Annotated in this window: 99 protein-coding genes, 1 tRNA gene and 2 pseudogenes (1 of these 102 cut by a window edge); 35 read left to right on the top strand and 67 right to left on the bottom strand. The window is 71.8% G+C overall.

The window, feature by feature from the left end:
• Positions 1–3496, bottom strand: partial view of a helix-turn-helix domain-containing protein gene (locus ACFV9M_RS21870; protein ID WP_385061610.1) — the 5' portion only. The gene continues 242 nt to the left of window position 1, outside the view; 3496 of the gene's 3738 nt are visible here — the first part of the coding sequence; it begins with the start codon at positions 3494–3496; its stop codon lies off the left edge, out of view.
• Between the two features lie 178 nt (positions 3497–3674).
• Between ACFV9M_RS21870 and ACFV9M_RS21865 the strand changes: the two genes are divergently transcribed.
• Positions 3675–4100 carry a hypothetical protein gene (locus ACFV9M_RS21865; RefSeq protein ID WP_385061611.1) on the top strand — a complete coding sequence of 142 codons (426 nt, stop codon included), beginning with the start codon at positions 3675–3677 and terminating at the stop codon, positions 4098–4100.
• 16 nt (positions 4101–4116) lie between these two features.
• Here the strand turns inward: ACFV9M_RS21865 and meaB are convergent, their stop codons facing one another.
• Both meaB and ACFV9M_RS21855 read right to left on the bottom strand, forming a co-directional pair.
• Positions 4117–5073: a methylmalonyl Co-A mutase-associated GTPase MeaB gene (gene meaB / locus ACFV9M_RS21860; protein ID WP_385061613.1), complete on the bottom strand. Its 957-nt coding sequence runs from the start codon at positions 5071–5073 to the stop codon at positions 4117–4119.
• Between the two features lie 37 nt (positions 5074–5110).
• Complete coding sequence (locus ACFV9M_RS21855; protein ID WP_385061615.1) at positions 5111–6313, bottom strand: acetyl-CoA C-acetyltransferase; 1203 nt, start codon at positions 6311–6313, stop codon at positions 5111–5113.
• A gap of 150 nt (positions 6314–6463) precedes the next feature.
• Here ACFV9M_RS21855 and mce point away from each other — a divergent pair, with 150 nt between their 5' ends.
• From mce to ACFV9M_RS21840, 3 genes are all read left to right on the top strand, one after another.
• Entirely contained in the window at positions 6464–6904 is a 441-nt protein-coding gene (gene mce, locus ACFV9M_RS21850) for a methylmalonyl-CoA epimerase (RefSeq protein WP_385061617.1), read from the top strand.
• A gap of 233 nt (positions 6905–7137) precedes the next feature.
• Positions 7138–11052 (top strand): polarized growth protein Scy, encoded by a 3915-nt coding sequence (gene scy / locus ACFV9M_RS21845; RefSeq protein ID WP_385061619.1) that lies wholly within the window; start codon positions 7138–7140, stop codon positions 11050–11052.
• A gap of 183 nt (positions 11053–11235) precedes the next feature.
• The gene (locus ACFV9M_RS21840) at positions 11236–12171 is read left to right on the top strand and encodes a cellulose-binding protein (RefSeq protein ID WP_385061621.1); all 936 of its coding nucleotides are present in this window, start codon (positions 11236–11238) and stop codon (positions 12169–12171) included.
• A 55-nt stretch (positions 12172–12226) separates the two neighbouring features.
• Here the strand turns inward: ACFV9M_RS21840 and ACFV9M_RS21835 are convergent, their stop codons facing one another.
• Positions 12227–13765 (bottom strand): PQQ-binding-like beta-propeller repeat protein, encoded by a 1539-nt coding sequence (locus tag ACFV9M_RS21835; RefSeq protein ID WP_385061623.1) that lies wholly within the window; start codon positions 13763–13765, stop codon positions 12227–12229.
• 215 nt (positions 13766–13980) lie between these two features.
• On the opposite strand from ACFV9M_RS21835, the gene ACFV9M_RS21830 reads away from it, so the two are divergent.
• From ACFV9M_RS21830 to ACFV9M_RS21815, 4 genes are all read left to right on the top strand, one after another.
• Positions 13981–14931, top strand: coding sequence for an ABC transporter ATP-binding protein (locus tag ACFV9M_RS21830; RefSeq protein WP_385061625.1), 951 nt, complete (start codon positions 13981–13983; stop codon positions 14929–14931).
• A 2-nt stretch (positions 14932–14933) separates the two neighbouring features.
• Entirely contained in the window at positions 14934–15704 is a 771-nt protein-coding gene (locus tag ACFV9M_RS21825) for an ABC transporter permease (protein ID WP_385061627.1), read from the top strand.
• A gap of 111 nt (positions 15705–15815) precedes the next feature.
• Positions 15816–17255, top strand: a complete 1440-nt coding sequence (locus ACFV9M_RS21820) for an ABC transporter ATP-binding protein (RefSeq protein ID WP_385061628.1) — start codon at positions 15816–15818, stop codon at positions 17253–17255.
• Positions 17252–18121, top strand: a complete 870-nt coding sequence (locus ACFV9M_RS21815) for an ABC transporter permease subunit (RefSeq protein WP_385061630.1) — start codon at positions 17252–17254, stop codon at positions 18119–18121. Before ACFV9M_RS21820 ends, ACFV9M_RS21815 begins: the two co-directional genes overlap by 4 nt.
• A gap of 18 nt (positions 18122–18139) precedes the next feature.
• Here the strand turns inward: ACFV9M_RS21815 and ACFV9M_RS21810 are convergent, their stop codons facing one another.
• Positions 18140–18472 (bottom strand): ATP/GTP-binding protein, encoded by a 333-nt coding sequence (locus ACFV9M_RS21810; RefSeq protein ID WP_385061631.1) that lies wholly within the window; start codon positions 18470–18472, stop codon positions 18140–18142.
• 223 nt (positions 18473–18695) lie between these two features.
• Here ACFV9M_RS21810 and ACFV9M_RS21805 point away from each other — a divergent pair, with 223 nt between their 5' ends.
• Positions 18696–19724, top strand: coding sequence for an LLM class flavin-dependent oxidoreductase (locus ACFV9M_RS21805; protein ID WP_385061632.1), 1029 nt, complete (start codon positions 18696–18698; stop codon positions 19722–19724).
• A gap of 80 nt (positions 19725–19804) precedes the next feature.
• Here the strand turns inward: ACFV9M_RS21805 and ACFV9M_RS21800 are convergent, their stop codons facing one another.
• Positions 19805–20197 (bottom strand): SCO5389 family protein, encoded by a 393-nt coding sequence (locus ACFV9M_RS21800; protein ID WP_385061633.1) that lies wholly within the window; start codon positions 20195–20197, stop codon positions 19805–19807.
• A 311-nt stretch (positions 20198–20508) separates the two neighbouring features.
• On the opposite strand from ACFV9M_RS21800, the gene nucS reads away from it, so the two are divergent.
• The gene (nucS, locus tag ACFV9M_RS21795; RefSeq protein WP_385061635.1) at positions 20509–21180 is read left to right on the top strand and encodes an endonuclease NucS; all 672 of its coding nucleotides are present in this window, start codon (positions 20509–20511) and stop codon (positions 21178–21180) included.
• Positions 21181–21266: 86 nt separating this feature from the next.
• Here nucS and ACFV9M_RS21790 read toward each other — a convergent pair whose 3' ends face one another.
• Both ACFV9M_RS21790 and ACFV9M_RS21785 read right to left on the bottom strand, forming a co-directional pair.
• Entirely contained in the window at positions 21267–23831 is a 2565-nt protein-coding gene (locus ACFV9M_RS21790) for an ATP-binding protein (RefSeq protein WP_385061637.1), read from the bottom strand.
• Between the two features lie 287 nt (positions 23832–24118).
• Positions 24119–24442, bottom strand: coding sequence for an STAS domain-containing protein (locus tag ACFV9M_RS21785; RefSeq protein ID WP_385061639.1), 324 nt, complete (start codon positions 24440–24442; stop codon positions 24119–24121).
• A gap of 419 nt (positions 24443–24861) precedes the next feature.
• Between ACFV9M_RS21785 and ACFV9M_RS21780 the strand changes: the two genes are divergently transcribed.
• Entirely contained in the window at positions 24862–25437 is a 576-nt protein-coding gene (locus ACFV9M_RS21780; protein ID WP_385061640.1) for a cob(I)yrinic acid a,c-diamide adenosyltransferase, read from the top strand.
• 58 nt (positions 25438–25495) lie between these two features.
• On the opposite strand, the gene ACFV9M_RS21775 is transcribed toward ACFV9M_RS21780, so the two are convergent.
• Positions 25496–26086 carry a hypothetical protein gene (locus tag ACFV9M_RS21775; RefSeq protein WP_385061642.1) on the bottom strand — a complete coding sequence of 197 codons (591 nt, stop codon included), beginning with the start codon at positions 26084–26086 and terminating at the stop codon, positions 25496–25498.
• Positions 26087–26238: 152 nt separating this feature from the next.
• Here ACFV9M_RS21775 and ACFV9M_RS21770 point away from each other — a divergent pair, with 152 nt between their 5' ends.
• From ACFV9M_RS21770 to ACFV9M_RS21760, 3 genes are all read left to right on the top strand, one after another.
• The gene (locus tag ACFV9M_RS21770; protein ID WP_385061644.1) at positions 26239–27411 is read left to right on the top strand and encodes a sensor histidine kinase; all 1173 of its coding nucleotides are present in this window, start codon (positions 26239–26241) and stop codon (positions 27409–27411) included.
• On the top strand, positions 27408–28049 hold the full coding sequence (locus ACFV9M_RS21765) for a response regulator (RefSeq protein ID WP_385061646.1): 642 nt from the start codon (positions 27408–27410) through the stop codon (positions 28047–28049). The genes ACFV9M_RS21770 and ACFV9M_RS21765 overlap by 4 nt, the downstream gene beginning before the upstream one ends.
• A gap of 120 nt (positions 28050–28169) precedes the next feature.
• The gene (locus ACFV9M_RS21760; RefSeq protein WP_385061647.1) at positions 28170–29993 is read left to right on the top strand and encodes a glycosyl hydrolase family 18 protein; all 1824 of its coding nucleotides are present in this window, start codon (positions 28170–28172) and stop codon (positions 29991–29993) included.
• 66 nt (positions 29994–30059) lie between these two features.
• On the opposite strand, the gene ACFV9M_RS21755 is transcribed toward ACFV9M_RS21760, so the two are convergent.
• The 26 genes from ACFV9M_RS21755 to ACFV9M_RS21630 form a co-directional block, all read right to left on the bottom strand.
• Positions 30060–30506 carry a DUF2550 domain-containing protein gene (locus ACFV9M_RS21755; RefSeq protein WP_385061649.1) on the bottom strand — a complete coding sequence of 149 codons (447 nt, stop codon included), beginning with the start codon at positions 30504–30506 and terminating at the stop codon, positions 30060–30062.
• A gap of 141 nt (positions 30507–30647) precedes the next feature.
• Positions 30648–31022, bottom strand: coding sequence for a F0F1 ATP synthase subunit epsilon (locus ACFV9M_RS21750; protein WP_189942660.1), 375 nt, complete (start codon positions 31020–31022; stop codon positions 30648–30650).
• A gap of 109 nt (positions 31023–31131) precedes the next feature.
• Positions 31132–32568 (bottom strand): F0F1 ATP synthase subunit beta, encoded by a 1437-nt coding sequence (atpD, locus tag ACFV9M_RS21745; RefSeq protein WP_385061651.1) that lies wholly within the window; start codon positions 32566–32568, stop codon positions 31132–31134.
• On the bottom strand, positions 32568–33485 hold the full coding sequence (locus ACFV9M_RS21740; RefSeq protein WP_385061653.1) for a F0F1 ATP synthase subunit gamma: 918 nt from the start codon (positions 33483–33485) through the stop codon (positions 32568–32570). The genes atpD and ACFV9M_RS21740 overlap by 1 nt, the downstream gene beginning before the upstream one ends.
• Before the next feature lie 21 nt (positions 33486–33506).
• Positions 33507–35096: a F0F1 ATP synthase subunit alpha gene (atpA, locus tag ACFV9M_RS21735; protein WP_385061655.1), complete on the bottom strand. Its 1590-nt coding sequence runs from the start codon at positions 35094–35096 to the stop codon at positions 33507–33509.
• A 127-nt stretch (positions 35097–35223) separates the two neighbouring features.
• Positions 35224–36039 carry a F0F1 ATP synthase subunit delta gene (locus ACFV9M_RS21730; RefSeq protein ID WP_385061657.1) on the bottom strand — a complete coding sequence of 272 codons (816 nt, stop codon included), beginning with the start codon at positions 36037–36039 and terminating at the stop codon, positions 35224–35226.
• On the bottom strand, positions 36036–36587 hold the full coding sequence (locus tag ACFV9M_RS21725) for a F0F1 ATP synthase subunit B (protein ID WP_385061659.1): 552 nt from the start codon (positions 36585–36587) through the stop codon (positions 36036–36038). Before ACFV9M_RS21725 ends, ACFV9M_RS21730 begins: the two co-directional genes overlap by 4 nt.
• Positions 36588–36629: 42 nt before the next feature.
• Positions 36630–36851, bottom strand: coding sequence for an ATP synthase F0 subunit C (atpE, locus tag ACFV9M_RS21720; RefSeq protein ID WP_004925497.1), 222 nt, complete (start codon positions 36849–36851; stop codon positions 36630–36632).
• A gap of 74 nt (positions 36852–36925) precedes the next feature.
• Positions 36926–37765 (bottom strand): F0F1 ATP synthase subunit A, encoded by an 840-nt coding sequence (gene atpB / locus ACFV9M_RS21715; RefSeq protein ID WP_385061931.1) that lies wholly within the window; start codon positions 37763–37765, stop codon positions 36926–36928.
• A gap of 210 nt (positions 37766–37975) precedes the next feature.
• Positions 37976–38422, bottom strand: a complete 447-nt coding sequence (locus tag ACFV9M_RS21710; RefSeq protein ID WP_385061661.1) for a hypothetical protein — start codon at positions 38420–38422, stop codon at positions 37976–37978.
• Positions 38423–38723: 301 nt separating this feature from the next.
• A complete protein-coding gene (locus ACFV9M_RS21705) occupies positions 38724–40118 on the bottom strand; it encodes an MraY family glycosyltransferase (protein ID WP_385061663.1) in 1395 nt (464 codons plus the stop codon).
• A gap of 127 nt (positions 40119–40245) precedes the next feature.
• Positions 40246–41505 carry a serine hydroxymethyltransferase gene (gene glyA / locus ACFV9M_RS21700; RefSeq protein WP_385061665.1) on the bottom strand — a complete coding sequence of 420 codons (1260 nt, stop codon included), beginning with the start codon at positions 41503–41505 and terminating at the stop codon, positions 40246–40248.
• A 476-nt stretch (positions 41506–41981) separates the two neighbouring features.
• Positions 41982–42659 carry a protein-tyrosine-phosphatase gene (locus ACFV9M_RS21695; RefSeq protein WP_385061667.1) on the bottom strand — a complete coding sequence of 226 codons (678 nt, stop codon included), beginning with the start codon at positions 42657–42659 and terminating at the stop codon, positions 41982–41984.
• On the bottom strand, positions 42656–43303 hold the full coding sequence (locus ACFV9M_RS21690) for an L-threonylcarbamoyladenylate synthase (RefSeq protein WP_385061669.1): 648 nt from the start codon (positions 43301–43303) through the stop codon (positions 42656–42658). Before ACFV9M_RS21690 ends, ACFV9M_RS21695 begins: the two co-directional genes overlap by 4 nt.
• A gap of 55 nt (positions 43304–43358) precedes the next feature.
• Positions 43359–44204: a peptide chain release factor N(5)-glutamine methyltransferase gene (gene prmC, locus ACFV9M_RS21685; RefSeq protein WP_385061671.1), complete on the bottom strand. Its 846-nt coding sequence runs from the start codon at positions 44202–44204 to the stop codon at positions 43359–43361.
• 40 nt (positions 44205–44244) lie between these two features.
• Positions 44245–45321, bottom strand: a complete 1077-nt coding sequence (gene prfA, locus ACFV9M_RS21680; RefSeq protein ID WP_385061673.1) for a peptide chain release factor 1 — start codon at positions 45319–45321, stop codon at positions 44245–44247.
• Positions 45322–45442: 121 nt separating this feature from the next.
• Positions 45443–45664, bottom strand: a complete 222-nt coding sequence (gene rpmE, locus ACFV9M_RS21675) for a 50S ribosomal protein L31 (RefSeq protein WP_010040182.1) — start codon at positions 45662–45664, stop codon at positions 45443–45445.
• Positions 45665–45812: 148 nt separating this feature from the next.
• Complete coding sequence (locus ACFV9M_RS21670; RefSeq protein WP_385061675.1) at positions 45813–46943, bottom strand: LCP family protein; 1131 nt, start codon at positions 46941–46943, stop codon at positions 45813–45815.
• A gap of 175 nt (positions 46944–47118) precedes the next feature.
• Positions 47119–48924 carry a trypsin-like serine protease gene (locus ACFV9M_RS21665; protein ID WP_385061677.1) on the bottom strand — a complete coding sequence of 602 codons (1806 nt, stop codon included), beginning with the start codon at positions 48922–48924 and terminating at the stop codon, positions 47119–47121.
• Between the two features lie 241 nt (positions 48925–49165).
• Positions 49166–51151, bottom strand: a complete 1986-nt coding sequence (gene rho, locus ACFV9M_RS21660) for a transcription termination factor Rho (RefSeq protein ID WP_385061679.1) — start codon at positions 51149–51151, stop codon at positions 49166–49168.
• A gap of 402 nt (positions 51152–51553) precedes the next feature.
• The gene (thrB, locus tag ACFV9M_RS21655; protein WP_385061681.1) at positions 51554–52471 is read right to left on the bottom strand and encodes a homoserine kinase; all 918 of its coding nucleotides are present in this window, start codon (positions 52469–52471) and stop codon (positions 51554–51556) included.
• Positions 52472–52958: 487 nt separating this feature from the next.
• Positions 52959–54017, bottom strand: coding sequence for a threonine synthase (gene thrC, locus ACFV9M_RS21650; protein ID WP_385061682.1), 1059 nt, complete (start codon positions 54015–54017; stop codon positions 52959–52961).
• Between the two features lie 6 nt (positions 54018–54023).
• On the bottom strand, positions 54024–55322 hold the full coding sequence (locus ACFV9M_RS21645) for a homoserine dehydrogenase (protein WP_385061933.1): 1299 nt from the start codon (positions 55320–55322) through the stop codon (positions 54024–54026).
• A 177-nt stretch (positions 55323–55499) separates the two neighbouring features.
• Positions 55500–56891 carry a diaminopimelate decarboxylase gene (gene lysA / locus ACFV9M_RS21640; RefSeq protein ID WP_385061684.1) on the bottom strand — a complete coding sequence of 464 codons (1392 nt, stop codon included), beginning with the start codon at positions 56889–56891 and terminating at the stop codon, positions 55500–55502.
• A gap of 15 nt (positions 56892–56906) precedes the next feature.
• Positions 56907–57953 (bottom strand): ArgS-related anticodon-binding protein NrtL, encoded by a 1047-nt coding sequence (gene nrtL, locus ACFV9M_RS21635; protein WP_385061685.1) that lies wholly within the window; start codon positions 57951–57953, stop codon positions 56907–56909.
• Between the two features lie 86 nt (positions 57954–58039).
• Positions 58040–58567, bottom strand: a complete 528-nt coding sequence (locus ACFV9M_RS21630) for a response regulator (RefSeq protein WP_385061686.1) — start codon at positions 58565–58567, stop codon at positions 58040–58042.
• A 134-nt stretch (positions 58568–58701) separates the two neighbouring features.
• Here ACFV9M_RS21630 and ACFV9M_RS21625 point away from each other — a divergent pair.
• A tRNA-Arg gene (locus ACFV9M_RS21625) sits at positions 58702–58773 on the top strand.
• A gap of 254 nt (positions 58774–59027) precedes the next feature.
• Here the strand turns inward: ACFV9M_RS21625 and ACFV9M_RS21620 are convergent.
• From ACFV9M_RS21620 to ACFV9M_RS21585, 8 genes are all read right to left on the bottom strand, one after another.
• Positions 59028–60413, bottom strand: coding sequence for a tyrosine-type recombinase/integrase (locus ACFV9M_RS21620; RefSeq protein WP_385061688.1), 1386 nt, complete (start codon positions 60411–60413; stop codon positions 59028–59030).
• A complete protein-coding gene (locus ACFV9M_RS21615) occupies positions 60410–60622 on the bottom strand; it encodes a helix-turn-helix transcriptional regulator (protein ID WP_385061689.1) in 213 nt (70 codons plus the stop codon). The genes ACFV9M_RS21620 and ACFV9M_RS21615 overlap by 4 nt, the downstream gene beginning before the upstream one ends.
• On the bottom strand, positions 60612–61982 hold the full coding sequence (locus ACFV9M_RS21610; RefSeq protein ID WP_385061691.1) for a replication initiator: 1371 nt from the start codon (positions 61980–61982) through the stop codon (positions 60612–60614). Before ACFV9M_RS21610 ends, ACFV9M_RS21615 begins: the two co-directional genes overlap by 11 nt.
• Positions 61979–62239 carry a hypothetical protein gene (locus ACFV9M_RS21605; protein WP_385061693.1) on the bottom strand — a complete coding sequence of 87 codons (261 nt, stop codon included), beginning with the start codon at positions 62237–62239 and terminating at the stop codon, positions 61979–61981. Before ACFV9M_RS21605 ends, ACFV9M_RS21610 begins: the two co-directional genes overlap by 4 nt.
• Positions 62240–62343: 104 nt before the next feature.
• A complete protein-coding gene (locus tag ACFV9M_RS21600; protein ID WP_385061695.1) occupies positions 62344–62634 on the bottom strand; it encodes a hypothetical protein in 291 nt (96 codons plus the stop codon).
• Positions 62635–62669: 35 nt separating this feature from the next.
• A complete protein-coding gene (locus ACFV9M_RS21595) occupies positions 62670–62864 on the bottom strand; it encodes a hypothetical protein (RefSeq protein WP_004983392.1) in 195 nt (64 codons plus the stop codon).
• A gap of 12 nt (positions 62865–62876) precedes the next feature.
• Entirely contained in the window at positions 62877–64193 is a 1317-nt protein-coding gene (locus tag ACFV9M_RS21590; protein ID WP_385061697.1) for an FtsK/SpoIIIE domain-containing protein, read from the bottom strand.
• On the bottom strand, positions 64193–64543 hold the full coding sequence (locus tag ACFV9M_RS21585) for a hypothetical protein (protein WP_385061699.1): 351 nt from the start codon (positions 64541–64543) through the stop codon (positions 64193–64195). The genes ACFV9M_RS21590 and ACFV9M_RS21585 overlap by 1 nt, the downstream gene beginning before the upstream one ends.
• A 205-nt stretch (positions 64544–64748) precedes the next feature.
• Between ACFV9M_RS21585 and ACFV9M_RS21580 the strand changes: the two genes are divergently transcribed.
• A complete protein-coding gene (locus ACFV9M_RS21580; RefSeq protein WP_385061701.1) occupies positions 64749–65489 on the top strand; it encodes a GntR family transcriptional regulator in 741 nt (246 codons plus the stop codon).
• 164 nt (positions 65490–65653) lie between these two features.
• Here the strand turns inward: ACFV9M_RS21580 and ACFV9M_RS21575 are convergent, their stop codons facing one another.
• From ACFV9M_RS21575 to ACFV9M_RS21550, 6 genes are all read right to left on the bottom strand, one after another.
• A complete protein-coding gene (locus tag ACFV9M_RS21575; RefSeq protein ID WP_385061703.1) occupies positions 65654–66487 on the bottom strand; it encodes a DUF4231 domain-containing protein in 834 nt (277 codons plus the stop codon).
• A gap of 1154 nt (positions 66488–67641) precedes the next feature.
• Positions 67642–68484, bottom strand: coding sequence for a hypothetical protein (locus ACFV9M_RS21570; protein WP_385061705.1), 843 nt, complete (start codon positions 68482–68484; stop codon positions 67642–67644).
• Between the two features lie 852 nt (positions 68485–69336).
• Positions 69337–69699, bottom strand: a complete 363-nt coding sequence (locus ACFV9M_RS21565) for a hypothetical protein (RefSeq protein ID WP_385061707.1) — start codon at positions 69697–69699, stop codon at positions 69337–69339.
• Between the two features lie 436 nt (positions 69700–70135).
• A complete protein-coding gene (locus ACFV9M_RS21560; RefSeq protein WP_385061709.1) occupies positions 70136–70456 on the bottom strand; it encodes a hypothetical protein in 321 nt (106 codons plus the stop codon).
• Between the two features lie 4 nt (positions 70457–70460).
• Entirely contained in the window at positions 70461–70781 is a 321-nt protein-coding gene (locus ACFV9M_RS21555) for a hypothetical protein (RefSeq protein ID WP_385061710.1), read from the bottom strand.
• The gene (locus ACFV9M_RS21550) at positions 70771–71331 is read right to left on the bottom strand and encodes a bifunctional DNA primase/polymerase (RefSeq protein WP_385061712.1); all 561 of its coding nucleotides are present in this window, start codon (positions 71329–71331) and stop codon (positions 70771–70773) included. The genes ACFV9M_RS21555 and ACFV9M_RS21550 overlap by 11 nt, the downstream gene beginning before the upstream one ends.
• Before the next feature lie 389 nt (positions 71332–71720).
• Between ACFV9M_RS21550 and ACFV9M_RS21545 the strand changes: the two genes are divergently transcribed.
• Positions 71721–72956 (top strand): hypothetical protein, encoded by a 1236-nt coding sequence (locus ACFV9M_RS21545; protein ID WP_385061714.1) that lies wholly within the window; start codon positions 71721–71723, stop codon positions 72954–72956.
• Positions 72957–73034: 78 nt separating this feature from the next.
• On the opposite strand, the gene ACFV9M_RS21540 is transcribed toward ACFV9M_RS21545, so the two are convergent.
• Positions 73035–73964 (bottom strand): phosphotransferase family protein, encoded by a 930-nt coding sequence (locus ACFV9M_RS21540; RefSeq protein WP_385061715.1) that lies wholly within the window; start codon positions 73962–73964, stop codon positions 73035–73037.
• A gap of 472 nt (positions 73965–74436) precedes the next feature.
• Between ACFV9M_RS21540 and ACFV9M_RS21535 the strand changes: the two genes are divergently transcribed.
• A complete protein-coding gene (locus tag ACFV9M_RS21535; RefSeq protein WP_385061716.1) occupies positions 74437–74700 on the top strand; it encodes a CopG family transcriptional regulator in 264 nt (87 codons plus the stop codon).
• A 49-nt stretch (positions 74701–74749) separates the two neighbouring features.
• Positions 74750–74899, top strand: a pseudogene (locus ACFV9M_RS21530) (DNA-binding protein); the annotation flags it as partial.
• A 238-nt stretch (positions 74900–75137) separates the two neighbouring features.
• Here the strand turns inward: ACFV9M_RS21530 and ACFV9M_RS21525 are convergent.
• The 3 genes from ACFV9M_RS21525 to ACFV9M_RS21515 form a co-directional block, all read right to left on the bottom strand.
• Positions 75138–76811 carry an SWIM zinc finger domain-containing protein gene (locus ACFV9M_RS21525; RefSeq protein ID WP_385061718.1) on the bottom strand — a complete coding sequence of 558 codons (1674 nt, stop codon included), beginning with the start codon at positions 76809–76811 and terminating at the stop codon, positions 75138–75140.
• Positions 76812–76852: 41 nt separating this feature from the next.
• A complete protein-coding gene (locus tag ACFV9M_RS21520; RefSeq protein WP_385061720.1) occupies positions 76853–78085 on the bottom strand; it encodes an NAD(P)/FAD-dependent oxidoreductase in 1233 nt (410 codons plus the stop codon).
• Between the two features lie 210 nt (positions 78086–78295).
• Positions 78296–79240: an RNA polymerase sigma-70 factor gene (locus tag ACFV9M_RS21515; RefSeq protein ID WP_385061722.1), complete on the bottom strand. Its 945-nt coding sequence runs from the start codon at positions 79238–79240 to the stop codon at positions 78296–78298.
• 390 nt (positions 79241–79630) lie between these two features.
• Here ACFV9M_RS21515 and ACFV9M_RS21510 point away from each other — a divergent pair, with 390 nt between their 5' ends.
• Positions 79631–81343, top strand: coding sequence for a multicopper oxidase family protein (locus tag ACFV9M_RS21510; RefSeq protein WP_385061724.1), 1713 nt, complete (start codon positions 79631–79633; stop codon positions 81341–81343).
• Positions 81344–81407: 64 nt separating this feature from the next.
• Here ACFV9M_RS21510 and ACFV9M_RS21505 read toward each other — a convergent pair whose 3' ends face one another.
• From ACFV9M_RS21505 to ACFV9M_RS21485, 5 genes are all read right to left on the bottom strand, one after another.
• Positions 81408–82406, bottom strand: a complete 999-nt coding sequence (locus ACFV9M_RS21505; protein WP_385061935.1) for a LacI family DNA-binding transcriptional regulator — start codon at positions 82404–82406, stop codon at positions 81408–81410.
• Positions 82407–82738: 332 nt separating this feature from the next.
• Positions 82739–84535 (bottom strand): beta-galactosidase family protein, encoded by a 1797-nt coding sequence (locus ACFV9M_RS21500; RefSeq protein ID WP_385061726.1) that lies wholly within the window; start codon positions 84533–84535, stop codon positions 82739–82741.
• Positions 84536–84918: 383 nt separating this feature from the next.
• On the bottom strand, positions 84919–86127 hold the full coding sequence (locus tag ACFV9M_RS21495; RefSeq protein WP_385061728.1) for an MFS transporter: 1209 nt from the start codon (positions 86125–86127) through the stop codon (positions 84919–84921).
• A gap of 103 nt (positions 86128–86230) precedes the next feature.
• Positions 86231–86569, bottom strand: a complete 339-nt coding sequence (locus tag ACFV9M_RS21490) for a hypothetical protein (RefSeq protein ID WP_385061730.1) — start codon at positions 86567–86569, stop codon at positions 86231–86233.
• 166 nt (positions 86570–86735) lie between these two features.
• On the bottom strand, positions 86736–87992 hold the full coding sequence (locus ACFV9M_RS21485; protein WP_385061732.1) for a Ku protein: 1257 nt from the start codon (positions 87990–87992) through the stop codon (positions 86736–86738).
• Positions 87993–88064: 72 nt separating this feature from the next.
• Between ACFV9M_RS21485 and ligD the strand changes: the two genes are divergently transcribed.
• Complete coding sequence (ligD, locus tag ACFV9M_RS21480) at positions 88065–88946, top strand: non-homologous end-joining DNA ligase (protein WP_385061734.1); 882 nt, start codon at positions 88065–88067, stop codon at positions 88944–88946.
• Between the two features lie 160 nt (positions 88947–89106).
• On the opposite strand, the gene ACFV9M_RS21475 is transcribed toward ligD, so the two are convergent.
• A complete protein-coding gene (locus tag ACFV9M_RS21475) occupies positions 89107–89913 on the bottom strand; it encodes a nuclease-related domain-containing protein (protein ID WP_385061736.1) in 807 nt (268 codons plus the stop codon).
• Positions 89914–90025: 112 nt separating this feature from the next.
• Between ACFV9M_RS21475 and ACFV9M_RS21470 the strand changes: the two genes are divergently transcribed.
• The 4 genes and pseudogenes from ACFV9M_RS21470 to ACFV9M_RS21455 all read left to right on the top strand — a co-directional run bounded on the left by ACFV9M_RS21470 (position 90026) and on the right by ACFV9M_RS21455 (position 94254).
• A complete protein-coding gene (locus tag ACFV9M_RS21470; protein ID WP_385061738.1) occupies positions 90026–90532 on the top strand; it encodes a dual specificity protein phosphatase family protein in 507 nt (168 codons plus the stop codon).
• 307 nt (positions 90533–90839) lie between these two features.
• Positions 90840–92207, top strand: coding sequence for an FtsW/RodA/SpoVE family cell cycle protein (locus tag ACFV9M_RS21465; protein ID WP_385061740.1), 1368 nt, complete (start codon positions 90840–90842; stop codon positions 92205–92207).
• Positions 92204–93679, top strand: a complete 1476-nt coding sequence (locus ACFV9M_RS21460; RefSeq protein WP_385061742.1) for a peptidoglycan D,D-transpeptidase FtsI family protein — start codon at positions 92204–92206, stop codon at positions 93677–93679. The genes ACFV9M_RS21465 and ACFV9M_RS21460 overlap by 4 nt, the downstream gene beginning before the upstream one ends.
• Before the next feature lie 44 nt (positions 93680–93723).
• Positions 93724–94254, top strand: a pseudogene (locus ACFV9M_RS21455) (DUF3291 domain-containing protein).
• Between the two features lie 57 nt (positions 94255–94311).
• On the opposite strand, the gene ACFV9M_RS21450 reads toward ACFV9M_RS21455, so the two are convergent.
• Positions 94312–94920, bottom strand: a complete 609-nt coding sequence (locus ACFV9M_RS21450; protein ID WP_385061744.1) for a Uma2 family endonuclease — start codon at positions 94918–94920, stop codon at positions 94312–94314.
• Between the two features lie 218 nt (positions 94921–95138).
• Here ACFV9M_RS21450 and ACFV9M_RS21445 point away from each other — a divergent pair, with 218 nt between their 5' ends.
• From ACFV9M_RS21445 to ACFV9M_RS21430, 4 genes are all read left to right on the top strand, one after another.
• Positions 95139–96077, top strand: coding sequence for a diiron oxygenase (locus ACFV9M_RS21445; RefSeq protein ID WP_385061746.1), 939 nt, complete (start codon positions 95139–95141; stop codon positions 96075–96077).
• 61 nt (positions 96078–96138) lie between these two features.
• On the top strand, positions 96139–96789 hold the full coding sequence (locus ACFV9M_RS21440) for a TetR/AcrR family transcriptional regulator (RefSeq protein WP_385061748.1): 651 nt from the start codon (positions 96139–96141) through the stop codon (positions 96787–96789).
• A 14-nt stretch (positions 96790–96803) separates the two neighbouring features.
• On the top strand, positions 96804–97106 hold the full coding sequence (locus ACFV9M_RS21435) for a hypothetical protein (protein WP_385061750.1): 303 nt from the start codon (positions 96804–96806) through the stop codon (positions 97104–97106).
• Positions 97107–97209: 103 nt separating this feature from the next.
• Positions 97210–98577: an NlpC/P60 family protein gene (locus ACFV9M_RS21430; protein WP_385061752.1), complete on the top strand. Its 1368-nt coding sequence runs from the start codon at positions 97210–97212 to the stop codon at positions 98575–98577.
• 407 nt (positions 98578–98984) lie between these two features.
• On the opposite strand, the gene ACFV9M_RS21425 is transcribed toward ACFV9M_RS21430, so the two are convergent.
• The 5 genes from ACFV9M_RS21425 to ACFV9M_RS21405 are packed head-to-tail and all read right to left on the bottom strand — an operon-like array spanning position 98985 to position 104777.
• Positions 98985–100247 carry a styrene monooxygenase/indole monooxygenase family protein gene (locus tag ACFV9M_RS21425; RefSeq protein WP_385061754.1) on the bottom strand — a complete coding sequence of 421 codons (1263 nt, stop codon included), beginning with the start codon at positions 100245–100247 and terminating at the stop codon, positions 98985–98987.
• A 13-nt stretch (positions 100248–100260) separates the two neighbouring features.
• Positions 100261–100914: an ATP/GTP-binding protein gene (locus ACFV9M_RS21420; protein ID WP_385061756.1), complete on the bottom strand. Its 654-nt coding sequence runs from the start codon at positions 100912–100914 to the stop codon at positions 100261–100263.
• A complete protein-coding gene (locus tag ACFV9M_RS21415; protein WP_385061758.1) occupies positions 100895–101323 on the bottom strand; it encodes a DUF742 domain-containing protein in 429 nt (142 codons plus the stop codon). The genes ACFV9M_RS21420 and ACFV9M_RS21415 overlap by 20 nt, the downstream gene beginning before the upstream one ends.
• Entirely contained in the window at positions 101320–101823 is a 504-nt protein-coding gene (locus tag ACFV9M_RS21410; protein WP_385061760.1) for a roadblock/LC7 domain-containing protein, read from the bottom strand. The genes ACFV9M_RS21415 and ACFV9M_RS21410 overlap by 4 nt, the downstream gene beginning before the upstream one ends.
• Complete coding sequence (locus ACFV9M_RS21405; protein WP_385061761.1) at positions 101820–104777, bottom strand: nitrate- and nitrite sensing domain-containing protein; 2958 nt, start codon at positions 104775–104777, stop codon at positions 101820–101822. The genes ACFV9M_RS21410 and ACFV9M_RS21405 overlap by 4 nt, the downstream gene beginning before the upstream one ends.
• A 368-nt stretch (positions 104778–105145) precedes the next feature.
• Here ACFV9M_RS21405 and ACFV9M_RS21400 point away from each other — a divergent pair, with 368 nt between their 5' ends.
• A complete protein-coding gene (locus ACFV9M_RS21400; protein WP_385061763.1) occupies positions 105146–105931 on the top strand; it encodes a hypothetical protein in 786 nt (261 codons plus the stop codon).
• Between the two features lie 188 nt (positions 105932–106119).
• On the opposite strand, the gene ACFV9M_RS21395 is transcribed toward ACFV9M_RS21400, so the two are convergent.
• Positions 106120–106617 carry a MarR family winged helix-turn-helix transcriptional regulator gene (locus ACFV9M_RS21395; RefSeq protein WP_385061764.1) on the bottom strand — a complete coding sequence of 166 codons (498 nt, stop codon included), beginning with the start codon at positions 106615–106617 and terminating at the stop codon, positions 106120–106122.
• A 232-nt stretch (positions 106618–106849) separates the two neighbouring features.
• Entirely contained in the window at positions 106850–109273 is a 2424-nt protein-coding gene (lon, locus tag ACFV9M_RS21390) for an endopeptidase La (RefSeq protein WP_385061766.1), read from the bottom strand.
• 173 nt (positions 109274–109446) lie between these two features.
• Here lon and ACFV9M_RS21385 point away from each other — a divergent pair, with 173 nt between their 5' ends.
• The 5 genes from ACFV9M_RS21385 to ACFV9M_RS21365 form a co-directional block, all read left to right on the top strand.
• Positions 109447–110151: a GNAT family N-acetyltransferase gene (locus ACFV9M_RS21385; RefSeq protein WP_385061768.1), complete on the top strand. Its 705-nt coding sequence runs from the start codon at positions 109447–109449 to the stop codon at positions 110149–110151.
• Between the two features lie 297 nt (positions 110152–110448).
• Positions 110449–111147 (top strand): spermidine synthase, encoded by a 699-nt coding sequence (locus ACFV9M_RS21380; protein WP_385061770.1) that lies wholly within the window; start codon positions 110449–110451, stop codon positions 111145–111147.
• A gap of 125 nt (positions 111148–111272) precedes the next feature.
• Positions 111273–112010 carry a response regulator transcription factor gene (locus ACFV9M_RS21375; protein WP_058923261.1) on the top strand — a complete coding sequence of 246 codons (738 nt, stop codon included), beginning with the start codon at positions 111273–111275 and terminating at the stop codon, positions 112008–112010.
• Complete coding sequence (locus ACFV9M_RS21370) at positions 112007–113110, top strand: sensor histidine kinase (protein ID WP_385061772.1); 1104 nt, start codon at positions 112007–112009, stop codon at positions 113108–113110. The genes ACFV9M_RS21375 and ACFV9M_RS21370 overlap by 4 nt, the downstream gene beginning before the upstream one ends.
• A gap of 313 nt (positions 113111–113423) precedes the next feature.
• Positions 113424–113767, top strand: a 344-nt coding sequence (locus ACFV9M_RS21365) for a hypothetical protein (RefSeq protein WP_385102507.1), incomplete at its 3' end; no start/stop codon positions are given.

Raw genomic sequence — 113767 nt, 5'->3', positions numbered from 1 at the left:
GACGGTCGACGTCCCACAGCAGCGCCGCTCCGTCCTCACCGGCCGTGAGCAGGGTGCCCGCGCGCCGGGCGAAGGCCAGCGCGGCGAGGTGGCGGGTGTGGCCGAGCAGCGGTCGCGGGTCGCCGGCCGGCCGGTGCCGGGGCCCGTCGGGGTCGAGCCGCCACAGCAGGACCGCCCCGTCCCTGCCGCCGGAGGCGAGCAGCGCGCCCCGCTCGGCGAAGGCCACGTCGGTGACCATCGCGGTGTGGCGGGCCAGCGCCCACAGCGGCCGGGGCCGCCCCCGTCCCCGGGTGTCCCACAGCCGTACGGCGTGGTCGGCCTCCGCCGTCGCCAGCACCTTCCCGCCGAGTCCGAAGGCGACCGCCTGGACGCCCTTCGCGCCGTCCAGCCGGGCGCGTTCGGTGAGGCGGCCGCCGGTGGAGACGTCCCAGAGCCGGGCCCCCGTCTCGCGGCCGCCGCTGGCCAGTTGCCCGCCGTCCGGGCCGAAGGCCACGTCGTCGACGGCCTGCCGGTGGACGGTGGCGTGGTCGAGCACGCGGGCGGCGCCGGGGCGCCGTACGTCCCACAGGGTGATCCGTCCGTCCCAGGCGCCGGTGACGAGCCGGGTGCCGGTCGGGTCGAAGGCGACGGCGGACACCCACGCGGGGTGCGGCAGAGTGGCCAGGCGCCGGGGGCGGGCCGGATCGCGTACGTCCCACAGCGCGGCGGTGCCGTCGAGGGCGGCGGTGGCGGCGCGGGCGTGCGCGTCGTCGAGGGCGACGGCGTAGACCTGGCCGGCGTGGCCGAGGAGCAGCGGCAGCGGCAGCCGCCAGACGGAGGCGGTGCCGCCGGCGGCCGCCCCCGCGTACAGTTCGCGGCCGCCGGGCCCCCAGGCCAGGGACTGCAGCCCGTTCGGGTGGGCGAGGGTGGTCAGCGGCAACCCGGTGTGCGGATGGCGCAGTTGCAGCCCCCCGGCCTCCCCGGCGACCGCGAGCAGGGAGCCGTCGGGGCTGTAGGCCATGCCGGTCGTGTAGCCCTCCGCGCGCTGCCCCGTCCGGGACTTGGTGGTGCAGCGGCCGCGGCGGTCCAGGGCGCACATCCACACGTCGCGGTCGGACAGTCCGGCGGCGAGGTGCCGGCCGTCGGGGCTGAGCGCGGCCTCGCCGACCGAGGCGCCCGTGAAGGACACGCCGCCGGCCGGCTCGTACGCGAGGCGGTGCGTGCCGCGCGCCCACACCGTGGCCCGCCCGTCCTCGCCTCCGGTGGCGAGCCGGCAGCCGTCCCGGCTGAACGACACGGAGTACAGGGCGCGGTCGGAGACCTGGTGGACGACCGGTCCGCGCGGCCGGTCAGGGTCCGTCAGGTCCCACAGCCGCAGCGCCCCGTCCGCGCCGGCCACGGCGAGGGTCCGCCCGTCGGGCGCGAACCGGGCGTCCCGCGCGCCGCCGTCCGCCCACACCACCCCGGCGGGCCGGGCGGACCGTCCGTCGACCCGCCACACCCGGGTCTCCACCGTGTCCGCCACCACGAGACTCCGCCCGTCCGCCGCGAAGGCGAGCCCCCACACGGCGTGCCGCGCCCCGAGCCGCACCTCGCCCGTCAGCCGTGCCCCGCGCCACAGCCGTACCGCTCCCTGGCGGGTGCCGACGGCCGTGGTCCCGCCCCGGCCGAAGGCGAACGCCGAGACGGTGGCGTCGTTGCCCGGCAGCGGCGTGGGGTGGGGCAGGCCCGTGCTGCTGAGCAGCGCGCCGCGGGCGGCCGGCAGGGCCGGGGCCCGGCGGTGGGCGGCGACGGAGAGGGTGGCGGCGAGGGCCGGGTCGGCGGTGCGCAGGGCGCTGATCCGCTCGGTCAGGGCGACCGCCTCGGCCTCCCGTGCCTGACGCGTCGCCAGGTCGCTCTGCCGGCGCGCCTCCCGCCCGTTCTCGAACGCCACCGAGGCGACGATCAGCAGCAGCCCCAGCAGCCCGGCGAGGGCGGCCAGCGCCCGCCGCAGCCGGCGCAGCCCGCGGTCGGCCTCCCGGCGGCCGGCCGCCAGGAACTCGCGCTCGGCCGCGGTGAGCCGCCGGGGATGATCGGCCGCCCACTGCTCGGCGACCGCCAGCGCGGCGCCGTGCGGCAGCAGTCCGGGGGCTCGGCCGGCGTCGGCCCAGGCGCGGGCGGCCTCGGTGAGCCGCTGGTGCGTGCGCAGCCCCGCCCGGTCGGCGTCGATCCAGCCGGCCAGCCGCGGCCAGGCCCGCAGCAGCGCCTCGTGGGTGATCTCGACCCGGTCGCCGTCGACGGTGAACAGCCGCGCCCTCGTGAACGCCTCCAGCACCTCCTGGGCCCCGGCCACCAGCCGGTCCCGCTCCACGTGCCGTCTGCTGTCCGCGCCCTCCTCCCCGACCCGGACCAGTTGCAGCGTCAGCTGCCGTGCCACGTCCCGCTGCGCGGGCGACAGATCGAGGTACGTCCGCTCCGCGGTGGCGGCGATCGCCCCCTGGATCCCGCCGGTCCTGCGGTACCCGGCCACCGTGAGCCGCCGGCCGGTGCGCTGCTGCCAGGTGGCCAGCAGGGCGTACGACAGCAGGGGCAGCGTTCCGGGTTCGTGGCCGCGGCCGGCCGGGTCGAGGTCGTGCAGCAGGACGTCGAGGAGGCCGGGTTCGATCTCCAGTCCCGCCAGTTCGGCGGGCCGGGTCACGCACGCGGCGAGTTCGTCGCGGCTCATCGCGCCCAGCGCCATCGGCCGGCGCTGGACGGCGCCGACGAGCGCCGGGTGGGCGAGGCAGCGGTCGAAGAAGTCGGCGCGCACGGCGATCACGACGAGCGGCAGCGCGCACAGGGCGTCGACGAAGGCGGCCCGCTCGGCGGGGTCCGCGCAGAGCGTGAACGCCTCCTCGAACTGGTCCACGACCAGCAGCAGTCCGCGTGCCTCCCCCGGCGCCGCCCCGGCGCGGATCCGCCCGGCGAGGGCACCCTCGCCGGTGTGGAGGTGCCCGGCGAGGGCCCGGGCCAGGGCGTCGACCGGACGGGCGGTGGGCGTCATGACGACGCCGTGCCACGGCCGGCCGTCCGGCCCGGGGAGCGCGCCCTGCGCCACGGCGGGCAGCAGTCCGGCCCGCAGCAGCGAGGACTTGCCGGATCCCGAAGCACCGAGCACCACGACGGGCCCGCCGCCGGTGCGGACGGCTTCGGCGACCCGGTCCACCAGCGCGGTCGTCGCCCTCTCCCGGCCGAAGAACCAGCGGGCGTCGTCCCTGCCGTAGTGGTCGAGGCCGCGGTACGGGCACGGAGTCACGCGTTGCCCGGGCAGGGCGCCCGGTGTCTCGCACAGGCGTCGCAGGGTTCTGCCGGAGTCGAGCGCCGCGTCCAGCTTCCCGGCGAGCTCGCGGTGCGGGCGCTTGCGGCCGTGCTCGACGTTCGACAGGTGGCTCTTGCTGTAGTTCACCAGCCTGGCGAGCTCGGAGAGTGACAGGCCCCGCTCCCGGCGGATCCGCCGCATCGCCTCCGCGAAGTCCTCCGCCGCCGTCTCCTCATGCACCGCGTTCCCCCAGCTCAGAGCCTGTATTCCGACGCTCCCGGGATGGGGTACGCGCCGTGCCTAGCCTGCCGGTCCGGCGGCGGGCACGGTGGTGTCGGCGGGCCGGATCAGCACTTTGGGTGACGGATCCCGGAGCCCGCCTTCCCTTCCATCCGAGCAAGTGAACGGAGGCATGTCCATGCCCGAAAAGAGCATGCGGACCAGGTTCGCGGTGGGCGCGGCGACGGTGGCGGCGGTCCTCGCCGGCACGGCCGCCGGCCCGGCGCTGTCGGCGACGCAGGAGTCGGTGCGGCCCGCGCACACGACGACCTGCTCGGTCGGCGGCCCCAAGAGCGGGGCCCGCGCGACCGTCTCGTGGACGAACCGGTCCGCCACGGTGAACCTCAAGGTGTGGGACGACGGGACCTGGCTGCGCCCGACCAAGGCGTTCGTCCAGGCGTACGCGGGCAGCACCTACGTCGGCGGCAGGGACCTCACCGCCGACGAGGGGCAGGCGGACGGCTCGTTCCCGTTCACCACGAGCAGGTCCGGCGGCATCACCTCGGTGAAGCTCTGGACCAAGTCGGGTGTGAACGAGAGCGTCGTACGCGAATGCAAGCGCTGAGCTGACCGGGCGGGGTTCACCCCTCGGTGAGCCCCGCCACCAGTTCGTCGGCCGCCCGGTACGGATCAAGCTCCCCGGCGACGATCCGCTCCGCCAGGGCGCCGAGCCGCCGGTCGCCGTGCAGGTCGCCGATCCGTTCGCGCAGGGCGGTGACGGCGATCGTCTCGACCTCGCGGGCGGCGCGGGCGCGGCGGCGCTCGGCGAGGACGCCGTGCTCCTCCAGCCACGCGCGGTGCTTCTCCAGCGCCTCGACGACCTCGTCGAGGCCCTCGGCGCGGGCCGCCACCGTCTTGACGATCGGCGGGCGCCAGTCGCCGGGGCCGCGTGCCTCGCCGAGACCGAGCATGTGGTTGAGTTCGCGGGCGGTGGCGTCGGCGCCGTCCCGGTCGGCCTTGTTGACGACGTAGACGTCGCCGATCTCCAGGATCCCGGCCTTGGCGGCCTGGATGCCGTCCCCCATGCCGGGGGCCAGCAGGACCACGGACGTGTCCGCCTGGGAGGCGATCTCGACCTCCGACTGGCCGACGCCGACCGTCTCGACCAGGATCACGTCGCAGCCCGCCGCGTCCAGGACGCGGATCGCCTGCGGAGCCGCCCAGGCCAGGCCCCCGAGGTGGCCGCGGGTCGCCATGGAGCGGATGTAGACGCCCGGGTCGCAGGCGTGCTCCGACATCCGGACCCGGTCGCCGAGCAGCGCCCCGCCGGAGAACGGCGACGACGGGTCGACGGCCAGGACGCCGACCCGCCGGCCCTGCTTGCGGTACGCCGTCACCAGCGCCGAGGTGGACGTCGACTTGCCCACGCCCGGCGAGCCGGTCAGGCCCACCACCCAGGCGTTGCCGGTCAGCGGCGCCAGGGCCGCCATGACCTCCCTGAGCCGCGGGGACGCCCCCTCCACCAGGGAGATCAGCCGGGCCACGGCCCGGGGCCGGCCTTCCCTGGCCTGGGCGACCAGCGAGGAGACGTCCTGCATGACAGCTCCGTTCGGGACGAAGGGGCGTACCGGTGGCTCAGGCCTTGGGTACCCGGACGATCAGCGCGTCACCCTGGCCGCCGCCGCCGCACAGCGCGGCCGCGCCGACCCCGCCGCCCCGCCGCTTCAGCTCCAGGGCCAGGTGCAGCACGAGCCGGGCGCCGGACATGCCGATCGGGTGACCGAGGGCGATGGCACCGCCGTTGACGTTCACCTTTTCCGTGGAAACCCCGAGGTCCTTCATTGACTGGACCGCGACGGCGGCGAAGGCCTCGTTGATCTCGACGAGGTCGAGGTCGGCGACGTCCAGGCCCTCCTTCTTCAGGGCGTGCAGGATGGCGTTGGACGGCTGCGACTGCAAAGAGTTGTCCGGTCCGGCCACATTGCCGTGGGCGCCGATCTCGGCGATCCACTCCAGGCCCAGCTCCTGCGCCTTGGCCTTGCTCATCACGACCACGGCCGCCGCGCCGTCGGAGATCTGCGAGGCCGACCCCGCGGTGATCGTGCCGTCCTTGGCGAAGGCCGGACGGAGCTTGCCGAGCGACTCGGCGGTGGTCTCCGGGCGGATGCCCTCGTCCGTGCTGAAGACGACCGGCTCGCCCTTGCGCTGCGGGATCTCGACCGGGGTGATCTCGGCCTCGAACAGGCCGTTCTTCTGCGCGGCGGCGGCCCGCTGGTGGGAGAGGGCCGCGATCTCGTCCTGCTCGGGCCGGGCGATGCCCAGACGCGTGTTGTGCTTCTCCGTGGACTCGCCCATGGCGACGCCCTCGAAGGAGTCGGTCAGCCCGTCGTACGCCATCGCGTCGAGCATCTCGATCGCGCCGTACTTGAAGCCCTCACGGGACTTCGGCAGCAGGTGGGGGGCGTTCGTCATGGACTCCTGGCCGCCCGCGACGACCACGTCGAACTCACCCGCGCGGATCAGCTGGTCGGCCAGCGCGATCGCGTCCAGGCCCGACAGGCACACCTTGTTGATCGTGAGCGCCGGGACGTTCATCGGGATGCCGGCCTTGACCGCGGCCTGGCGGGCCGGGATCTGCCCCGCGCCGGCCTGGAGCACCTGGCCCATGATCACGTACTGCACCTGGTCGCCCCCGATCCCCGCACGGTCGAGGGCGGCCTTGATGGCGAAGCCGCCGAGGTCGGCTCCGGAGAAGGACTTCAGCGAGCCGAGCAACCGGCCCATGGGCGTCCGCGCGCCCGCGACGATCACCGAGGTCGTGCTGTTCGTTGCGGTCATGAGCTGCGATCCCCTTACCGGCCTGCACGGGCCGAGGAGTGAACGAGGGTTTACTTCGAATGTACTGAGGGGTAGCCCACACCGTCACCGGGCCGTCGGTGTGATCGCGCGCACGTTGCGCAACCACCTCCGGAGCGTTGCACTGAGTCCATGCTGACGCGAATCGACCACATCGGGATCGCCTGCCACGACCTCGACGCGACCGTCGAGTTCTACCGCTCCACGTACGGCTTCGAGGTGTTCCACTCCGAGGTCAACGAGGAGCAGGGCGTGCGCGAGGCCATGCTCAAGATCAACGATACGTCCGACGGCGGCGCCTCGTACCTCCAGCTGCTGGAGCCCGTCCGGGAGGACTCCACGGTCGCCAAGTGGCTGGCGAAGAACGGCGAGGGCGTCCACCACATCGCCTTCGGCACGGCGGATGTGGACGGTGACGCCACGGAAATCCGCTCCAAGGGCGTACGCGTTCTGTACGAAGAGCCCCGACGCGGCTCCATGGGGTCACGAATCACCTTCCTCCACCCAAAGGATTGCCATGGCGTACTGACAGAACTGGTCACTTCGGCGCCTGTTGAGTCACCTGAGCACTGACCCTCGTACATAGGGGCCGGTAGGGTTGGGGGCGGTCGCCGCTCGGAACGGGCGACCGATGTCCTGCCGTCCCGGCGGCAGGACCAGCCGGGGTCCGGGTTTCGGGGGGCGAGGGTCGGGGCAGCAGCCCGTGCTCCGCCGTCGATCTGACACCATTCCCCGGGGGCCCCGTTCGGCGGATGGACGGAGCTCGGTTCACAAGCTTGCGACCAGGGGACGGATGGGACCGCGCAGTGCGGGGCTACGAGAGCCAGGAGCGGGAGCCGGCGGCTGACGTCGACCACCTCACTCGGTTCGAAGCCGAGATGAAACGGCTGAAGACCGAGCGGGAAAAGGCGATCCAGCACGCCGAGGACCTCGGCTACCAGGTCGAGGTGCTGCGCGCCAAGTTGCACGAGGCGCGGCGCACCATCATGTCCCGGCCCGCCTTCGACGGCGGTGACCTCGGCTATCAGGCCGAACAGTTGCTGCGCAACGCGCAGGTGCAGGCCGACCAGCTGCGCGCCGACGCCGAGCGCGAGCTGAGCCAGGCGCGGGCGCAGACCCAGCGCATCCTCCAGGAGCACGCCGAGCAGGCGGCCCGGCTCCAGGCGGAGCTGCACGCGGAGGCGGTGGCGCGCCGGCAGCAGCTCGACCAGGAGCTGGCGGAGCGCCGGCAGACCGTCGAGTCGCACGTCAACGAGAACGTGGCGTGGGCCGAACAGCTGCGCGCCCGCACCGAGTCCCAGGCCCGCCGCCTCCTCGACGAGTCGCGCACCGAGGCGGAGCAGGCGATGGCGGCCGCGCGCGCCGAGGCCGAACGGCTGACCGCCGAGGCCCGCCAGCGGCTCCAGAGCGAGGCCGAGGGCGCCCGTGCGGAGGCCGAGCAGCTGCTGCGCCGTGCCCGCGCGGACGCCGAGCGCCTGCTGAACGCCGCGTCCGCGCAGGCCCAGGAGGCCACCGACCACGCCGAGCAGCTGCGTTCGTCCACCGCGTCCGAGTCGGACGCGGCCCGCCGCCAGGCCCAGGAGCTGAGCCGGACCGCCGAGCAGCGCATCGCGGAGGCCGACACGGCGCTGCGCGAGGCCCGCACGGAGGCGGAGAAGCTCCTCACCGAGGCCAAGGCGGCCGCCGAGAAGGCGTTGCAGACCGCCGAGTCGGCCAACGAGCAGCGCACCCGTACGGCGAAGGAGCAGGTCGCCCGGCTGGTCAGCGAGGCCACCAAGGAGGCCGAGGCCACCAGGACGGACGCCGAGCAGGTCGTCGCCGACGCCCGCGCCGAGGCGGAGAAACTCCTCGCCGAGGCCGCCGAGAAGGCCCGCACGATCACCGCCGAGGAGAGCGCGACCCAGCTGTCGAAGGCGGCCAAGACCGCCGAGGACGTCCTCAACAAGGCGCAGGAGGACGCGCAGCGCACCACCAAGGCCGCCGCCGAGGAGGCCGAGCGGATCCGCCGGGAGGCCGAGACCGAGGCGGACCGGCTGCGCGCCGAGGCGCACGACATCGCCGAGCAGCTCAAGGGCGCGGCGAAGGACGACACCAAGGAGTACCGCGCCAAGACGGTCGAGCTCCAGGAGGAGGCCAGGCGGCTGCGCGGTGAGGCCGAGCAGCTGCGCGCCGACGCGGTCGCCGAGGGCGAGAAGATCCGCGCGGAGGCCCGCAAGGAGGCCGTCCAGCAGATCGAGGAGGCGGCCAAGACCGCCGAGGAGCTGCTGTCCAAGGCGAAGGCGGACGCGGACGAGCTGCGCCAGAAGGCCACCGCGGACAGCGAGAAGGTCCGCACCGAGGCCATCGAGCGGGCGACGACGCTGCGCCGGCAGGCCGAGGAGACCCTCCAGCGCACCCGCCAGGAGGCCGACCGGCACCGCGAGGAGGCCGCCGAGCAGGCCGAGGCCCTCACCGCGGACGCCGAGCGGGCCGCGCGCGAACTGCGCGAGGAGACCGAACGGGCCGTCTCGGCCCGGCAGGCGGAGGCCGCCGAGGAGCTGACCCGGCTCCAGTCGGAGGCCGAGCAGCGGCTCGCCGCCGCCGAGCAGTCGCTGACCGACGCCCGCGAGGAGGCCGCGCGGATCCGTCGCGAGGCCGGCGAGGAGAGCGAGCGGCTGCGGTCGGAGGCCGCGGAGCGGATCCGGGCGCTCCAGCGGCAGGCGGCCGAGGAGGCCGACCGGCTGCGTACCGAGGCCGCCGCCGACGCGTCCGCCTCGCGCGCCGAGGGCGAGGCCGTCGCCGTACGGCTGCGGTCGGAGGCCGCGGCCGAGGCGGAGCGGCTGAAGTCGGAGGCGCAGGACACCGCGGACCGGGTGCGCGCGGAGGCGCAGGCCGCCGCCGAGCGGCTGGCGGCCGAGGCGTCCGAGACGCTGGCCGCCGCCCAGGAGGAGGCCGCCCGGCGCCGCCGCGAGGCCGAGGAACTGCTCGGCGCGGCCCGCCAGGAGGCCGGCCAGGAGCGCGAGCGGGCCCGCGAGCAGAGCGAGGAGCTGCTGGCGTCGGCGCGCAAGCGCGTGGAGGACGCGCAGGCCGAGGCCGTACGCCTGGTGGAGGAGGCCGACCGGCGCGCCGGCGAGATGGTCGCGGCGGCGGAGCAGCACGCCCAGCAGGTGCGGGACTCCGTGGCCGGGCTGCACGAGCAGGCCCAGGAGGAGATCACCGGGCTGCGCAGTGCCGCCGAGCACGCGGCGGACCGTACGCGGCGGGAGGCCGAGGAGGAGGCGGACCGGGTCCGCGGCGACGCCTACGCCGAGCGGGAGCGGGCCGCCGAGGACGCGAGCCGGGTCCGGCGCGAGGCGAGCGAGGAGTCGGAGGCGGCGCGGGCGCTGGCAGAGCGGACCGTCGGCGAGGCGATCGCGGAGGCGGAGCGGATGCGCTCGGACGCCTCCGCGCACGCCCAGCGGGTGCGCACGGAGGCGTCGGACGCCCTCGCGGAGGCCGACCAGGCCGCGGCCCGCACCCGGGCCGACGCCCGCGAGGACGCCAACCGCATCCGTTCGGACGCGGCGACGCAGGCGGACACCCTCATCACGGAGGCCCGCTCCGAGGCGGAGCGCCTCCAGACGGAGACCATCGCCGAGGCCGAGCGGCTGACGACCGAGACGGCCGCGGAGGCCGAGCGGGTGCGCACCGAGGCGGTCGAGGAGGCCGAGCGGCTGCGGGCCGAGTCGGTCGCGCGGGCGGACAAGCTGCTCGGGGACGCCACCGACGAGGCGGAGCGGCTGCGCGCCGAGGCCGCCGCGACGGTCGGGTCCGCGCGGCAGCACGCCGAGCGGGTCCGGGTCGAGTCCGAGCGCGTCAAGGCGGAGGCAGCCGCGGAGGCCGACCGGATGATGAGCGTGGCGCGCGACGAGGCCGACCGGACGCTGGACGAGGCCCGCCAGGAGGCCAACAAGCGGCGTTCGGAGGCGGCCGAGCAGGTCGACACGCTGATCACGGAGACCGCCGCCGAGGCGGACAAGCTGCTCACCGAGGCGCAGCAGCAGGCGCTGAAGACCACCGCGGAGGCGGAGGCGCAGGCCGACACGATGGTCGGCGCGGCCCGCAAGGAGGCCGAGCGGCTCGTCTCGGAGGCGACGGTCGAGGGCAACGGACGGGTGGAGAAGGCCCGTACGGACGCGGACGAGCTGCTCGTCGGCGCCCGCCGGGACGCGACCGCCATCCGGGAGCGGGCCGAGGAGCTGCGCGACCGCATCACCTCCGAGATCGAGGAACTGCACGAGCGGGCCCGCCGCGAGGCCGCCGAGACGATGAAGTCGACCGGCGACCGCTGCGACGCGCTCATCAAGGCCGCCGAGGAGCAGCTCGCCAAGGCGCAGGCCAAGGCCAAGGAGCTGGTGTCGGAGGCGAACTCGGAGGCGGGCAAGGTCCGCATCGCCGCGGTGAAGAAGGCCGAGGGGCTGCTCAAGGAGGCCGAGCAGAAGAAGTCCACGCTGATCAAGGAGGCCGAGGAGCTCAGGGCCGAGGCGATCCGCGAGGCCCGGCGCACGGTCGAGGAGGGCAAGCGCGAGCTGGAGGTGCTGGTCCGCCGGCGTGAGGACATCAACGCGGAGATCTCGCGGGTCCAGGACGTGCTGGAGGCGCTCGAGTCGTTCGAGGCGCCGTCGTCGAACAAGGACGGTGGCGTCAAGGCGGGCGCGACGGTCGGAGCCCCCCGTTCGGGTGGCAAGTCGTCAGATAGCTAGCGGAATGTGAGAATTCCGTTGAAATCTGAGGTGTTTGAGCAGGTTTCTGGCAAGCCGTCCTGGGGTCGGCCACCCAAAAGGGGTGTCATTCCTCAGATCAAACACGTATCCGCTCGATGACACAGCGCTTCGGCCCCTAGGATTCCACCTATCACCTCACCGGTCTCATTCGACAGGAACCCCATGAGCGACACTTCCCCCTACGGCTTCGAGCTTGTGCGGCGTGGGTACGACCGCGCTCAGGTGGACGAACGGATCTCCAAGCTCGTCTCCGACCGTGACAGCGCTCTTGCCCGCATCACCGCTCTGGAAAAGCGCATCGAGGAACTCCACCTCGAGACGCAGAACGCCCAGGCCGCCGTCAGTGACGCCGAGCCGTCGTACGCCGGTCTCGGCGCGCGTGTCGAGAAGATCCTCCGTCTGGCGGAGGAGGAGGCCGCGGATCTGCGTGAGGAGGCCCGCCGCGCGGCCGAGCAGCACCGCGAGCTCGCCGAGTCGGCGGCCCAGCAGGTCCGCAGCGACGCGGAGTCGTTCGCCGCGGAGCGCAAGGCCAAGGCGGAGGACGAGGGCGTCCGGATCGTCGAGAAGGCCAAGAGCGACGCCTCGCAGCTGCGCTCCGAGGCCCAGAAGGACGCGCAGTCCAAGCGCGAGGAGGCGGACGCCCTCTTCGAGGAGACCCGCGCCAAGGCCGCGCAGGCCGCCGCCGACTTCGAGACGAACCTCGCCAAGCGTCGCGAGCAGTCGGAGCGCGACCTGGCGTCCCGTCAGCAGAAGGCGGAGAAGCGGCTCGCGGAGATCGAGCACCGCGCGGAGCAGCTGCGCCTGGAGGCGGAGAAGCTGCGCACGGACGCCGAGCGCCGCGCCCGCCAGACCGTCGAGACGGCGCAGCGCCAGGCCGAGGACATCGTGGCCGACGCCAACGCCAAGGCCGACCGGATCCGTTCGGAATCCGAGCGCGAGCTCGCGGCTCTCACCAACCGCCGCGACTCGATCAACGCCCAGCTGACGAACGTCCGCGAGATGCTCGCCACGCTGACCGGCGCCGCGGTGGCCGCCGCCGGCACCTCGACCGACGACGAGCCGATCTCCCGCGGGGTTCCGGCCCAGCAGACCCGGTAGTCACCGGTGGGTGTGAGGGGCGGTGGGCTCGGGCCCACCGCCCCTTTCGCGTGGGCTACCGGATGCCGAGGGCGGGCGGATAGCCGCCGCCGTTGGCGTTGACCAGCACCCAGGTGTCGCCCGCGCGCACCAGTTGTCTGCCGTAGACGGTGCTGAAGTCGAGTCCGCGTACGCCGGTGCCGTCCTCCTCGCCGACACGGCTCCCGTCGGCCGCGTCGAATGTGAACAGACGGCCGCTCTCCCCGAGCACGACCACCCTGCCCCGGTCGCGGCCCTCCGGGGCCAGCGCCGCGATGTCGTTGCCGCTCCCGAGGTCGGTGTGCCACACGCGCCGTCCGTCGCGCAGCGAGTAGCCGGAGACCCGCGCGGGGTAGTGCGCGCCCGGCTTCTTGGCCGCGACGACGAGGACGTCCCGCTCGACCGCGGCCCACAGCGTCGGCCGCGCCTCGAACTCTCCGCCGGCCCCCGGGGTGACGACCAGGTCCTCCTCGTCGGCGGTGAGCGGGATCTCCACCGGGTCGGCGCCGTCCTCGGGGTAGGACAGCACGGCCGCGACCCCGCGTTCGTCGCTCTCCTTCAGCAGGAGGGTGAACGGCTCGGCGGAGACCACCGTGGCGGTGTCGAGCGAGCTCTCCACGGGCAGCGGCCGGCTGGCGCGCTGCTTGCCGGTGGCGCTGTCCAGGACGACCAGCTTCGCGCGGGTCGCCCCGTCCTCCATGCACGTGACCACGACCCGGGTGGTGCCGCCGGCCGCGGAGACGACGTCGGGCGCACAGCTCTCGTCGCCGCCCTTGCCGGTCAGTTCGGCGGTCCAGCGCGGTACGCCGTCGGTGAGCCCGTACCCCCGGACGGCCTCCTGGCCCAGCGCGACGGCCACACCTCCGTCGGCCGCGAGCAGACCGCCGTCGGCGCCGGCGTACGGGACCGCCTCGTCGATGGTCCGCTCCCACACCGTGCGGCCGGTGGACGGGTCGACGCCCCACAGCGTGTCGCAGGGCTTGCCGTCGCGGCCGAAGGCGACCAGACCGATGCCGTCGACGACGGTGTCGCTCATCCCGCACACGGTGGTGCGGGTCGGGGCCTTCAACGCCCAGAGGCGGCCGCCGTCGTGTGCGTCGTAGGCGACCAGGGCGTCGGTGCGCACCCGGACCACGGCCGGGTCGTCCGTGCCGACGACCCACACCCCCTCGCCCAGGACGGTCGAGGGCCGGTCGTGCCCGGCCTTCCAGACGGTGTCGAGGACCGGGCCGCGCATCCAGAGGTACGCCTGCCAGCCGGGCCAGAGCACGAGCACGACGCCCGTCGTGGCCAGCACGGCGGGCAGGACCTTGCCGGGACGGCGGTCGGTGAGCTTCCCGATGGTGAGCAGGAGCGCTATGGAGCCGGTGAAGGTGAGGAGGAACGCCAGCACCAGGGTGGGCGTGGTGCCGTCCGGGCAGGGGCTGTACCGGCCGCCGCATCCGTTGCCCGGGACGGACGTCCAGCCCAGCAGGTGGAACTCCGCCGCGAGCCCGGCCGCCGCGCCCGCCGCGACGACCGCCAGTGCGGCCCGCGCCAGCCGCCCGCCCGTCAGCGGTCCGCTGTCCGCCACCATGCTTCCCCCCGTGGGTATTGAGTTCTCCGGCACCCCCCGGCGCCGCCCCTCGTGATCAAGGGGGCTGGAGCATAACGCGGCGGGGTGAAGGGCGGCAGCGGACGCGAGGAGGCGGCATCCGTCCCGTGCCCCGCGCCCGGGCCGTCGCCACGGCGTCGCCCTCCGTTCGTCACGCCGGGGTGGCATCCGCCCTTTCCGGGTCATAGCGTGGCCGCATGATCGAGCTCGAGGGGCTGACCAAGCGGTACGGCGAGAAGGTGGCGGTCGACAACCTCACCTTCGCCGTCAGACCGGGCATCGTCACGGGCTTCCTCGGTCCCAACGGCGCCGGCAAGTCCACCACCATGCGGATGATCCTCGGTCTGGACCGGCCCACCGCCGGGGACGTCCGCATCGACGGCAAGCACTACGACCGGCTGAAGGACCCGCTGACGTACATCGGCGCCCTGCTGGAGGCCAGGGGCGTGCACCCGGGCCGCAGCGCCTACAACCACCTGCTGTGCATGGCGCAGAGCAACGGCATCCCCCGGCGGCGGGTGCACGAGGTGCTGGACACGGTGGGGCTGACGGCCGTCGCGAAGAAGAAGGCCAAGGGGTTCTCGCTGGGCATGGGGCAGCGGCTGGGGATCGCCGCCGCGCTCCTCGGCGATCCGCGGATCCTGATGTTCGACGAGCCGGTCAACGGTCTCGACCCCGAGGGGATCCACTGGATCCGCAATCTGATGAAATCACTGGCGGCGCAGGGGCGGACCGTGTTCGTCTCCAGTCACCTGATGAGCGAGATGGCGCTGACCGCCGACCACCTCGTCGTCATCGGCCAGGGGCGGCTGCTCGCCGACACCTCCATGGCCGACTTCATCGCCCGCAACTCACGGGCCTACGTCCGGATCCGCACCCCGCAGCGGGAGCGGCTGCTCGACGTACTGCGCGATGCCGGGATCACCGTCGTGGAGACCGGCAACGGCTCCCTGGAGGTCGACGGGGGCAAGTCCGAGGTCATCGGGGAGCTGGCGGCCCGGCACCATCTCGTGCTGCACGAGCTGAGCCCCCAGCAGGCCTCCCTGGAGGAGGCGTTCATGCAGCTGACCGCGGGGTCGGTCGAGTACCACGCGCACACCGACCGGGCCCCCGCCCGGCAGTGGGGCGACGGCTGGAGGAAGGACTGAGCATGGCGGCGACCCAGGTCATCCGTTCGGAGTGGACGAAGATCCGCTCGGTGGCGTCCACCGTCTGGACGCTCTCCCTCGCCGTGGTGGTCACGATCGCCCTCGGCATGCTGATCTCCGCGCTGTCGAGGAACGAGTTCGACGGCATGAACCGCGACGCCCGGGTCTCCTTCGACCCGACGTTCATCAGCTTCGCGGGCATGAGCCTCGGTCAGCTCGCGATGATCGTGTTCGGGGTGCTGGTCGTGTCGAACGAGTACAGCACCGGCATGATCCGCACCTCGCTGGCGGCCGTGCCGCGGCGCGGGACCTTCCTGTTCAGCAAGATCGCGGTGGCCGCGGGGCTCGCCCTCGCCGTCGGGACGGCCACGAGCTTCGCCGCGTTCTTCCTCGGGCAGGCCATGCTCGGCGAGCACCGGGCGTCGATCGGGGACCCGGGCGTGCTGCGGGCGGTGATCGGCGGCGGCCTCTACATGACGCTCATCGCGGTGTTCTCGATGGGCGTGGCCGCGATGCTGCGCTCGCCGATGCTCTCGCTGGGCATCCTGATGCCGTTCTTCTTCCTGATCTCCAACATCCTCGGCAACGTGGAGGCGACGGAGAAGGTGGGCCGGTACCTGCCCGACCAGGCCGGCAGCAAGGTCATGCAGGTGGTCACCCCGACGGGTGACGACACACCGTACGGCCCCTGGGGCGGGCTGGCGATCATGGCGGTGTGGACGGTGGCGGCGCTGGCGGGCGGGTACCTGCTGCTGCGCAGACGCGATGCGTGAAGCTTTGGTCTTTGCTTTGTTTTGAGCGGAACCGTCAGCGCCTCGATATCCTCCTAACCCTTACGGGGGGCGTGCGCCCCGCTGTCCTGAACCTGTCGATGGGTGCGGAGCATGATCGAAGCAGTCGGCCTGACCAAGCGCTACGGCGACAAGACCGCTGTGTACAACCTTTCCTTCCAGGTGCGACCGGGGACCGTCACGGGCTTCCTCGGGCCGAACGGCTCGGGCAAGTCCACGACGATGCGGATGATCCTCGGGCTCGACAACCCGACCTCGGGGACGGTGACGATCGGCGGCTACCCCTACCGCAAGCTGCCGAACGCGCCCCGCCAGGTCGGCGCGCTGCTGGACGCCAAGGCCGTGCACGGCGGGCGCAACGCCCGCAACCACCTGCTGTGCCTGGCCCAGCTCTCGGGCATCCCGGCCCGGCGGGTGGACGAGGTACTGGGCGTGGTCGGCCTCCAGGACGTGGCGAGGAAGCGCTCCAAGGGCTTCTCGCTCGGCATGGGCCAGCGGCTGGGCATCGCCGCCGCGCTCCTCGGCGACCCCCAGGTGCTGCTCTTCGACGAGCCGGTCAACGGCCTCGACCCCGAGGGCATCCTCTGGGTGCGCAACCTGATGAAGTCCCTCGCGGCGGAGGGGCGGACCGTGTTCGTCTCCTCGCACCTGATGAGCGAGATGGCGCTGACCGCCGACCACCTGGTCGTCATCGGCCGCGGCCAGCTCCTCGCCGACATGAGCGTGACGGACTTCATCTCGGCGAACTCCGCCGACTTCGCGCGCGTCCGCACGCCGGGCACCGAGCCGCAGCTGCGCGAGAAGCTGGCCGCCGCGCTCACCGAGGCGGGCGGTCATGTGCTGCCGGAGCAGGACGGCGCCCTGCGCGTCACCGGCCTGCCGCTGCCCCGCATCAGCGACCTCGCCCACGACGCCGACGTACGGCTGTGGGAGCTGTCGCCGCATCAGGCCTCGCTGGAGGAGGCGTACATGCGGATGACGCAGGGGGCCGTCGACTACCGGTCGACCACCGACCAGAAGGCCGGCCTCCAGCAGCCCCTGCCGCCGGGGGCGCTGCCGCCCATGCCGGTGCCGGGCCAGGGCCAGCCGGGCTGGTACGCCCCGCCGCCCCCGCAGCAGGGCTGGGCGCCGCCGCAGCCCGCCCAGGGCGCCGCTCCGTGGCCGTACGGCACGCCGGGCGCCCCCGGCGGCCCGGGGGCTCCGGGCGGCCCGGCAGGGCACGCGGGAGCCGTGGGTCCGGCGGGAGGTGTGGGACCGGCGGGGGCCGTGGGACCGGCGGGAGCCAACCCGTACGCGCAGCCGCCGCAGGCACCCGTCCCGGCGCAGGCACCCGTCCCGGCGCAGGCACCCGTCCCGCCGCAGCCCGCCGCACCGGCTACCGCGCCGCAGGACCGGCCTCCGGCGGCACCGGGCGCCGCCCCTGTGGCCCCCGCGGTCCCCGTGGCCCCCGCGGCGCCTCCGGCCGCCGCCGCGCCGCCGGAGCAGGCGCAGCCCGCCGCCCCCGCCCCGACCACGACCGAGGACGCCCGATGAGCACGCCGCAGCCCCCGTCCCCGCAGGCCGCGCCCGCCTGGCAGGCGGCGCCCGGGTCCGCGTACCCCTCCTACACCTCGCCGATCCCGGTCGTGCGCGCCCACCTCGGGCACGCCGTCGCCTCGGAGTGGACCAAGATCCGGTCGGTGCGCTCCACGATGTGGACGCTGGGCGTGTTCGTGCTGCTCGTCGTCGGCATCGGCCTGCTGACCGCCCTCATCGTCTCCGCCAACACCAGCGACAGCGACCTGTCCGGCGAGAACGCGCTGTCGCTCGGCTTCTTCGGACTGCTCCTGGGCAGCATGTGCGTCATCACGCTCGGCGTGCTGACCACCGCCTCGGACTACGGCACCGGCATGATCCGGACCACGATGGTGGCCTGCCCGTCCCGCGGCCGGGTGCTCGCGGCGAAGGCGGTCGTCTTCTTCCTGGTCGCGTTCGTGGTGACGCTGGTGTCGACGGTCTTCGTCGCGATGGTGGACGTGGCCCTGCTCCCCGAGGCCCGTGAGCCGTCGGGCGGCGAGTGGCTGAAGGCCACGTTCGGGGTGTCCCTCTACATCGCCCTGCTCGGACTGCTCTCGCTGGCCGTCGGCTCGGTCATCCGGCACTCGGCGGGCGCCATCACCCTCATGATCGGCCTGGTGCTGGCCCCGCTGGTGATCGCGCTGTTCATGTTCTCGGAGTCCCTGGTGGACCTGCGCGAGGCGCTGTTCGAGTACTCGATCCCCAACCAGCTCAGCGTCTTCTACTCCTCCTCGCTCACCGAGACCGGCCCGTCCGGCTGGGAGCCGCTGTGGATCGCGCTCGGCGTCACGGCCGTCGTGTTCGCCGGCGCCTTCGCGCTGCTGGAGAAGCGGGACGTGTAGGCCTCGTCGAGGAGGCCGTCAGAACCTCGGCGCGTTACGGGACCGCCGCACCCCGGGGGTGCGGCGGTCCCGCGCGTTCCAGCACGCCTTGTGCCAGTGGCGGCGGTCGTCCACACCCGCGTGCTCCGGCCAGGCGACGACGTGCGGCACCCCGTCGGGGATCATCTGGTCGCAGCCGGGGCAGCGGTACGTCTTGCCCTGCGCGCTCGCCCCGGCCACGTGCCGCACGCTCCACTCCTCCCCCTGCCAGTCCGCGCTGGACTGCCAGCCGCCGTAACGGCTCGTGCGGTCGTCCTCGGCGCTCCGGCCGGACGAGCCGTCACCCTTCGGTCGATTGCGACGCGGGGACACGGGACACCTCACGGGGCTATACAGGCAGCAGGGTTCGTGTCCAGCCTACGCGGAGGCCGTGGGGGTACCCGTAGGGAACCAACCCCCACAAGTCTCCCTCCGGAACGCCCGATTCTGCAGACAATCCGCAAATCTCCCCGCCCCACCGTGTCCTCGGCACGTGTCAGACGGTTATGCCGGGCGGGGGAGCTCCGCGTCGGAGCCAAGGAAGCAGGAAAGTCCCATGCGTGTTGGAAGTTTCGTGTTGGCGGCCCAGTTCCCGGGACAGGGCCACGGGGAGGCACTGCACCGCGCGGTCCGCTCCGCCGAGGTCGCCGAGGAGGCGGGCCTGGACTCGGTCTGGCTGGCCGAGCACCACTTCGTGCCGTACGGCACCTGTCCGTCCGCGGTCACCCTGGCCGCCCTGCTGCTGGGCCGCACCCGGCGCATCCGGGTCGGCACGGCGGTCAGCGTGCTGCCCACCGTCCACCCCGTCGCCCTCGGCGAACAGACCGCGCTGCTGCACCTGACCAGCGGCGGCCGCTTCACGCTGGGCGTGGGACGCGGCGGCCCCTGGGTCGACCTGGAGGTGTTCGGCTCGGGGTTGGAGGCGTACGAGAAGGGGTTCCCGGAATCACTCGATCTGCTGGTTCGCTGGCTGCGCGAACCGTCCGTCGGGGCCGACGGCGAGCGCTTCAATTTCCGCGAAGTGCCCGTCGTCCCGCGGCCGTCGGAGGCGCTGACGGACACGGCGGGCCCTGAGGTGGTCGTCGCCTGCACCTCCCCCGCCGGCGTGCGGCTGGCCGCCGAGCGCGGACTGCCGATGCTGCTCGGGATGCACGTCGGGGACGAGGAGAAGGCCGAGATGGTCGCCCTGTGGCGGCAGCACGCGCGCGCGGCCGGACGGCCGGCGGACGAGATCCGGGCCGCGGGCCATGTCTCGGCGGGCGTCTGCCAGATCGCGGACCGGCGCACCGACGCCGTCGAGACGCTGGTGAAGGCGATGCCGGGCTGGCTGAAGCAGGGTCTCGACGCCCATGTGACGGTCGACGGCCGCGCCCGCGGCATGCGCGACCCGGTGGCGTACACCGAACTGCTCTGCGGGCTCCACCCGGTGGGCACCCCGCGGCTGTGCGTCGACCGCCTCGCGGCGACCGGTGAACGGACCGGCATCTCACGCTTCGTCCTGCTCGTGGAGGGCTCCGGCGATCTGGCGGCCACCGAGGAGAACGTACGGCGGCTGGGCACGGAGGTCCTCCCCCACCTCCGGTGAACGGCCCTGCCGGCCGGGAAGCTTGCCGCTCCGGTGACGCACCTCCCCCACGGGGAGCGGCAAGCGGGGCACACGCGGCCTCAGCAGTCCCGGAACTCCGGGGACTGGTTGAGCACCTGACTGCGGACCGAGGTGAAACGGACCAGCGTCTCGTCCACCGAGGCGTCCACCGGGAACACCGCCACCCGGTGGCAGTTCTGGAAGGCCAGCCGCACGCCGAAGTGCCGCTGCAGCGCGCCGCGAATCGCGTCACTCGCCAGCGCGCGCAGCAACTGCCCACGTGCCTGCTCGTCCGGCGGGGGCGTCTGGTTGTCGGCGAACTGACCGCCGTCCACCTTCAGCTGGGCCACCAGGGAGCTGATCATCTCCCATGCGTAGGGCAGGGAGGTCCGGACGCAGTCGACGAATTCTGCTTCGTCGACCTCGCCTCGCTCGGCCTGTTCGAGTAGGGCCGGTGAGACGTCGAGCGACATGGGTTCTCCTCTCGCACCCCCGAAGCGCGCAGGGGTTGCCGGACAGGGAAAGGGGGTCCGCCGCGCAGCCAGCATCGAGCACGCTGAGTACACGCGCCGCGACCTCCCGTTCCCTACCGTAGGCAACCGACCGTGACCGCACCAGGAGAATGGGCACATAGGAAGCGACGGTTGGGCGCAGTATCGGCCACCCTGAAACTCACGTTTTCCAGGTGAAAAGGTGCGGCCCCCGGGACCACGGTGGCAGGTGGTGGCGGGGTACGGGTGGGCGAATCGCGTGGCCCGGGTGGCTTCGAGTAGCGTTGCCGACCATGCGTCTCGTCATCGCCCGGTGCTCCGTGGACTACGCGGGCCGGCTCACCGCCCACCTCCCCTCCGCCCCCCGTCTCATCCTGGTGAAGGCGGACGGCAGTGTCTCCATCCACGCGGACGACCGGGCCTACAAGCCCCTGAACTGGATGTCGCCGCCCTGCACGCTGAAGGAGGGCACCGGCGAGGAGGAAGGCGTCTGGACCGTCGTCAACAAGGCGGGCGAGAAGCTGATCATCACTATGGAGGAGATCCTCCACGACTCCTCGCACGAGCTCGGCGTCGACCCCGGCCTGATCAAGGACGGCGTGGAAGCGCACCTCCAGGAACTGCTCGCCGACCGCATCGAGACGCTCGGCGAGGGCTACACGCTCATCCGCCGCGAGTACATGACCGCCATCGGCCCGGTCGACATCCTCTGCCGGGACGCCGAGGGCCGGACCGTCGCGGTGGAGATCAAGCGGCGCGGCGAGATCGACGGTGTGGAACAGCTCACCCGCTACCTGGACCTGCTCAACCGCGACCCCCTGCTGGCGCCGGTGCGCGGCGTCTTCGCCGCCCAGGAGATCAAGCCCCAGGCCCGCGTCCTGGCCACCGACCGCGGCATCGGCTGCCAGGTGCTGGACTACGACGCACTGCGCGGCATCGAGGACGACAAGCTGCGGTTGTTCTGAGCGACGACGGCATGCGCCGGTACGGCCGTACGACGACGAGGGCCGGGGTCAGATGACGGACCCGGCCCTCGGTGCGTGCGCCGGGGTCAGATGACCGACGCCGAGGAGTTGGCGGGCGGGGTGTCCCCGGCGCTGCTCTGGAGCACGCCGGACGGGCTCACGGGAGCGGAGGAGACCGTGTTGCTCTCCGTGGCCGGGGAGCTCGGCGTGTCGGACGGCTCCGACGGCGACTCCTCCGGATCGGGCTCCGTCGGCGTGCTCGGCGATGCGGAGGGCCCTGTCGACGACGACGCGGACGACGACGGCGTGGACTCCGGACTCGACGACGTGGACCTGCTCGGCGAGGGCGACGATCCGTCGTCCGGGTCCTGCTCGTCCTGCGAGCCGCTCGCCCCCGGCGCCGGCTCCGCCGATCCCGTCGGCGTCGGGTCGTCCGTGGTTCCCGGCGTCCCGTCCGGCCCCGGGTCCACGGGCCCGTCGGCCGCCTCCCCGGTGTCCCCGGAACCGGAGCCGGTGTCCTCGCCCGGGGCGTCCTCACCGAGGCCGCCGTCGCCCGTGCCGGTGCCGGCGGAGGGGTTGACGCCGACGCTGTCGGAGGGGTCGGTGGCGTCGTTGCTGGAGGTCGCGCCGAGCGTGACGACCGTGCCGAGCACCGCCACGAGCAGGGCGCCCGCCCCGGCCGCCACCAGGTTGCGCCGGGCCAGGCCGCGCAGGCCGCCCCGGGCGCGGTGGGCGGGGGCCTGCGGCTGGGCGGACGGCTGGGCGGAGACCAGGGTGGGACCGGTGGGCGGGGCCGACGGGAGCGCGGCGGGGATGCCGCGGGGCGGCGACACCGGCTCCTCGCGGCGGGCGCCGGAGTCCTCCTCGGCGGCCGCCGGCGCCATCAGGCCGGGGATGTCGCCGGAGCGGTCGGAGACCAGGGCGAGGGCGCGGCGGCCGGCGACGGTGCCCCGCTTGTCGGTGAGGGCGCCGCGCAGGCCGAGGGATGCCTCCAGCTCGGAGCGGGCCCGGTCGAGCTGTCCGGCGCAGAGCGCGAGGACGCCCAGTTCGTGGTGGAAGTAGGCGCGGTCGGCGGGCTGCCCGGCCAGGCGCGCGGCCTCGGCGCCCTCGTGCAGGGCCTGTTCCCAGGCGCCCCAGTGCAGTCCGGCGGCGAACGCGGGTGCCGCGGCGCGGGCCAGCTGGACGGCGGTGGCCTCCTCGTCCTCGGTGGGCGGCTCGGTGGCGGGGACGGTGACGAGGAGGGCGGCCAGGATCGCGTCGGCCTCGGCGCAGACCCGCTCGGGCGTGACCGAGGGGTGCCCGGCCCACCAGGCGTAGTGCCGGGCGGCGGTGTGGGCGCGGTCGGCGACGTCGTCGGCGTACCCGGCGGCCTCCAACTGGGCCTGGACACCGGTGGCGAGCCGGTAGCGGGTGCCGACCGGGGTGACGAGGCCGCAGGCGACGAGTTCGCCGAGGGCCGCGTCGGCGTGGGTGTCGCCGACCAGTGCCGGCAGATGGGCCTGGTGCGGCACCTCGCCGCCGAGGGCGACGGCGAAGCGCAGGGTGGCGCGGGCGGAGGCGCTCAGGCGCGCGGCGAGCAGCGGGGCGGGCGCGGCGGCCTCGCCCAGCGAGGGCAGCGGTATCTCCTCGGCCCGGGCGGCGTCGGTGTCCACGGGCTCGGCGAGCGGGCGGGCGTCCTCGAAGACGCCGAACTCGTCGACGGCGCCGACGGTGGCGCGCAGCGTGTCCCGCTGGAGCAGCAGGGCCCCGGCCTGGACGAATCTCAGCGGCAGGCCCTCGGACTCGAACCAGAGGTCGCCGGCCCAGTTGGCCTCCTCCTCGGTGAGGACGCGGCCGACGGCGCGCTCGATCACCTCGACGCCGCCCGCGCGGCCCAGGCCGCTGAGGGCGACCTCCTCGACGGCGGAGTCGGCGGTGGGTGCGGGGGTGTCGGGGGTCGTGGCGAGCAGGAAGGCGCACTCGGGGGTGGCGTCCAGCAGTTCGTCGAGGGCGGCGCCGCCGAACTCCAGGTCGTCGATCACGACGACGGCGCCGATCTCGCCGACGAGGGCGCGCAGTTCGTCGTCCTCGGGGCGGTACCGGGGGGCGTCGTACACGCCGTGGAAGAGGTCGTGCAGCAGGTCGTGGGCGGTGCGGCGGTGGCCGGTGAGGCGGACGACGCCGTCGGGGGCGAGGCCGGCGCAGTCCTCGGCGACGAGGTCGAGCAGGCTGGTGCGGCCGGAGCCGGCGGGGCCGGTGAGGCGGACGGAGCGGCCGCGGGCGAGCAGCCGGACCAGTTCCTCGCGCTCGTCCTGGCGGCCCAGGAGCGGCTGCGGGGGCTGGGCGGGCCCGGCCGGCGCGGGCGGCCTGGCCGCGCGGTCGGCCTCGGCGCGCGCCTCGGGGGTGCGCCGGGCGGGCCGCCGGGGCCGCTCGGTGGGCGGGCACGACTCGATCTCGCTGCCGTCGACGGGGTTGACTGTGAGGAGGTGGTCCCCCGAGACGAGGCGTGCGGTGCGGGCGAGGCCCGGGGCGTGCTGGCCGAGGTCGGACGTCAGCGGGTCCCTGGCGGGCCGCGGGCGCGACGTGAGGCCTCCCCCGGTGTCGAATGCGTTCGACGGGGAGGTGCCCCCGTCGTGGCCGTACTCGTCGGCTCCCCGGTGCGTCGGGTCCATAGGTCCAAGCCCCCCAAAAGCGTCGTGTGGCGGTAGCCCCTCCCGGCCTTGCTGCACACTGCGCTGTCGCTTGCGGTCCGGTGCCCGCTCGAGGGCTGCGGGCGGCGGGCAGACGAACCGTAAACCTTCGCACAGTATCCACGACAGCCCGGGGTGCCGCCCCGTCCGAGACGTCACGGTCTCGTGAGGATTGCGCGCGTCGCACGGTTCGCCACGGGCCGGCCCGTGGGTGTCGCGTGGTGCCGCCCGCGGGTGCCGTGGTGTGCCGGGTGCCCCGCTGCCGGGTCCTACACCTGCGGGAGCGACTCCACCCCGATGCCGCCCTCGATGGCGAGGATGCGGTGCAGGCGGGTGGCCACCAGCAGGCGCTGCATCTGGGGCGGTACGTCGCGCAGGACCAGACGGCGGCCGCAGCGGCCGGCCCGGCGGTGGACGCCCATGATGACGCCGAGTCCGGTGGCGTCCCAGGAGTCCAGCTCGGACAGGTCGAGCACCAGGTCGCCGGCGCCGTCGTCCACCGCCGTGTGCAGGACCGTACGGGCGTCCGCCGCGCTGCGGACGTCGAGGCGGCCCCCGACGACCAGCTCGGTGTGGTCGCCCCTGATGTACATAGCACTCCCCTAAGCGTGCGTCTCGTGCTCCGCGGTGTGGTGTCCGGTGTTGCCTCCTCTGACTGCGCGAAGCGGTCGGAGGTTGCCGTCTGTGAGCGAACCGATACCGAATTCACCCGCGAGGGTGAGGCCTCTGGGGCCGGTGCGGAAGCAGTGCCTGGAGAAGCCCTGCCCACTCGTGCGGCCGATCTCACCGGCATCAGCCATCCGGCGTACCGGTCGCCCTCCCCATGGCTCTCGGCCGGACACTAGCGGGCGTGAGGGGCTGTGTGACCGGTTAGTAACGCGTTTCACGTCTCAGGCCGTGAGACGCCGGTCACGTCGTCAATTCCTGTCTGATTCGCACCGATTGACCCCGTAGGGAGCGGCGGTGACGAAGGGAACGGAACGGATCCCCGGGGACCGTCTAGATTGGCCGCATGGTCAATCTGACGCGCATCTACACCAGGACCGGCGACCAGGGCACCACCGCCCTCGGCGACATGAGCCGGGTCGCGAAGACCGACCTGCGGATCGCCGCGTACGCGGACGCGAACGAGGCGAACGCGGTGATCGGTACGGCGCTCGCGCTGGGCGGTCTGGACGAGCCGGTCGTCACGGTCCTCACCCGCGTCCAGAACGACCTGTTCGACGTGGGCGCGGACCTGTCGACCCCGGTGGTGGAGAACCCGCGGTTCCCGCCGCTGCGGGTCGAGCAGTCCTACGTCGACCGGCTGGAGGCCGACTGCGACCGCTTCAACGCCGAGCTGGAGAAGCTGCGGTCCTTCATCCTCCCGGGCGGTACGCCCGGCGCGGCGCTGCTGCACCAGGCGTGCACAGTGGTCCGGCGGGCCGAGCGCTCGACGTGGGCGGCGCTGGAGGTGCACGGCGAGGTGATGAACCCGCTGACGGCGACCTATCTCAACCGGCTGTCGGACCTGCTGTTCATCCTCGCCCGGACGGCCAACCGGGCCGTGGGCGACGTCCTGTGGGTGCCCGGCGGGGAACGCGCCTAGGCGGACGCCCGCTCCGGACCCCTGGGCGGGTTCCGGAGCGGGCCCCGGGGCGGGCGCCTCAGCGCCGGGCTTCCTCCTTCTCCCTGCCGCCGGGCAGCTGCTCCGACGGCGCGTCCTCCGGCGCCCTCTTCGGCCAGATCACGTACGTCAGCGCGATCAGGCCGTGGATGCCGGCCGCCCGCCAGGCCACCCAGCGCCAGCTCTCCAGGGGCCCGGTGCGGCCGGGGTCGCCCACGTACCAGACGGCGATCTGGAGCAGCACGGTCGCGACCGCGGCGGCGGTCAGCGTGCCCAGCCAGACCCCGGCCTCGTGGCGGGCCCGGGCCATGCCGTACCGCGGGGGTCCGGCGGGCCTGGGCGCGCCGGCCAGCCGGTGGGCGGCGTGGCCGTCGAGCCACTTCACGGTGCGGTGGCCGTGGCCGACCGTGTAGCCGATGTAGAGCGCGGCCAGGCCGTGCGTCCAGTTCGGCTCGGCGCCGCTCTTCAGGTCCAGCGCGGTGACGACCAGCAGGACCACTTCCAGGAGCGGCTCGCACAGCAGCAGCGCGATGCCCGTGCGGTCCATCCTCAGCAGGTAGCGGGCGGCCAGGCCGGCGGCCAGCAGCACCCAGAATCCGATCTCGCACACGGCGATCAGGGCGACGATCACGGTTCGCTCCTCTCGGTCACCCTTTCAGGCTCCCGGGCGAAACGTCCGCGATCGTCGTCGGCGGTGACGAAAGCGCGGTACATCGAAGGATGCAGTGCGGAACCGTCCCCGGGCATCAGGCGGGGGACGCGGTCGCCGTGTTGGATGGGGACATGGCCGTACGACTGCCCCGACCGCACCGCTTCGACGTGGGCGTGGCGCTGGCCGGACTGCTCGGCGGACTGCTGCTGTGGGGCGTCGGCCTGGGCACCCGCCCGGCGGACGATCCGCTCGTGCTCCTCGACGGGCGCTGGCCGGTCCTGGTGCCGCTCGCGGTGACGGCCGGCTGCGAGGCGCTGCGCCGCGTCCGGCCGCGTACGGCGCTGCTGGTGGGCGTGGGCGCGCTGGCCGTGGACACCCTCACCCGGGGCAACCTGGTCACGGTCGTGATGTTCACCGACCTGGTGTACGCGGCCGTGGTGTACGGCCCGCCCGCCACCGCCCGCCGCGTCCCGTGGATCACCGGGCTGCTCACGGTGGCCGCCACCGTGGTGCCCGTCGCGGTCTGGCGGGTGCCGGAGGCCCTGCTGGCCGGGGTGGTCACCGGCCTGGTGGCGCTGATGCCGGCCGCCACCGGCTGGATCGTCCGCAACCACCGGGAGACGGCCGAGGCCGCCCGGCTGCGCGCCGAACAGACCGCGCTGCTCGCCGAGATGGACCGCACCCAGGCGGTGGTGGCCGAACGGGCGCGGATGGCACGGGAGTTGCACGACATGGTCGCCAACCACCTGTCGGCGATCGCGATCCACTCGACGGCGGCGCTCTCCCTCGACGACCCGGAGACCTCCCGGCAGGCCCTCGGCGTCATCCGGGAGAACAGCGTGGACGGGCTGGCGGAGATGCGGCGGCTGATCGGCATCCTGCGCAACACCGGAGGCGACCCGGAGCCGGCGCCCGCTCCCACCCTGGACGGTCTCGGCGCGCTCGTGGCGGGCGCCCGGGCCAACGGCCTCGACGTCACCCTCGACGCCCCCGCCGTCCGCGTCCCCGCCCCCGTCGGCCTCGCCGCCTACCGCATCGTCCAGGAGTCGCTGACCAACGCGCTCAAGCACGCCGCACCCGGCCCGGTCACCGTCGCGCTCGCACAGCGCGACGGGGTGCTCGACGTGCGGGTGACCAGCCCCTACGGCCGCCGGGACGACCCGCGCGCGCCCGGTTCCGGCGCCGGGCTGGTCGGCATGCGGGAGCGGGCGGGGCTGCTCGGCGGCAGCTTCACGGCCGGGCCCGACGGCGCCCGGTGGACGGTGCGCGCCGTGTTCCCCCTCACCGAAGGAGACCTCGCATGATCCGCGTCCTGGTCGCCGAGGACCAGTCCGCCGTCCGGGCCGGGCTGGTCCTCATCCTGCGCAGCGCGCCGGACATCGAGGTGGTCGGTGAGGCGGCGGACGGGGAGCGGGCGGTGGCGCTGGCCCGGGAGCTGCGGCCGGACGTGGTGCTGATGGACGTGCAGATGCCGCGCCTGGACGGGGTGGCGGCGACCCGGGCGGTGGTCGGGGAGGGGCTCGCGGACGTGCTCGTGCTGACCACCTTCGACCTCGACGCCTATGTGTTCGGGGCGCTGCGCGCCGGGGCCGCCGGGTTCCTGCTGAAGAACACCGAGGCCCGGGACCTCATCGAGGCGGTGCGGACCGTCGCGCGGGGCGAGGGCGTCGTCGCGCCGGCCGTCACCCGGCGTCTCATCGCCGAGTTCGCGGCCCGGCCGGCCCGGGAGCCGAGGGCGGACCCGGCGGTCGTGGAGTCGCTGACCCGGCGCGAGCGCGAGGTGCTGGCGTGTCTCGGCGAGGGACTGTCCAACGCGGGGATCGCCGAGCGCCTGGACATGGCCGAGGCGACGGTGAAGACGCACGTCAGCCGGCTGCTGGCGAAGCTGGAGCTGCGCAGCCGGGTGCAAGCGGCCGTCCTGGCACAGGAGTTGGGGATCTAGAGCGGTACGCCGCATGGTGGTCCAGACCTATTGACCCGTGGTCCAGACCTTTCTATTCTCGCGGCACCGTGGGTGTGAAGGCTCAGTCATGCCCCCCGACTCCCCCCGAGGAGGCGCACCATGCGCTTCAGACACAGAGCCGCGGCAGGACTCGCGACGCTGTTGCTCCCCTTCGCCGGCCTGGTCGGCCTCGCGAGCCCCGCCGAGGCCGCGGCATCCGCCACCGCCACCTACTCCAAGCCCCAGGACTGGGGCACCGGCTTCGAGGGCAAGTGGACGGTGAAGAACACCGGCACCACCGCCCTCACCTCCTGGACCGTGGAGTGGGACTTCCCCTCCGGCACCTCCGTCAGCTCCGCCTGGGACGCCGACGTCACCTCCTCCGGCACCCACTGGACCGCCAAGAACAAGACCTGGAACGGCACCCTCGCCCCCGGCGCGTCCGTCTCCTTCGGCTTCAACGGCACCGGCTCCGGCTCGCCCGCCAACTGCAAGCTCAACGGCGGCGGCTGCGACGGCACCTCCGTCCCGGGCGACGCGGCCCCCTCCGCGCCGGGCACCCCCACCGCCTCCGCCGTCACCGACACCTCGGTGAAGCTGGCGTGGACCGCCGCCACCGACGACAACGGCGTCAAGAACTACGACGTCCTGCGCGACGGCGCCAAGGTCGCCACGGTGACCACCACCTCGTACACGGACAGCGCTCTGACCGCCGGGACCGACTACTCCTACACCGTCCAGGCCCGGGACACCGCCGACCAGACCGGCCCGGCCAGCGGCGCGGTCGCCGTGCGCACCACCGGCGGCACCACGCAGCCCCCGGCCACCGGTGACAAGGTCAAGCTCGGCTACTTCACCGAGTGGGGCGTCTACGGCCGCAACTACCACGTCAAGAACCTGGTGACCTCCGGCTCCGCGTCGAAGATCACCCACATCAACTACGCGTTCGGCAACGTCAAGAACGGCCAGTGCACCGTCGACGACACCTACGCCGCCTACGGCAAGGCCTACACCGCCGACCAGTCCGTCAGCGGCACCGCCGACACCTGGGACCAGGCGCTGCGCGGCAACTTCAACCAGCTGCGCCAGCTGAAGGCCAAGTACCCGAACATCAAGGTGCTGTACTCGTTCGGCGGCTGGACCTACTCGGGCGGCTTCGGGCAGGCCGCGGCCAACCCGGCCGCCTTCGCCGCCTCCTGCAAGGCCGTCGTGGAGGACCCGCGCTGGGCCGACGTCTTCGACGGCATCGACATCGACTGGGAGTACCCGAACGCCTGCGGCCTCACCTGCGACACCAGCGGGCCGGCCGCCTTCAAGAACCTGGTGTCCGCCCTGCGCACCGAGTTCGGCTCGAACTACCTGATCACCGCCGCCATCACGGCCGACGGCTCGTCCGGGGGCAAGATCGACGCGGCCGACTACGGCGGCGCCGCCCAGTACCTCGACTGGTACAACGTGATGACGTACGACTACTTCGGCGCCTGGGCGGCCACCGGCCCGACCGCCCCGCACTCCCCGCTGACGTCGTACTCCGGCATCCCGACCGCCGGCTTCAACTCCGCCGACGCGATCGCCAAGCTGAAGGCGAAGGGCGTCCCCTCCGCCAAACTGCTGCTCGGCATCGGCTTCTACGGCCGCGGCTGGACCGGCGTCACCCAGTCCGCCCCCGGCGGCACGGCGACCGGCGCGGCACCCGGCACCTACGAGGCGGGCATCGAGGACTACAAGGTCCTGAAGAACTCCTGCCCGGCCACCGGCACCGTCGCGGGCACGGCGTACGCCTACTGCGGCACCCAGTGGTGGTCCTACGACACCCCGGCGACGATCGCCGGCAAGATGACCTGGGCCGAGAACCAGGGCCTGGGCGGCGCGTTCTTCTGGGAGTTCAGCGGTGACACCAGCAACGGCGAGCTGGTGAGCGCCATCAACAGCGGTCTGTCGTAGACGGACCCGGCGACCTGGGCCCCCTTTGCCCTCCCCCCGACTTCGTCGGGGGGAGGGCAAAGGGGGCTACGCCACATTCACCCGCTGTCCGGGCGGGGCTGCCTCCAGCCACGCGAGGAAACCGGTCAGCGCGTCTTCGCTCATCGCCAGTTCGAGACGCGTCCCCTGGTGCGTACAGGCCAGGACCACCGCGTCGGACAGCAGCGCCAGCTCCTCCTCGCCCTCCGGGAGACGCCGGCCGGCCACCTCGATGGAGGCACGCTCCAGGGTGCGGCGAGGGCGGTAGGCGTAGGAGAAGACCCGGTACCACTCGATGCGGTCGCCGTTGTAGCGGGCGACGCCGTAGCTCCAGCCCTTGCCGCTGGTGTCCGGTTTCTCGGGGACGTCCCAGCGCAGGGAGCAGTCGAAGGTGCCGCCGGACCGCTGGATGAGTCTGCGCCGCAGACCGAAGACGAACAGCCCCAGCACCACCAGGGCCACGACGATTCCGCACACAGTCAGAGCGAGGACCATCGACACCGACCTCCTCGTCTCCTAGGTACCGAAATAGGTAACGGAACGGAAAAAACATCCAGATCTGCCTCAGCCGCGGCCGGCTCCGGATCGCTCCGGTGCCGGCCGCGGCTGAGTGACGTCATCACACGGCGGGCTGGGTCAGCTCGCCGCCGCCGCACGCAGTCGTACGTCCGCGCGACGCTCGGCGGTGGCATCGCCCTCCGCCTTCGCACGCTCGAGCTCCCGCTCCGCGCGCTGGACGTCGATCTCGTCCGACAGCTCGGCGATCTCGGCCAGCAGCGACAGCTTGTTGTCCGCGAACGAGATGAAACCGCCGTGCACCGCGGCGACGACCGTTCCACCGTCACTCGTACGGATGGTCACCGGGCCCGACTCCAGCACACCGAGCAGCGGCTGGTGACCGGGCATGACGCCGATGTCGCCGGACGTGGTGCGCGCGACGACCAGGGTGGCCTCGCCGGACCAGACCTCTCGGTCGGCCGCGACCAGCGCGACGTGCAGCTCAGCAGCCAAGGTGGCTCCTCGGGTCACCACCCGGCGGGTCTGCCGGGTGTTGGTTACAAGTCTAGTGGGCGTGGATGAGGGGGCGGGACGCGCCCGCCCCCTCTACCGAGCACGGGGCTCAGGAGACGCCCAGCTCCTTGGCGTTGTTCTTGAGGTCCTCAAGACCACCGCACATGAAGAACGCCTGCTCCGGGAAGTGGTCGTACTCGCCGTCGCAGATCGCGTTGAACGCGGCGATCGACTCGTCCAGCGGCACGTCCGAACCGTCCACGCCGGTGAACTGCTTGGCGACGTGGGTGTTCTGGGACAGGAAGCGCTCCACGCGACGGGCACGGTGGACGACGAGCTTGTCCTCCTCGCCGAGCTCGTCGATACCGAGGATCGCGATGATGTCCTGGAGGTCCTTGTACTTCTGCAGGATCGTCTTGACGCGCATGGCGGCGTCGTAGTGCTCCTGCGCGATGTAGCGCGGGTCCAGGATGCGGGACGTGGAGTCCAGCGGGTCCACGGCCGGGTAGATGCCCTTCTCGGAGATCGGACGGGAGAGCACCGTCGTCGCGTCGAGGTGGGCGAAGGTGGTGGCCGGGGCCGGGTCGGTCAGGTCGTCCGCGGGGACGTAGATCGCCTGCATCGAGGTGATCGAGTGACCACGGGTCGAGGTGATGCGCTCCTGGAGGAGACCCATCTCGTCGGCCAGGTTCGGCTGGTAGCCCACCGCGGAGGGCATACGGCCGAGCAGGGTCGACACCTCGGAACCGGCCTGCGTGAAGCGGAAGATGTTGTCGATGAAGAACAGCACGTCCTGCTTCTGGACGTCACGGAAGTACTCGGCCATGGTCAGGCCGGCCAGCGCGACGCGCAGACGGGTGCCCGGGGGCTCGTCCATCTGACCGAAGACCAGCGCGGTCTTGTCGATGACGCCCGAGTCCGACATCTCCTCGATGAGGTCGTTGCCCTCACGGGTGCGCTCACCGACACCGGCGAACACGGAGACACCGTCGTGGTTGTTGGCGACGCGGTAGATCATCTCCTGGATGAGCACCGTCTTGCCGACGCCGGCACCACCGAACAGACCGATCTTTCCACCCTTGACGTACGGGGTGAGAAGGTCGATGACCTTGACGCCGGTCTCGAACATCTCGGTCTTCGACTCGAGCTCGTCGAAGTTCGGGGCCTTGCGGTGGATGGACCAGCGCTCGCCGTCGTAGGACTCGTCGACGTTCAGCACCTCGCCGAGGGTGTTGAACACCTTGCCCTTGGTGAAGTCGCCGACCGGGACGGTGATGCCCGTGCCGGTGTCGGTGACGGCGGCCTGGCGGACCAGACCGTCGGTGGGCTGCATGGAGATGGTGCGGACCAGGCCGTCACCCAGGTGCTGGGCGACCTCCAGGGTCAGGATCTTCCTCTCGCCCGCGTTCGCCGGGTCGGCGACCTCGACGTGGAGGGCGTTGTAGATCTCCGGCATCGCGTCGACGGGGAACTCCACGTCGACGACCGGGCCGATGACCCGGGCGACGCGGCCCGTGGCCGTCGCGGTCTCAACAGTGGTGGTCATTAGCGGTCACTCCCCGCGGTCGCGTCGGCCAGGGCGCTCGCGCCACCGACGATCTCGCTGATTTCCTGGGTGATTTCGGCCTGGCGGGCCGCGTTGGCAAGCCGGGACAGCGTCTCGATGAGCTCTCCGGCGTTGTCGGTGGCCGACTTCATCGCGCGCCGCGTGGCGGCGTGCTTGGAGGCTGCCGACTGGAGCAGCGCGTTGTAGACGCGGCTCTCCACGTAGCGCGGCAGCAGGGCGTCGAGGACGTCCTCCGCCGAGGGCTCGAAGTCGTACAGCGGAAGGATCTCGTCCTTCGCCGTCGACTCCTGGGCCACCTCTTCGAGGCTGAGCGGCAGCAGACGGTCGCCGAGCGCCGTCTGCGTCATCATCGAGACGAACTCGGTGAAGACGATGTGGATCTCGTCCACGCCGCCCTCGGCCGTGTCCTTCTCGATGGCCTCGATCAGGGGGGCCGCGACCTTCTTGGCGTCCGCGTAGGTCGGCTCGTCGGTGAAGCCCGTCCACGACTCCGCGACCTTGCGCTCACGGAAGTTGTAGTGGGCGAGACCGCGTCGGCCGACGATGTAGGTGTCGACCTGCTTGCCCTCGGCCTCAAGGCGTGCCGTCAGCTGCTCCGCGGCCTTGATGGCGTTGGAGTTGAAGGCGCCGGCGAGACCACGGTCGCTCGTCAGGAGCAGCACCGCGGACCGCGTGACCTGCTCGGCCTGCGTGGTCAGCGGGTGCTTCGTGTTCGAGCCGGTTCCGACCGCCGTGACCGCGCGGGTGAGCTCGGTCGCGTAGGGCGTGGAGGCCGCCACCTTGCGCTGCGCCTTGACGACGCGCGAGGCGGCGATCATCTCCATCGCCTTCGTGATCTTCTTGGTCGCGGTGACGGATCGGATGCGACGCTTGTAGACCCGGAGCTGGGCTCCCATGAGTCAGGTCCCTTCCTTACGTCACTTGGCGGCGGACGCGGCGTCCTCGCCGAGCAGCTTGCCGTCCGAGGTCTCGAACTGCTTCTTGAAGTCCGTGATCGCGTCGGCCACGGCCGTCAGCGTGTCGTCGGACAGCTTGCCGCCCTCACGGATGGAGGTCATGAGGCCCTGCTCACTGCGGTGCAGGTACTCCAGCAGCTCCTTCTCGAAGCGGCGGATGTCCACGACCGGGACGTCGTCCATCTTGCCGGTGGTGCCGGCCCACACGGAGACGACCTGGTTCTCGGTCGACATCGGCTGGTACTGGGCCTGCTTCAGCAGCTCGACCATGCGCTGACCGCGCTCCAGCTGCGCCTTCGACGCGGCGTCCAGGTCGGAACCGAAGGCGGCGAACGCCTCCAGCTCACGGAACTGGGCGAGGTCGACGCGCAGACGGCCGGAGACCTGCTTCATCGCCTTGTGCTGCGCGGAACCACCGACTCGGGAGACGGAGATACCCACGTTCAGCGCGGGGCGCTGACCGGCGTTGAACAGGTCCGACTCCAGGAAGCACTGGCCGTCGGTGATGGAGATGACGTTGGTCGGGATGAACGCCGAGACGTCGTTGGCCTTGGTCTCGACGATCGGCAGACCGGTCATCGAGCCGGCACCCATGTCGTCGGAGAGCTTGGCGCAGCGCTCCAGCAGACGGGAGTGCAGGTAGAAGACGTCACCCGGGTAGGCCTCGCGGCCCGGCGGGCGGCGCAGCAGCAGCGACACGGCGCGGTAGGCGTCGGCCTGCTTCGACAGGTCGTCGAAGATGATCAGGACGTGCTTGCCCTCGTACATCCACTGCTGGCCGATGGCCGAGCCGGTGTACGGGGCGAGGTACTTGAAGCCGGCCGGGTCGGAGGCCGGGGCGGCGACGATGGTCGTGTACTCCAGCGCGCCGTTCTCCTCCAGCGCGCGACGGACCGACGCGATGGTCGAGCCCTTCTGGCCGATGGCGACGTAGATGCAGCGGACCTGCTTGTTCACGTCGCCCGAGCGCCAGTTGTCGCGCTGGTTGATGATCGTGTCGACGGCCAGGGCGGTCTTGCCGGTCTGGCGGTCACCGATGATCAGCTGACGCTGACCACGGCCGATCGGGGTCATCGCGTCGACGGCCTTGTAGCCGGTCTCCATCGGCTCGTGCACCGACTTGCGCTGCATGACCGTGGGGGCCTGCAGCTCGAGGGCGCGGCGGCCGGACGTCTCGATCTCGCCGAGGCCGTCGATCGGGTTGCCGAGCGGGTCGACGACGCGGCCGAGGTAGCCCTCGCCGACGGCCACGGAGAGCACCTCGCCGGTGCGGGTGACCGGCTGCCCCTCCTCGATGCCGCTGAACTCACCGAGGACGATGGCACCGATCTCGCGCTCCTCGAGGTTGAGGGCGAGGCCGAGGGTGCCGTCCTCGAACTTCAGCAGTTCGTTGGCCATGGCCGAGGGAAGACCCTCGACCTTCGCGATGCCGTCGCCGGCAAGGGTGACCGTACCGACCTCCTCGCGCGAGGCCGCGTCCGGCTTGTACGACTGGACGAAGTTCTCCAGTGCGTCCCGGATCTCCTCCGGCCGGATCGTGAGCTCCGCCATCTGGGTTCCCTGCTCTCCTTGTTGGGCCCGAAGTTTCTTTGGGGGATCTGGGGGCTCCCCCCAGAAACTTTGCATCCTCTGCACGGCCCAACCAGGGCCGTAAGCACTACTGCGTGTTGAGTTGCTGCTAGCTCGCCATGCGGCGGGCGGCGTCCTCGATGCGGTCCGCGAGGGAACCGTTGATCACCTCGTCGCCGACCTGCACCCGGATCCCGCCGAGGACCTCGGGGTCCACGTCGAGGTTGAGGTGCATCTGACGGCCGTAGAGCTTGGCCAGGGCGGCGCCGAGGCGCTGCTTCTGCCCGTCGCTCAGCGGCACCGCGGAGGTGACGACGGCCACGACACGGTCCCGGCGCTCGGCGGCGAGCTTGGACAGGGACTCGAGTCCCGCCTCCAGGCTACGGCCTCGCGGCGCGGTGACGAGGCGCGTCACCAGACGCTCGGTGGCCGCGTCGGCCCGGCCGCCGAGCAGGCTGCGCAGCAGCTCGCCCTTGGCCGAGGCGGTGGCCTTCCGGTTCGTCAGCGCGGCACGCAGCTCGGTGTTCGAGGAGACGATCCGCCCGAAGCGGAACAGCTCGTCCTCGACGTCGTCGAGCGTGCCGGCCTTCTGCGCGGCGGTGAGGTCGGCGGTGTCCGCCAGCTGCTCCAGCGCGTCCACCAGGTCGCGCGACTGCGACCAGCGGGAGCGCACCAGGCCGGCCACCAGGTCGGCGGTGGTCCCGCTGACCTGGCTGCCGAGCAGGCGCTGGGCCAGCCCGGCCTTCGCCTCGCCGTCCTGCGCCGGGTCGGTCAGGACCCGACGCAGCGACACCTCGCGGTCGAGCAGCGCGGTGACGGCCGCCAGCTCGGCGGCGAGCTGCGCCGCGTCCACGGACGTGGAGTCCGTCAGCGCGTCGAGACGCTCGCGTGCGGCTGCCAGGGCCTCGCGGCTCGCTCCGTTCATCGCGACGCCTCGGCCTTCTCCTCGAGCTCGTCGAGGAAGCGGTCGATGACGCGGCTCTGGCGGGCGTGGTCCTCGAGGGACTCGCCGACCAGCTTGCCGGCCAGCTCGGTGGCCAGCTTGCCGACGTCCTGGCGCAGCGCGGACGCGGCGGCCTTGCGGTCGGCTTCGATCTGGGCGTGGCCGGCGGCGACGATGTCCTCGCGCTGCCGCTGGCCTTCCGCGCGCATCTCGGCGATGAGCGTGGCGCCCTGCTCCTGCGCCTCCTGGCGCAGACGCGCGGCCTCGTGGCGGGCCTCGGCGAGCTGGGCCTTGTACTGCTCAAGGACGCTCTGGGCCTCGGTCTGCGCGGCCTCGGCCTTCTCGATACCGCCCTCGATGGCCTCGCGACGCTCTTCCAGGACCTTGTTGATGGTCGGAAGGAGCTTCTTGGCGAGGAAGCCGAAGACGATGACGAAAGCGATGAGGCCGATGACAACTTCCGGCCACGGCGGGATGAGGGGGTTCTCCTTCTCACCCTCAGCCGCCAGGAAAACCAGGGCGGATGTCACATCAGTGCCTTTCGTCGAAAGGGTCGGTCGTCAGGGCTCGTCTTAGTAGACGAACGGCATGACGAGACCGATGAGGGCCAGCGCCTCACAGAAGGCGAAGCCGAGGATCTGGTTGGCGCGGATCAGACCGGCCGCCTCGGGCTGGCGGGCGAGGGCCTGGGTGCCGTTGCCGAAGATGATGCCAACGCCGACGCCGGGGCCGATGGCCGCAAGACCGTAACCGACGGAACCGAGGTCACCGGTGACAGCAGCAAGGTTGGACATGCCGATTCTTCCTTCTCTTTACGGACCGGTGGGGGTTGGCCACCGGACGACTAGGGGGTTCGAAGCAGGGGTGCTCAGTGGTGCTCGGCGAGCGCGCCCTGAATGAAGGTGCAGGTCAGGAGGACGAAGACGTACGCCTGAACAGCCTGGATGAAGAGCTCGAAGGCCGTCATCACGATGACCATCACGAACGAGACGGCGGAGTAGGCGATGCCGATGCCGTTCAGCATGTACCAGCTGGCGATCGTGAACAGCAGCAGCAGCGTGTGGCCGGCGAACATGTTCGCGAAGAGTCGCACCGCGTGCGTGAACGGGCGGACCAGCAGGTTCGAGAAGAACTCGATGGTCATGGCCAGCGGGAGCACCGGGCCCAGCGACTTGTCGTAGCCGGTGAAGTTCTTGAAGGCGCCGACGAAGCCGTGCCGCTTGAACGTCAGGGAGACCCAGGTGACGTAGACGATCAGGGCCAGGATCGCCGGGTAGGCGATGATCGACGTCACCGGGAAGGCGGCGACGGGGATGATCGACCAGAGGTTCATCATCCAGATGAAGAAGAACAGGGAGACGGCGAGCGGAACGTACTTCTCGCCCTCCTTCTTGCCGATCGTCTCGTAGACGATGCCGCGGCGGACGAAGTCGTAGCCCGTCTCGGCGATCATCTGGAGCTTGCCCGGCACGACCTTGGGCTTGGCGAACGCAGCCCAGAAGAAGCCCACGACGATGATGGAGCCGAGCAGCGCCAGCAGCATCGGCTTGTTGAAGTACAGGCCGTTGCCGTCCGCGTCGCCCCAGAGCGGCTCGAACAGGAACGAGTGCAGGCCCGGAGCCGGGAAGCCACAACCGTCGAACAGGTGGCAGTCGGTCTCGAAGGCGAGCACCTGCGTCGGGTCAGCACTCACCGCGGGCTCCTTCATCGTGGCGCATAGGTACGGCAACCTCGTTGTGTCGGCGCGGCGTACGGCCGCGATTCGGCACGGGACTGGTGTTACGGATGTGGGGGCGGCGTGGGGGCATCTCGCCTCGCGTATGAGCAGGCGTCAGCTCGGATGCCCGCGCCCGCGATGCCGCAGTTGGCACCGGACGATAGCAGGATCTCTCAGACGTCTTTATCCCGGCCCTACCCCTCACGACGAGCGCCCCGACTTCTCGGGCCGGTCGCCCTTCGTGGAGGCGGTCGAGTCGGGCTCGACGTAGAGGATCTTGGCCTTCATGTGGGCCCGCGTCTGCGCGGCGATCCACACGAGGGTGCCGGCGACGAGCGAGATAGCGAAGGCCCGGGGGTGGAACAGCGTCGTGTTCTTGAACGCGGCCAGGAAGATGAAGAGCAGCAGGATCTGCGCCGCGTACAGCATCAGCCCCATGGCCTGGAAGAGGTGCGGAAGCGATTTGGCAGTGCGCTGCAGGACGTAGAGACCGAGCCCCATGAACAGGATGACCACCACCGTCGCGACGACGGCGCCCACGGCTCCCTTGCCGCCCGCGACCACACCGCTGACGACGGCGGCAATCGCGCCGACGGCAGCCGTGGGCACGGCGGCCTGGGCCAGGATCCGGACGTCGTTGGACGGCATGGCGGCAACTCCGCTTTCAAAGGGGGCAGGGGTGTCGTCATGGACGAGCGTAGTCCCGGTCCGAGGGGGTGAAGACCTCACACCTATGGACCGTCGCACTACGGTCCTTCGGCTCCATCCGGGGTTCTCGTGAACCGTATCACAAACTATTTGATGAGGTCTTTACCTGGATGGTGTGCTTGCTGTCACACATGAGAGTGACAGTGCGCGTCTGTGCAGATACAGCGCCCACTTGTCTGGTATTAGGGCGCTTTGCCGCCTCGCGGCTTCCCCACGACTTGGCAATGCTCTCGTCAGATTCTTACCTTGCGGTGCGTGAGGCGGTGCGCGAACGAGGGCCCACGGCGGTCGCCCCATTGACTCCGGAGACGCCGACGACGACCGGCGTACGCGGCTCCGCGGGGTCCTCGGCCGGGCCCTCCGCGGGGTCCTCCGCTCGCTCTTCCGCCGCCCGTTCGTCCTCCGCCGGGCGCTCCTGCGCCGGGCCGTCCTCCGCGGCCGCGACGGCCGCCGCCTCGGGCAGGACCTTGCGGCGCCGGTAACGCGGTGGCACGAAGGCCTCGGCCCAGCGCGGGGCGCGCGGGGTGAAGCGCGGCAGCAGGAGCAGCACCAGCCCGATCGCGCTGAGGATCACGACGCCCAGGACGATCCACATGGACGCCGAGTTCACCGAGTAGGTAAGGGCGCCGAACGCGATCAGCGCCGACCAGAAGTACATGATCAGCACCGAGCGGCTGTGCGAGTGGCCGATCTCCAGCAGCCGGTGGTGCAGGTGCCCGCGGTCCGCCGCGAACGGCGACTGGCCGCGCCAGGTACGGCGCACGATCGCCAGGATCAGGTCGGCGGCGGGGATCGCGATGATGGTCAGCGGCAGCAGCAGCGGGATGTAGACGGGCACCGTCTGGTGCACGGTGTTGCGCTCCGAACCGGAGAACAGGTTCATCACGTCCGGGTCGACCTGCCCGGTGACGGAGATCGCGCCCGCGGCCAGGACCAGCCCGATCAGCATCGAGCCGGAGTCACCCATGAAGATCCGCGCCGGGTGCATGTTGTGCGGCAGGAAGCCCAGGCACATGCCCATCAGGATCGCCGCGAACAGGGTCGCGGGGGCGGCGGCCTCGATGCCGTACGAGTACCAGATGCGGTAGGCGTACATGAAGAACGCCGCCGAGGCGATGCACACCATGCCGGCCGCCAGGCCGTCCAGGCCGTCGACGAAGTTGACCGCGTTGATGGTGATGACGACCAGCGCCACCGTCAGCAGGGTGCCCTGCCACTGGGTCAGCGCGACCGTGCCGACGCCGGGGATCGGCAGCCACAGGATCGTCAGACCCTGCATGACCATGACGCCGGCGGCGATCATCTGCGCGCCCAGCTTGATCAGGGCGTCGATGTCGAACTTGTCGTCCAGGACGCCGATCAGCCAGATCAGCGCCGCCCCGGAGAGCAGGGCGCGCGGCTCGTTCGACTTCTCGAAGACCTCGTTGAGGTTGGTGAGGTGGTCGGCGACCAGCAGGCCCGCGCACAGCCCGAAGAACATGGCGATCCCGCCGAGCCGCGGAGTGGGTTCCCGGTGCACGTCACGGGCCCTGATCTCCGGCATCGCCCCGGCCACGATCGCGAATTTCCGTACCGGCCCTGTCAGCAGATACGTCACCGCGGCCGTGATGCAGAGCGTCAGCAGGTATTCACGCACGGGCTTCCCCACAGGTCTCGCTGGCCATCTCAGCCCCACACCCTAGCGACGGCCGCATATGGTTGGGGACTTCCGGGTAGCCACGATGGTTGCACGGGTTGCTGTACGGATGCGCGCCTACCCCGGTTCAGCCGGGATACGGCGGGAAGGCCAGGGCCAGTTCCCGCACCTCCTCACGCGCCGCCCTCACCTCGACGTCGTCCCGCAGCACCCCCGCCATCAGCTTGGCGATCCGGGTCATCTCCTCCTCGCCCATGCCCTGCGTGGTCACCGCGGCCGTGCCCAGCCGCAGACCGCGGGCGGCGGCCGCGCCCCCGACGGCCGCGCCGTGCGGCAGGGCGCAGCAGTCCAGCACCATCCCGGCGGCCGCCAGCCGGCCCCGCGCGGTGCGTCCGTCGACGCCGAGGTGCGCCGGGTCGGCGGTGACGAGGTGGGTGTCGGTCCCCCCGGTGGTGACGGCGAACCCCTCGGCCGCCATCCCGGCCGCGAGAACCCTCGCATTGGCGACCACCTGATGGGCGTACGCGGCGAACGCCGGTGTTGCCGCCTCGCCGAACGCGACCGCCTTCGCGGCGATCGTGTGCATCTGCGCCCCTCCCTGGGTGAAGGGGAACACGGCCCGGTCCACCCGCTCCGCCAGTTCGGCGCCGCACAGGATCATCCCGCCGCGCGGCCCGCGCAGCACCTTGTGCGTGGTGGCGCAGACGACGTCCGCGTACGGCACCGGAGAGGGTGCCGCTCCCCCGGCGACGAGCCCGATCGGGTGGGCGGCGTCGGCGATGAGATAGGCGCCGACCTCGTCGGCGACCTCCCGGAAGAAGGCGTGGTCGATGTGGCGGGGGTAGGCGATGGACCCGCACACGATCGCCTTGGGCCGGTGGCTGCGGGCCAGCGTCCGCACCTGCTCGTGGTCGATCAGCCCGGTCTCGGCGTCGACTCCGTAGGGCACGAAGTCGAACCAGCGACCGGAGAAGTTGGCGCGGGACCCGTGCGTGAGGTGGCCTCCGTCGGGCAGCCCGAGGGCCAGGACGGTGTCCCCGGGGCGCAGCAGCGCGGCGTAGGCGGCCAGTACCGCCGACGATCCGGAGTGGGACTGCACGTTGGCGTGGTCGGCGTGGAACAGCGCCCTGGCCCGCTCCACGGCGAGGCGCTCGGCCACGTCGACGATCTCGCAGCCCCCGTGGTGCCGGGCCCCCGGATAGCCCTCCGCGTACTTGTTGGCGAGGGGGGAGCCGAGTGCCGCCAGCACGGCCGGCGAGGTGAAGTTCTCGGCGGCGATCAGTTGCAGCGACGACGCCTGCCGCTCCCGCTCGCCGAGCAGGATCCCGGCGAGCTCGGGGTCCTGCCGTTGCAGGACGTCGGCCTCTGGGGCATGGGTGACCGGCATGGTGGACTCCGCTGGACTCCGGGCATCGACGGTGACGTAGGTCCAATGTAGGCCGGGGAGACCGGGGACGCCCGGTGTCGGCGGCCGGAACGAAGTCGTGGCGGACGGGCCGGCCGGGAAGGGGCGGTGCCGGGGGCGGGCGCCGGGCGGGACGCGGGACGGACGCCGCAGGGGCCGGGCGCCGTAGGGACCGGGCGCCGCAGAGACCAGGCGGCGCCGCAGAGACCAAGCGCCGCAGGGACCGGGCGCCGTACGCGGGTGGGCGCACGCAGGACGGGCGCCGCAGGGACCGGGCGCCGTACGCGGGTGGGCGCACGCAGGACGGGCGCCGTGCAGGAGCGGTGCCGGGAGGGACCGGTGCCAGGCGGGGCGGTGCCGGGAGGGACCGGTGCCAGGCGGGGCGGTGCCGGGCGGGACCGGGGCCGGGCGGGTGGTACCGGGCGGGACCGGTGCCGGGCAGTGCCGGGCGGGTGGTGCTACATCCGCGCCGGCACCCCGGTGAGCGCCGTGACGACGGGATCCAGCGCCTGGTGTATCTCGTCCCCGATCGACCGGAAGAACGGCAGCGGTGCCCCGTACGGGTCGTACACCTCGTCCGCCTCCGCCGTCGGCGCCAGCAGCCAGCCGCGCAGCGCCGCCGCCGCGCGGACCAGGGCGCGGGCGCGCATCACCACGCCGTCCTCCAGCGGGGGCAGCGTGGCGGGGTCGATCGCGTCCACCAGACGGGTGAACTCCTTCAGGGTGAAGGTGCGCAGCCCCGCCGAGTGCCCCATGGAGATGACCTGGGCGCGGTGGTCGCGGGTGGCGGTCAGGACCAGGTCGGCCCGGATGACGTGGTCGTCGAGGAGCTCGCGGCCGGTGAAGCCGGAGGCGTCGGCGCCGAAGTCGGCCAGCACGGTCTCCGCGTTGGCCTCCATCGGCGCGCCTTCGTGGCCCCAGGTGCCCGCGCTCTCCACGATCAGCCCGCCGCCCAGGATCCCGAGCCGCTGCGACACGAAATGCCGCGTCAGCCGCTCGGTGATCGGCGAGCGGCAGACGTTGCCGGTGCTGACGTGGAGGATGCGGAAGGTGTCGCGCGGGAACCCGAACGTCGTCGTCTCTTCCGCAGCGCGTACTCCGCTGCCTATGCCACGCCCCGCGTCAGGGGCTGTCAATTCGCCACCTCGAGGTCGGGTACGACCTTCCGCAGCTCGTCCTCGCCGATCGCGCCCGCGCGCAGCAGCAGGGGCACGTCGCCGCTGACGTCGACGATGGAGGACGGGACGTTGCCGGGGGTGGGACCGCCGTCGAGGTAGACGGAGACGGAGTCGCCGAGCATTCCCTGGGCGGAGTCGCAGTTCTCCGGCGCGGGGTGGCCCGTGAGGTTCGCCGAGGAGACGGCCATGGGGCCGACCTCGGTCAGCAGCTCGATGGCGACCGGGTGCAGCGGCATGCGCACCGCCACCGTGCCCCGGGTGTCGCCCAGGTCCCACTGGAGGGACGGCTGGTGCCGGGCGACGAGGGTGAGCGCGCCCGGCCAGAAGGCGTCGACCAGCTCCCAGGCCAGCTCGGAGAAGTCGGTGACGAGACCGTGGAGCGTGTTAGGGGAGCCGATCAGGACGGGGGTGGGCATGTTGCGGCCCCGGCCCTTGGCCTCGAGCAGGTCGCCCACGGCCTCCTTGGAGAACGCGTCGGCGCCGATGCCGTAGACCGTGTCGGTGGGGAGGACCACCAGCTCGCCGCGGCGGACGGCGGACGCGGCCTCGCGCAGACCCGTCACGCGGTCGGTCGCGTCATTGGTGTCGTATCGCCGAGCCATGTCTAGCGGGCCTCCTCGTGCACGTACTGCTGGGGGTGGGAATGCGGGGTGGCGCTCACGGCAGTGCCTTGCGGGCCGTCGCGAAGCGCGGGCGGTTGTTGAGGTCGGGGTGGTCGGCCGCGTCGGCCCAGCCCCGCTCCTCGGTGAAGATCCACGGCACCTGGCCGCCCTGGGTGTCGGCGTGCTCGATCACGACGACGCCGCCGGGGCGCAGGAGCCGGTGTGCGGTCCGTTCCAGACCGCGGATGAGGTCGAGGCCGTCCTCGCCGGAGAACAGGGCCATGTCGGGGTCGTAGTCCCGCGCCTCGGGGGCGACGTACTCCCATTCGGTGAGCGGGATGTACGGCGGGTTGGAGATGACCAGGTCGACCTGGCCGTCGAGGTCCGGGAAGGCCGTCAGAGCGTCGCCCTGGCGCAGGTCGACCCTGGACCCCTCCACGTTCTTGCGGGTCCACACCAGGGCGTCCTCGGACAGCTCCACGGCGTGCACGCGCGAGCGCGGCACCTCCTGGGCGAGGGCCAGCGCGATGGCGCCGGAGCCGCTGCACAGGTCGACGATGCACGGCTCGACGACGTCCATGGCCCGGACGGCGTCTATGGCCCAGCCGACCACGGACTCGGTCTCCGGCCGCGGCACGAAGACGCCCGGCCCGACCTGGAGCTCCAGGTAGCGGAAGTAGGCCCGCCCGGTGATGTGCTGGAGCGGCTCGCGCTGCTCGCGCCGGGCGATGACCTCCCAGTACCGGGCGTCGAAGTCGGAGTCCTTCACGGAGTGGAGTTCGCCGCGCTTCACGCCGTGCACGAACGCGGCGAGCTCCTCCGCGTCGTTGCGCGGCGAGGGCACGCCGGCGTCGGCCAGCCGCTGGGTGGCCTGGGCCACCTCCGCGAGCAGCAGGTTCACGCAAGTCCTCCGTGTCGTACTCGTCGTGCGTACGTGCGCCTTACGCGGCGGCGAGCTTCGCCGCCGAGTCCGCGTCGACGCAGGCCTGGATCACCGCGTCGAGGTCGCCGTCCAGGACCTGGTCCAGGTTGTAGGCCTTGAAGCCGACCCGGTGGTCGGAGATGCGGTTCTCCGGGAAGTTGTAGGTGCGGATCTTCTCGGAGCGGTCGACGGTGCGGACCTGGCTGCGACGGGCGTCGGCGGCCTCCCGCTCCGCTTCCTCCTGCGCCGCTGCCAACAGCCTGGAGCGCAGGATACGCAGTGCCTGCTCCTTGTTCTGCAACTGGCTCTTCTCGTTCTGGCAGGAGGCGACGACTCCGGTGGGCAGGTGCGTGATGCGCACGGCGGAGTCGGTGGTGTTGACGGACTGCCCGCCGGGCCCGGAGGAGCGGTAGACGTCGATGCGCAGGTCGTTGGGGTTGATCTCGACGTCGACCTCCTCCGCCTCGGGCGTGACGAGCACACCGGCCGCGGAGGTGTGGATCCGGCCCTGGGACTCGGTCGCCGGGACGCGCTGCACCCGGTGCACCCCGCCCTCGTACTTCAGCCGGGCCCAGACGCCCTGGCCGGGCTCGGTGGCGCCCTGGCCGCCCTTGGTCTTCACGGCGACCTGGACGTCCTTGTAGCCGCCCAGCTCGGACTCGGTGGCGTCGATGATCTCGGTCTTCCAGCCGACGCGCTCGGCGTAGCGCAGGTACATGCGCAGCAGGTCGCCCGCGAAGAGCGCGGACTCGTCACCGCCGGCGCCGGCCTTGATCTCCAGGATGACGTCCTTGTCGTCGCTCGGGTCCCTCGGCACCAGCAGCAGGCGCAGCTTCTCCGTCAGCTCCTCGCGCTGCTTGTCCAGCTCCTTGACCTCGGCGGCGAAGTCCGGGTCGTCGGCGGCGAACTCGCGCGCGGTGTCGATGTCGTCGCCGGTCTGCTTCCAGGAGCGGTACGTGGCGACGATCGGGGTGAGCTCGGCGTAGCGCTTGTTCAGCCTGCGCGCGTTGGCCTGGTCGGCGTGGACCGACGGGTCGGCGAGCTTCGTCTCCAGGTCGGCGTGCTCACCGACGAGTTCCTCGACGGCCTCGAACATCTCTGGCTCCTGTGCTGCGTACGAAAAGGGAAGGCGGGCGACCAAAAACGCCGGTCCCGGCGCTCCCCGGGCGGGGCGCGGCCGTGGACCGGCGACAGGGCCCGAGGGCCCCAGGGGCTCGCTACTTCTTGGAGCCGGCGGCCTTGCCGAAGCGGGCCTCGAAGCGGGCCACACGGCCACCGGTGTCGAGGATCTTCTGCTTGCCCGTGTAGAACGGGTGGCACTCGGAGCAGACGTCGGCCCGGATGGCGCCGGACTCGATGGTGCTACGGGTGGTGAACGACGCGCCGCAGGTGCAGCTGACCTGCGTCTCGACGTACGCGGGGTGGATGTCGCGCTTCAAGGTGTCTCCTAGGTTTCGGGAGGGCGCCGGGTCGCCGCCGCGGGATGCGACAGCGTGAACCGGAGCCGACGTACCAGTCTGCCAGGACTGGCGCCATCCCCCAAAACCGGGGGCTGCCGTCATCTATTCCCGCGTGTCCCCGGGCCCCTCACGGGGCGCCGACCACGTCCTGCGCCTCGCCGGTGGCCGTGCCCCGGGTGGCCGTCCTCGGAACGGGCCGGTCGTCCCTGAGCGCCGTCCAGACCTGCCGGGCCTGCCGCTCCTGGACGACGACCCGGTTGGGGTCGGCCGGGTCGTACCGGACGGGCAGGGTGACCATCGTCATACGGGACGCGCCGATGCCCCGGAGGCCGTTCGCGAAGGACATCAGGGCGTTGAGGGAGCCCAGGCCGGAGTCGGTGGTGAGGGCCTTGGTGGCGGTGTCGGCGAGGTCGTAGAGCCGGGTGCCGCCGGTGAACAGGCCGATCTTGTCGACCTGCTCGACCAGGGCCTTGAGGAAGGCCTGCTGGAGCTGGATGCGGCCGAGGTCGGAGCCGTCGCCGACGCCGTGCCGGGTGCGGACCAGGGCGAGGGCCCGCTCGCCGTCCAGCCGGTGCGTGCCGGCCTTCAGGTCCAGGTGGCTGTCGGGGTCCCGGATGTCCTCGGTGGTGGTGACCTCGACCCCGCCGAGCTCGTCGACGAGCGTGCGGAAGCCGGAGAAGTCGACCTCCAGGTAGTGGTCCATGCGCAGACCGGTGAGCGACTCGACGGTCTTCACCGCGCAGGCCGCGCCGCCGGTGGTGTACGCCGAGTTGAACATCACGTCCGGCGCGGCGGGGTGGGTGACGCCCTCGGCGTCGGTGCACGCCGGCCGGTCGACGAGGGTGTCGCGCGGCACGGAGACCACACCGGCCTCCGTGCGGCCCTCGTACACGTGGACGATCATCGCCGTGTCGGAGCGGGCGCTGCCGTCGTCGGTGCCGCCGCCGAGCTTCCCGTTGGCGCCGGAGCGGCTGTCCGAGCCGAGGACGAGGATGTTCTCGGAGCCGTTGCCGGCCTTGGCGGGCCGGTCGGTGCCCAGCATGCGGTCGATGTCGATGCTCGCGATGTTGCCGTTGAGCCGGACGTAGAGGTAGCCCGTCCCGGTGCCGCCGAGGGCGACGATGCCCGCCGCCGTCCATGCCGCGGCCGTCAGCGCCCTGCGGCGGCCCTTCGCGCCCCGGCGCGGACCACCGCCGGACCGGTCGGTTGCGCCGGTCCCGCCCGGTGTGCCGGGCTCCGGCGTGCTCTCGGCGGGCATGTTCACCATCGTCACCCCACCCCACCGGGGGGCGAAAGTCGGGAGCGGGCGCGCAACGGCCCGCGCCCGGCCTCGAGGGCCGGGCGCGGGGTGTGGTCGGACGGCGGGACGGGGCGCACCCCGCTCACCGGCGACGTGGACGACGTCGGACGACGTCGGGCGACGTCGGGCGACGTCAGGCGAAGAGGTCGTACTGCTTGAACGACGTACCGAGCGAGATCCGCGCGGCGAAGGCCGCGGTGCTCGCCTTGCCGGTGCCCTTGTACAGGTAGAGCGTGCCGGCGGGGGTGCGGGCCAGGAAGTCGGCGATGCCGTCGCCGCTGACGTCACCGACGGCGTCGAAGGCGTTGTACGTCGTCTTGCTCCAGGTCGTCACCTTGACCCGCGCGCCGAACGCGGTCGTGCCGGCCGTGCCGGTGCCCGGGTACAGGTACACCGCGCCGGTGCTGGAGTTGCGGGCGATCAGGTCGGTCTTGCCGTCGTTGGTGAAGTCGCCGTGGCCGCGTACGACGTCGTACTGGCTCCAGCCGCCGCCGACCTTCACGGGCGCGGAGAAGGCGCCGTTGCCCTTGCCGGGGTAGATCCACAGGATGCCGGAGGCGTCGACGGCGAGCATGTCCGGCAGGTAGTCCCCGGTGACGTCACCGGGGGTGACGATCGTCCGGCGGGTCTTCCAGTTGTCGCCGATCAGCTTGGTGGCCCAGGTGCCGCTGGAGGGCACGTAGTGCTTCCAGAAGACGTCGCCGTCGGAGGCGCGGCGCAGCAGCAGGTCCTGGTAGCCGTCCCGGTCGAGGTCGGTCTGGAGGACGATGTTGTAGCCGCTCCAGGTGCCCCAGGACTCACGGGCGGCCAGCGAGGTGCCCTTGGAGTCGATCTCGTACCCGGTCTTCGTGGAGGAGTTGCGCACCCACAGGTCGGCCAGGTGGTCGCCGCTGAGGTTGGTGTCGTCGACGCGCGGATAGACGGGGATGACGTACGTGGACATCTTGGCGAAGACGCTGTAGGCGCCGCTCTCGACGCAGTCCTTCACACCCCAGGAGACGACGCCGACGATCCGGCCGTTCACCACCAGGGGGCCGCCGGAGTCGCCGTTGCAGGCGGAGTTCGTGCCGGTGTCGCTGCCGGTGGCGGGCTCGCCCGCGCACACCATGTGGCCCTTGACGTAGTCGGCGCCGTAGTAGGCCGTGCAGGCGGCGTTGGACTGGATCGGCAGCTCGGCGGCCTTCAGCGTCTCGGAGATGTCCTGCGTGGCGGAGCTGGTGCGGCCCCAGCCGTAGACCGTGGCCTTGGTGCCGGCCGTGTAGGACGTGGAGTCCAGGTTCGTCGTCATCCGGATCGGCGTGGCCTTGACCGGGGCGGGCAGCGTCAGGACGGCGACGTCGTTGTCGATGGTCGTCGCGCTGTACGACGGGTGGTTCCACTGGCGCCAGACGCCCATGGCGGTGCCGCCGTGCAGGTCGCCGTCGGCGGAGATCAGCTGCGCGGTGCCGGTGACGACGAAGCCGTTGGCGTGCCAGTCGTAGCCCTTGACGCAGTGCGCGGCGGTGAGGATCTTCGTCGGGGCGACGACCGCGCCGCCGCAGAAGAAGCCGATGTCGTCGCTGGTGCTGGTGGTGCCCCGGTCGTCGCCGTACCAGAGCTGGGCCATCCACGGCGCGGTGGTGAGGGTCGTGGTGGTGCCGCCGATGATCTTCGCATCGACGCTGCTCGCGGTGCTGCTCGCGCTGCTGCTCGCGCTCAGGGACGCCTTGGAGGTCTCTCCGGGAGTGTCGTCACCGGCGACGGCGACGGCGGCGCGCTCCTGGAGCGCCTCGGACGACAGCGGCGTGCCGTACGCGGGCACCGGCGGCGCCTCGGCCGCCTGGGCGGACGACAGGAACAGCGCGCCGGCGACGGCGGCGGCGACTGTGGCCGCGGCGACGGGCAGGGCGATCCGTATCCGGCGTCTGTGCCGGCCGCCCCCGGGCGTGGGTGTACCCACTCAAGTCCCCCCTCGGGATCAGGTGCTCAGGGAATCCACGGTCGAATACATGACCGAAGGGCGTGATCGTACCGTGCCGCTGAACGGCGAAAGGGCCGCCCCCCGAGGGGGACGGCCCTTTCGCGCCCGAAGGGGCGCGGGACCGCATCGCCTGTGCGGCTCCGCCGCGTGGGCGCGACCGGTCACGGCCGGCCCGCGGTCACCCGGCAACCGGACGTCTTGGGCTCGCCTGGCGGAGCGACTAGTCGCCGTTGCCCGGCGTGGGCGTCGTCTTCTGGATCTGCATCAGGAACTCGACGTTCGACTTCGTCTGCTTCATCTTGTCGAGCAGCAGCTCGATCGCCTGCTGCTGGTCGAGCGCGTGCAGCACCCGGCGCAGCTTCCATACGATGCCGAGCTCCTCGGCGCCGAGCAGGATCTCCTCCTTGCGGGTGCCGGACGCGTCGACGTCCACCGCCGGGAAGATGCGCTTGTCGGCGAGCTTCCGGTCGAGCTTGAGCTCCATGTTGCCGGTGCCCTTGAACTCCTCGAAGATCACCTCGTCCATGCGGGAGCCGGTGTCGACGAGCGCCGTCGCCAGGATGGTGAGCGAGCCGCCGTCCTCGATGTTGCGCGCGGCGCCGAAGAACCGCTTCGGCGGGTACAGCGCGGTCGAGTCGACACCACCGGACAGGATGCGGCCGGAGGCGGGCGCGGCCAGGTTGTAGGCACGGCCCAGGCGGGTGATCGAGTCGAGCAGCACGACGACGTCGTGGCCCAGTTCCACCAGACGCTTGGCGCGCTCGATGGCGAGCTCGGCGACCGTGGTGTGGTCCTCGGCGGGGCGGTCGAAGGTCGAGGAGATGACCTCGCCCTTGACCGACCGCTGCATGTCGGTGACCTCTTCCGGACGCTCGTCGACGAGGACGACCATCAGGTGGCACTCGGGGTTGTTGTGGGTGATCGCGTTGGCGATCGCCTGCATGATCATGGTCTTGCCGGTCTTCGGCGGGGCCACGATCAGACCGCGCTGGCCCTTGCCGATGGGCGAGACGAGGTCGATGATCCGGGTGGTGAGGACGCCGGGGTCCGTCTCCAGGCGGAGGCGGTCCTGCGGGTAGAGCGGGGTGAGCTTGTTGAACTCCGGTCGGCCGCGGCCGTGTTCGGGCGCCATGCCGTTGACGGAGTCCAGGCGCACCAGCGCGTTGAACTTCTCGCGCCGCTCGCCTTCCTTCGGCTGACGGACCGCGCCGGTGATGTGGTCGCCCTTGCGCAGGCCGTTCTTGCGGACCTGGGCGAGGGAGACGTACACGTCGTTGGGGCCCGGCAGGTAGCCCGACGTACGGATGAAGGCGTAGTTGTCGAGGATGTCCAGGATGCCCGCGACGGGGATCAGGACGTCGTCCTCGGTGATCTGCGGCTCGGCGGCGCCGATCTCGTCGCGGCCACGGCGGCCACGGCGGTCGCGGTAGCGGCCGCGACGGCCACGGCGGCCGCCCTCGAAGTCGTCGTCGTCCTGCGGACCGGCGTTCCGGTCCTGGCGGCCGCCGCTCTGCTGCTGGGTCTGCTGCTGGCGCTGACCGCCCTGGCCCTGCTGGTCGTCGCCCTTGCCGCGGCGGTCGCGGTCGCGGCCGCGCTCACGGCGGTCGCGGCGGCGGCCCTCGCCGCCGTCGGCGTCGGTCCTGCCGTCGGCCTGCGGCTGGGCGGCCTGCTCGGTCTGGGCCGGGGCCTCGGCCTTGGGGGCGCTCTTCGCCTCGGCCGTGACGGTCTCGGGGCTGCCCGCCTCGGCGGTGGCGCGGCGACGGCGGCGCTCGGTGGGGGCGTCGTTCCCTCCGGCCGGCTGGCCGGGGATCTCGATCTGCTGCTGGGCCACGGCCTTCTCGGCGGGGGCCTCGGCCGGGGCGGCGTCCGCCTTCTTCGCGGCGGCGTCCTCGCCCGTGCGCGCCTTGGAGGTGGCGCGGCGCTTCGGCTTGGTCTCGGCGGGGGCTTCGGCCTTCGCGGCCGGGGCGCCACCGGAAGCCTGCGCCTCCTTGATGACCTCGATCAGCTGGCTCTTGCGCATCCGCGCGGTGCCCCTGATGCCGAGGCCGGATGCGACCTGCTGCAGCTCGGCCAGCACCATGCCCTCGAGGCCGGTACCGCGGCGCCGCCGGGAGCCGGCACCGGTGGCAGGCGCGGAGGCGTCCGTGGCGGGCGCGGCAGCGGTCTCCTCGACACGTGCGCCCATCAGATCGGTGGTGTCGCTCACGAAGGGTCCTTCCCTGGAGCGGACGTCGGCCTGTCTGGCTCGGCGACCGGTTGTGCTGTCCGACTTCGGTCCTTGCTGTGGCGAAGCCGGGGCGGTGGTCCGCCAAAGCGGCGGAAGAGATTTCTGGTGATGGCGCTTCCTCGACGAGCCGTGACACCCGGTGTCACGTGGCGCGGTCGCACCGATTCCGGAGCGTGCCCGGCAGACCGCTCAGCGTCGCCGTACGGCGTACTGCCCAGGTACGACGTACGGAACGCAGTGCGGCTTGGGGAGCTCCCGGAAGAATGTCTGTCCCGGACGGGGACACGAAGCACCTCGCCATGGTGGGGTCGGGTGCAGACTTGAGGTTAACACTACCGGATCCAACAAACATTCCCCCTCTCGAAATCCGGCAACCGTGTGTCAGGGCGCAAGCGGCAGCACGCTCGCTCCCCGCAGGTCCAGGCTCAGCCGGTTGGCGGCCCAGTCCTCGCCGGCCAGGGCTTCGACCTTGTCGGCCGTGCCCGCGTCGGCCAGCGCCATCACGGTGGGGCCGGCGCCGGAGATCACCGCGGGGATCCCGTCGGCGCGCAGCCGCTCCACCAGTGCCGCGCTCTCCGGCATGGCGGGCGCGCGGTACTCCTGGTGGAGGCGGTCCTCGGTGGCGGGCAGCAGCAGCTCGGGGCGCCGGGTGAGGGCCTCGACGAGCAGGGCGGCGCGGCCCGCGTTGGTGGCGGCGTCGACGTGCGGCACGGTGCGCGGGAGCAGACCGCGGGCGGTCTCGGTCAGAACCGGCTTTCCGGGCACGAAAACCACCGGAACGATGGAATCGGAGGGCTCCATCCTGATGGCCCGCGCGGCGCCCGCCTCCATCCAGGAGAGGGTGAAGCCGCCGAGCAGACAGGCCGCGACGTTGTCGGGGTGGCCCTCGATCTCGGTGGCGAGCTCGAGCAGGGCGGTGTCGTCGAGCTTGGACTCGCCGCCTATGGTCACGGCGCGGGCGGCGACGATGCCGGCGCAGATGGCGGCGGAGGAGGAGCCGAGGCCGCGGCCGTGCGGGATGCGGTTGGCGCAGACGATCTCCAGGCCGCGCGGCTGGCCGCCCAGGACGTCGAAGGCGGTGCGCAGGGAGCGGACGAGAAGGTGCTTCTCGTCGCGCGGCAGCGTCTCGCTGCCCTCACCCGCGATGTCGATGTGCAGCCCGGAGTCGGCCACCCGGACGACGACGTCGTCGTAGAGCCCCAGCGCGAGGCCCAGGGCGTCGAAGCCCGGACCGAGGTTGGCGCTGGTGGCGGGGACGCGCACCCGGACGGCGGCGGCGCGGAACGCTGGACCGGCCATCGCTCGTTGACTCTCCTTGAGCTGCGTGATGGTCGAATGACATTCGATGACGTACGAGGACCCACGGGCCGCTGCGGCGGCGCGGCCCCGTTGCCGGCCACGCGCTATGCACGGGCATATGCGGGGGCGGGTCAGGTACAGCCTATCGAAGGAAGGTTCTGTGGCGACATAGGGCGCACAGGAGGCGCACGATGCGTGTCGCAAGCCCCCCGTGCACCCCTGACGGGGACACCCCGATGGGGGTGACCCCGATGGGGGTGACCCCGATGGGGGTGACCCCGATGGGGGTGACCCCGATGGGGGTGACCCCGAGGGAGGTGCCCGACGGGGGTGCACGGCTCGTCGGACCCGGCCCGTCGGGCGAGACTCGTCAGACCCGGCTCGCCAGGACCCGGGCCGTCAGACCCGGCTCGCCAGGACCCGGCTCGCCAGGACCCGGGCCGTGAGACCCGGCTCGCCAGGACCCGGCTCGCCAGGACCCAGTTGCTCAGGCGAGACCGAGGCGCGCGGCCGCCGTCACCGCGTCGACGGGGACGGTGACCGGCTGCGGAGCGCCGGCGACGGCCCAGTCGGGGTCCTTCAGGCCGTTGCCGGTGACGGTGCACACGATCTTCTGCCCCGGGTCCACCTTGCCCTGCTCGGCGGCCTTGAGCAGACCGGCCACGGACGCGGCGGACGCGGGCTCGACGAAGACGCCCTCCTGCGCGGCCAACAGCCGGTAGGCGCGCAGGATCTCACGGTCCGTCACCTCGTCGATGAGGCCGCCGGAGTCGTCCCGCGCCGCCAGCGCGTACTGCCAGGAGGCGGGATTGCCGATCCGGATCGCGGTGGCGATGGTCGACGGGTCCTTGACCACCTCGCCGCGCACGATCGGGGCGCTGCCGGACGCCTGGAAGCCCCACATACGGGGGGTCTTCGCGGCCAAGCCGTCGGCGGCGTACTCCCGGTACCCCTTCCAGTACGCGGTGATGTTGCCCGCGTTGCCGACCGGCAGGACGTGGATGTCGGGCGCGTCGCCGAGCATGTCCACGATCTCGAACGCGGCCGTCTTCTGGCCCTCGATCCGCACCGGGTTGACCGAATTGACCAGCGCCACGGGGTAGTTGTCGCTCAGCTCGCGGGCCAGCGTGAGGCAGTCGTCGAAGTTGCCGTCGACCTGGAGGATCTTCGCGCCGTGCACGAGGGCCTGCCCCATCTTGCCCAGGGCGATCTTGCCCTGCGGGACCAGGACGGCCGAGACCATCCCGGCGCGCACCGCGTACGCGGCGGCGGAGGCGGACGTGTTGCCGGTGGAGGCGCAGATGACCGCCTTCGCGCCCTCTTCCTTGGCCCGGGTGATGGCCATGGTCATACCGCGGTCCTTGAAGGACCCCGTCGGGTTCGCGCCCTCGACCTTGAGGTGGACCTCGCAGCCGGTGCGCTCGGAGAGCACCTGCGCGGGCACGAGGGGCGTGCCGCCCTCGCGGAGCGTCACGACGGGCGTGCTGTCGGAGACCGGCAGCCGGTCCCGGTACTCCTCGATGATTCCGCGCCACTGGTGGGTCATTGCTGGTTACTCTCCTTCAACCCGCATGATGCTGGCGACACCCCGCACGGTGTCGAGCTTGCGCAGCGCCTCGACGGTCCCGGTCAGGGAGGCGTCGGACGCGCGGTGGGTGACGACGACGAGGGAGGCGTCGTCGCCCCCGTCCTGTCGTCCTTGCTGGCGCACCGTATCGATGGACACGCCGTGCTCTGCGAACACGGTGGCCACCTGGGCGAGAACGCCCGGTTTGTCCGCCACGTCGAGGCTGATGTGGTAGCGGGTGACCACATCGCCCATCGGCGAGACGGGCAGGGCGGCGTACGCCGACTCGCCGGGCCCCGTCGCCCCGCTGAGCCGGTTGCGGCACACGGCGACGAGGTCGCCGAGCACGGCGGAGGCGGTGGGCGCACCGCCCGCGCCGGGACCGTAGAACATCAGCTGTCCCGCCGCGTCCGACTCCACGAACACGGCGTTGTACGCGCCGCGCACGGAGGCGAGCGGGTGGGTCAGCGGAATCATGGCGGGGTGCACCCGCGCGGTGACGGACCCCCCGTCGGCCGCCCGCTCGCAGATGGCGAGCAGCTTGATGGTGCAGCCCATCTCCCGGGCGGAGACGAAGTCGGCCGCGGTGACCTCGGCCATGCCCTCGCGGTAGACGTCGTCGAGGCGCACCCGCGTGTGGAAGGCGATCCCGGCGAGGATGGCGGCCTTGGCGGCGGCGTCGAAGCCCTCGACGTCGGCGGTCGGATCGGCCTCCGCGTACCCGAGGGCGGTGGCCTCGTCGAGGGCCTCCTGGTACCCGGCGCCCGTGGAGTCCATCTTGTCGAGGATGAAGTTGGTCGTGCCGTTGACGATGCCCATCACCCGGTTGATCTTGTCGCCGGCGAGGGACTCGCGCAGCGGCCGGATCAGCGGGATGGCGCCGGCGACGGCGGCCTCGTAGTACAGGTCCTCGCCGTGCTCGTCCGCGGCCGCGTGCAGGGCGGCGCCGTCCTGGGCGAGCAGCGCCTTGTTCGCGGAGACGACGGAGGCGCCGTACTCGAACGCGGTGGTGATGAGGGTACGGGCGGGCTCGATGCCCCCGATGACCTCGACGACGACGTCGATGTCGCCGCGCTTGACGAGCGCGGTGGCGTCGGTGGTGACCAGGGACGGGTCGATGCCCTCGCGCACCCTGGAGGGCCGCCGCACCGCGACGCCCGCCAGTTCGACGGGGGCGCCGATCCTCGCGGCGAGGTCGTCGGCGTGCGTCGTCATGATGCGCGCCACCTCTGAGCCGACCACTCCACAGCCCAGCAGCGCCACCTTCAGCGGACGCGTACGCATCATCCGACCTCGTTTCCTCATACCGTCTACGGTTGCTCCAGTCTCACTCACCGGACCGCAGTTTCTGTCCTCGGTCCGGATCGTGAGACATCTATTTCATTTCCACAGGGGCGGCAGACAGGAGATCTTCCGCCCCGGCGTCCACGGGAATTCTCCCGCTCCCCCGCGTCCCCCGCCTCATCCGACGTCGAGCCGCAGCAGGTCCTCCTCGGTCTCGCGCCGGACGATGACCCGCGCCTCGCCGTCGTGCACGGCGACGACCGGCGGACGCAGGACGTGGTTGTAGTTGCTCGCCATGGACCGGCAGTACGCCCCCGTGGCGGGCACCGCGATCAGGTCACCCGGTGCCAGGTCCCCCGGCAGGAAGGCGTCCTTCACGACGATGTCCCCGCTCTCGCAGTGCTTGCCGACCACGCGGACCAGCATCGGCTCGGCGTCCGAGGTCCGGGAGACCAGGGCGACGCTGTACTCGGCGTCGTAGAGCGCGGTACGGATGTTGTCGGACATGCCGCCGTCGACGGAGACGTAGGTGCGCAGCCCGTCGAGGGGCTTGATGGTGCCGACCTCGTACAGCGTGAAGGCGGTCGGGCCGACGATGGCGCGTCCCGGCTCGACGGAGATCCGCGGCGTGCGCAGGCGGGCGGCCTCGCACTCGCGCGTCACGATCTCGGTGAGCGCCTTGGCGATCTCGTGCGGCTCGCGGGGGTCGTCGTCACTGGTGTACGCGATCCCGAGCCCGCCGCCGAGGTCGATCTCCGGCAGTTCCACCCCGTGCTCGTCGCGGACGTCCTTCAGCAGGCCGACGACCCGGTGGGCGGCGACCTCGAAGCCGGACATGTCGAAGATCTGCGACCCGATGTGGCTGTGGATGCCGATCAGCTCCAGCCCGTCGAGCTGGAGAGCGCGCCGTACGGCCTCGGCGGCCTGCCCTCCGGCCAGCGGGATCCCGAACTTCTGGTCCTCGTGGGCGGTGGCGATGAACTCGTGGGTGTGGGCCTCCACCCCGACGGTGATCCGGATCTGCACGCGCTGCCGCCTGCCCAGCGACTGCGCGATGTGCGCCACCCGCACGATCTCCTGGAAGGAGTCGAGCACGATCCGCCCGACACCGGCCTCCACGGCGCGGCGGATCTCCTCCACCGACTTGTTGTTGCCGTGGAAGGCGATGCGGTCGGCGGGCATGCCCGCGGAGAGCGCGGTGGCCAGCTCGCCGCCGGAGCAGACGTCGAGGTTGAGCCCCTCCTCGTGCAGCCACCGCACGACGGCGCGGGACAGGAAGGCCTTCCCGGCGTAGAAGACGTCGGCGTCGCCCCCGAAGGCGACGCGCCACGCCCGTGCCCGCGCCCTGAAATCGGCCTCGTCGAGGATGTACGCCGGCGTGCCGTGCTGCTCGGCGAGCGTCTTGACGTCGACCCCGCCGACGGTGACGACGCCGTCGGCGGTGCGGGTGACGGTCTGCGCCCACACCTTGGGGTCGAGGGTGTTGAGGTCGGCGGGCGGGGCCGCGTAGTGCCCTTCGGGGAGGACGTCGGCGTGACGGGGCCCGGCGGGGTGTGCGGAACGGCTCATCGTGAACGTGCTCTTTCAGAGGTGATCGGGTGCGTCGATGCCGAGCAGGGTCAGGCCGCCGGCCAGCACCGTCCCGGCGGCTTCGGCGAGCGCGAGCCGGGCGCGGTGGGCGGCCGAGGGTTTCTCCTCACCGCGGGGCAGGACGGTGGGCAGCAGGACGAGGGTGGCGTCCGCGAGGGCGACCAGGTGCCGGGTGAGGCGGGAGGGCGTGGCGATACCGTCCGGGTGCGGAACGGCGGCGACGGTGGCGAGGATGCGGGGATGGTCGGCGAGCAGGGCGACCAGTTCACGGACGGCGGCCCCCGGCCCGGAAGGAGCACCGTGCTCGCCGGAGTCACCGGGGTCACCGGGGTCACCGGGGTCACCGGGTTCGGCGGTGAACCCGAGATCGACGGCGTTGCGGCCGAGGGCGCGGGTGCGGGCGTGGGCGTACCGGACGCGGAAGAGCGGATTGCCCTCCCGCTGGACCAGATGGTCGGCGCTGACCCGGGGCCGGTCGTGCGGGGCGGGGTGGAGCAGGGCCCACTGAACGGCGTCGGGTCCGAGCGGGGCGGGGTCCTCCGGGGCGGGGACGGGCCGCAGGTTGACGGGCTCGCGATGCCCGACCTCGACGCGCCCGCCCTGCGAGCCGACGATCCGCGCGAGCGCGTCGGCGAGGACCTCGGCGCGCACATCGAAGGGCACACGCAGCTCGAAGACGCGCCCGGCGAGGGTGTCGCCGTGCCCGTAGCGGTCCCCCTCTTCCCGTATCCGCCGGACGAGCGCGACGGCGGCGGCCGTGTGATCGACCTCGATGTTCAGGAACCCCGGCCCGGTGATCTCCACTCCGGTGACGCCGGCCTCGCCCGCCAGATGGGCCCGCAGCACCTCCGCGACCCGCAACGGCGGCTGCCCGGCGGGACGCGCGAGCTGCAGGGCGATGTTGGTGGCGTAGTCCCCGGTTCCCCCGGGCCCGGGCGGCCCGACCACGGCCCGCGACGGCACGGCCACCCCCAGCTCCCCGGCATCGACAGCACGACGCACCGCGCGCAGCACGGTACGGGACAGCTCGACGGGGGTCACGGGACAAGCGTAGGGGAGGAGGGGGGTGGGTATGCGAGCCGGTTTGAGGAGGGTCCGGGATGTGGACGGTGGCCCGAGGGCCCGCTCTACTCGGCGCCGGAGAGGTTACCCGTCACGCTCCCCGTACCTGTCCCTGTTCCCGTCCTCGCCCCTACACCCTCCACTCCCCCGCCGCCTTCCCCGCGCTTCCCTTCCAGCAGGCTGCGTACGAGGGCCACGAGTTCGGCGGGCTCGAAGGGCTTGGGAAGGAAGGCGTCGACGCCCGCGTCGAGGCCGGCCTCGACCTCGTAGCGGGTGCACGCGCTGATGATCGCGAGAGGAAGATCACGGGTGAGCGGATCGGCACGCAACTGTGCCGCCGTCCGGAGCCCGTCCAACCGGGGCATGACGACATCGAGGGTCACAAGATCGGGCCGAACCTGGTGAACGACATCCAGACACTCGGCACCATCGGACGCGGTCACGACCTCGAGGCCCTCCAGCTCGAGATTGACCCTGATCAGCTGCCGGATGACCTTGTTGTCGTCCACAACAAGCACCCGGCCGGACGCGCCTGACACACCTTGAGAGTAGGTCGAGACCGGCCACCGCGTCCGGGTTTTCCCCACTTCCACCCCGTGCGGGGGACCCAGGCCCCACGGACCCTGCGGAAACCCGTTCCAGACCACCCCGACAGAGCTGGTAGTGTTCTACCCGTCGCCGCGAGCGAGCAGCTCAACGCCCGACAGCCCCCGCAACTGGGGGGCACGCCCCCGTAGCTCAGGGGATAGAGCAACGGCCTCCGGAGCCGTGTGCGCAGGTTCGAATCCTGCCGGGGGCACCTTGAAGAAGGTGCCTAAAGACCCCGCCATCAGCTAGAACGCTGAGGACGGGGTCTTCGCGTATATGCAGGCGGGTGCCGCCGGAAGCAGCCGTTTGCCAGTGATCACGTTGTAATAGCGTGTTGATCTTGGAGGGCTCCGCAGCAGGTCAGCGGGGGTTCCACAGGCCCTCAGCGTAGCTCTGTGGACTATGCGTGGACGGACGGAAGCCCCGGATCACTCCGGGGCTTCCGTCCGTTGATCGTGACTGTCTTCAGCTCTCGGTGCCGTCCACCCCGAGCCCTTGCATGATCCGGTCGTTCATCTCCTGCTCCTGGCCGTCGATGCACTTGGCGTAGATCTTCAGGAGGACGTCCACCGAGTGGCCGGCGCGAGCGGCGACCTCAGGGGCGGGCACTCCCGAGTTGAGCCACTGGGAGACGCCCGCGTGCCGGAGGTCGTACGGCCGGAAGGCGAGGACCGAGGACACCTGATCGGGGACGAGCGCCAGTTCCCGAGCCTGCTTCCATGCTCGGGAGTACGACGAGGCAGCGATCACGTTGCCCCGCTCGCTGGAGAACAGTCGGCCGTCCTCTGCCGTGCCGAACTCGCCCAGGTGATCGAGGAGCAGCCGCACGAGCGGGGGCGGAATCGGCACGATGCGTACCTCTCCTTGGGCCCGCTGCTTCAGCCCTCGCCGGTCGTGCGCCTCACCGGAGTCGGTCCACGCCTTACCGGCTGTCGGACGGGTCTCCGCCAACTCGATGCGGCCCCAGCCCTTTGCCGGAAGCATGCAGTCGGAGCGGCGTAGGCCGAGTGCCTCGCCCGGCCGCATGGCCGCGTAATAGAGGCATCCGAAGAAGGCCCGCAGCCGCCGACCGCTCGCCCGCTCGTAGCCACCCACGTAGGTGAGTGCGGTGAGCAGATCCCGAGCCTGCCGCGGGTTGACCACCACCCGGCGGTCGACTTCCTGCACCGCGCGCTTGCCTCGCTTGCGCCGGACGCGGCTCAGCGGGTTGGAGGTGAGGTGCTCCAGCTCCACCGCGAATTCCAACGCGTTGAAGACGACCGCCCGCCGACGCCGGTACGTCTGGGTGGCCGCGGGCTTGCCGTCCAGCCGCCGGCTCAGCCCGTCGATCAGCTCATGCACACGGGTGATCTCTTGCAGCTCGCCCACCGGAAGCGATGCCTTCTCGATCCACTTCACGGCAGAGGTAATCTCCTCCGGTCGTTCCCGCTCCCTACGCGGCACGGGCAGGACGTACGAGCGCAGTGCCCGACGCAACACCTCGGGAGCGGGCCGCCCCCGTCCCGGCTTGACCAGGACGGGAACGACCGTCGCCAAGGCATCCGTCATGCTGTCCCGCTGCTTGGCCGACGCCTCTGCCCAGCGGGCATCGACGTACTTGGTAGCCAGGTCGAGGAAGGACAGCGCCGCCTTGCCTCCGCGCAGGGAATCGGGCAGTCCGGTCACCGTGTCGAACGGCTCGCCCTTGTCGAGCGCCCGCACGAGCTTGGCCCGGAAGCGGTCGGCCAGTGCCTTGGTCTTGTGTGACTCGCTGAAGGGCTGTCCGTCGACCACCCAGCGCACGAGATAGGTCGGTTTCTTGGTGGTCTTGTTGACCGAGAGCTTCCACACGGAAGCCTTGTAGGACTTCACGACGCCGCCCCCTCCGCCCGCTCCTCCAACCAGTCGTTGAGCACGTCCCGCCGGACCCGAAGCTCACCGTTCGGCAGGCGGATGCAGGCCGGCGCGAGGCGCAGTTCCCGCCAGCGGTAGAAGGTGCGCCGGGAGATACCGCCCAGTTCGTCGAGCACCTGGCGCACGGTGAGCAACTCGGCCGCCTTCGCACGTGGGTCACGCGCCATGGGAAGCACCGCCCTCCCGCACCGAGGCGGCCAGGAGCGCGGCTTCCGGTGAGTAGCCACGGCCCGCGTAGCGCCACCGGCCGACCGTGACCGTCGGGAGGCCGTCCAGACCGAGGGAGGCCCGTTGCTGCTCCGCCCGGTGGTCGATTCGGGCCTGCCGGAGGGCGGTCAGCGTGGTCGAGTAGCGGCGGGACTTGGTGGAGAAGTGGCCGCCGTACCCGAGCATGTGCGCCCAGCGGCGCAGGCCGAACGGAGCAAACTCCGGTAAGCCTCCGAGCCACCAGCACGTGGCGATCATGCGGAGCACGTGTGCCCGCACCGGCAGCATGACCATGTCTCGCGCCTGATGGATACGGCCGTCCACCGCGCCGGCGGACTCCGCTCCTTTGGTGGCGTACTTGGCGATGTAGCCCGCCACGGTGGCCGGTGAAGCAGGCAGCTGCCCCGCGCCCCGCCGGTACGAGGTGACCGGGCGTACGTCGACCTGGGCACCGAAGCGCAGCGCCCGCGGACCGATGACACCCGCACCGGGGGCATTCAGCCGGACGCGTCCGACCACCGCCCGGACGGAGTCGACCAGGAGCGGGACGTTCGCCCAGTAGGGCGGATGCGAGTCGGGTCCGTCCGGGCCGTCGAGGCGGATCACGGCATGGAAGTGGACCAGGCCCCGCCGCTGATACTCGGCGACTTTCGCGTACGACAGTCGGGCGACTTCCCCGAACTCGGTACGGGTCAGCCCGGCCCGCCGTGCGACCTCCCGCCGCAGCTCCAGCCCGAACCGATGCCAGAGCCGACCGGCGAACGCGTGCCAGAGGACGGCCCCCGCGTAGTCGTAGCAGCGCGGGCAGAGCGGTTCGCCGAGACGAGGGTCATCCGCCGGGTGCCGCTCCCGGCATCCGGCCGGAATCCCGTGCGGGCAGTGGTCGCCTATCCGACGAGGCCGACAGGGCGGTACGCGTCCGTCACTCTCGCGGCGGGTGTGGACGGGACCGAACCCGGGGGCTGTGAGCGTGGCGAACACCCGCGGGTGACCACTCACCGCCTCCGGGACGTTCTTGCCCCCGACAAGACCGGCCCGGACGAGTTGGTACGTGTCCGCCCGGTACAGAGCCGAGCAGGCCGGGCAGACGGTCGCGCGCCGGTTGCCGCACGCGGTGAGCAGGCGGCCGCCGTAGACGTCCGAGCCGTAGGAGAGCAGGGCCGCGCCGGTCGTCGTGTCGTAGACGGTTGCCGCGCCGACCAGATGAATCGGGTTGGTGCAGCCGCCGAGGCGGACGATGTTCCGGCGCCAGGCCGCGAACTCCGGCTCCGACGCTCTGGCGACGAGAGCGGCAACGCTCCCCGGAAGGGCGGTGGTCATCGGCGACCAACCCCGCCGCCGAACGCCTGCCCCATCACGGCCGAGATCCCCTCCGGCCGAGTCTTGGCGCTGAAGCGGAGCGTCGGGTCCGTGAGCCAGACGGCGGCCGCGTGCGCGGGACACAGCCACTGCTCGGTTCCGTCGAGTTCGACGAGGACGATCTGTTCCCGTCCGGCGCAGGTCGAGACCTGCGCGTCGCGCTGCCTGAGGTCGCAGTCGAGCGGCGGGGATTTGCGCGAATGAGGCGCGGTGGACAAAGTGTGAGTGCTCCTTTCACTGCTCACGTGGCGGATGGAGTGGGTTCCTGACGGGGTCGGGTTTGGCGACTTCGCGCCCCGTCGGGAGCCCGTCGTACGGGCGATCACTGCCGTTCCTCGGGCGGAATCCCGATGACGCTGTACGAGATCGGGCCGAAGTCGCGGCGTGCGTCGAAGTAGCCCCGGCCGATGTCCTCCGCCGGCACGCCGAGCGGAGCGGCGACGAACTCCACACCGTCGCGGCGAGCGGCGGAGTCGGAGGCGTCGACCAGGACGGTGACGGACGCGTGACGCGGTACGACGACGGCCGGGTTGGCGGTCAGGAAGTCGACCAGCTCCCGCAGACCGGCCAGGAAGGCGGCGCGGTCACCGGAGCGGATGACGTAGTCGGACACAGCGAGTCCCTTTGTTGGGTCGTTGACGGGTCGTTTCAGAAGCGGAGTTGGCCGAGGAAGCCGTTCACGCCGTCGAGGAGGGCCTGAACGACGGGCGCTGCCACGGTCCGGGCGAGCAGGAAGCCGAAGGTTCCGCAGAGCAGCGCGTCGGCCCACCTGAGGTACCGGATGCGCAGGAGGAACCAGATCAGCAGGCCGAGCAGCAGCACGGCCGACATGGACACCAGCACGGCAGGCCCCTTTCACGGTTCGACGTGCAGTTCGGACAGGACGGGAGTCAGGTGCGCGTACTCCGCGGCGACGGCTTCCGCCTCCGCTTCCGTGATCAGGTGAGACCGGGCGCGTTCCCATCCGTCGCCGGAGGCGAGGACGGCGGTACCGGCCTGTTCCGGGGCAATGGCTTGGGCCGCTTTCAGCGCGTCGGGGTTGAGGTCGCCGAGCGCCATTTCGGCCGTACCGGGGTCGGCCACGCGGTGGCAGACTCGGCCGCCCAGCTGAGCCCGCAGTGCGGTGACGCCGGGCCCCAGATCGGAGCCGACGCGCTGGCCGGCGACTACGAGGAACACACCGAGTGCCGCGCCGAGCTGGGCCAGCCGGATCAGCGCCGTACCGGCCGCATGCGCTTCGTCCTTCTCGTTCCGGCTCGCGACGAGGAACAGTTCCGCGATCTCGTCGACGATCACGACGACGGGAACCGGGCGTTCTTTGTCTGGCAGGCCCCAGATGTTCCGGACGCGAGCCGTCCGGCAGAGGGTCATCCGGTCGAGGGTCAGGTCCACAAGTGCGGTCAGCAGCCGGACCGCTTGTTCACGGTTCGTCGCGAGGGCGGACAGCCGCGGTTCGTAGAGGGACAGTTCCATGCCGCCCTTGCAGTCGATGCCGACCAGGGCGACGGGCTGCGGGGCGAGGCCCGCCACGAGGGCGTTGATCAGGGTCGACTTGCCGGAGCGGGTGGCCCCGACGATCAGCCAGTGAGGGACGCGCCGCAGGTCGACCACCCACGCGGCCCCGGTCTCCAGGGCACCCACGGTCACCCGGAGCAGATGGCCAGGCCCTCGCTGCTTCGGCACCCGAGGATCGGCCAATGGGTCTGCCGCCGAGGCGACGATCCGTACGACCCCCGGCTTCCAGGAGGTCACCCGTACCGCGTGTACCTGCCAGTTCTCCGCCATGGCGGGCGCCGCCTTGACGAAGTGCTCCGGCACCTGGCCCGGCAGCAGCCGCACGAGCAGTACGAAGCCGCTGGTGGTCGGGCGTATGAGCCCCCTTCGGGGCACCCGCGGCTGCGGCGGAGGTGCCCCTTTGCCCACGAGCCCGGACACCACGGTCAGCGCCGGCCGACGGCTCACGGCGAGCCCGCAGCCGGCCATCAGGGGCCGCCAGGTGTGCACGACTCGGAAGGCCACGGCCGGGAAGCCGCATAACAGCCACCAGGCAACGGGATAGCGGCGGCGCAGGGCCGGGCCTGCCAGAAGCAGACCCGACGCCAGCACTGCGGCCACCACCAGAACCCAGCTCGGCCAGGTCTCACCGGCCGAAGCGGCGGAGGCCAGCTTCATCACTGACTGGCCCCCTTACCCGCAGGGGTGGCGGGAGCGTTCAGGGGCCGGATCTCCGCCGCGCGGAACGCGATCCCGTGCCGCCCCTCGTTCTCCCAGGGCGTGGCGACCAGGTCCCGCACGGCCACTGGCATGCCGAGCTGCACACCGGCCGGCTCACCGGCCACGCTCACGTTCACGACGTCGGCCGACGCGCCCGCCATCAGGCAGAGGCCGACCTGGTACACGGTCTTGCCGGTCTCACGGTCCACACGAAGCTGACCGGTCTCACGGTTGGCGACCCGCGGAGCCGGGGGAACGGCACAGATGATCCCCGTGAACTTCGCGGTGTCGATCGGAAGGCTTGCCACTGTTCGGATCTCCTTCATCCTCGGCACCCGCAGGCCCATCCTGCGGGTTGCTAGACCACCCGTAGTACGGGTGACGAAGACAAGACTGACCACCCGTAGTACGGGTTGTCAACCGACCTAGCGATAGGCGAAGCTGTCCATGAACTTGGGCACGCTGCCCAACCGGGACGAACAGCCGCACACACCACGGCCACGGAGGGTCGGCATGCCGCCGAAGAACACGCAGCCGAAGTACCGGCAGATCGCCGACTACCTGCGCGAAGGCATCCTGGACGGCACCTTCCCCGCTGGCCAACCGCTCCCGTCCGAGGATGCGCTGGCGAAACAGTTCGGCGTGACGCGCCCCACAGTCCGCCAGGGACTGAGCGAACTCCGGGCATCAGGTCTCGTCGAAGCCATCATGGGCCGCGGCACCTTCGCCCGCTCCCCGCACAGCCGCCCCAGCCACACGCGCCCGCGTGGCGTACGCCGCACCCCTGACGGCCGCTACGTCGAGGCGGACGGCATCCGCTGGACAGACGCCGAGCCACCGGTAGCCACCCGCACAGACGCCCCACTTGCCCTAGCGGACCTACTCCGCATCCCGCCAGGCGAGCCGGTGTTCACGTACGACGCGTTGCAGACCGCGGACCACGGCCGCCTTCGCCAGCTCCACCGGACGTACGTGCCGTTCTCGGCACTGATCGACACCAAGTACGAGGAGGAGGCCCCGCCGCCGGCGCCGGAGCTTTACACCGCGCTCGCCAACCTGGGCCACGAACTCCACTTCACGGAGTACGTCCGCACTCGCATGCCCCTGCCCGACCAGGCCCAAGCGCTACGCCTCGCCGATGGGGTCCCCTTGCTCCACATCATCCGCGTGACCCTCACCGAGTCAGACAAGCCCCTCGCCCTGGAGGAGTTCCACCTTCCAGGCGACGAGCTGGAGCTGTCGTTCCGGCTGTAGCACAGCCCGAGTTGGCTCAGACTTTCTCTACGTCATCAAGGCGGCTCGCTTCGCTCCCCGCGCGCGGCCCGGCCCCCGGCCGGGCCTGCGCTCCTGTCTCCGCCCCGCTCCAGCCCGGCCGGCGCCCGCGCCGCGCTCACAGCTTTGTCGCCTGCGCCAGATAGCTAGAGGACGCTCTGCTGACCCTGCTGTGGCTGGTCAAGTTGCTGCTCTCGCATGCGCTGCTCTGCGCGCAGCCCTTCTACGGTAGTGGCGTACAGTCCGAGATTTCCTTCCTCATCCGCCGCATGATATGGGGCGATGCCAAGTTCAAGGGCAGTGGTGTGCTGTTCGATGCTGTCGGCAGTCTGCTGAAGGTTGAAAGCCCTTTCACGAGGCTTGAAATAGCCAGTAGCAGCCGTGATGACCGTGACCGTCGCACCTAAACCGATAAGTACGCCCTTCGCCGGTTGGGGCGGATCATACCAGGCGGTTACCGCAGAAATCGCCGCCGAGCTAATGAACAGCATCCACTGCATCAACAAATGCAGACGGCGATAATGGCGTGATTCTCTACGTAAACGCAGAATCTCCCCAGGAATCCTTTCCTTATAGGATGCCTGTCGATCCATAACGGGAGGAATATGCCGCCTAGCTTCGAGGACATGACGCTCCTCGGCCAGGGCAAGCTTGAGTTTGAGTTGCCTAACTGGAGTCTTAGGGTCTTCCCAGGGGCTATCGCTTTGGAACTCAAGGACTAACTGGACCACCGAAGCGACTGCTAGAAAAAAGATAGCCGCAGCACATATACCATTGATCGCGGATGGCGTGTCTCCGCGCAGCCACACGAAAACCTTCAAGCCAGCCCACGTAATGACCGTAATGAACAGAGTGACTGGCGTTGCATATAGACCGAAAACTTGCAATCGCCGATTTTTGATGCGCTGCAAGAGGTCAGCAATTTCACGGCGGTGTTCGATTAGCAGCTCAGTAGTGCCAGAGCTCTGCATCCCTGCCATTACTCGCAGCCCCCAGGTTTATTGCGCTTGAGTTTCACAGATCTTTAATACGAGATTTAGGGTTTATCTAGGAAGCCTGCACGATCGTCGAGAACCCTCCTAGCCTCCTCTTCAAACTCCTCCACGGCAAGATGGAGTGCCAGACGGCCATCTCGGTGCACTACCCCGAGCGCCCCCTTCTATTAGATTCTCCGATGTCAGCCGCATGTTGTTCCACGCCCGCGAAGGTACGCGATATCCAAGCCTGCGACGCTATGAGCAATTCCCGCGCCATTTTGCTTAGAAATTCCGGCCCTTCCATAGCTGCGATAGATCGGGTTCGCATCATGTTTTCATTCAGCTCATTCATCCGCTGTATCGCATGCGCATCAACTGCCGGCCCTCCATTCACCCAGCTTTCGTGAAAAGCGGCCGCATTAGTAAGTGCCTCTTGAACTGCAGCCAAAAAAGCGACATAGGCGTCTCTACGTACCTGACGACGCCATTGCTCATGCCCAGACCGTGCCTGCGCGCGACTCGTTATGACTGCTGTGCCAAGCGCGCCGCCAGCACCGATTGCCGCACCCAGTAGGCCCGCAATGGCGCCCACAAGCGCCACACCCCCCGCATCCATACCCCCTATTCTGACTCGAAGTTCTATGGCCGCGCACCCAAGTCGACGCACGGCAGGTGTGTGGTCGAGTCGGGTCAGCCGAGCAGCTGCCCTACATCGCCTCAGCTTCCCAAGCTGTTGGCACCCGCTGTCGCCACACGCCGACCGTTGGATCTCCTGTGCTCATGCGAACCTCGGCAGCGTGGTTGAGGTCGGTGGGGGTGCAGCAGACGCACGCGCGCCTGGTCGGACGGCTAACCCGCCGTCGGGGCTGACTGTCGTCGGCTGAGGTCCAGACCCGCGCCGTGCGGACCTTGGGTTGCCGGCAAGCTTGGGCCGGGAAGGCGAGGGGCGGGCATGTCAAGGCCGTCTCCGACAGCTGACACCACCGTCTGACACCAACAAGCCTGGACAGCCGCGATCAGCGACGCGCTTCGGTGGACGTTCCTCCTGGGAGCACGGCCGGTTGGTCGAGGTCGGGGTGCGGTGTGATCGACCTGATATGGATGAGGCCGGACCACAAGCCTTGTGCACAAACGACCTTGGCGCTCCGAACTCTGTACTACACCGGAACTCGCTCCAAGAAACGGATCACCCTGGCCCATCCGGCCACGAGGATTGCGGCAGCGACTGCAATACCCGTCCACATCCAGGGCCTGACATCTTCAGGCACTCCGAGGCTCGGCCACAGTGCGTTGGCGACCACTACGGCGCCCATCGCAGCTCCGATCGCCAGCACCATGTGGAGCGACTCACGAAGTCCGCTGCGCGCCCTTGAGATTGGTTCCACCCCTTCCAGAGCGCTGTCAGGTAGGAGAGCTGCCACACGTCCTTCCGCGTAACGCTCCCCTATTGTGACCAAGCCCGCAGCGAGATCCTTGAGCGCCTTTTCTGGTTCCTGGTCGAGAAGATTAAGCTCTTGTCGGAGCGCACCAGCGACAAGCGCAGCATGATGCTTTGCTGCCGCTCGTCGAGGGGAGCGAGCGGGGATGGTACCGGAGAACCTGTGTGCCCTGAGTATCTGCCGCTCAACGCGCCGACATGCCTTGTCGACGCCATAAAGCGCCACCGCCCGTACTCCTGTTGGCTGCTGAACGGCTTGCGCGATCACTCTTACGGCGGCGGCAGCTCGCACGGTGAGCAGGTAGCGACGAATTTCTACCCATAGCCGCCACACTGTCCACAGCACGGCGCCGAAGATCCATTTGTTGCCAATTTCATGAAATGCGCTCTGCGCCCATTTCACGGCTGTCGGCGGTAGTTCTAAGCGCAAGCTGGCAACAACGTTGCGTGTACGATCTAGAACAAACTCCGCCACACGAGGGGCAATGAGCATCACCAACATGCCCTGCCAATAAGCAGTGACCGGGAATTTGTCCCGGGCTTTGCGGTCCGCCTGCAACATACTGCGTGTCTGGGTAAGTTCGCGGTCTGACATCCCTAACACAGCGACAGCGGTATCCAGTTTCCGCACGGGCTTGTTTAGGGCCTTCCGCCGCCGGAACCTGCGGCGAGCCTGCGCTCGTGTGTACCACCCTCCCCCGAACCTTGCTACTCGGCTTCCTGCCCGTCTGACCCCGTTTCCCTGCATGCCACCCATGATGCAGACAAGATGGAAGGTGCCGCGCGCACTTTCAACCTCGCGGGAGTTGCGATCCACACGGGCGGTCACACGCGGACCCCGGAGCTCGCCTAGCCCCCTCATGGCAGGCTCGTGGCGAACCATCTCGGCGAGGAGCAGCGCGGCCCAGCCGTCGATCTGGCAGTTCGAGCCGCAACTCCCGCCGGACATGGAGCACGCTACTCACTCGTGCCAGATGCGTGCCAGATCTGGCAGGGAACCACGGGGAACAGCGGGCAACAGATCAGCGGGAACCCGGGCTCTGTCCGCACTCCGCCGCAGTTCAGCAGCCCAACCAATCCTAGATCACCTGAGCTTCCCAAGCTGAGGGCTTCGGCCGCCGTCACGGGCCGGCCGTAGCCACTTGCTCTGCTCGACGAAAGACCCCGATAGCGTGGCTGGGGCCAGTGGGGGTGCAGCGAGGCACACGCGTGCGTGGTCGGTCGGCGCACCCGCCGTCGTGGCTGACTGTCGTCGGCTGAGCTTCGTGCCACTGCCGTGCCAGATGCAGGGGTCAGCCACGGTCAACAGGGGTGTCTGGCGGTCGAGTTTCCGGCAGCCTGACGAGGTATCGAAGCCCCAGCTCAGCGGCACGATGCCCCCGCCTCTCTCCTAAAGCGGGTGTCGAGGCCGACGTCATTCCTTGCGGTGCTGAGCGAACACCTGCTGCTGCTCTTCCCGCCAGCTCCAGTTGGCAGGCCGGGAGAAGGGCAGGCTTCGGGCAAGGGCGGAGAACTGATCGGACGGTTCCCGGCTGGCCTTGTTCACCACGATCGCCGAGAGCATCGGTGCTCGTCCGTCTTCGTTGCGGTTGAAACAGACATCCTTGAGTAGGTAGGTCATGACTCCGCGGTGAGGCGGGATGGAGTCGAAGCCCTGTGCCTTTAACTCGGCGCTCAGCTCCCCGTATGTAATGGTCTGCCCCTGTCGGGCCCGCTTCCGCAGGATCTCCACGGCCGCGTCGACCGCTGCCGGGTACTCCGGGTCCTTGATCCTCATTTGCCCCTCCCCCATCGCACGAACACTGCCCAGCCTGCGCATCGTAGCGACCAGGCACAGCCCCGCACTGCTAGAAGCGGACGAAGAGGTCGTACCAGAACCGTGCCAGATCGTGCAGGGGACCACGGGAAATGGCGGGGGACCAGGGCGCCAGCCAGTCAGGCTCCAGGGCCGCTTCGCTGCATGTCAGCTCGGCAGCCACTCGTAGACAATGCAAGCTTCCAAAGCTGATGTCACCCAACGGCCTGCCGCTTCGTCCGGGCTGCGGCGCTGGGGCGCCGGTCCCGGCCGAGCGGCAGGCTAGCTGCGCACCACGTGCGCTGGGACGCAGCAAAGAGCCCCGTACGGCAGCGCGGGGGACGATGCCGTACGGGGCCAGGCCAACTGGTTGCGGGAGCAGCCTCAGACCGCGACCAGCCAGCTTCTGTGGGACGGTTCAGGCCGCTGATGCCTCTCGCCCAGTGGCTGGAGACGTTGCAGCCGCCGCGCCGTGCAGCTCCGTCTCGAGTCCTGCCGTGATCAGCTTCGCCAGCAGCTCGGCCGCTTCAGGGCGGACGGTCCCGAGCTGCACCAGTCCGTCGCCGAATACGTTCACGTCGGCGAGCAGGCCCGGGAAGTCGGAGTCCAGTCCGAGCAGCACGAGCTGTTTGGCCAGAGTGCCGGCGCTTCGACGTGCGCGGTTCCAGCCTCGGACGTAGGGCACGCCGGGGACCAGGTCCTCCGCCCGTTTGGCAACTACTCCTCGCCGGTCAGTCATGGCTTCACGTCCTTCCCTGTTGTTCTTCGACGGTGGTCGGCGAGCGTTCGTCGTCGGAGTGATCTCGGCCGAACCCGCTTGCCAGGGCGAGGCGCAAGAGTTCCGCGAGGCGCTCGGCCGTGTCGGGGGACACGCGGCCCAGTTCGACAAGGCCATGGCCGAAGGCGTTCAGATCTGCGCGCAGGTAGGGGAAGTCCTTCTCCAGGCCTGCGCGTACGAGGGCGTCCCGCAATGCGGTGGTCGCGTTGCGGGCCGCGTACCACCCGTCGCTGTCGAGCGGGGACCACGTGGCAGCATCGCGTCCGTAGGTCGACTCACCCTGCATCCGGAGTCGTCTCCTCGGGAAGGGCAGCGACCGCCGCGTACGGGGTCGGGTACTGCTCGTCGAAGCGGTCGATCCTGGCCAGGAGCTCAGCGGAGGCGACCAGCGCGGTCGCCAGGGCGACCGGACGCAGCGGGTTGGCCTCCGGCCGGCGCGTCGGTGCGCGAAGCCACTGGTAGCGGTCGCCGGACAGCGGGATAGGGCCGGGAACGACGACGGCGGAGCCCTCGCCCAGGTATCGGTACGGTGGTGGGGATGACGTCTCACGGCCGAGGTAGAACGTGAAGGTCTCGTGGCTCTGGGAGCCGAGGAAGAACCCGACTCGCTGCGCCTTGCGGTCGACGACCGACGGCCCGAACGGCATCCCGCTTCGCTGAAGCCGATCGAACATCTCCATGCCGAGACGCTGTTCCACGCTCATCACGTCGAAGAAGCGGCCGGTAGGCAGCATGCAGGGCCGTCGCGGGTCATCCGCCCAGACCTGCTGGCACTCCCGCGGGTCGTCCGCCGCAGCAGACAGCCATTCCATGCCCCGCCTGGTCATCCTCTGCACGTCGTCTCACCCTCAGTCGGACTACGGTGCGGCCACGGTGCCGCCGTGGATCCAGACTCATGGCAGGGCACCCGACCAGGGCAGATGACGAGAGGTGACGGGGGATGACGCGTCAGCGCGTGTCACGTCATCCCCCGTCACCCGTTACGTGTGGACGATCTCCGATTACCGCCTGCAAGAAGCAACGACCAGCGCGTACATTCGGTCGAGCAACCCAAGTTGCCGCACCGGCGTACACGCAGGGAGTGAAGGGCCGCGTCTTCATGAAGCCGATCAGTGTCCGCTTACGTGAAGCCCGCACCAGCCGAGGCTGGAGTCAGCCGCGGTTGGTGAGGGAGTTACGCCAGGCAGCCGCCCGGCGTGGACATCAGCTCCCGTCGGACGCCAGCGTGAAGCGACGTATCGCGAGTTGGGAGAACGGCCACAGCACGCCCGACGACTTCTATGGTCCGCTTCTGTGTGACGCCTTCGCCATGAGTGCGGCGGAACTCGGTCTGAGGGACGGAGAGCTGAACGAAGCCCCCGTGCTCGACGCCGCGTATCCCGCCAGTCCCGATGACGCCATTCAGGCGGTCGGCCAGTTATGGCGTGCGGATCTCAACCACTACGACCCGCTGCTCGCGTCGGAGCCGTCCGAGCCTGCGTGGAACGAGGCGTCTCTTCGGTGGCTGGTCGCGCCCGAACCAGGCATCCCCCGGACGCATACCGAGGGGGTTCGTGTCGGTCTCGGCGATGTGGCAGCCGTCAAGACCACGGCGGACATGTTCGCCCAGCTCGACGACCAGTTCGGTGGGGACCACGCGCGTCACTCGGTCATCCAGTACCTCAACAACGATGTGGCCCCACTGCTGCGAGGCCGATACACCGAGCAGGTGGGCCGGGCCCTCTTTTCCACCGTGGCAGAAGCAACCCTCCTTGCCGGTTGGATGTCCTACGACGCCTGTCACCACGGGCTCGCCCAAAGGTATTTCCTCCAGGCCCTCCGCCTCGCCCAGGACGCCAACGACCGCCGGCTCGCCGGCAGCATCCTTTCCGCGATGAGCCATCAAGCGACTTTCTTGGGTCGGTACACCCAGGCCGCGACTCTTGCCCGTGCAGCGCTCATGGGCATTTCCCCGGTGGCCACGCCGACGTTGCGGGCTCAGTTCCATGCCATGGAGGCCCGCGCGCTCGCTCGCACCGGGGATGTCGCCGGCTGCGAGGCCGCCCTGGGAGCGGCGACCAGAGCGCTCGAAAGCCGGAACAGCGAAGACGAGCCGGAGTGGATCAGCTACTTCGACGAAACCGAGCTCGCCGCCGAAGCCGCCCACTGCTTCCGGGACGTCAACAGCGCTCGTAAGGCGGTGGCCTACGCCGAGAACGCCATGAGCGGTAGCCACGTACGGAGTGACTTCTTCGCGACGATGGTCCTCGCCGATGCGCACCTGCGTGCGGGTGATGCCGATGAGGCCTGCCGCGTGGCTCTCGACGCGCTGGATCTCGGCGAACAGCTCAAGTCCGCACGATGCATCAGCTATCTCGCCGAGTTCCGCCACAACCTCAGTGCCGCCGGCCACAGCACCGCAGCCCGCGGGCTTGAGGAGGAAGCGCGAGAGCACAGGCTGTGGATCGCTGCGGGGGTGTAGCACCAGCCAGGCTCACCGGCTGAAGCAGGCAAGGACCACGGAGCGTGCCCGTGCGGCAGTGAGTGGCACCGGCAGCCCTTAGAACGCACTCCACGAGGCGCGCCCCTCGCCCGTTCGTAGAGACCGCACCCGCCGGGCGAACTCCGCGGCGGAACGCTCGCTCGTGCCCACTTGGTGGCCGAGCCAGGCCACCATCATCAGCTCCCGCAGGTCGGCCAGCGTCTCGTATCCGGGCCAGTTCATGAGGTCGAAGCCGTACCGGTGGACGAACTCCGCGTACTCCGCCTTGGTGTGCCAGCCGTACCGGTCGTAGTAGAGCGCGGTCAGGATCAGATCCCACTCTCGCGGGGCGAGGGCGAACCCGTCGAGGTCGATGAGGACCGCATGACCGTCCCGGTGGCGAAGGACGTTCCCGATGTTGGCGTCCCCGTGGATCAGGCCGAAGGGCAACACAAAATCCAGCCGGTCGTACTCCTTGGCCAGCTTGGCCGCCCGTTCCTCCAGGAAGGACCGGTCCTCGGCGGAGACGGCATCCAGGCCGTCCAACGAGGCCGACAGCTTCGCCAGCGGGTCGAAGTACGGAAGGCCCAGCGTCTCGGGCTCCTCCAGCCAGTGGAAGCGGCGGAGCAAGTCCGCCAGTTCACCGACCGTCGCGTACTCCTCGTGCTCTTGGACGCTCTCCCAGAAGGTCACCACCAGGCCGCGCACGACGATGGGCTGGGTGACGCCGGCCAGTACGCGCGTGGCCGGGAAGTCCACCGTCTCCAGCCACCGGGCGACGCCCACGGCACGTTCCATCTCGGACAGAACGGCGGGGTCACGTGCGACGCGGACGATGATCGGTAAGGAGGCCAGGCGGTACACCGCGTTGGATCCCAGGCGCAGCAGCTCTGCCCCGGTCGAGTCCAGGCCGGCCGTCTCGCACGCCTCCCGCAGGACGACTGCCACGCCCTCCGCCGTGAACGCCGTACCGTCGTCGTGCGCTTCGCCGCCCGTGCCCGAGATCATGCCTCCGACGATACGGCGCGGCCCCACCCCCGGACAGGGCTCTCACGTAATAGGGGCGTGATGATCTTGGTTGTGGCCCGGCTCATGCACCACTCACCCGCAGGTCAGGGTCCCCTCGACCACTCGCTCTCCCCTGGCCTCCGGAGCCGTGTGCGCAGGTTCGAATCCTGCCGGGGGCACCTTGCATGAGGTGCCCAAGACCCCGCCATCAGCGGCTTCGCTGAGGACGGGGTCTTCGCGTATGTGCAGGCGGGTGCCGCCCAGGCGTCACGCTCATTACCATCCGAAGCGGCTTCCCGGACGGCCCGGATCAACGAGGAGCCGCGTTCGCCGGCGAGCGCCCGGACATCCGCCGCACACCCGTGGACCGGCTTCCATCGGACCGCGCAGCAACCACGGTCTTCGGCCCGCACCTCTTTTCGGGAACGCCGTACACAGGCGGGGACGGGATATCCGAGGCAGGATTGGTGGTGTGAGTGAGCGTGCCGGTAAGTACTGGATCACTATGCCGCGCAACATCGCCGAAGCCGCCAAGGCCCGCAGCGGCCCCTCTGGGCTTCCCGCCTACGTAGCCGCGGCTGTTGCCCGCCAGATCGAGCGGGACAACCTCAACGGATTCATCCAGGTCGCCGAGGCCGAGCACGGTCCCGTGACGGACGAGGAGATCCAGTCCTTGCACGACCAGCTCCACCAGGCACGTCACGAGTGGACACAGGGCGGGGCGAACGGCGTGTGACCGGCTCCCCCGCCATCCCTGCGGCAGCCTCGTCCTCGGCAGCGAAGGGCTGGTCAAGGGCGTCTTACGCGACCGTACGGTCACCGGCTGGCTCAGCCTGGCCCGTGCCGATGACCTGTGCGTGATCGCCTCGGCGGCCACACTCGTGGAAGTGGTCTCTCCTCGCATCAACCTCCCGGCCCTGAAGTGGACGCTCTCCGGCATTGGCCGCGCTGTCGTCTGCGGCGATGACATCACAGTCGCTCCGGTCGAACCTGATGGTCCGGAGGTGCGGATCCTGAGCCCCTGAGGGGCTCGGGATTGGACGTCCGTCGGGTGGGATAAGTGAGGGTGCCGCCCGGCACAGTGGGCCGGTGGGCGCCTGTTCGTGACAGGCCGACGCGGCCATCGTCGGCCCTGTCCGGCCGCGGGTGCGGGCAGCGGCCGCTCCGCGCGGGTCACAGGCCCCGTTCGTCCATCAGTCGCAGCAGGTTTCGCTTGCGCCTCTGGAGTGTGCGCAGGGCGGTGATGCACGTGGTGAACTCGTGCGGTGTGTTCAGGTGGTGGTGGCAGTCGCGGATGTTCAGGAGCAGGCTGACGAGTTGTTCGTAGACCGCGTTGCCGGTCTGCCGAGTGAGCGGTTCGGCCAGGCGTAGGTAGATGTCGAGCGCGTCGGCGGGGCGGTCGATGCGGGACTGGTCGGCGAGGGTGCGCCATTGGCGCTCGTGGGCGCCGGTTTCGGTGGCGGCTCGCCAGGCTGCGTCGATGTCGCCGTCGTCGAGCAGCGCGTCGACCAGGACAGGGCCGTCGTGCCGGTTTCCCTGCCGCCGGTTCGCTTCTGTGCGGAGGAGGGCACGTGCCTCCTCCCGCTCGGTCTGCCAGCAGTCGGCGGCCTGGGCGGCGGCGCGCAGTTGCCGGTAGGTGAGCAGGGTGCGGCGGGCGCCGAAGTGGCCGCGGCGCAGGGCTACGGCTTCGGGGAGCCGGTCCGCCTGCGCGTAGCGGTCGGAGAGGTAGTCGATGAGGGCGGTGTCGACGGTGGCGAGGTCCTCGGTGTCCCTGATGCCGCGTTCCGCCCAGCGCAGGGCCTCGTCGGGGCGCCCCGCACCGTCCAGTTCCCGGGCGATGACCAGGTGGGTGTGGCCGTTCGGTGCGAGGTCGGCCGCGTGCACGGCGATCACGGCGTCGACATCGCCTCCCGCCTTGGCCACGCGCTCCATCAGGTACTTCTCGGCCCAGCCGGTGCGGTTGCCCCGCCACGCCTCGACCGCCAGTTTCCGCAGGGCCGTCAGCCCCGGTTCGCCGAGGACGTCCTCGTAGTCGAGCGGATCGATGTCGGTGAGGTCGCCGGCGTCACTGAGTACGTGGCCGGCCAGCCAGCGCGCGAGTTCCTCCGGGTCGGGGCGCGCCGCACGGCATGCGTCGTGGTGGACGTCGGCGAGGTCGGCTCCGATCTGGCCGAGCCGTCCGTCGGAGTCGTCGACGCTCTCCACCACCTTGGCCAGCAGCAGCATCGCCTCCCGCGCCAGGACCATGGCCTCGGCGGCCCGGCCCGAGCCGGCCAGTGCCCTGAGCGCGGACAGGGCCTGCCCGGCCTGGTCGGCGTAGGCGCGGGCGTCGGCGTACTCGACGTAGCCGTACCGTGCGAACGGACCGATGTCCAGCAGCTCACGGACGCGGGCCCGGACCGCGGGCAGGTCCCCTCGGGCGTTCGCGGCCCGCAGTTCCAGGCGGCGGCGCAGTTGGCGGTCCTCGGCGATCTGATCCCGTACGAGGGCGAGCAGTTCCTCCCTCGACAGGCCGGACAGCCAAGCGTCGAGGCCCTGTACACGTTCCCGGGCCGCCTTCCGCTGCCTCGGCAGGCTCTCCCCCTGGGCGAGCACGGTCAGGCCGAGCGCGACCAGGTGCTTGCAGAAGTTGCCCTCCAGGCCGTACGGGCAGTCGCACTCGCCGGCCGGGCTCCCGGGCCCGTCCAGGACCAGCTCCACCTCGTACCGTTCCGTGCCGTGGACGGTCGCGGTGACCCGGGCGTCATCGACTTCGACCCCGGACACCGCGTCGAGGTATCCGAGCCCGCGCTCGAAGGAACGGGCACCGGCCAGCGCCCTGAGGTTCGCCTCCGTAAGACCGTCCACGACACTCCCCCACCCGGACTCCGGCCCTGCTCGTACGGCCGTCAGCTTACGTCCGCCCGCCGGCCCGGTCCGGCGATCCGCTGGGGCGCCGCACCGGCCACCGAGGGTGTGCTTGGCTGCGGTACGGCGTGGCGGCGCTGGGTCGGGAGGGCGAGGGTCGGGTTGGTGACGGCCCAGGCCGCGCCCTTGCAGATCAGCTCCTTGTAGAGGGCGGCGAGCCGGCCGGTCAGGGCCGCTTCGACGGCTCGGTCGTCGGCGGTGACGTACTGGATCAGGCCTTCCTTGCGGCCCAGCGAGATGCACTGGTTGAAGTAGCGGAGCGGCACGTTCGGGAGCTTGCCGCCGGTCAGGCGGGCCGCGATGGCGTCGGCGGCCTGCCAGGCGGTGGGGACGCCCGAGGCGCACGACATGCGCAGGGGCTTGTCGCCGGCGCCCGTCGCCAGGGCCGCGTCGCCGATGGCGTACACGTCCGGGTGTGAGACCGAGCGCATGGTGTCGTCGACCACGATCTGGCCTGTTCCGGTGGTCTTGAGGGTGGTGGCCTGCGCGATCGGGTGGGCCGCGAAGCCCGTCGTCCAGACCGTGACGGCGGCCGGGACGGGCGTGCCGTCGGCGGTGGTGATGTGGTCGGCCCCGACGGTGGTGACGGCGGTGTGCTCGTGCACGGTGACGCCGAGCTTGTCGAGGACCTTCCGCAGGTGCCGGCGGCCCTTGGCGGAGAGCCAGTCGCCGAGGCCGCCGCGGGCGGCGAGGGCGACGTCGAGGTCCGGGCGGGCCTCGGCGATCTCGGTCGCGGCCTCCAGACCGGTGAGGCCGCCGCCGACCACGACCACGGGCTGTCCGGCGTCCAGGCCGGCCAGGCGCTCGCGCAGCCGCAGCGCTCCGGGGCGACTGGCGATCTCGTGAGCGTGCTCGGCGGTGCCGGGGACGCCCTGGTCGTTCCAGCCGCTGCCGAGGGCGTACACGAGGGTGTCGTACGTCAGCTGCTCGGTGCCGGTCGTGGTGTGGACGGTGACGGTCTTGCCGTCGACGTCCACGCCGGCGACCTTCGCGAGCCTCAGTTCGACGCCGGTGCCCGCGAACATCTCGCTGAAGGGCCGGGGCCTGAGGTCCTGGCCGACCGCGAGCTGGTGCATCCGTACGCGCTCGACGAAGTCGGGCTCGGCGTTGACGAGGGTGATGGCGACGTCGTCGCGGTGCAGCCGCCTGGCGAGGCGGCCGGCGGCGATGGCTCCCGTGTATCCGGCTCCGAGGACGACGATGCGGTGCTGCATGTCCGTACTCCTGTCTTGGGCGGGTCCGCCGGCGGGTTCGCCACTGGCGGGTTCGCCTCTTGAACCGGGCGGCCTCCCGTTTCCTGACAGCAGTGGAGTGTGAAGCACATCACAAGCAGTCTGCGGTGCCTCGCAGCGCCCCGCGGTGCCTCACAGCGCCCCGCGGTGCCTCAAGCGCCTTTCAGTGCCTCACAGTGCCTCGCGGCGTGGTCAGAAGGTGACCACCAGGGGTTCGCCGTGGTCGGTGGCCGACCACCGCCGGGTCGCGCGTTCGAGCTTGTCGGGGTTGACCTGGTTGCGGAACGCGGCGATGCCCTCGGCGGTGATCTCCAGGCACATGACGCCGATGACGCGGCCGTCGACGACCGCCACGAGCGCGGGGCCGCCGTTGGCGGTCGTGGTGTGGATCTCGGGTGAGCCGCCGACCAGGGCGCGCTTGGCCTTGCCGGGTGTGAACAGGCCCCGCATGAACTTCGCGACCGCCAGAGCGCCCTCGAACGCCTTGGCGCGGGCGGGGACCTTCCCGCCGCCGTCGCCGATCGAGATGGCGTCCTGGGTGAGCAGTTGCACGAGGGGCTCGGTCCGGCCGCTGGTGGCGGCCGCGAGGAACTCCTCGACGATCCGCCGGGCGGTGGCCTCGTCGGTCTCGGTGCGGGTCCTGCCGTCCGCGACGTGCTTCTTGGCGCGGTGGAAGATCTGCTGGCTGGCGGCCTCGGTGACGCCGAGGATCTCGGCGATCTCCCGGTGCGGATAGTCGAAGGCCTCCCGCAGCACGTACACCGCTCGCTCGTTGGGCGTCAGCCGCTCCAGGAGAGCGAGGACCGCGTACGAGACCGATTCGCGCTGCTCGGCGGTGTCGGCCGGGCCGAGCATCGGGTCTCCGGCGAGCAGCGGTTCGGGGAGCCATTGGCCGACGTAGGTCTCGCGCCGCGCGCGGGCCGAGGTGAGCTGGTTGAGGCACAGGTTGGTGAGAACCTTCGTCAGCCAGGCCTCGGGGACCTCGATGTGGTCGACGTCGGCGGCCTGCCAGCGCAGGAACGTGTCCTGCACGGCGTCCTCGGCCTCGCTCGCGGAGCCGAGGAGGCGGTAGGCGATGGCCTCCAGGCGGGGCCTTGACGTCTCGAAGCGGTCCACGTCGTTCATGGTCAGGGCCATGGCCCGGATCCTAGCCCTCGCGGCCCTCGCGCGTGCGGCGGCCGCCGCACCTCGTGACCTCGTGACCTCGTGACCTCGCGACCTCGCGACCTCGCGACCTCGCGACCCGCGGCTTCTGACCCCGGCTGTGTGGACCGGGGCGTAGCAGCCAGGCCGCCGGTGCGGTGCCGGACAGCATGACGGTGCCGGAGACGGGCAGGCACAGCCGGAGTCCGTCCAGGAGGGACTCGGAGAGGGCGTGCGGGGCGGTGTCGGTGTCGCGGCCCTCGGCCCCGGGCCGCCTCGTTCCGTGATGCCATGGCCATCGGTCGGGTGGGCGGGGCGCGGGATTCGTGAGACGCGCCGTTCCGGTTCGCCCGGATACGCCCATAAGACAGGTGTGATGTGGTTATGCACACTCACACGCGGCGTACCCTGCTCGGTGCCTCGATCGCGGCTGTCGGATCGGGAGCCCTGACCTCGTGTTCCGGTTCCGGCTCGCGTCCGGGGGCCGAGCATCGGCCGGAGTCCGGGACGAGCGCGGGTGCGGGGCCCGGCCCTCGCTCGGCGTCCGGATCGCCTTCGGGGCTCGGCCCCCACTCGGCGGGCAGGACCGACGGTCACGGTGGTGGCGGCTTCGTGCCCAAGGGCCCCGAGGGATACGTGAACCCGTCCGACCCCGAGGTCGTCGCCGCCGAGGAGGCGCGCGGGAAGGGGCCCGTGCGCAAGTTCAGGCTGACCGCCACCGAGACCTCCCTCGACCTGGGCGGACGGACCGTCAGATCATGGGCGTACGGCGACACGCTGCCGGGCAAGGAGGTGCGGGTGTCGACGGGCGACATCCTCGAGATGACGCTCGCCAACCACCTGCCGGAGGCGACGACCCTCCACTCGCACGGCATCCGCCTGCGCTGCGACATGGACGGCGTCCCCGGCCTCACCCAGCACTCCATCAGGCCCGGCGCCGACTTCACCTACCGCTTCGCCGTGGCACACCCGGGCACCTACTGGCTGCACTCGCACTCGGGGATGCAGCTCGACCGCGGTCTGTACGCCCCGCTGATCGTCGAGGATCCCAAGGAGCCGCTGTCGTACGACAAGGAGTGGGTCGTCGTGCTGGACGACTGGGTGGACGGTGTGGACGGATCCACTCCGGACGGCGTGCTCACACAGCTGAGCAAGGGCCGGCGCGCGCCCATGGACATGGGCGAGGACGACCTGCACACGGGGTCCGGACACGGCGGGCCCTCCGGCACCGACCGGCCGGGAGGCGGAAAGGCCACCGGCCCCTCCCGCGTCCTGCACGGGGTGCGGAGCAGCATGCTGAAGAGTGAGGGCGGTCATGTCGACTACCCGTACTACCTGGCCAACGGCCGGCTGTCGCGGGCGCCCTCGGTGTTCCGGGCGCGGCCCGGGGACCGGGTCCGGATCCGGCTGATCAACGCCGGGGGCGACACGCCGTTCCGGGTCGCGCTCGGCGGCCACCGCATGACCGTGACCCACACCGACGGCTACCCCGTCGAGCACACCCGGACGGACGCGCTGATCCTGGGCATGGGCGAACGCTACGACGTGCTGGTCACCGTCAAGGACGGCGTGTTCCCGCTGGTCGCCCTCGCCGAGGGGAAGAAGGGGCGGGCCCTGGCGGTCCTGCGGACGAGCGGCGGGAAACTGCCCAAGCCCTCCGTGCGTCCCCGGGAACTCGACGGCCAGGTCGTGCCGGCGAGACGGATGGTGCCCGACGAGTCCGTGGCCTTCCACGACCGTGCCCCGGACCGCGAACTGCGCTTCCGGATGACCGGCACCATGGACAAGTTCAACTGGTCCTTCGACCACCGGCCCTACTCCGTCGAACAGCGCTACCCGGTCGAGGAAGGGGAACGGGTCCGCGTGACCCTCGTCAACGCCACCGACATGTGGCACCCCATGCACCTGCACGGCCACACCTTCGCCCTCGCCGGCATCGACTCGGCCGGAGCCCGCAAGGACACCGCGCTGGTGCTGCCGCACCGCAAACTCGTCATCGACTTCTACGCCGACAACCCGGGTCTGTGGATGCTCCACTGCCACAACCAGTACCACGCCGAGTCCGGCATGATGACCATCCTCGGCTACCGGAAGTGACCAGCGGGCAAGCGGGCGAGCAGGCAAGCGGGCAAGCGGGCAGGTGACCTCGTGACCACGGCCGTCAGCGGGGGCCGCGTGCCCGCTCGGTCGTGCTGTCGCGGACGCGGAGGTCCGCCGGGACGACCGTCAGCGGGGGCGGCGGCGTCTCCGGCGCGTCGATGCGGTTCAGCAGGACGCGGAGGGAGCGGGTGCCGATGTCCGAGAAGTCCGTACGGACCGTGGTCAGGGGCGGAAGGAAGTGGGCGGCCTCCGGGATGTCGTCGTGGCCGACCACGCTGACGTCGCCGGGGACGCGGCGGCCCGCCTCGCGCAGGGCCCGCAGGACCCCCAGGGCCATCTGGTCGTTCGCCACGAATACGGCGGTGACCTGGGGGTTCTTCGCCAGCTCGCGTCCCCGTTCGTAGCCGGAGTCGGCGCTCCAGTCGCCGGTGAGAGGGGCGGGAACCTCGGCCCCGTACGCCTTCAGGGTGGCCCGCCAGCCGTCCGCCCGGCGGTCCGCCGACGTCCAGCCGGACGGGCCCGCCACATGGTGGACCGTGGCGTGGCCGAGGGCGAGGAGGTGTCCGGTCGCCTTGCGGGCGCCGGAGACGGCGTCCGAGGTGACCACGGGAGTGCCGTCGCCGAGGTCGTTGTCCAGGACGACGAGCGGGGTGTCCAGACGGGCCTCGGCCAGCCCCCTCGCCACCCACAGCTGCGGCGCGATCGCGATCACGCCGTCCGCGCCCTCCGCCGACAGACGGTCCGCCGCCCGGACGACCGTGTCGCGGTCGGCCGTGTCCAGGGCGATCGAACTGACCAGGTAACCGGCCGCCTGCGCCGCCGTGTTGATCGCCGTCAGGGTCGAGGCAGGGCCGTACCGGGCCGCGTCGAAGGAGATCACGCCGAGCATCCGGGTGCGGCCGCTGGCCAGCGAGCGGGCGCTGCGGCTCGGGCGGTAGCCGAGCGTGCGCATCGCCGCGAGGACCGCCTCGCGGGTCTCCGGCCGTACGGCCGGGTGGTCGTTCAGTACCCGCGAGACCGTCTGCTTGGAGACACCGGCCAGCTTCGCCACGTCGTCCATCACGGGGCGCGCGCCCGCGAAGTTGCGCCGGCTGCGCCCCTGTGGCTGTCCCTGGCCCTTGCCCTGGCCCTGGCCCTGGCCGGGACCCTGCCCCTGGCTCTTGCCGGGTCCCTGGCTCTTGCCGGGTCCCTGGCTCTTGCCGTCGGGGGTCGTCATCGAGGGGCTCTTTCTTCTTCTGCGGCGGGGGCGGTCTTCGCCGCCCCGGTTCCGGCAGACCACAGGATAGGCCGGGTGGGACGGGCGGGGCGGACGGGGCGGCGGGGCGGGCGGTCGGAGGGGCTGGAGGGGCGGCGGAGGGGCTGGAGGAGCCGGTACCCGTCTCCGGGGGCGGTTCAGTCTGCCCGGTGGCCGAGGTCGGGGGTGTCCACGAGGTGGGCTCGGGGGGTGGTGGTGGCGTGGAGTTCGAGGAGGAGCAGGTCGTTGGTGCCGGGGCGCAGGACGGGGGCGGGGACGTAGAGCGTGCGCTGGGGGCCGCGGTTCCAGTAGCGGCCGAGCGGGAAGCCGTTGATCCACGCCTGGCCCTTGGTCCAGCCCGGGAGGGACAGGAACGTGTCGGCGGGGGTCGTGACGTCGAACGTCCCGTGGTGCAAGGCGGGTTGGGCGAGGGCGGACGTCGGGGCGGGGGTGGGCGGGAGGGCGTCCGGGGCGGGCGCGTCGTCCAAGGGGAGCGGGTGGCAGGACCAGCCGTGCAGGGGGGTGCCGTCGAAGGTGACCGGGCCCAGGAGTCCCTTGTGGGTGCCGATGCGGGGGCCGTAGTTGACCCGGCCCATGTTCTCGACCAGGACGTCCAGGACGGCGCCCGGGCGGGGGCTGCGGACGGGAAGGGTCTCCTCGTGGCGCTCGCGTTCGACGACGCCCGCGGGCGCGCCGTCCAGGAAGACCTGGGCGCGGTCCCCCACGCCGCCGGTGAAGTGCAGCAGACCGGTTCCCTCCTGCGGAACGGTCGTGCGGTAGAGGACGTATCCGGCACGAAGGCCCAGGACGTCGGCGGACACGGGGGCCGGGGCCTGGGTGGGGCGTTCGGTGAAGAAGGGGTGGGGGGCGTCGGCCGGGCTGTCGGGGGGCGGGAGGAGCGGTGCGCGGCGGGTCAACTCCACCGTGGTCGGCGGGAGCTTCGGGGAGGGGGCGGGCACCGGTTCGTCCGGGACCGGGGCGTGGCGGGCGATCACCTCTCGGAAGGCGTGGTACTTCGGGCCCGGGTCGCCGCTCTCGGTGAGCGGGGCGTCGTAGTCGTACGACGTGACGGTGGGGGCGTAGGCGTGGTGGTGGTTGGCGCCGCTGGTGAAGCCGAAGTTGGTGCCGCCGTGGAACATGTAGAGGTTGACGGAGGCGCCGGCGGCGAGCAGGCGGTCCAGGTCGGCGGCCGCGTCGGCGGCGTCCCGGCCGTGGTGCGGGCCGCCCCAGTGGTCGAACCAGCCGATCCAGAACTCCGCGCACATCAGGGGGCCTTCGGGCTGGTGCTCGCGCAGGCGCGCCAGGGAGCGTTCGACGCGGCTGCCGAAGGTGGCCGTGGTGAGCATCCCGGGGAGGCCGCCGGCCGCGAGGTGGGCCGGGTCGGCCTGGTCGCAGGTGAAGAGGAGTTCCTCCACGCCACGGGTGCGGAAGGCGTCCTCCAGGTGTGTGAGGTAGGCGGTGTCGTCGCCGTAGGCGCCGTACTCGTTCTCCACCTGTACGGCGATCACGGGGCCGCCGGACGCGGCCATGTGCGGCAGGAGCGGGGGGAGGAGGAGGTCGAGGTAGCGGTCCACCGCGTCCGTGAAGCGGGGGTCGCTGCTGCGGAGGCGGATCTCGGGGTCGGCGGTGAGCCAGTGGGGCAGGCCGCCGCCGTCCCACTCGGCGCAGATGAACGGACCGGGGCGGAGCAGGACGTGCAGGCCCTCGGTGGCGGCCAGGCGGAGGAATCGGGGGAGGTCGAGGAGGCCGTCGAGGGCGAGGGTGCCGGGTTCGGGCTGGTGCAGGTTCCAGGGGATGTACGTCTCCACCGTGTTCAGGCCCATGAGGCGGGCCTTGCGCAGGCGGTCGGGCCACTGGTCGGGGTGGACGCGGAAGTAGTGCAGGGCGCCGGAGACGATCCGGAGGGGGCGGCCGTGGAGGAGGAAGCCGTCCTGGGTGGTGGTGAGGGCGGGCATGGCGGGCCTTTCCTTGGCGGGTGGGGTGGCGGGCTGCCTGCTGCGGGAGGTCCGAGGGCTTCCTGCTGCGGGAGGTCCGAGGGCTTCCTGCTGGGGTGCGATCCGGGGGCTTCCTGCTGGGGTGCGGTCCGGGGGCTGTCTGCTGTGTGCAGGTCGGGGGCTTGAGGCCGGCTTGCCGGTGGGTACCGGGTGGAGGGGGTCGGCCGCTGCGGAAGTGCGGGGCTGCTGCCCGAGGGCCGGGGGCCGGGGGCCGGGGGTCGGGGGTCGGGGGTCGGGGGGCCAGGGGGCCAGGGGGTGCGGAGGTGCCGGGGGCCAGGGGGTGCGGAGGTGCCGGGGCCCGCTGCCCGACGGCGGGTGGTGCGGGAGGTCGGGTCCGCGGCTTGCTACGGGGCGGCCGGGGCGGTCGCCCGGGTCAGCCACAGCGTGGCTGCCAGGCAGGTGGCCGAGAGGGTGGCGAGGAGGAGGGGTACGGCCTGGGTGCCGGACCACTCGATGACCTTGCCGAGGGCCGGGCCGGCCGCCACGCCGCCCACCATGGACGCCGCGATGACGACCGCGCCGGCCCGGCGGGCCCGGGGCGCCGCCCGGTGGAGCCAGGGGAGGCCGGTGGGGAAGATCGGCGCGATGAAGAGGCCGACGCCCGCGTAGGCGTAGGGCGCCAGGGCGGGTACGGCGGCCAGGAGGAGGCAGGCGGTCATGCCGGCGCAGGAGACGGTGATGATGGCCGGCGCCGAGAAGCGCAGGGCCAGCGGGGCGGCCAGGAAGCGGCCGGCGGTCATCATCAGCCAGTAGATCGAGGTGGCGGTGGCGGCGATGCCGGCGCCGTAGCCGACGGCTTCCAGGTGGGTGGGTTCCCAGCCGCCGACGCCGGCCTCGATGCCGACGTGCAGGACGTAGAGGGCGACGAAGACGGTCAGGAGGGAGGCCAGGCTACGGGCCCGCGCCGAGGACCCGGGGGCAGCCTCGGCGTCGGCCTCGACTTCGACGTCGGCCTCGGCCGGTCGGGGGGCTCGGTCGCGTACGCCCTTCAGGCACAGCAGCAGGGGCAGGTTGGCGAGGGCGAAGCCCAGGAAGACCGCCTCGTGACGGTCGGCGCCGACCGCGCCGATCAGGGCCGGGCCGAGGATCGCGCCGACGCCGAAGTGGGCGTTGAGGATGTTCAGCAGGGCGGCTGAACGGTGGCCGAAGCCGACGGCGAACAGCTGGTTCAGGCCGTAGTCGATGCCGCCGAAGCCGAGGCCGGCGAGGAGGGCGGCGGTGAGGGCGAGGGGCCAGGTGGGCGCGAGCGCGAAGCCCGCCGCGCCGAGCGCCATCAGCAGGTAGGAGGCGCCGAGGATCCGGCGGTTGCCCATCCGGCCGTACAGGCGGTCGAAGAGCAGGACGCCCGCGACCCCGCCGATGAAGTGGGCGCTCAGGGCCAGGCCGGCGGTCGAGGGCGTGAGGCCGAACTCCTCGCGCAGGGCCGGGATCGCGGGGCCGTAGAAGGCCTGGAGGGCGCCGATGAGGACGAAGCCGACACAGGACGCGACGACGGCGGTGGGGGTGAAGGCGGGGGCAGTGGGGGCGCGGCGCTGTGTCGTCCGGTCGGTCACGCGGGCTCCAGAGGAAGGCCCACGGCGGTGTGGGCGGCCAGTAACGAACTCCGACGGCAGCTGATGTTACCGGTAACATTCGAGGCGTCAAGATCCCCTGCGCTCACCGGTTCTGCTTCCACTGCCCAGCGATCACGAGGCCGGTGTCGGAGCCGCCGCCGGACTCCGTGATCGGCTCGGCTTCCAGGAGTTGGCCCGCCGCCTCCAGGAACTCCCGGGACCGACCGGACACGCTCCGTGACGTGAAGCGGGAAATCTCCACCCTGGAGCGGGCCGTTGCTCCGAACCCGCCGTGCCCCCGCTCACCACGTCCGGCCGGGGAGGAGCCGCGGACCGGCCAGCCGTGCGCCTGGAAGCGCTGCTCCGCCTCCTCCCAGTCGTCGGGCCCGCCCCGGACCTCGACCAGTGTGCGGACTCGTCGGTCGAAGCGCGGTGGCGGCATGGAGGGCGGTCACTCCTGGGCGGGGAGGCGGGAGGGGAGGCGGGAGGGGAGGCGGGGAGGCGGGCGGCTGCGCCGACCGCGGCCCGGCCGGCCGCTCCACGTCTCACCGGACGCCCCCCGCCGGTGGTGATCAGAAGTTCAGACCATCCACGCGCCGAGGTCAAGGTCAGGCCGAACGCCTGCGGCCCGCCGTCTTCTTCTCCGCCGTTTTCTCCGCAGCGGTCTTCTCCGCAGCGGTCTTCTCCGGCGCTGCCTTGGCCGCCGCCGTCGTGTCGGCCGCCGTCGTGTCGGCCGCCGTCTTGTCGGCCGCCGTCTTGTCGGCCGCCGTCTTGTCGGCCGCCGTCTTTCTCCCGGCGGCGGTCTTCGCCGCTGTCTTCTTCGCGGCCGTGCCCCGGCCGGACGCCGTGCTCTTCGCCGCGCTCTTCGCCGTGCTCTTCGTCGCGCCCTTGGCCGTGCTCGCGGTGCTCTTGGAGGCCGTCGACTTCCTCGCCGAGGAGGAGGCGGCAGTCTTCTTCGCCGTCGACGTCGACTTCTTGCCGCCCGTCTCCTTCGGTGCCGTGCGGGCCGGTTTCCGCTGCGGGAGGCGACTGACCTCCGCCTGCTCCGGTTCCGCCGCCGGCTCCTCGCCGCGCGACTCCTTCGCCGCCCGCACGCTCTTCTCCAGGGCCGCCATCAGGTCCAGCACCTTGCCGCCGGCCTCGGGCGCGGCGGTCTCCGGGGGTGTCTCGCCGGCCGCCTTCGCGGCGACGACCTCCTCCACGGCCTCGCGGTACTCGTCGTGGAGGTCGTCGAGGTCGACCTCGCCGAGGGTGTCCATCAGGGCGTCGGCGAGGTCGAGTTCCTTGTCGCGGACGGTGACGGAGGTGTCCGGGGCGACGCCCTCGGGGGCGCGCACCTCGTCCGGCCAGAGCAGGCCGTGCATGGCGATCGCGTCGCCGACCACGCGGAGCATGCCCAGCCGCTCCCGGCCGCGCAGCGCGTACTTGGCGATGGCGACCTTGTTGCTGCGCTTCAGCGCCTCCCGCAGCAGGGTGTACGGCTTCGCCGCCGGGGCGCCCCCGGCCTGGAGGTAGTACGCGGCGTCCATCTGGAGCGGGTCGATGCGGTCGGCCGGCACGAAGGCGACGATCTCGATCGTCTTCGCGGTGGGCAGCGGCAGGTGGGACAGGTCCTCGTCGGTGATCGGGACGATCGTGCCGTCGGCGTCCTCGTACCCCTTGCCGATCTCCGCCTGGCTCACCTCACGGTCTTCCAGCTCGCACACCTTGCGGTAGCGGATGCGGCCGCCGTCCTCGGTGTGGATCTGGCGGAAGGAGATGGAGTGGCTCTCGGTGGCGTTCACCAGCTTGATCGGGATGCTGACGAGGCCGAAGGAGATCGCACCGTTCCATATGGATCGCACGTGCGGCACCTTTCCCGGCATGCAGTGATGAAGGCGCCGCAGAGGAACGCGACGCAACAGAACATTTCCGGCGATTCGTGTGATTCTCATCGTATGACGCCGATTACCGAGGTGGAGGGGCGGCGGCTCGCGCTGAGCAACCTGGAGAAGGTGCTGTATCCGGCGACCGGCTTCACCAAGGGCGAGACGCTGCACTACTACGCGACGGTCGCCGACGCCCTGCTGCCCCATCTGCGGGACCGTCCGCTGTCCTTCCTGCGCTACCCGGACGGACCGGACGGACAGCTCTTCTTCGCCAAGAACGTGCCGCCCGGCACGCCCCGGTGGGTCACCACCGCCGAGGTGCCGCGGGCGGAGGGGCCCTCCCGGATGGTGCTCGTGCAGGACCTGGCCAGCCTGATGTGGGCGGCGAACCTGGTCACCGAGTTCCATACGCCCCAGTGGGTGATCCAGAACGCCGAGGAGGCCGACCGGCTCGTCCTCGACCTCGACCCCGGCCCACCCGCGACCGTCGTCGAGTGCTGCGAGGTCGCGCTGTGGCTGCGGGAGCGGCTGGCGGCGGACGGGATCACCGCGTACGCCAAGACGTCCGGGGCGAAGGGGCTGCACCTGCTGGCGGCGGTGCGCGGGGCGTCCTCCGAACGGGTCACGGACTACGCCAAACGGCTCGCGGTGGAGGCGGAGCGGGCCATGCCCCGCCTGGTCGTCCACCGGATGACGCGCAGCCTCCGCCCGGCCAAGGTCTTCGTCGACTGGAGCCAGAACGCGGCGCGCAAGACCACCGCCACGCCCTACACCCTGCGGGCCCGGCCGGAGCCCACCGTGTCCGCGCCCGTCACCTGGGAGGAGGTCGAGGAGTGCGGGGCGCCGGAGCAGTTGGCGTTCCGCGCGCAGGACGTGATCGCGCGCGTCCGTGACCACGGGGATCTGCTCGACCAGCTGTTCGACGACGAGGCCGCCGGCGAGGTGACCTGAGCGCTCCGCTCAGCGGCCCCTGCCTGCTCCGGGCCCCTGCCTGCTCCGGGACCCCTGCCTGCTCCGGGACCCCTGCCTGCTCCGGCGAGACCGCCCATCGCCACTCCGACACTTCCGCAAGGGCCGCCCATCGCTCCGGCGACGGGTCCGGGCGCCCCCGTCAGCCGGCGGAGCTCCATGTCCCGCGGTCCCGGGCCATGGCGTGCAGAGCCTCCACGTCGGCCGGCTTCAGCACGCCGCCCGCGCGGGCCAGCGCGGCCAGCTCCGTGTCCCGCAGGACGCGGACCTCGCGCGGCGGCACGGTGATCCGGACCTCCGCCGGGGCCACCAGGGCGAGGACCGGGCGGACCTCGGCGGTCAGGGCGTATGAGGCACGGTCCGCGTCGGCGCGGACGCGGCGCAGCAGGGGGTACGGGTCGTGGCGGCCCAGGGCGACCTCCGGGTCGGCGACCAGGACCCGCTGCCGGCGGGCGTACAGCGCGTGGACGGCGAACAGGCCGCCGGGGCCGATGGCCAGGTGGTGGATGCGGTCGCCGCCGGGCAGCGGGACGGAGTGCAGGGTGTGCCAGCCCGCGCCGTCGAGCCGGTCCAGGACCTCGCCGACGGCCTGCTCGGCCGCGAGCGCGCGGCGGCGCGGGTCGGGGCGCAGCCGGTGTGTGGGTCCGGGGTCGCGCTCCAGGGCGACCAGCAGGGCCTCACCGGGACGGTTGGGGGCCAGATCGTCGTCCGGGTGGAGGGCGAGGCGGGCCAGCTCCGCGGGGGTGGGCACCGGGGGCGGTCCGACGGTGACCGGGCCGGTCAGAAAGGGGCCGAGGGCCTCCAGGACGTCGGCCCTGCGGTCGTCGGCGAGGACGTTGACCCGGCCGGCCTCCCGGTCGTACCAGGCGATGTTCCGGCCGTCGGTCAGGCAGACGTAGAGCCGTTCCTGGCCGTGGCGCCAGGTCGGTACGACGCGCAGTCCGGTCATGCACCATCACCCCTATGACCATGGGAACAGGTGGGGCGCTCCAGGGGCAAGAAGGCGGTTGCCCGGGGGAGGAGCTGGGCATGCCTCAGGGACGTGATGGGGGGAGGCGCCGTTGCGGACCCGCGGGAAGCAACCCGACGTACCGGCTCCGGACGCTCCGTGGAACGAGATCACGCCCGGTCTGTGGATGGGCGGCCATGAGTTCCGCGGCGGCACCGGGCAGCGGGAGTTCGCCGTCGTCCGGGACGAGTTCGATCTCGTCCAGACCCTGTTGCGGGTGCCGGGGCACGGGCCCGACCGGGGTGTCCGGCACCAGGTGTGGCCGATCCCCGACGGGCCGCTGGACGGCACCCAGCTCGCGGGCGTGATACGGCTGGCGCAGGCGGCGAGCGAGGCGCTCGACGAGGGGCGCACGGTCCTGGTCCGCTGCTGGCACGGCTACAACCGCTCGGGGCTGGTCGTCGCCCACACGCTGGTCCGCCGGGGCCTCTCGACGGAGGAGGCGATCCGCCTGATCCGGTCGCGGCGCTCGCCCTGGGCCCTGCACAACGAGCTGTTCGTCGCCTACCTGAGGGCGGGCCTGCCGACGGCCCGGCTGCTGGAGGAGCTGGCCGAGTAATCGTTTCTCCCCGCCCGTCCCCCGATGGCCCAGTGCGACGGGCACCCCGCACGCATCGCACCTAATGTGGCGAACAGTCAGATTCGTCCGTCCTGTGTGCGCCCGCGTGGAGGTGACCATGCGCCCGGGCTCCGCCGCCCGCATTCGCCCGGGCTCCGCCGCCCGCACCCGCCCGGCCATGCCCGCCCACACCCCGACACCCGGGAGCCGGGTGTCACACCGGAGCACCCACCACGGCTCACACCACAGCCCCCACCACAGTTCACGCCACGGCTCACAAGGAGCCTCATTTGGGTAGGTTCCGGACATGACGCGAGCCGGAGCCGAAGCCATCGCCAGGGCGATCGAGACGCCGGCACCCGCCGCACGCCTCCCCCGGCGCCGCGGCATCGAACTCTCCCTCATCCTCCTGGCCGTCCTGCTGTCGGTGTACGGATACTGCGCCGTCGGCATCGCCCGGAACGGCACCGTCCCGCCCGGCGCCGCCGGCTACGGCGCCGGACTCGGCGTGCTCGCGCTCCTGGCGCACCTGGCGGTACGGCTGCGCGCCCCGTACGCCGACCCCCTCCTGCTCCCCATCGCGGTACTGCTCAACGGGATCGGCCTGGTGCTGATCTACCGGCTGGACCTGGAGACCCCCGACGACCGGGCGGCGCCCACCCAGCTGGTCTGGTCCGCGCTGGGCGTGTCCCTGTTCGCCTTCGTGGTGGCCGCGCTGCGCGACCACCGGCTGCTCCAGCGGTACGCGTACGTGAGCGTGGTCGCCGCGCTCGGGCTGCTGGCGCTGCCGATCCTCTTCCCGGCGGTCAACGGCGCCCGCATCTGGATCCGCGTCGCGGGCTTCTCCATCCAGCCGGGCGAGTTCGCGAAGGTGCTGCTCGCCGTGTTCTTCGCCGCGTACCTGGCGGCCAACCGCACGGCGCTGGCGTACGCGGGCCGCACGATCTGGTGGATGCAGCTGCCCACCGGCCGCGTCCTCGGTCCGATCGTCGCGATCTGGCTGCTCAGCGTCGCCGTCCTGGTCCTCGAACGCGACCTCGGCACCTCGCTGCTCTTCTTCGGCCTGTTCGTCGTCATGCTCTACGTCGCCACCGGCCGCACCGGCTGGATCACGGTCGGGCTGCTGCTGGCCTCGCTCGGCGCGGTCGCCGTCGGCTGGCTGGAGCCGCACGTGCACAGCCGGGTCGAGGACTGGCTGCACCCGTTCGCGTCGATCGAGGCCGGCCAGGGCCCCAACCAGCTCGCCCAGTCGCTCTTCTCCTTCGCGGCCGGCGGCATGCTCGGCACCGGCCTGGGCCTCGGCCACTCCGTCCTGATCGGATTCGCCACGAAGTCGGACTTCATCCTGGCGACGGCCGGCGAGGAACTGGGCCTGGCCGGCCTCTCCGCCCTGTTCCTCCTGTACGGCCTGCTGGTGGAGCGCGGCTACCGGGCCGGCCTCGCCCTGCGCGACCCCTTCGGCCGGCTCCTCGCGATCGGCCTCGCCTCGATCGTGGCGCTCCAGGTCTTCGTGATCGCGGGCGGGGTGACCGGGCTGATCCCGCTGACAGGCATGGCGATGCCGTTCCTGGCCCAGGGCGGCTCGTCGGTCGTCACCAACTGGGCGATCGTGGCGCTGCTGATCAGGATCAGCGACTCGGCACGGCGGCAGTACGACGGGCAGGCGGCACCGTGAGCCGCCACATCCGGCACGCCGCCGTCTTCTGCGTCCTGCTCCTGGTGGCCCTCCTCGTCAACGCGGCCCGCGTCCAGGTCGTCCGGTCCACCTCCTACGACGACAACCCGGCCAACCGGCGTTCCTCCATCGCCCGTTACGGCCAGCCCCGCGGCGACATCCTGGTCGCCGGCGAGCCGGTCACCGGCTCCCGGGACACCGGGGAGCAGTTGCGGTACGAACGGACGTACACGAACGGGCCGTTATGGGCGCCTGTGACCGGGTTCGCCTCGCAGGTGTACGGGACGACGTTCCTGGAGCACACCGAGGACGGCGTCCTGTCCGGCGCGGACCCGCTGCTGCGGGCGTTCCCGCTGTGGAACGACGTCACCCGGTCGCGGCCCGCCGGCGGGAACGTCGTGACGACCCTGAACGCGGGGGCTCAGCGGGCGGCGTACCAGGGGCTGGCCGGGCGCAAGGGCGCGGTGGCGGCGGTGGAGCCGGCGACGGGACGGATCCTCGCGCTGTTCTCGGCGCCGTCGTACGACCCGGCCGTGCTGTCGGGCAACGGGCCCGCGGTGGAACGGGAGTGGACGCGGCTGAACGCCGACCCGGACCGGCCGATGCTGAACCGGGCGGTGCGGCAGACCTATCCGCCGGGGTCGACGTTCAAGGTGGTGACCGCGGCGGCGGCGCTGGACGCGGGCGTGGTCCGGGACCTCGACGCGCCGACCGACTCCCCCGACCCCTACACCCTGCCCGGGACGACGACCCGGCTGGCGAACGCGTCCAGAGGGTGCGAGGACGCCTCGCTGCGGGACGCGTTCATGTGGTCGTGCAACACGGTGTTCGCGAAGCTGGGGGTGGATGTGGGGGTGGCGGACATGGCGGCCACGGCGGAGGCGTTCGGGTTCGACGCGCCCGGGAGTACCTCCTCCGGGGGAGTGCGCATCCCGTTCTCCGTGGCGCCGAGCACCTTCGACACCTCGGTGGACCGGGCGCAGCTGGCGCTGTCCTCGATCGGGCAGTACAACACGCGGGCCACTCCCCTCCAGATGGCGCTGGTCGCGGCGGCCGTCGCCAACGGGGGGCAGCTGCGCACGCCGTACCTGGTGGAACGCACCACCCGGCAGGGCGGGACGACGGTCGCCACGGCCGGCTCGCGCCCGGCCCGGCAGGTGATGTACCCGTCGACCGCGCGGCGGCTGCGGCAGCTGATGACGGACGTGGTGCGGGAGGGCACCGGCACGAACGCCGCGATCCCCGGCGCGACCGTCGGCGGCAAGACCGGGACCGCGCAGCACGGCATCGGCAACGCGGGCACGCCGTACGCCTGGTTCGTGTCCTGGGCGCAGGGCCACCGGGACCTGGAGCCGAAGGTGGCGGTCGCGGTGGTGGTGGAGGACTCGGCGGCGAACCGGCGGGACATCACCGGGGGCGGGCTGGCGGCGCCGATCGCGCGGGCGGTGATGGAGGCGGTGCTCACCTCGTGAGACGGGGGGGTCCGGACCGGACAGGCGCGTCCTACCGTTCGGTCATGACCGAGGCCACCGCTTTCGAGCTCGCCCAAGTCAACCTCGCCCGCCTCGAGTTCCCGCTGAACTCCCCCGAACTGAAGGACTTCGTCGACGCCCTCGACCCCGTCGACGCCGACGCGGACGCGGCGGACGGCTTCGTGTGGCGGCTCCAGTCGGACGAGGGCAACGCGACCGACATCGCGGTCTTCGGCGACGACTGGCTGATCGTCGACATGTCGGTGTGGCGGGACGCCGACGCCCTGACCGCCTACATGTGCCAGGGCCGTCACCGCGAGATGCTGTCGCGGCGGCGGGTGGGGGTCCCCCCACGCCCTTGAGGCAGTGGGGGAGGTTCGAGCGGGTGCAGGAGGCGATGACGACCCTGTGGTGGGTCCCGGCCGGCCACCGCCCGACGGTCGCGGAGGCCCGCCTGCTGCACCTGCGCGCGCGGCCCGACGCCGTACGCCTTCACCCTGCGCACGTCGTTCCCGGCCCAGGGGGCGCGGCCGGTCGCGTTCGAGGTGCCGGAGGGGCTGGGCTGCTCGGTCTAGGCGGCCCATCGGTGCCGGTGCCGCTCAGCGGTGCCTGCACCGGCGCCCACCCGGCGGTCATCGGCCTCGCGGGGCGATCGCCGTCAGGTCGATGTCGATGTCGTACGGGACCGTCAGTTTGAGGCGGTCGCGGTGGACCCCGTTGGGGACGTACGCCCGGGTAGCGGGGTCGAGCTCGTAGACGTACACGACGGGCAGGCCCTTCTCCTCCTCGACTCGCCAGTAGTGCCGGATGCCCGCCGCGGCGTACTTGCGGGGCTTGGCCTCACGGTCCCGCTCCACCGAGTCCGCCGAGACGACTTCGACGGCGAGGACGACGTCCTCGGGGCGGAACCAGGTCTGTCCGGGACCGGCGTCGGCGTCGCCGTCGGCCCGGTACACCAGGACATCCGGCTCGGGCCGGTTCGTCCTGTCGAGCCTGACCGTCATCTCCCGGATCGCGTCCAGCCCGTCCGGCGCCTGGTCCAGCAACGCGTTCTCCAGCAGGCGCAGCGTGCGCGAGTGGAAGCGGGTCTGCGGACTCACGAAAACCAGGCTCCCGTCGATCAGCTCCGTGTGCGGAGGCAGGTTAGGGAGCCGGTCGAGGTCGTCCGCCGTCCAGCCGTCGGCCGGCGGACGGGCCCACTCGTAGTCCTCGTCCAGCCCGTACTCGCGTGCGGCACTCATGATCACTCCCATGGGGCGGAGCGTGGCAGACATGACCAGCCTACCCAGGGAGAACGCCGAACCGACGCTCGATCGAGTGACCATCGGCCACTTGGTCGACGAGCGGCCGGCGCGGGATGCGCCGTCCGTTGCCGCGCGTTCGAACGGGGTAGACGCCGAGTCAACTAGTCGTGCGCAAGGGATTGACGGCCTTGCTGACAAGCAGTCTCATAAGAGCCATGACGACCCTCACGGAAGCCGACGCGCTCGACGGGCTGCGCGATGCGCTCGGGCTGCTCAAGGACCGGGAGCAGGTGGCCGAGCGGCTCCTCGCCTCCTCCGCCAGGCACTCGTTCGACCCGGACACGGAGCTGGACTGGGACGCGCCCTTCGAGGAGGGCAAGTGGTTCTGGCCGCCGGAGCTGGTGTCGCTGTACGACACGCCCCTGTGGAAACGGATGAGCGAGGAGCAGCGCATCCTGCTCTCCCAGCACGAGGCGGCCGCGCTCGCCTCGCTCGGCATCTGGTTCGAGATCATCCTGATGCAGCTGCTGTGCCGGCACATCTACGACAAGTCGGCCACGAGCGCGCACGTGCGGTACGCGCTCACCGAGATCGAGGACGAGTGCCGGCACTCGAAGATGTTCGCCCGGCTGATCGCGCAGGGCGGCACCCCCTGGTACCCGGTGAGCCGCGTCCACCAGAACCTCGGCCGCCTGTTCAAGACGATCTCCACCACGCCCGGGTCGTTCACCGCGACCCTGCTCGGTGAGGAGGTCCTCGACTGGATGCAGCGGCTGACCTTCCCCGACGAGCGGGTCCAGACCCTGATCCGGGGTGTCACCCGCATCCACGTGGTGGAGGAGGCCCGGCACGTGCGGTACGCCCGCGAGGAGCTGCGCCGCCAGATGATGACCGCGCCCAGGTGGTCCCAGGAGTTCACGCGCGTGACCTCCGGGGAGTTCGCCCGCGTGTTCTCCGTCGCCTTCGTCAACCCCGAGGTCTACACCAACGTCGGCCTGGACAAGCGGGAGGCGATGGCCCAGGTCAAGGCCAGCGGCCACCGGCGCGAGGTGATGCAGAACGGGGCGAGGAAGCTGACCGACTTCCTGGACGACATCGGCGTGCTGCGGGGCGTGGGACGGCGGCTGTGGAGGTCGTCGGGGCTACTGGCCTGACCTCGCCGTCATGGCCACCTGGCCGGGCGCCCGGCGGGGGCGGGCGATTACGCTGCACGTCATGACCCCCGCCGCCCCCGCCTATCGCAGGCTCAGCGTCGAGGAGCGCCGCAGTCAGCTGCTCGACGCCGCGCTCTCCCTCTTCGCGCACCGCGCCCCCGAGGACGTCTCGCTGGACGACGTGGCGGAGGCGGCCGGAGTGTCCCGGCCCCTGGTGTACCGGTACTTCCCCGGCGGCAAGCAGCAGCTGTACGAGGCCGCGCTGCGGTCCGCCGCCGAAGTGCTCCAGCACTGCTTCGACGAACCCCAGGACGGCCCCCTCCTCCCCCGCCTCGCCCGCGCCCTGGACCGCTATCTCGCCTTCGTCGACCAGCACGACGCCGGGTTCAGCGCCCTCCTCCAGGGCGGCAGCGTCGTCGAGACCTCCCGTACGACCGCCCTGGTGGACGGCGTGCGACGGGCCGCGGCCGAGCACATCTACAGCCACCTCGGGGTGGCAGCCCCCGGCCCCCGCCTGCGGATGACCGTCCGGATGTGGATCACCGCCGTCGAGGCGGCCTCGCTCATCTGGCTCGACGAGGACAAGCAGCCGCCCGCGGAGGAGCTGCGGGACTGGCTGGTGGAGCAGTTCGTGGCCGTCCTGACGGTGACCGCGTCCCGGGACGCGCAGACCGCCGACGTGGTGCACGGTGTGCTCGCGGCGGGGGCCTGATCGACACTGGTGCCGTGAAGAGCGAAGACACCCCCTTCGAGGGCGGGCCCATGGACGGCCGCGTCCTCCCCGTGCTCCTGGGTCCCACCGGGCAGCCGCCGAAGACGTACCGCATCCCCGTCCCCGACGCGGCGGGCGGTCCGCCGACCGTCCTCGTCTACCGGCGGGTGCCCCGCGGGCACGGCGGCCGGCTCGGGCTGCCGCGCGGCTGGAAGTACGAGTACGACCCCGAGGGGCCGGCGGCCGGCCGGCCGAGGTGGCCGTGGTCGAAGCCCGGCACCGCCCCGGACCGCAAGCCGGGTGACGCCGACGGGTGAACCCGTTGGGCCGAACCGCGCAGCCCTGCCACGCGACCCGCCCGCGCACCCCTGATGCTCGCCCTGCGGGGTGGAGGGGCCGCCCCGCGGCGGAGGTGATGACGTGTCAGGAAGGATGCCTCGACTGGCGGCTACGGTCTGCACGGCGGCACTGGCCGCGCAGACCCTGCTGACCCCCGAGGCCGCCACGGCCGTTCCTCAGGTTCCTCAGCCCCCGGAGCCCGCCGAACGGTCGGTGGCCGGTCTGCTGACGGACCTTCAGCGGCTGTACCGGGAGGCCGAGCAGGCCACCGAGGCCTACAACGCCACCGAGGAGAAACTGAAGGAGCGGCGCGCCGAGGCCGACCGGCTCCGCGACGCACTGGCGAGGACCCGTCTGACGCTGCTGGAGAGCCGGGGCGCCGCCGGACGCCTGGCCCGGCAGCAGTACCAGAACACCACCGACATCTCCCCCTACGTACGGTTGCTGCTGGCCCGCGATCCGCAGCACGCCCTCGACCAGGGGCATGTGATCGGCCAGTTGGCGCGGGAGCGGGCCGAGACGGTGGGGCGGCTGGAGGGCAGCGAACGCAAGGCCGACGGACTGGCCCGCCGGGCGCGCGCGGCCCTCGACGCCCAGCTCACCCTCACCGAACGCAGGAAGAAGGAACGCGACGACGTGCGCCGCCGCCTGCACGCCGTGGAGGAGCTGCTCGCCTCCCTCACCGCGGGCCAGCTCACCGCCCTCGCCGAACTGGAGCGCGACGGCGTCGCCAAGGCCCAGAAGACGCTCATGGCGTCGGGCGCGCTGAGCGACGACCGCAACCCCTCCGAGGAGGGCGGCCGCGCGGTGCGCTACGCCGTGCGGCAGGTCGGCAAGCCGTACGAGTGGGGCGCGGAGGGGCCGGCGTCGTACGACTGCTCGGGCCTGACGTCCGAGGCGTGGCGGGCCGCCGGGGCACCGATCCCCCGCACCAGCCAGGAGCAGTGGGCCCGGCTGCCCAGGGTCCCGCTGGACGAGCTGCGCCCCGGCGACCTGGTGATCTACTTCCCCGAGGCCACACACGTGGCGATGTACCTGGGCAAGGGCCGCGTGGTCCAGGCCCCGCGCCCCGGCGACCGCGTCAAGGTCTCACCGATCGCCGCCAACCCGGTCCTGGGAGCCGTACGACCCGACGGCCGGGCGGGACCGGGAGCGGGGACGGGAACGGGGACGGGAACGGGGACGGGAACGGGGACGGGAACGGGAACGGGGACGGGAACGGGAACGGGGACGGGGACGGGGACGGGGACGGGGACGGGGACGGGGACGGGGACGGGGACGGGGACGGGTGTCGAACAACCCGACAGCCCGCCGGGGACGGGGACCGTCCCGCCCGACGCCCCGCCGGAGACGGCAACCGCGCCACCCGGCGGCCGACCGGAGACGGGGGGGCGTACGGCCCGGCAGCCGACCGGAGGCGGCAGCCGTGCCACCCGACGGCCGACCTGAGACCGGAGGCGTACGGCCCGGCGGCCGACCGGGGGCGGCAGCCGTGCCACCCGACGGCCGACCGGGGCCGGAGATCCTGTGACCCGACGGCCGCGGGTCGGTGGCTTTGGCGGCGGCGGAGCGCTCCGCCGCCCTGGCGGCGGGGGCTCAGCGCGCCGGCCCGGGGGCGGCAGCCGAACGGCACAAGGCCGACCCGGGACAGCGGCCCACCGGAGACGGCGGCCGGCCCGGGGCGGAGGCGCCGTCCGGCGACGGCGGCCGACCCTGGACAGCGGCCGAACGGAGACGGCGGCCGGCCGGGGGCGGAGGCCGCCCCGGGACAGTGGCCGACCGGTCCGGTCGGCGTCGGTCGAGGTGGCGGGTGGGACGTCCCGGTGGACGGGCGGGGAGGTCCGGCCGAGGGGGGCTCACGCGCCTGCGGCGCCGGAGACCTCCATCAGGTAGTTCTCGGTCTTCTTCGGGTCGTAGAAGAAGTCCTCGAAGTCCGCGGGGTCGTTGAACGCGTTGGCGAAACGATTTGCCACGGGCTGGAGCTGCCCGGCCGCGCCCAGCAGGTTGATGATGTGCTCCGGCGGCGGGGCCAGCATCGCGTTGGTCCACTTGGTGACGTGCCGGGCGGTGTCCCAGTACCGGTCGAACGTCGCCCGCATCCACTCCTCGTCGAACTCCTTCTCGCCCCGCTCGAGGATCGAGGCGAGATAGGCGGCCGCGCACTTGGACGCCGAGTTGGAGCCCTGCCCGGTGATCGGGTCGTTGGCGACGACCACGTCGGCGACGCCGAGGACCAGGCCACCGCCGGGGAGGCGGCCGACCGGGTTGCGGACGGTGGGCGCGTAGCGGCCGGCCAGCGTGCCGCCGGCGTCGGTCAGCTCCACCTCGGTGGCCCGCGCGTACTCCCAGGGGACGAACCGCTTCATGAGGTCCAGGGTCAGAGCGAGGTGCTCCGCCGGGTCCTTCACGCCGCCGAAGGCGTCGAGCGGGCCGCCGGGTATGCCCTCCCAGAACAGGATGTCGGCGCGGCCGGAGGTGGTGAACGTCGGCATGACGAACAGCTCGCCGACACCCGGCACCAGGTTGCAGCGGACCGCCTCCAGGTCGGGGTGCTCCGGGCGCGGGCCCAGTCCGTGCACGTAGGCGACGGCCAGGGCGCGCTGCGGCTCGCTGTAGGGGGACCGCTCCGCGTCCCGGCCGAACATCTGCACGAGCTCGCCCTTGCCGGCGGAGACCAGGACGAGGTCGTAGGCACGGGAGAAGTAGTCGAGGTCGGAGACGGCCGCGCCGTGGATCACCAGCCGGCCGCCGCGCTGGGCGAAGGTCTCCATCCAGCCGGCCATCTTCACCCGCTGGTCCACCGACTGGGCGAACCCGTCGAGCCGGCCCACCCAGTCGATGGCGCGCTGCGCGGGGCCCGGGTCGTGCGAACCGGGGGCCGCCACCGAGACGCCGAGTCCGCCGATCTTCGGGGCCTGGGACTCCCAGAAGTTCAGCTGGAGGTCGCGCTCGTGCTGGAGGGCGGTGTGGAACATGCACTGCGTCGACATGACCCGGCCGGAACGGATCTCGTCCGCCGTCCGGTTCGACATCAGGGTGACCTCGTACCCGTGCGACTGGAGGCCGAGAGCGAGCTGGAGTCCGGACTGGCCGGCTCCGACGACGAGTATCTTCCGCATGCGGGGGTGGCTCCTAAGGGGACTGCTCGGGGGTTTCGTCCAGCGCGTGGCCCACCAGGGCCAGGAGGGTCTCGATCACCGAGATCCGGCGCCGCGCATCCATGATCATTACAGGTATGTGCGCGGGAATCGTCAACGCCTCTCGCACGTCCTCCGGTTCGAACAGCTCGCTGTCGTCGAAGTGGTTGACGGCGACGACGTACGGCAGTCCGCAGCTCTCGAAGTAGTCGAGGGCCGGGAAGCAGTCCTTCAGCCTGCGGGTGTCGGCGAGGACGACGGCGCCGATCGCACCGCGCACCAGGTCGTCCCACATGAACCAGAACCGCTGCTGGCCCGGCGTGCCGAAGAGGTACAGCACCAGGTCGTCGTCGAGCGTGATGCGGCCGTAGTCCATGGCCACCGTGGTGGTGACCTTCTCCGGGGTACCGGTGAGGTCGTCGGTGGCCTCGCTGGCCTCGGTCATCAGCGCCTCCGTCTGGAGGGGCTCGATCTCCGAGACGGTGCCGACCAGGGTGGTCTTACCGGCACCGAAGCCGCCGGCCACCACGATCTTCGTGGCGATGGGGGCCCGGGTGCGGTCCGTCTGCCAGGGCTGCAACGTCTCGTCGGGTACGGGCTCGACGAACGGGGAGACGCCACGAGCGGCGTCAGAGACGACGGAGTCCACTCAGCACCCTTTCCAGCAGAGCGCGGTCGGGACGGCCCGTACCGTGACCGGTCCCGGTGCCGTACACACGTATCTTTCCCTGGTCCGCGAGATCGCTGAGGAGCACGCGGACCACGCCGAGCGGCATCTTCAGCAGCGCGGCGATCTCCGCCACCGTACGCATACGGCGGCACAGTTCGACGATGGCCCGCAGCTCCGGCATCACCCGGGTGGTGAGGGAACCATTCGTCAGCTCCCTGCGCTCCTCGGGCGCCTCGAGTTCGGCCGTGGTCGCCACGAACGTCTCGACGAGGAGGACGTGGCCGAAGCGGGTACGGCCGCCGGTGAGCGAGTAGGGGCGTACCCGGGCGGGCTTGCGGTCGCCGCCGCGGACCGGGAGCGGCCCGGCCTTCCTCGGAGAGCTGCTCATCGGGTGCTCCCCGCCGCCGCGGTCTCCAGTGACTGCCGTAGCTCGCTGCGGAGCTCCGGGGTCAGCACATGGCCGGCGCGGCCCACGAAGAGGGCCATGTGGTACGCCACCACGCTCATGTCGCAGTCTGCCGAGCCGTGGACGCCGAGCAGCGAGCCGTCGCTGATCGACATCACGAAGAGGCTGCCCTCCTCCATGGCGACCATGGTGTGCTTCACCGAGCCGGACTCCATGAGCTTGGCGGCCCCGATGGTGAGGCTGCCGATGCCGGAGACGATGGTGGCGAGGTCGGCGGAGGAGCCGCGCGGGCCGGCGGGTTTCGCCTCCTGCACCTGACGGGCCGCGTCGTTGCGTCCCGGGTCCGAGGAGAGCAGGAGCAGGCCGTCGGAGGAGACGACCGCGACGGACTGGATCCCTGGCACTTCCTCCACGAGGTTGGTCAACAGCCAGTGCAGGTTACGGGCCTCACTGCTCAGTCCGAAGGTACTGGGCGCGGTCAACTGCTTGCCTCCTCGACTGTGCCCCCCGTGTCTTCTTCGGCGTGTGCGTGTGCTGCTTGGGGTGACGGTGCCGCGTTCTGCACCGTCTGTTCGGCGATCTCCGCCTCGACGTCTCGGTAGCCGGCCTCCGCCCCCCGACGGAAGCCGCCCAGCCGGCGGCGGAGGGCGTCGGCGTCGACGGAGCCGGTCCGCTGGCGTGGGGCCGTGGTGGGTGCGGTGATCCTGGGAGTGCGCTTGGGCAGGCCCTTGTCGGTGACGGGCTCCTCCGGGGCGTCGGGGGTGCGGGTGTGCTCCGCCTCGGCCTCACCCCCGTCGGGCCTGTTCGCGTCCGCGCCGTCCGCGCGGCCGCCGTGGCCGCCGCTGTCGCCGCTGTCGCCGGGGGCGGGCCGGCCCGCGGCGGGTGCACCTGGTGAGGTGTCCTGGCCGGTGGCGGGTGCTCCCTGGAGGGCCTCCTCCCCGTCGGCGGCCCCGGATCGCGGGGTGGCCGGTGCGGCGGGGCCCTGTTCCTCCTGCGTGCCGTCCGCTTCCCCGGGCGGGTCCGGCAGCAGGAGTTCCATCGTGGTCTCGGCCCGGGAGTGCGGCTCCGGGACGGTCCGCGCATCGGTGCGGGACTCGGCCGGGGACTGCGCCGGGGGCTGTGCCGGGGCCTGGTCGCCGGTGGGCGGCTCGGCGGCCGGGGGCCGGCCCGGGGCCTGGTCGCCGGTGGGCGACCCGGCCTCGCGGACCGCCTTCTCGGCCAGGGCGACCAGGGGGTCGCCGCTGTCGCCGGTCTCCTTGGAGCGGCCCGGGAGGACGTTGGAGTTGGCCTCGGCGTCCGCGCCGGGGAGGGAGAACGTCTGGCCGGCGGAGGACGCCGGGACCGCGGCGGCCGGGGCGGTGGCCAGCAGGGTCGTCGGGACGACGACGACCGCGGCGACACCGCCCTGCTTCTGCTCGCGCAGCTGCACCCGCACCCCGTGCCGGTGGGCGAGGCGGGCCACGACGTAGAGGCCGAGGCCGAGGCCCTCCTCGCCCTCCTGGTCGTAGGGGGTCTCCGGGTCGAACTCGGTGAGGCGGCTGTTGAGGCGGGTCAGGCGCTCCTCGGTCATGCCGATGCCCTCGTCCTGGACGGAGAGCATGACCTCGCCGCTCTCCAGGAGCCAGCCGGAGACCTCGACGGGCAGGTCCGGCGGGGTGAACGAGGTGGCGTTCTCCATGAGTTCGGCCAGCAGGTGGCTGAGGTCGTCGGCGGCGAAGCCGGCCACGTGCGCGTGCGGCGGGAGCGCGGAGATGCGGACGCGTTCGTAGCGTTCGATCTCGCTGACCGCGGCGCGGACCACGTCCACCAGCGGGATCGGGCCGGCGTGCTGCTGGACGTGCTCGGTGCCCGCCAGCACCAGCAGGTTCTCGCTGTGCCGGCGCATGACCGTGGCGAAGTGGTCGAGCTTGAACAGCGTGGCCAGGCGGTCGGGGTCCTGCTCGCGCTCCTCCAGGCCCTCGATGACGGCGAGCTGGCGTTCGACCAGGCCGAGGGTGCGCAGGGAGAGGTTGACGAAGGTGCCGCTGATGCTGGAGCGCAGCCGCTCCAGTCGGGCGGCGGCGTCGGCGAGTTCGGCGCGCAGTCCCTCGCGGGCGTCGGCCATCTTCTGGCGCTGACCGACCAGGTGCTTGCGGTCGGACTCCAGGGTGGTGACGCGCTCGTGGAGGGCCACGGCGTGCTCGTGCAGGGCGTTGACGGAGCGGACGACCTGGGCGAACTCGTCGTTGCGGCCGGTGAACCGCAGTGGCTCCTCGGCCGCCGGGTTCTCCGCCTCGGCCAGCCGCTTCGAACCGAGGCGCAGCACGGCCAGCGGGCGGGTGAGGCTGCGGGCCATGGCGGTGGCGACGCCTATGGCGACCAGTATCAGGACGCCGAGCAGGGCGATGCGGATCTCCAGCGCGGTGACGTCGTCGTCGCGCAGCTGGGCGAGGTCCTTGGTCCGGCGGTCGTAGAGGGAGGACTCGGCGCCGCGCATCAGGTCGACCCGGGCGGAGAGCGCGGCGTCCAGCTTCTTGACGCTGGTGTCGAGCTCGTCGTCGCCGAGTTCCGGCTGGTCGGTGAGGGCCGCCAGGTACTTCTCGGCGGCCTCCACGTCACCGCCGGTGACGGTGGAGTCGTAGGCGTCGACGGCCTGCTGCGGGGCGTTCTCCCGGAAGGCGGTCAGGGCCGCGTCGGAGCGCAGTCGGGCCTGCTGGGCGGCGGCCGTGAGGGCGTCCCGCCGCTTGGCGTCGCCGTCGGAGGAGACCGTCTCGGTGGACGACAGGCCGGTGACGGGGTCGTAGACGCTCTCGGTGGACGTCGGCACGTTCAGCGCGGCGAGCAGCAGTCCGCGGGCCGCGTCGGCCTGCTGGACGGCGGTGTCGAGGTCGGCGAGGGCGTGGGCGCCGGAGCCCGCGCGGGGCGGCATCTGCTCCGCGAGCCGCTCGGCGAGGCCGTGCAGCGCGGTGATGGCGGCGGAGTACGCCTGGTGTGCCTCGAGCGCCGTGCTCTTGCCGGTGAGGGCCGTCTGCCGGACGGAGGCGAGGCCGTCGAGCTCCTCGCGGAGCCCGGCGGGCGTGTCGGTGTCGGCGGTCAGCTCCCGCACCTGCCGGTCCACGCGGGTGCTGCTCTGCGTCGAGGGCGCCGAGGACTTGGTGCGCCCGGCCGCGACGTAGGCGGTGACCTCGTCCCGCTCGTCGGCGATCGACTGCGCGAGGACCAGCGCGTCCTGGGTCCGCTCGGCGAGGGTCACCAGGTCCTGCGCGTCCTTCAACTGCCCGGAGGCGTCGAGGACGGAGGGTGCTCCGGCGCCCGCGATGGCGGCGGCCACCACGGCCACCGCGACGATCAGCCGGTTGCGTACGTGGGTCGGGCGGCCCTTGCCGACAGGGGTGCGCTCCGCGCCCCCCTCGGAGGCCGTCTTGCTGCCTGTGCGCCGAGGCCGCGTCTTCTGCACCGGTGCTCGCATTCCTGACTCGTGTTACCCATGGGCCGGATGACGCTCCGTCGACGGGTGCGTACGTCCGGTACGGTCCCCGACCCTCCCAGTGCCGGTGGGCAGGGGTCGCGCATCGACTGCCCCGCCACCCGAAGGAGTGAACATCGGAGGGGAGTTGAGGGGCAAGTTCCTCCGGCGCGTGCGAGGCCCTTGCGCGGGGCGCCGGTTGGACGTGGACGGCGGGCTTTGGCAATATTCGCCGCCACGCCTTCCCGGAGTGCGTTATTCCCTCCCAAAACAGGCGCCTGACCTGCGACGGTGCGCCCGCCCGGGGAGTGTTGGCCGCCTTTCGCGAAGGGTGTGAAGGGGTCGTGCAGACTGGCGGTATGCGTACGGAACTTGTGTCGGAGCCCGGCGATCGGGCCTACCCCAACGAGGACTTCGCGAGTGTCGGACTTCCCGCCTCCGGTCAGGGCGGTTCGCTCGTCCTGCTGGACGGCGTGACGCCGCCCCGGAGCGGCACGGGCTGTCTCCATTCGGTCCCCTGGTACACGGCACGCCTGGGCGGCGCCCTGACCGAACTGACCGTTTCACTCCCGGATGTTCCGCTGGCCGAGGCGCTCTCCCTCGCCCTGGCGCGTACCGCCGACGCCCACGCCGTCACCTGTGACCTTTCTCACCCGCGCACGCCCCAGGCGACGGTGGTTCTCGCCCGCTGGTCCCCGGATTCGGTGGAGTACCTGGTCCTGTCCGACTCGGCCCTCCTGCTGGCCTCCCCCGACGGCACGGTCACCCCCGTCCTGGACGACCGCCTGACGCTCGTCCCGCCGGCGCTGCTGGCGAGCGCGGAGATCTGCGACACGCGGGTCCGCAACAAGGAGGGCGGCTTCTTCACCGCCGCCGCGGACCCGGCGGTGGCGGCCCGCGCGGTCACCGGCGCCGTCCCGCGCTCCGGGGTGGCCGCCCTGGCGGCCCTCACGGACGGGGTGACGCGCTGGGTGGACACGTTCCGGGAGGGCGACTGGGCAGACCTGTTCGCCTACGTCCGCAAGGACGGTCCGCGCGCGCTGGTCGAGCGGGTGCGGGAGCTGGAGCGGGCGGACACCGAACGGGAGTTCCTGGGCCGCGTCAAGCGGCACGACGACGCGACGGCGGTCTTCGTGGAGCTGTGAGGTGTGGCCGGGGCCTGGGCCGCGCGCTGGTTCGGGCGGGCTCGGGCCACACCGGGGGGCGGGCCTGCTCAGCCGGACACCGGTTCAAGCCTGCTCAGCCGGACACCGGTTCAAGCCTGCTCAGCCGGACACCGGTTCAAGCCTGCTCAGCCGGACACCGGTTCAAGCCTGCTCAGCCGGACGCCGGTTCAGGCCTGCTTGGCCATGCCCTGGTTCAGCTCGTGGAGCAGGCGCGCCAGCTCCGCCACCTCCCCGCGGTCCCAGTGGGCGAGCTGGCTGACGTACCGCGCGCGGCGGGCCTCGCGGACCCGGCCGACCCGGGTGCGGCCCTCCTCGGTCAGGTCGACCAGCCAGGCGCGCCCGTCCGCCGGGTCCGGTGCGCGGGCGATCAGGCCGAGCTGTTCCAGCGCGCGCAGCTGGCGGGACATGGTGGCCTTGCCGACGCCGATGTAGGCGGCGAGTTCGGTCGCCCGCTGCCGGCCGCACTCCTCCAGCCGGACGAGCAGGCCGTACGCCGCGGACTCCAGGTCCGGGTGGACCTCGCGGGCCATCTCGCCCTGGTTGGCGCGGGCGCGGCGCAGCAGCACCGTCAGCTCCCGCTCCAGGGACAGGAACTCCTGGTCCACACCTCTTCGCGACACCTCGGATGCGCCCCCGCGTCCGTCGCCGTTTCCGTCCTCGTGCACGTCAGCGCTCCTGATCCGGTTCCGTGCCGATTCTACGTGCGTAGCCGCGCGCCGGGCCGTGGGCCGTGGGTCGTGGGCCGTGGCATGCCCCTGCCGGGCGGGGCGGCGTCGTCGCCGCCATCGCCGCCGCCATCGCCCCTGTGATCCCGTGGCCCGGTGACACCGTGACCCCGTGCGGGCGAAGGCCCGGACCCCTCACGGGACCCGGGCCTTCCTTCTCCGGACGCGTCCGTCACGCCGCGACCGGAACCTCCGGCGTCACTCCGCTCGTCGCGGGGGCCAGCGCCAGCTCCAGGACCTGGCGGACGTCGGTGACGGCGTGGACGTCCAGCTTGTCCAGGACCTCCGCCGGGACGTCGTCCAGGTCGGGTTCGTTGCGCTTGGGGATGATCACGGTGGTCACCCCGGCGCGGTGCGCGGCGAGCAGCTTCTGCTTCACGCCGCCGATCGGGAGGACCCGGCCGGTCAGCGAGACCTCGCCGGTCATCGCCACGTCCGTACGGACCAGCCGCCCGGACAGCAGGGACGCGAGGGCCGTCGTCATCGTGATGCCCGCGCTCGGGCCGTCCTTGGGGACCGCGCCCGCCGGGAAGTGGATGTGCACGCCCCGGTCCTTCAGGTCGGCGACCGGCAGTTCGAGCTCGGCGCCGTGGCTGCGCAGGAAGCTCAGCGCGATCTGCGCCGACTCCTTCATCACGTCGCCCAGCTGACCGGTCAGGGTCAGGCCCGCCGCACCCGTCTCCGGGTCGGCCAGCGACGCCTCGACGTACAGCACGTCGCCGCCCGCGCCCGTGACCGCGAGGCCCGTCGCCACGCCGGGCACCGCGGTGCGCCGCTCGGCCGGGTCCTGGGCGGACTCGGGCACGTGGTGCGGCCGGCCGATCAGTCCGCGCAGGTCCGCCTCGGTGACGGTGAACGGCAGCTTCCGCCGGCCCAGTTCGTGCTGCGCGGCGATCTTGCGCAGCAGCCGGGCGACGGACCGCTCCAGGGTGCGCACGCCGGCCTCGCGCGTGTACTCGCCGGCCAGCTTGCGCAGGGCGCTCTCGTCGAGGGTCACCTCGTCCTTGTCCAGGCCCGCCCGCTCCAGCTGGCGCGGGAGCAGGTGGTCACGGGCGATGACGACCTTCTCGTCCTCGGTGTAGCCGTCGAGGCGGACCAGCTCCATGCGGTCGAGCAGGGCCTCGGGGATGGCCTCCAGGACGTTGGCGGTGGCGAGGAAGACGACGTCCGACAGGTCGAGCTCGACCTCCAGGTAGTGGTCGCGGAAGGTGTGGTTCTGCGCCGGGTCCAGGACCTCCAGCAGGGCCGCCGCCGGGTCGCCGCGGAAGTCGGATCCGACCTTGTCGATCTCGTCGAGCAGGACGACCGGGTTCATCGAACCGGCCTCCTTGATCGCGCGGACGATCCGTCCGGGCAGCGCACCGACATAGGTGCGCCGGTGACCGCGGATCTCCGCCTCGTCCCGGACACCGCCGAGGGCGACGCGGACGAAGGCGCGGCCCATGGCGTGCGCGACCGACTCGCCCAGCGAGGTCTTGCCGACTCCGGGCGGGCCGACCAGGGCCAGAACGGCCCCTCCGCGCCGACCGCCGACCACACCCAGGCCCCGGTCGCTGCGGCGCTTGCGCACCGCCAGGTACTCGGTGATCCGCTCCTTCACGTCCTCCAGGCCCGCGTGCTCGGCGTCGAGGACCGCCTTGGCGCCCTGGATGTCGTAGGCGTCCTCGGTCCGTTCGTTCCAGGGCAGTTCGAGGACGGTGTCGAGCCAGGTGCGGATCCAGGAGCCCTCGGGCGACTGGTCGCTCGCCCGCTCCAGCTTGTCGACCTCCTTGAGGGCGGCCTCGCGGACCTTCTCCGGCAGGTCGGCGGCCTCGACGCGGGCGCGGTAGTCGTCGGACTCCTCGCCCTCGCTCTCGCCGTTGAGCTCGCGCAGTTCCTTGCGGACGGCCTCCAGCTGACGGCGCAGCAGGAACTCGCGCTGCTGCTTGTCGACGCCCTCCTGGACGTCCTTGGCGATGGTCTCGGCGACGTCCTGCTCGGCGAGGTGGTCGCGCAGTTGCTGGGTGGCGAGCTTCAGACGGGCCACCGGGTCGGCCGTCTCCAGGAGCTCGACCTTCTGCTCCGTGGTCAGGAAGGGCGAGTAGCCGGAGTTGTCGGCGAGCGCGGAGACGTCGTCGATGGCCTGGACGCGGTCGACGACCTGCCAGGCGCCGCGCTTGCGCAGCCAGGCGGTGGCCAGCGCCTTGTACTCCTTGACCAGTTCGGCGACCTGGCCGGGCAGGGGCTCGGGCACCTTCTCGTCGAGCCGGGTGCCCTCGACCCACAGGGCCGCGCCGGGGCCGGTGGTGCCGGCGCCGATCCGGACGCGGCCTCGGCCGCGGATCAGCGCGCCCGGGTCGCCGTCGGCCAGCCGGCCGACCTGCTCGACCGTGCCGAGCACGCCGGTGCTCGCGTAGGTGCCGTCGATGCGCGGCACCAGGAGCACCCTGGGCTTGCCGGGCTCCGAGCGGGCGGCGGCCTGGGCCGCTTCCACCGCGGCGCGCACATCTGCGTCGTTGAGGTCCAGCGGAACCACCATCCCGGGCAGCACGACCTCGTCGTCGAGCGGCAGCACGGGCAGGGTGAGCGGTGTGAACGCTGCGGACTCAGCAGCCATGATCTCCCCTTAGGCAGTCAAGTTGAGTTATGCCGACTCAATGCATGGGGGACCTCGAATGTTCCCGGACGGTCGTTCGCTGTGAGCGATCACGACTGCCGGGGCCGGCGCGGGGCACCGTACAGTCGTCGGCGTAAGTGGTGGATGCGGGCACTGGCCATTACGGAGGTCGTGTGAACGGGATCGTGCGGGCCTGGGTGGACGGGTGGGCCGTGTCGCGCGGAGCCTGTCCGCCCGTGCGGGAATCCTGGGGGTTCACCATCCACGTGGGGCAGGCGGCGCACGTGTCGCGGCACGTCCTCGCCCGGCTCGGGGACGACGTCGAGGAAGGCGTGGTCCGCAAGGTCGCGGACGGGGTGACCGGGGCCGGGGTGTGGCTCAAGGTCTTCCAGGACCCGGCGGTGACCGCGGGGTGGCTGGGCTCCGACTGGTGGGTGGACCCGGACCCGGGGTGGCTGATGACGCTGCCGCTGCGCACGGCGACGGAAGGGGAACCGAGGTCGGGACCGGCGGAGGCGGGGGCGGGGCCGGGCGGGGCGCCCGACGGTTACCGACTGCGCGCGTGGACACGCGGCGGCGTCACGCGCGTGATGGTCGCCGCGCCCGACGGCTCCTTCGCCGCGCGGGGCCAGGTGGCCCCGACCGGCGCGACCGCCGTCGTCGACCATGTCGAGACCGCGCCCGGACACCGCCGCCGCGGCCTGGGCAGCGTCGTCATGCGGACGCTGACGGCCGCCGCGGCGGCCGAGGGCGCGGAGACCGGCGTCCTGGTGGGGACGCCGGCGGGGCGTGCCCTGTACGAGTCGCTGGGCTGGACTGTGGTGGCACCGCTGACGAGCGCGAAGTTCCTGGGCGCGGGCGGGGGCGGCGACTCGTGACCCGGACCGCGACCACAACAGGCACCACAACCGCAACCGGCACCGCGACCGGCACCACGACCGGCACCGCGACCACAACAGGCACCACAACCGCAACCGGCACCGCGACCGGCACCACGACCGGCACCGCGACCGCAACCGGCACCACGAACGCAACCGGCACCACGACCGGCACCACGACCGCAACCGGCACCGCCCCGCCCCGCCCACCGCCCCGCCCCGCCCCGCCCCGGCCCGGCCCGGCCCGGCCCCGGGAAATTCCCCGCCCTCCCCCGCCTCCGGTGCCAGGATGGGCCGATGCCCCTCTCCCGCGACATGTCCCCCCAACCCGGCGGCCGGCCCGAAGTCCTGGACCGTCGTGAGGGTCCGTACGGCGAGGTCGTGCTGCGCCGGCACGGGGAGTTGCTGCAGATCATCGCCAACGGCTGCTTCCTGATGGACACCTCCGACGGCCGCTCGGAGCGGCTGCTCGTCGACGCCGCCCTGACCGCGCTGGACGGGCGCCCCGCGCCCGACGTGCTGATCGGCGGCCTGGGCGTCGGGTTCTCGCTCGCGCACGCCGCCGCCGACCCCCGCTGGGGGCGCGTCACGGTCGTGGAGCGGGAACGCTCCGTCATCGACTGGCATCTCGCCGGCCCGCTCGCCGCGATCTCCCGCGCCGCCCTCGCCGATCCGCGCACGACGATCGTCGAAGCTGATCTGCTCGACTACGTCAATGAGACTTCCGCCACGTTCGACGCACTCTGCCTCGACGTCGACAACGGGCCCGACTGGACCGTCACGGAAGGCAACGGCGGGCTCTACTCGGAGGCCGGACTCGCGGGCTGCGCAAGGGTGTTGAGGGCCGGCGGGGTACTGGCCGTGTGGTCCGCGCAGCCGTCGCCTGAATTCGAAGGAACCTTGAGAAATGCCGGGTTCCAGCGGGTGCGTACCGAAGAGATCCCGGTTGCCCGAGGAGTGCCGGACGTCGTGCACCTCGCCGTCGTACCCGGATAGCAAAGGCGCGGTGACTCCCCGTACGCTGCTGCCCTGACGTCGATCATTGAGGCGTCAACCGCAGTCATGCGCAATCAAGGGATCACCCCACATGGTCCCGGAAAAGCACACCTCAGGGGCGGGCGATGGAGCAGACACACACCTCGCACAACGGCACGACGGCGACCCCGGGCGCACAGCGCCGCGTTCTGGTGGTCGAGGACGACCCGACGATCGTCGACGCCATCGCGGCCCGTCTGCGCGCCGAGGGATTCCTCGTGCAAACGGCGGGGGACGGCCCGGCGGCCGTCGACACGGCGGAGGCCTGGCAGCCCGATCTGCTGATCCTCGACATCATGCTGCCCGGCTTCGACGGCCTGGAGGTCTGCCGTCGCGTGCAGGCCGCCCGCCCGGTCCCGGTGCTGATGCTCACCGCGCGCGACGACGAGACCGACATGCTGGTCGGGCTCGGCGTGGGCGCCGACGACTACATGACCAAGCCGTTCTCGATGCGGGAGCTCGCGGCGCGCGTGCACGTGCTGCTGCGCCGCGTGGAGCGCGCGGCGCTCGCGGCGGCCACGCCACGCTCCGGCATCCTGCGCCTCGGCGAGCTGGAGATCGACCACGCCCAGCGCCGGGTGCGGGTGCGCAGCGAGGACGTGCACCTCACGCCCACCGAGTTCGACCTGCTGGTCTGCCTGGCGAACACCCCGCGCGCGGTGCTCTCGCGTGAGCAGCTGCTGGCGGAGGTGTGGGACTGGGCGGACGCCTCCGGCACCCGGACCGTCGACAGCCACATCAAGGCACTGCGCCGGAAGATCGGCGCCGAGCGGATCCGCACGGTGCACGGCGTCGGGTACGCGCTGGAGACGCCGACGCCATGAGCGGCGGGCCGGACGCACCGAGAGGCCCCGGGGAGCCCTGGGGCGGCGTACGCCCGTTCTCGATCAACACCAAGCTGGGGGCGCTGGTCGTCATCTCGGTGCTGATCACCACCGGGCTGATGCTCATCGCCCTGCGCACCGAGACCGAACTGCGCTTCATCACCATCTTCTCGATGATCGCCACCCTGCTCATCACGCAGTTCGTGGCGCACTCGCTCACCGCGCCGCTGGACGAGATGAACACGGTCGCCCGGTCCATCTCGCACGGCGACTACACCCGCCGGGTGAGCGAGAACCGCCGGGACGAGCTGGGCGACCTCGCCCAGACGATCAACGTCATGGCCGACGAGCTGGAGGCGCAGGACCGTCAGCGCAAGGAGCTGGTGGCCAACGTCTCGCACGAGCTGCGCACCCCCATCGCGGGTCTGCGCGCGGTCCTGGAGAACGTGGTCGACGGCATCGCCGAGGCCGACCCCGAGACGATGCGCACGGCCCTGAAACAGACGGAGCGGCTCGGCCGGCTGGTGGAGACGCTGCTGGACCTGTCCCGGCTGGACAACGGCGTCGTACCGCTGCGCAAGCGGCGTTTCGAGGTGTGGCCGTACCTGTCGGGGGTGCTCAAGGAGGCCAACATGGTGGCCTCCGCCCGCGCGACCATGGGCTCGGGCGGCAGTCATACGCGTACCGACGTCCATCTGCACCTGGACGTCTCGCCGCCGGAGCTGACCGCGCACGCGGACCCCGAACGCATCCACCAGGTCGTCGCCAACCTCATCGACAACGCGGTCAAGCACAGTCCGCCGCACGGCCGGGTCACGGTGAAGGCGCGGCGCGGGCCGCTGCCGGAGTCGCTGGAGCTGGAGGTCCTGGACGAGGGGCCCGGCATCCCGCGCTCGGAGTGGCGCCGCGTCTTCGAGCGGTTCAACCGGGGGGCCGTCCGCCGGCCGCACGGTCCGGGCAGCGACGGCGGCACGGGGCTGGGACTCGCGATCGCCCGCTGGGCGGTCGATCTCCACGGCGGCCGGATCGGAGTGGCCGAATCCGAGCGGGGTTGCCGGATTCTCGTCACCCTTCCGGGAGAGCCATCCGTGCCAAGTTGACGTAAAGTGCGAAGCGGAGCCGCAAGATCCACGAGCGTCCGCGCCGACGAACGGCTGATGGACACGTGTGATCAGGCACAGCACCGGCCCAGGCCGGCCGCGGTCCGCACGCTCAGCGTGCGCGACCTGCATCGACGCACCCGTTTTGGAAGTCAACCGCGCTTGTTTCCCGCCAATTCCAGCCCCGAAACACCCTTGTCGATGTGACATACGCGACGATGGAGCTGCCCGGCCTGACCTTCGCGGGCTGGGAGGCGTAGCCTTTATTCCCGCTGTCCATCACCTTGTGAAGCGGAAGAGGGCGGTTGCCGCCGTGTCGCCACAGTCCCCCAGTAACGCATCGAGCATCTCGACCGACGCAGACCAAGCGGGCAAGAATCCCGCTGCCGCGTTCGGCGCGAACGAGTGGCTCGTCGACGAGATCTATCAGCAGTACCTCCAGGACCCGAATTCTGTAGACCGCGCCTGGTGGGACTTCTTCGCCGACTACAAGCCGGGGGCCGCCAGCGCTCCGGCTCCGGCGGGTACTGCGGCCGCGGGGGCCGCAGGGACCACCACCCCACCCGCGGCACCCGCCGCTCCGGCTGCCCCGGCCGCTCCGGCCGCTCCGGCCGCTCCGGCCGCTCCGGCCCAGGCCGCGCCCGCCGCCCCGAAGCC

The sequence above is a fragment of the Streptomyces sp. NPDC059895 genome (assembly GCF_042731035.1).
GTDB lineage: Bacteria > Actinomycetota > Actinomycetes > Streptomycetales > Streptomycetaceae > Streptomyces.
The sequence above is the reverse complement of the archived record's forward strand: the minus strand, read 5'-3'. Positions and strand labels throughout refer to the sequence as shown.

Coding starts and splice junctions, on each gene's coding strand:
- ACFV9M_RS21760 (WP_385061647.1), top strand. CDS start 28,170: ATGCGCTTCAGACACAGAGCCGCGGCAGGACTCGCGACGCTGTTGCTC.
- mce (WP_385061617.1), top strand. CDS start 6,464: ATGCTGACGCGAATCGACCACATCGGGATCGCCTGCCACGACCTCGAC.
- ACFV9M_RS21505 (WP_385061935.1), bottom strand. CDS start 82,406: ATGGACGACGTGGCGAAGCTGGCCGGTGTCTCCAAGCAGACGGTCTCG.
- ACFV9M_RS21780 (WP_385061640.1), top strand. CDS start 24,862: ATGGTCAATCTGACGCGCATCTACACCAGGACCGGCGACCAGGGCACC.
- ACFV9M_RS21515 (WP_385061722.1), bottom strand. CDS start 79,240: ATGGCCCTGACCATGAACGACGTGGACCGCTTCGAGACGTCAAGGCCC.
- ACFV9M_RS21800 (WP_385061633.1), bottom strand. CDS start 20,197: ATGTCGCTCGACGTCTCACCGGCCCTACTCGAACAGGCCGAGCGAGGC.
- ACFV9M_RS21540 (WP_385061715.1), bottom strand. CDS start 73,964: ATGATCTCGGGCACGGGCGGCGAAGCGCACGACGACGGTACGGCGTTC.
- ACFV9M_RS21645 (WP_385061933.1), bottom strand. CDS start 55,322: ATGCGTACGCGTCCGCTGAAGGTGGCGCTGCTGGGCTGTGGAGTGGTC.
- ACFV9M_RS21840 (WP_385061621.1), top strand. CDS start 11,236: ATGAGCGACACTTCCCCCTACGGCTTCGAGCTTGTGCGGCGTGGGTAC.
- nucS (WP_385061635.1), top strand. CDS start 20,509: ATGCGTCTCGTCATCGCCCGGTGCTCCGTGGACTACGCGGGCCGGCTC.
- ACFV9M_RS21370 (WP_385061772.1), top strand. CDS start 112,007: ATGAGCGGCGGGCCGGACGCACCGAGAGGCCCCGGGGAGCCCTGGGGC.
- ACFV9M_RS21500 (WP_385061726.1), bottom strand. CDS start 84,535: ATGCCCGCCCTCACCACCACCCAGGACGGCTTCCTCCTCCACGGCCGC.
- ACFV9M_RS21820 (WP_385061628.1), top strand. CDS start 15,816: ATGATCGAAGCAGTCGGCCTGACCAAGCGCTACGGCGACAAGACCGCT.
- ACFV9M_RS21670 (WP_385061675.1), bottom strand. CDS start 46,943: ATGCCCGCCGAGAGCACGCCGGAGCCCGGCACACCGGGCGGGACCGGC.
- ACFV9M_RS21825 (WP_385061627.1), top strand. CDS start 14,934: ATGGCGGCGACCCAGGTCATCCGTTCGGAGTGGACGAAGATCCGCTCG.
- atpB (WP_385061931.1), bottom strand. CDS start 37,765: ATGAAGGAGCCCGCGGTGAGTGCTGACCCGACGCAGGTGCTCGCCTTC.
- ACFV9M_RS21380 (WP_385061770.1), top strand. CDS start 110,449: ATGCCCCTCTCCCGCGACATGTCCCCCCAACCCGGCGGCCGGCCCGAA.
- ACFV9M_RS21755 (WP_385061649.1), bottom strand. CDS start 30,506: ATGGTCCTCGCTCTGACTGTGTGCGGAATCGTCGTGGCCCTGGTGGTG.
- ACFV9M_RS21730 (WP_385061657.1), bottom strand. CDS start 36,039: ATGAACGGAGCGAGCCGCGAGGCCCTGGCAGCCGCACGCGAGCGTCTC.
- lon (WP_385061766.1), bottom strand. CDS start 109,273: ATGGCTGCTGAGTCCGCAGCGTTCACACCGCTCACCCTGCCCGTGCTG.
- atpD (WP_385061651.1), bottom strand. CDS start 32,568: ATGACCACCACTGTTGAGACCGCGACGGCCACGGGCCGCGTCGCCCGG.
- ACFV9M_RS21835 (WP_385061623.1), bottom strand. CDS start 13,765: ATGGTGGCGGACAGCGGACCGCTGACGGGCGGGCGGCTGGCGCGGGCC.
- ACFV9M_RS21560 (WP_385061709.1), bottom strand. CDS start 70,456: ATGACTGACCGGCGAGGAGTAGTTGCCAAACGGGCGGAGGACCTGGTC.
- ACFV9M_RS21575 (WP_385061703.1), bottom strand. CDS start 66,487: ATGGCAGGGATGCAGAGCTCTGGCACTACTGAGCTGCTAATCGAACAC.
- ACFV9M_RS21440 (WP_385061748.1), top strand. CDS start 96,139: ATGACCCCCGCCGCCCCCGCCTATCGCAGGCTCAGCGTCGAGGAGCGC.
- ACFV9M_RS21765 (WP_385061646.1), top strand. CDS start 27,408: ATGATCCGCGTCCTGGTCGCCGAGGACCAGTCCGCCGTCCGGGCCGGG.
- ACFV9M_RS21610 (WP_385061691.1), bottom strand. CDS start 61,982: ATGACCACCGCCCTTCCGGGGAGCGTTGCCGCTCTCGTCGCCAGAGCG.
- ACFV9M_RS21465 (WP_385061740.1), top strand. CDS start 90,840: ATGACGCGAGCCGGAGCCGAAGCCATCGCCAGGGCGATCGAGACGCCG.
- ACFV9M_RS21590 (WP_385061697.1), bottom strand. CDS start 64,193: ATGAAGCTGGCCTCCGCCGCTTCGGCCGGTGAGACCTGGCCGAGCTGG.
- thrC (WP_385061682.1), bottom strand. CDS start 54,017: ATGACCCACCAGTGGCGCGGAATCATCGAGGAGTACCGGGACCGGCTG.
- atpA (WP_385061655.1), bottom strand. CDS start 35,096: ATGGCGGAGCTCACGATCCGGCCGGAGGAGATCCGGGACGCACTGGAG.
- ACFV9M_RS21855 (WP_385061615.1), bottom strand. CDS start 6,313: ATGACCGCAACGAACAGCACGACCTCGGTGATCGTCGCGGGCGCGCGG.
- meaB (WP_385061613.1), bottom strand. CDS start 5,073: ATGCAGGACGTCTCCTCGCTGGTCGCCCAGGCCAGGGAAGGCCGGCCC.
- ACFV9M_RS21375 (WP_058923261.1), top strand. CDS start 111,273: ATGGAGCAGACACACACCTCGCACAACGGCACGACGGCGACCCCGGGC.
- ACFV9M_RS21415 (WP_385061758.1), bottom strand. CDS start 101,323: ATGAGCAGCTCTCCGAGGAAGGCCGGGCCGCTCCCGGTCCGCGGCGGC.
- ACFV9M_RS21580 (WP_385061701.1), top strand. CDS start 64,749: ATGCCGCCGAAGAACACGCAGCCGAAGTACCGGCAGATCGCCGACTAC.
- ACFV9M_RS21425 (WP_385061754.1), bottom strand. CDS start 100,247: ATGCGGAAGATACTCGTCGTCGGAGCCGGCCAGTCCGGACTCCAGCTC.
- ACFV9M_RS21785 (WP_385061639.1), bottom strand. CDS start 24,442: ATGTACATCAGGGGCGACCACACCGAGCTGGTCGTCGGGGGCCGCCTC.
- atpE (WP_004925497.1), bottom strand. CDS start 36,851: ATGTCCAACCTTGCTGCTGTCACCGGTGACCTCGGTTCCGTCGGTTAC.
- ACFV9M_RS21815 (WP_385061630.1), top strand. CDS start 17,252: ATGAGCACGCCGCAGCCCCCGTCCCCGCAGGCCGCGCCCGCCTGGCAG.
- ACFV9M_RS21570 (WP_385061705.1), bottom strand. CDS start 68,484: ATGTTGCAGGCGGACCGCAAAGCCCGGGACAAATTCCCGGTCACTGCT.
- ACFV9M_RS21690 (WP_385061669.1), bottom strand. CDS start 43,303: ATGGCTCGGCGATACGACACCAATGACGCGACCGACCGCGTGACGGGT.
- ACFV9M_RS21555 (WP_385061710.1), bottom strand. CDS start 70,781: ATGCAGGGTGAGTCGACCTACGGACGCGATGCTGCCACGTGGTCCCCG.
- ACFV9M_RS21450 (WP_385061744.1), bottom strand. CDS start 94,920: ATGAGTGCCGCACGCGAGTACGGGCTGGACGAGGACTACGAGTGGGCC.
- ACFV9M_RS21475 (WP_385061736.1), bottom strand. CDS start 89,913: ATGACCGGACTGCGCGTCGTACCGACCTGGCGCCACGGCCAGGAACGG.
- ACFV9M_RS21615 (WP_385061689.1), bottom strand. CDS start 60,622: ATGGCGCGTGACCCACGTGCGAAGGCGGCCGAGTTGCTCACCGTGCGC.
- ACFV9M_RS21710 (WP_385061661.1), bottom strand. CDS start 38,422: ATGCCGTCCAACGACGTCCGGATCCTGGCCCAGGCCGCCGTGCCCACG.
- ACFV9M_RS21565 (WP_385061707.1), bottom strand. CDS start 69,699: ATGAGGATCAAGGACCCGGAGTACCCGGCAGCGGTCGACGCGGCCGTG.
- ACFV9M_RS21740 (WP_385061653.1), bottom strand. CDS start 33,485: ATGGGAGCCCAGCTCCGGGTCTACAAGCGTCGCATCCGATCCGTCACC.
- ligD (WP_385061734.1), top strand. CDS start 88,065: ATGACGCCGATTACCGAGGTGGAGGGGCGGCGGCTCGCGCTGAGCAAC.
- ACFV9M_RS21865 (WP_385061611.1), top strand. CDS start 3,675: ATGCCCGAAAAGAGCATGCGGACCAGGTTCGCGGTGGGCGCGGCGACG.
- ACFV9M_RS21485 (WP_385061732.1), bottom strand. CDS start 87,992: ATGCCGGGAAAGGTGCCGCACGTGCGATCCATATGGAACGGTGCGATC.
- thrB (WP_385061681.1), bottom strand. CDS start 52,471: ATGGCCGGTCCAGCGTTCCGCGCCGCCGCCGTCCGGGTGCGCGTCCCC.
- ACFV9M_RS21490 (WP_385061730.1), bottom strand. CDS start 86,569: ATGCCGCCACCGCGCTTCGACCGACGAGTCCGCACACTGGTCGAGGTC.
- prfA (WP_385061673.1), bottom strand. CDS start 45,321: ATGTTCGAGGCCGTCGAGGAACTCGTCGGTGAGCACGCCGACCTGGAG.
- ACFV9M_RS21790 (WP_385061637.1), bottom strand. CDS start 23,831: ATGGACCCGACGCACCGGGGAGCCGACGAGTACGGCCACGACGGGGGC.
- lysA (WP_385061684.1), bottom strand. CDS start 56,891: ATGAGCCGTTCCGCACACCCCGCCGGGCCCCGTCACGCCGACGTCCTC.
- ACFV9M_RS21510 (WP_385061724.1), top strand. CDS start 79,631: ATGCACACTCACACGCGGCGTACCCTGCTCGGTGCCTCGATCGCGGCT.
- ACFV9M_RS21770 (WP_385061644.1), top strand. CDS start 26,239: ATGGCCGTACGACTGCCCCGACCGCACCGCTTCGACGTGGGCGTGGCG.
- ACFV9M_RS21520 (WP_385061720.1), bottom strand. CDS start 78,085: ATGCAGCACCGCATCGTCGTCCTCGGAGCCGGATACACGGGAGCCATC.
- ACFV9M_RS21400 (WP_385061763.1), top strand. CDS start 105,146: ATGCGTACGGAACTTGTGTCGGAGCCCGGCGATCGGGCCTACCCCAAC.
- glyA (WP_385061665.1), bottom strand. CDS start 41,505: ATGCCGGTCACCCATGCCCCAGAGGCCGACGTCCTGCAACGGCAGGAC.
- ACFV9M_RS21445 (WP_385061746.1), top strand. CDS start 95,139: ATGACGACCCTCACGGAAGCCGACGCGCTCGACGGGCTGCGCGATGCG.
- ACFV9M_RS21830 (WP_385061625.1), top strand. CDS start 13,981: ATGATCGAGCTCGAGGGGCTGACCAAGCGGTACGGCGAGAAGGTGGCG.
- ACFV9M_RS21805 (WP_385061632.1), top strand. CDS start 18,696: ATGCGTGTTGGAAGTTTCGTGTTGGCGGCCCAGTTCCCGGGACAGGGC.